Origin of the sequence: Streptococcus infantis, assembly GCF_019929665.1 — a bacterium.
GTDB lineage: Bacteria > Bacillota > Bacilli > Lactobacillales > Streptococcaceae > Streptococcus > Streptococcus infantis_H.
This window is the reverse complement of the sequence record NZ_JAHZPZ010000003.1, coordinates 1-115,343: the sequence shown is the minus strand read 5'-3', so window position 1 is coordinate 115,343 and position 115,343 is coordinate 1. Positions and strand designations below refer to the sequence as shown.

Here is a 115,343-nt window from a genome sequence, read left to right as displayed (position 1 = left end):
AAGGATATCGCACCTCTTCTTGAAGGACTAACAGAAAATAAAGATTATGTTGTTGAGCAAGACGCTCGCAACTCAGCTGTACCTCTTCTTGATAAACGCGACATCAATGCTCGTATCGAGCCAGGCGCTATCATCCGTGACCAGGTTGAGATTGGCGACAACGCTGTTATCATGATGGGGGCCGTCATTAATATTGGTGCTGAAATCGGTGCTGGCACTATGATTGACATGGGTGCTATTCTAGGTGGACGTGCTATTGTCGGTAAAAATAGTCACGTGGGTGCGGGAGCTGTCCTTGCAGGTGTTATCGAACCAGCTAGTGCAGAGCCTGTCCGTGTCGGTGATAATGTACTCATCGGTGCTAACGCTGTGGTTATCGAAGGTGTTCAAATCGGTAGCGGTTCTGTTGTCGCTGCAGGTGCCATCGTCACTCAAGATGTTCCAGAAAATGTTGTGGTGGCAGGTGTTCCGGCTCGTATCATCAAAGAAATCGATAGCCAAACCCAGCAAAAAACAGCGCTAGAGGATGCGCTTCGTACCTTGTAATTAGTGACAGAGGCGGAAAACTTTTCCAGCCTCTTTATCGTATCAGTAGAAAGAAATTAGATATGTTAGATTTGATTCAAACTCGACGCGATCTTCACCAAATTCCTGAGATCGGTTTAGAAGAAGTCAAGACTCAAGCTTATTTGCTTAATGTCATTGAGAAATTAACAGCTAGTAAGGATTTTGTTCAGATTCGTACTTGGCAAACAGGTATTTTAGTTTATTTACAGGGAAGTCAGCCAGAACGTACCATCGGTTGGCGAACAGATATCGACGGACTCCCAATCGTTGAACAAACAGGTCTTGCCTTTGCCTCTCAGCACCCAGACCGTATGCATGCTTGTGGACATGATTTTCACATGACCATTGCCCTAGGAAGTCTCGAACGTGCTCTAGAAAACCAACCTAAAAACAATCTCCTCTTTCTCTTCCAACCTGCCGAGGAAAATGAAGCAGGTGGCATGCTCATGTATGAAGATGGGGCCTTTGGTGACTGGTTGCCTGACCAATTCTATGGGCTTCATGTTCGTCCAGACCTAAAAGTTGGACAGATTGCGACCAATACCCATACACTCTTTGCAGGAACTTGCGAAGTCAAGATTCGTTTCAAGGGTAAAGGTGGTCACGCTGCCTTTCCACATCAAGCAAACGACGCTCTGGTTGCAGCTAGCTATTTTGTCACTCAAGTTCAGTCGGTTGTCAGCCGTAATGTTGATCCTATCGAGGGAGCTGTCGTCACTTTCGGTGTCTTTCAAGCTGGTACAACCAATAATGTCATCGCTGATTCAGCTTTCTTGCATGGAACCATTCGAGCCCTCACACATAGCATGAGCCTCTTGGTTCAAAAACGTGTCAAAGCCATCGCTGAAGGTGTCGCAGCTGCTTTTGATATGGATGTGGAAGTTGAACTCAAACAGGGAGGTTACCTACCTGTCGAAAACAACCCTGAATTAGCTCGAGAATTGATGACCTTCTTTGATGAAAAAGAGGGAATTGAACTAATCGACATCGAACCTGCCATGACAGGAGAAGACTTTGGTTATCTTCTATCAAAGGTTCCTGGAGTCATGTTCTGGCTTGGAATTGATAGTCCCCATGCTCTTCACCATCCACAGATGAGTCCTAAGGAAGAAGCTCTGGCTGTCGGTGTCGAGGCTGTATCAAGCTTTTTAGCAAAGAAAGCTGCGGAGTAAACAATGAAAAAATCCCTACGCAAGCAGGTCTTGCAAGAACTCAAATCTCAATCAGCCGAAGAAAAGGAAGTCATGGACGCTTGGTTGACTGAGCAACTACTTCTACATCCCTTCTACAAGGAAGCAAAGACCATCGCCACTTACCTGTCTTTTCCTCATGAATTTCAGACAGCTAGACTCATTGAACAAGCTCAAAAAGATGGGAAGACACTCCTCATTCCAAAAACCTATCCACATGGGAAAATGGACTTTGTTCTATATGAACCAGAGAAACTCGAAAGAAATTCTTTTGGACTTCTTGAACCTCAAGGAGACTTCACAATCCTTGAACCCTCTCAAATTGACCTGATTCATGTTCCTGGTTTAGCTTTCAACACTTCTGGCTATCGGGTTGGCTATGGAGGTGGCTATTACGACCGCTACTTAGAGCGTTTCCCAGGTCATACTATTAGTACGATTTATCCATGTCAGATTCAGAATTTTCAACCTGAGCACTACGATATTCCTGTTAAGGAGGTACTCATCTATGAAAGAAATTTTTGATCGTCGTTATCCTGTCACGAGCTTCTTTCTACTCGTGACAACCCTGGTTTTCATACTCATGTTTCTAACCAGCGGTTTCAACTATACCAGCGCAGCCACCTTGTATCAATTCGGAGCTGTGTATCCCCCTGCTATCAAAGCCATGCCTGAGCAAGTCTGGCGTTTATTCTCCGCAACCTTTGTCCATATTGGCTTAGAGCATTTTTTAGTCAATATGCTATCCCTCTATTTTTTGGGACGTCAGATGGAGCAAATCTTTGGGTCCAAGCAGTTTTTCTTTATCTACCTCTTATCAGGGATGATGGGGAATCTCTTTGTCCTAGTTTTTAGCCCTGATGCTATTACTGCAGGTGCTTCAACTGCCCTCTACGGTATGTTTGCCTCAATTGTTGTTCTCCGATATGCTTCACGCAATCCCTATCTCCAACAACTTGGTCAATCCTACCTCTCCCTCTTAGTCATCAACCTAGTAGGTACTATTTTAATGCCTGGTATTAGCCTTGCTGGGCATGTCGGGGGTGCTGTCGGGGGTGCATTACTGGCTATCGTCTTCCCAGTTCGAGGAGAACGAAAGATTTACAGCCCAGGCCAACGTGGTCTAGCAACCCTAGCCTTTATTGCTTTATCAGCTCTACTACTTTTTATCGGACTATTCTAAGAACAAGAAAAACCATTGGAAACTCTCTCAGAGAGCTTTATTTCCAATGGTTTTTTGAATCTATTTGAAAAGTAGCTTAAAATCCATTATTGTCACTGAGTTCTTTGAACCAGTGGCCTGATTTTTTCAAGCGACGTTCTTGTGTTTCTAAGTCAAGCTCGACCAAACCATAACGGTTTTTGTAACTATTGAGCCATGACCAGCAGTCGATAAAGGTCCAAATCAAGTAGCCTTTGCAGTTAGCACCATCTTCAATGGCACGATGAAGCTCACGAAGGTGACCTTTGACAAAGTCAATACGGTAATCATCCTGAATCATACTATTTTCGCGGAATTTATCTTCACCTTCAACGCCCATCCCATTCTCTGTCAACATCCACTCGATATTGCCATAGTTTTCCTTGATGTTTTGGGCAATGTCATAAATTCCTTGCTCGTAGATTTCCCAACCACGGTGTGGATTGATCTTACGACCGGGCATGACGTAAGGCTCATAGAAATGCTCCGGCAAGAGCGGGCTGTTAAGATGCTTAGCAAAACGTGGCGCCATGACACGCAAGGGTTGGTAGTAGTTGACTCCAAGGAAATCTACTGTGTGCTCACGAATAAGCTCCAACTCCTCATCTGTAGAATCTGGCAGCAAATCATGCTCAGCTAAAATTTCCACTAATTCTTCTGGATAAGTTCCCAAGACAGATGGATCTAGGAAAGATTGAGCCTGGAAGAGATCAGCAATGCGAGCAGCTTTGACATCCGCAGGATGCTGACTACGTGGATAAGCTGGTGTCAAGTTGAGGACAATTCCAATCTTAGAATCAGGCAAAACCTCATGGCAAGCTTTGACCGCAAGAGTGCTGGCTAGTTGTGTGTGGTAGGCAACCTTAACGGCAGCTTTGGCATCTACCTTATGAGGATAATGGGCATCATAGAAATAGCCAAACTCTACAGGAACGATAGGCTCATTGAAGGTAATCCATTGGTCTACCAAGTCTCCATAAGTTTCAAAACAGAAACGCGCATAGTCTTCATAAGCCTTGATGGTTGCCTTATTTTCCCAACCATCTCCATCCTCTTGAAGGGCAAAAGGCAGATCAAAGTGATAAAGATTGACTAAGAGAAGGATTCCCTTGGCCTTAATAGCTTCAAAGACCTGACGGTAGAACGCCACACCTTGAGGATTGACTTCCCCACGGCCTTGTGGGAAAATACGAGACCACTGGATAGAGGTCCGAAAGGCTGTATGACCTGTTTCTAACAAAAGTTCGATATCCTTTTCCCAGTTTTCATAGAAGGTCGATGTCTTGTCTGGTCCAATCCCATTGTAGTAGCGATTTGGTTCCACTTGAAACCAATAATCCCAAAGATTATCTCCCTTTCCGTCACCAGGAACTCGCCCTTCTGTCTGTGGCCCAGAAGTTGAGGAACCCCAGACAAAATCCTTTGGAAATTTTAGCATAGCTCTACCTCTTTTTACGATTTTAATGTTTACTTTCTCTCATTATAAAGAAAAAACAAGGCAAAAACTAGTTACATTTTTGTCTTGTTTTTCTTCTGATTATAGATTTTATTTATTTGTTAGGATTTCAAGGGTTTCAAGCAAGTTATCTGCGTGAACTTCGATTGTATCTCCTGTCGCCTTAATCTTGACTTCTACAATCCCGTCAGCTGCTTTCTTACCAACAGTGATGCGGATTGGAAGACCAATCAAGTCGCTGTCACTGAATTTAACACCGACACGTTCATTACGGTCATCTGTCAAGACTTCGTAGCCTTTATTGACCAAAGCTTCTTCGATACGATTTGTCAATGCAAGACTTTCTTCATCCTTGACATTAACTGGAATCAAGTGCACATCAAATGGCGCCAATTCTTTAGGGAAATTGATTCCCCAAGCGTAACGATATTCACCTTTTGGAGTCTTGTTAACAAAGAGGCGAGCGTGTTGTTCCATGACTGCTGAAAGGAGACGGCTGACACCGATACCATAGCAACCCATGATGATTGGCACAGCACGACCATTTTCATCCAAGACATCTGCCCCCATACTTGCTGAGTAGCGAGTCCCAAGTTTGAAAATGTGACCAATCTCGATACCACGTGCAAAGTTGAGCACACCTTGTCCATCTGGAGAGATTTCACCCTCACGAACTTCACGGATATCAACATACTCAGCAGTGAAGTCACGACCAGGGTTCACACCAGTTAAGTGGTAACCATCTTCGTTAGCACCTACAACAGCATTGCGACTATCCTGCACCTTGCGGTCTGCGATAATCTTGACATTTTCTGGAAGATTGACTGGGCCAAGTGAACCAAAGTCCGCTCCCAATAATTCTTTCACTTCCGCTTCGGTTGCAGGTTCTAAGAAGTCTGCACCAAGGTAGTTTTTCAATTTGACTTCATTGAGTTGGTCATTGCCAACGAGTAGGGCAACAACTGGCTCCTCGTCTGCGATATAAACCAAGGTCTTGATTGTTTGCTCTTCAGAGACATTCAAGAAAGCAGCAACTTCATCAATCGATTTGACACCTGGTGTTTCCACACGTGCTACTTGGTCTTCAGTCACAACACGGTTGCTTGGTTTGTAGGCGTTTGTTGCCATTTCCAAGTTAGCTGCATAGCTTGACTCACTTGAGTAGGCAATAGTATCTTCACCAGAAACCATCCATTTGAGCAATTCTGCCTTGATTTCTTTCTGTACATCTACAGGAATCTCGTCAAATGATGCAACAGACTTATCCAAAACGACCCAGCGGTCAAGGTCTGTACGAGCAGGTGTAATGGCCATAAACTCTTGGCTATCCTTACCACCCATGGCTCCACCGTCACCGATGATTGCTTTAAAGTCTAAGCCACTACGAGTGAAAATACGTTCGTAGGCTGCCTTGTACTCATCATAAGTAACATCTAAACTATCATAATTAGCGTGGAAGCTATAACCATCTTTCATGATAAATTCACGCGTACGGAGAAGTCCATTACGTGGACGTTTTTCATCACGGTACTTAGGCTGGATTTGGTACAAGTTCAGTGGTAATTGCTTGTAAGATTTAACAGAATCGCGGACAATAGCTGTAAAAGTTTCTTCGTGAGTTGGACCCAAGATGAAGTCTGACTTCTCACGATTTTTCAATTTATACAAATCTTCACCGTAGGTCTCATAACGTCCTGATTCACGCCAAAGGTCCGCACTGAGAAGGGCTGGGGCCAACATTTCAACAGCACCCATCTTGTCAAACTCTTGGCGCATAATGTTCTTGGCTTTTTCGATAACACGGTTAGCAAGTGGTAGGTAAGAATAAACACCTGCTGATACTTGGCGAACATAACCAGCACGCAACATAAGGGCGTGGCTGATAACTTGAGCATCGCTTGGCATTTCGCGAAGCGTTGGAATAAGCATTTTACTTTGTTTCATATTTTTCCTCTAATTCTTAAAAGAAGGTACGCATGATGTCGTTCCAAGTCACGGCGATCATCAAGACAACCATAATCACAACTCCAACTAGAGTCACATAGGTTTCAATTTCTTGTTTCAGCGGTTTACGGCGAATGGCTTCGATGATGTTGAGCACGATTTTTCCACCGTCTAGTGCCGGGATAGGAATCAAGTTGAAAATCCCGATATTGATGGAAATCATAGCCAAGAAGAACAAGACATTCTCAAGACCATTTTTAGCAGCATCACTACTTGCCTTAAAGATAGCAACAGGTCCACCCAATTTATTCAAGTCAGGCTGGAAAATCAAGCTCTTCAAGGCGTTGAGAATGCGCAAGGCTGAATCAGCAGCAGAGGTGAATCCACCTACAAACATAGACCAGATATCTGATTTGAGTCTCGGTTGAACACCTAAAATATAGCGACCTTGGTTTTCCTCAGGGGTCACACTAACTTGTTTTTCAGTTCCATTTTCAGAGACTGTTACATCCAATACAGGCGCTGTTTTATCTTTGGTCTCTGTCTCAACTGCCTGAATCAAGTCTTGCCAGTTACTAATTTCGTGTGAACCGACTTTAGTGATTTGGGCTGTATTTTCAACACCGGCCTTAGCAATCGCGCTATCAGGGATGATACTAAAGTTATTGCTTTGCGTATCTCGAACGCCACCCTGCATGAAAATCAGAATCCAAAAAACGATAACTCCTAGAATAAAGTTATTCATAGGACCAGCAAAGTTGGTAATCAACTTGCCCCAGACAGTCGCATTCTGATATTGAACATCTAGCGGAGCGATACGAACTTCCGTCCCATCAGCTTCTACAATCGTTGCATCATGGTCTACAGAGAAAGTTTTTTCCTCTTCCAAAACCAGACCTGTGATAAAGAGTTTATCCTCAAAGTCAAACTGGGTTACCTGCATAGGAAGAGCCGTTTGGTCGACCTTCTTACCAGAAAGATTGATGCGCTTCACCTTACCATCTTCGGCCAAGGTCAAACTAACAGGAGTTCCTGTCTTAATCTCTGTGGTATCCTCACCCCAACCTGCCATGCGGACATAACCACCAAGCGGTAGGAGACGAATCGTGTAAGCAGTCCCGTCTTTCCCGATATGGGCAAAAATCTTCGGACCCATACCAATGGCAAATTCACGAACCAGAATTCCAGACTTCTTAGCAAAGTAGAAATGGCCGAACTCGTGAACCACCACGATAATTCCAAAAACAAGGATAAAGGTTAATAATCCTAACATTTAATATTTGTTCACCTTTCCTTAAAATAAGCCAAAGAGGTGCATAATAGGGAAAACAGCCAACATAGAGTCAAAGCGATCCAGCACCCCACCATGTCCTGGGATAAATTTCCCCGAATCCTTGACACCAAAATGGCGTTTCATAGCACTTTCAATCAAGTCACCCAATTGCCCTGCAATACTAAAGAAAATTGCAAAGAGCGTCATTTTGTAAATGCCGTAAGGAAGGGCAACCGTACTATCCACTAACATAAAGATAAGAGTGACAAGCATGGCAGCTAAAATCCCACCAAAGGCTCCCTCGATTGATTTGTTCGGAGAGACTCTCGGAGCCAATCTTCTCTTACCGAAATTCATTCCGACCAAGTAAGCACCACTATCAGTGGCCCATACGATACAGAGGGCCAAGAGGGCTTTATCCAAACCTGCGATTCGAGCATCCACTAAAGCATTGAATCCAAAACCAACATAGAAACTCATAGCGATTGGGTATACAGCATCTTCAATGGTGTAATTCTTGCTAAAAACAGTGCAACCTAACATGATAAAAATCACAACACCATATGCGACAACATTCCCATCTACAGGTAAAAATGTCAAGTAGTTTTCTAGGGGGATTGTCAGTGCAAAAGTCGCTAACAAGGTCAGCAAACCCTCAGGGGTCATGGTATTTAACCCTTTCATCTGAAGCAACTCATGAACCCCTAGCATGGCTAGAAGTCCCATAGCAATCTGTAACCAAAGCCCACCAATCACCAAGAGCGGGATAAAGATTGCTAAGGCCAGAGCGGCAAATATAGTTCTCTTTAATAAATCCTTTTTCATAACTTTTCCTAAACTCCTCCAAATCGACGATTGCGGCGATTATACTCTGCAATAGCTTCTTTCAAAGCTTCCTCATCAAAGTCAGGCCACAAAACATCTGTGAAATAAAGTTCACTATAAGCTGCTTGCCAAGGCAAGAAATTGCTCAAGCGAAGCTCCCCACTCGTTCGAATGATTAAGTCCGGATCACGCAAGACCTTAGGCAAATGCCCTGTAAAGAGGTATTCCCCAATCAACTCTTCTGTAATATCGCCTGGATTCACCTTGGCATCCAAAACATCCTGTGCAATCAACTTGACCGCTTGTGTAATCTCAGCTCGTCCACCGTAATTAAGGGCAAAGTTAAGAATCAAACCTGTGTTTAACTTGGTCAACTCTTCCGCCTTTTTCAAAGCTTCAAAAGTTTGTTTTGGCAAGCGATCGGTTTCCCCAATCATTTGGATCTTCATGTTCTTTTGGTGCAATTCGGGGACATACTTATCATAAAATTCAACAGGCAAGTTCATGATAAACTTGACTTCCTGGTCTGGACGTGTCCAATTTTCAGTCGAGAAGGCATAGACAGTCATAGCCTTGACACCCATATCACTAGCAGCAATGGCTACTGTTCTCAGAGCATCCATCCCAGCCTTATGCCCAAAGACACGTGGCTGCATGCGTTTTTTAGCCCAACGACCATTCCCGTCCATGATAACTCCGATATGTGCTGGCACCACCGCTGGTGTTTCTGTAACTTTATCTTTTTTTAAAAATCCAAACATGATTGTATTCCTATTCAAAAATCTATCGTTTCATTATACCATATTTTTCGCATTTCTTCTATCATCTTTTCTTATTCTAAGGCGGAATTTCCTATAGATTTCCTATCTTTCTAAACTGACAAGCCTTGCATTTCCCAAAGAAAGTTGATACAATAAAACATAAAGATTTATCCTTGTTCAGTCACAGGGGTTTTTTATTGAAAGGATCTTATCATGTCAAAAAAACTACAACGTAAAAAACAATTGAGAAACAGCCTTCGTCGCTCAGGCGCACTTTCAAACGCTGTAAACAAGGTTGTCGAAGAAACAAAAAAAGTTGTGAAACACGCTGAAAAAGCCGCAAACAACGCTGGTAAAGCTGTTTCTAAGCAAGTTGAAAAAACTGTAGAAGCAACTAAAGAACAAGCTCAAAAGGTTACAAGCTCAGTAGAAGAATTCGCAGCCAACCTAGGTGGACTTTCAGTCGACCGTGCCAAGACTTTCTACGATGAAGGAATCAAGTCTGCTGCTGACTTCAAAAACTGGACAGAAAAAGAACTCCTTGCTTTGAAAGGAATCGGTCCAGCTACAATCAAGAAATTAAAAGAGAACGGCATCAAGTTCAAGTAATCTTTCTTGTTCCTTGCTTTTCCGTCAAAAACTTGTTAAAATATAGCCATTAGAGGTGTTTTGAGTCCCACATTTTACAGAAAGTGGCGGTGCTGAGAAGTCCACAAATGTATCAAAACTGGTTGCTAATGGATGAAATTAAAAAATGAAATATAAATGTCTTTTTGTTTTAAAGACGAGAGTTGCGGGCATCTGCCCGAAATTGGGTGGTACCGCGGATAAAAAAATATTCGTCCCTGTCAGATTAATGACAGGGGCGATTTTTTTGTTGCGACCTAGTAAAAGGAGGTTGTCATGAAACAATCTTTTAAAACAAGTAAGCTCTACTTTGGTTTTCCAATCTTCATTTTGGGGTATCAGGACCAGAACTTTGGACACAATATCACGACCTGCAGTTCCTCCTATAGTCTAGGCGATTGGCTCGTCATCGGGGTTGGTGCTGAGGAAAATGCGGCTGACCAGATTAAGCATTATCAGAAGTTCACTGTGAACATCCCTGACGAAAACCTCATGCTTAAGATGGAGCAGGCTGGCTTTATCAGCCATCGGGAGAAATTGAAACACCTGGGCCTTGACTATGAGATTTCTGAACGAACTCAGGCACCGATTTTGGAGGCTTGTCCAGTCGTTTTGGATTGCCAGGTTGATCGGATTATCGAAGAAGATGGCATCTGTCATATCTTTGCCAAGATTATAGACCGTCTGGCTGACCCAGAACTCTTAGATGACAAGGGACATTTTAAAAATGACCGTTTTGCACCGACTTACTTTATGGGGGACGGTCATCAGCGCGTTTACCGTTATCTAGATAACCGAGTTGATCCCATGGGAAGCTTTATTAAGAAAGCGAGGCAGAAGAATGACAAGAGCTGAACTGCCAGAACGAATCGAAACGGAGCGTCTAGTCTTACGAGTCCGTACAGTGGCGGATGCTGAGGATATCCATGCCTACGCTAGTCTCCCAGAAGTTTCTTACCCAGCAGGTTTCCCACCCGTCAAGACCTTGGAAGATGAGATTTATTATCTGGAACATATCCTTCCCAAGCACAATGAAAAGGACAATCTCCCAGCAGGCTATGGAATTGTGGTCAAAGGGACTGATAAAGTTATTGGCTCAGTTGATTTCAACCATCGCCATGAAGACGATGTACTGGAGATTGGCTATACCTTGCACCCAGACTATTGGGGGCGAGGCTATGTGCCAGAAGCAACGCGAGCCTTGATTGACTTAGGCTTTAAAGAAATGGGTCTTCACAAGATTGAATTGTCTTGCTTTGGTTACAACCTTCAAAGTCAACGAGTTGCTGAGAAACTTGGTTTCACCCTTGAAGCTCGCATAAGAGACCGCAAAGATGCTCAAGGCAACCGCTGTGATGATTTGAGATATGGCTTGCTGAAGAGTGAGTGGGAGGTGGATTGATGCATGTTTTCATCATTGGAGCTCCAGCTGCAGGGAAAATGACCATTGGTCAGGAACTTTCGAAACTCACCGGTGCGACTCTCTTTTTCAACCATCAACCAATTGATTTCGCACTCGAAATCTATCAGGATTTTACGGAAGAAATGTGGGAATTTGTTCGTAGCGTTAACTTTTCTTTTCTTGGAACAAGCGCCAGGCATCATCGGTCGGTGATTTTAACAGGTGTAACTGATTTTTCAAATCAATATCATCTGATGTATTTGAAGGATATTCAAGATTTATTAAATGAGTATCATCAAGAGATTCTCTTTGTTGAATTAGAAACGTCTCTTGAGGAGCGCTTACGTCGCAATCGGACGGAGAATCGGTTGAAATACAAACCCTTGAAACGGAATTTTGAGGTATCTGAAAGAGAAATTTTAGAGACTGATAAAACAGATCAACTTAATTCTCAAAAGCAACCGAGTGGTCTTCACCACTACCTGAAAATTGATAATACGAATCTGTCTGCAGAGGAAGTCGCAAAGCAGATTCAAGAAAAAATGAAAACAATAGAGAAAGGACAAACACATGTCTAAAGAACTTTCACCTAAATACAATCCAGCCGAGGTTGAGGCTGGTCGTTACCAAAAATGGCTTGACGAAGATGTTTTCAAGCCTTCAGGCGATCAAAAGGCTAAGCCGTACTCTATCGTCATTCCACCACCAAACGTAACTGGGAAACTCCACCTTGGTCACGCTTGGGATACAACTTTGCAAGATATCATCATCCGTCAAAAACGTATGCAAGGTTTTGATACGCTTTGGCTTCCAGGGATGGACCACGCGGGGATTGCTACTCAAGCTAAGGTTGAGGAGCGCTTGCGTGGTGAGGGCATTAGTCGTTACGACCTCGGGCGTGAAAAATTCCTCGACAAAGTCTGGGAATGGAAAGACGAATATGCCACTACCATCAAGGAACAATGGGGCAAGATGGGCCTCTCTGTAGACTACTCTCGCGAACGTTTCACTCTTGACGAAGGCTTGTCAAAAGCCGTTCGCAAGGTCTTTGTGGACCTTTACAAGAAAGGTTGGATCTACCGTGGTGAGTTTATCATCAACTGGGACCCAGCAGCTCGCACAGCCCTTTCTGATATTGAGGTGATTCATAAGGATGTCGAAGGTGCCTTCTACCACATGAACTACATGCTAGAAGACGGTTCCCGCGCCCTTGAAGTGGCAACCACTCGTCCTGAGACCATGTTTGGGGACGTTGCCGTTGCTGTCAATCCAGAAGACCCCCGCTATAAGGACTTGATCGGTAAAAACGTCGTCCTTCCAATCGCTAATAAATTGATCCCAATCGTTGGTGATGAGCACGCAGATCCTGAGTTTGGTACAGGTGTCGTGAAAATCACGCCTGCCCACGATCCAAACGACTTCTTGGTTGGTCAACGCCATAACTTGCCACAAGTTAACGTCATGAACGATGACGGAACCATGAACGACTTGGCTTTCGAATTTGCTGGTATGGACCGTTTCGAAGCTCGTAAGGCAGTCGTTGCCAAGTTGGAAGAAATAGGTGCCCTTATTAAAATCGAAAAACGTGTCCATAGTGTTGGTCACTCAGAGCGTACAGGTGTCGTGGTTGAGCCACGCTTGTCAACGCAATGGTTCGTTAAGATGGACCAATTGGCCAAAAATGCTATTGCCAATCAAGACACAGACGATAAGGTAGAATTCTACCCACCTCGTTTCAACGATACCTTCCTCCAATGGATGGAAAATGTCCACGATTGGGTTATTTCTCGTCAGCTCTGGTGGGGTCACCAAATCCCTGCTTGGTACAACGCTGAGGGTGAAATGTACGTCGGTGAAGAAGCTCCTGAAGGCGACGGATGGACTCAGGACGAAGACGTCTTGGATACTTGGTTCAGTTCTGCCCTCTGGCCATTCTCAACTATGGGTTGGCCTGATGTGGAAGCAGAAGACTTCAAACGTTACTTCCCAACTTCAACCTTGGTAACAGGTTACGATATCATCTTCTTCTGGGTGTCTCGTATGATCTTCCAATCATTGGAATTCACTGGCCGTCAACCATTCCAAAACGTCCTTATCCACGGTCTCATTCGTGACGAGCAAGGACGCAAGATGTCTAAATCTCTCGGCAACGGAATTGACCCAATGGATGTTATCGAAAAATACGGTGCTGATGCCCTTCGTTGGTTCCTTTCAAACGGTTCTGCACCAGGTCAAGACGTGCGCTTCTCTTACGAGAAAATGGATGCTTCTTGGAACTTCATTAACAAGATCTGGAACATCTCGCGCTACATCCTCATGAACAATGAAGGCTTGACCCTTGAGCAAGCAACTGCTAATGTGGAAAAAGTTGTCAACAAGGAAGCTGGAAATGTCACAGACCGTTGGATTCTCCACAACCTCAATGAAACTATCGGAAAAGTCACTGAAAACTTTGATAAGTTTGAGTTTGGTGTCGCTGGCCACATCCTCTACAACTTCATCTGGGACGAGTTTGCGGACTGGTACGTCGAGTTGACCAAGGAAGTCCTTTATAGCGATAACGAAGAAGAGAAAGTCATCACACGTTCTGTTCTCCTTTACACTTTGGACAAGATCCTTCGTCTCCTTCACCCAATCATGCCATTCGTGACAGAGGAAATTTTCGGACAAATCTCAGAAGGCTCTATCGTTACAGCAGAATACCCTACTGTTAACCCAGCCTTTGAAGACCTTGCAGCTCACACTGGTGTAGAAAGTCTCAAAGACTTGATTCGTGCTGTTCGTAATGCGCGCGCGGAAGTAAACGTTGCACCAAGCAAGCCAATCACTATCCTTGTTAAGACGAGCGATAGCGACTTGGAAGCCTTCTTTAACAGCAATGTCAACTACATCAAACGCTTCACAAATCCAGAACACTTGGAAATCGCATCAAACATCCCTGCACCTGAACTCGCTATGTCAAGCGTCATCACAGGAGCAGAAATCTACTTGCCACTAGCAGACCTCCTCAATGTCGAAGAAGAATTAGCTCGTCTCGACAAAGAACTCGCTAAATGGCAAAAAGAACTGGACATGGTCGGTAATAAACTCTCTAACGAACGCTTCGTAGCCAATGCTAAGCCAGAAGTCGTCCAAAAAGAACGTAACAAACAAGCCGACTACCAAGCTAAATACGACGCGACCGTCGCACGTATTGATGAGATGAAGAAGTTGGTTAAGTAGTGTGGAAGTGATTTAATTTCTATAACTGAACAAAAGAAATGGAGCGGATATATGGATTCGATTAGACTTAAGAATTTAAGAAGTCTTGTAGATACTGGGGATATTGAAATTAAACCATTAAATGTTATTTTGGGGTCTAATAGCTCGGGTAAAAGTACTTTTTTACGTTTTTTTCCTTTATTAAAACAAACTATTAATAGAAAGATTCGAGGTGTTTTGTTTTGGAGTGGTTATGATCAAAACGACGTAGATTTTGGTGATTTTGATACAGCGGTTAATAATCAAAAGGGACACGACAAAATGGAATTTTCATTTTCATTTGACGTTCCTAGGTACGAAATAATAAAATACGCTCGTTTTTACAAATTAAACAAACGATCCTTTTTTGAAAAAGTACCTAAATTCAACAAAACAACTATTTCAATTTGTTTAGAAAAAAATAAAAGTAATGAATTAGAGAGAATTTCAAGAGTAACTATTTCTATATTGGATGAAGACATAACGATTGATGTGCAAAGTAAGAAAATAAATATAGGTGATAGAGAATATGGATTACTTACTTCAGATAGTGGATATATACATAGATTAGATAGTATTTTTCAACTAAATAATCTACTTGATTCAGAAGAGATTCTCGAAAAAGAATTAGGAGACATAATTAAAGAAATAAACAGTGATGATATACCGACCTTTTGGGAATATCATGATATTATAAAAAGAGATTTGGAAAAGTTATTTAAAGTAAACCGTGATAATGACGAGTTTGAAATTACAAAAGTTAAGAAATTATCAGAAAACGAGTTAATAATTTATAAAGATATACTAATGATTAAATTTTTAGAGATGATTTTAAAAATTTCTGATAACTATATCACGTCCTATTTTAATAAATCTGTTTATATTGCTCCTATCAGAGCTACTGCTGAAAGATATTATAGGCTAAGAAATTTATCAATTGAAGAAGTAGATTCTAGTGGCAGGAATCTTGTTGATTTTTTGTATAATCTTGATAATATAAAGTTTCAACAATTTCAAGAATGGACAAATGAATTTTTAGGCTTCCAAGTAGAAAAAGATGAAATAGGTTACGATGGGATTAATAAAGGATATGTATCTATTTATATTAGAAAAAATGGAGATCAGAATCGATATAACCTATCTGATACTGGATTCGGTTATAGCCAAATCCTTCCTATTGTAACTCAACTTTGGTTTATTGCTTATAATCCACGGAAAAAATTGTATTTATTGAAATCCCCTACCACAATTATTATTGAACAACCCGAACTTCATTTACATCCAAAACTACAAAGTAAGCTGATTTCAGCGATATGTAGTTTAGCTAATCGTAATTTCCGATTTATTATTGAAACTCACAGTGAAACAATTATTAATAAAATTGGAGATTTAATCTACAAGAAGAAAATAGGAAACGAAGATGTAAACATACAAATCTTTTCAAAGAAAAATGAGAAAATGGAAACAATTGTTGAGTCTTCTTCGTATGATGAAGAAGGGTTTCTTGAAAACTGGCCTATTGGATTCTTTGATGAAGGGAATTATCTCTAAAATGATATTTGAAATTCATAAAAGTTGTCTGCAATTATTAGCAGAGGAGGACCCAGACGTATGTTCTATGCTAAATAGTTTAGCGACAAATAGGAGAAAAGGATTAAACGTAATTATTGCAGACCGTGATGTGCTAGATTACTTAAAAAACTGTACACTTCTTGAGGTTAATGCTCGGAGGTTATTTGGTGATTTGAGAAGAAAAAGCCCTGAAACAGAAGGATTAAAAAAAGTTGTAAGTAGATACTATACAATTGTTGCTAATAATAGTATCGAATGTGATAATTGTCATATTATTACAGTATCAGATATTCTTAAAAATGAGTTTTTATCGAAAACACAACTTATAGTTGAAGATTCAACCGATTTTGATTTTTATCACTATATTGGATTGTATTTTGCCTCTAGAAATAGAATTAGTTATAACCTTTCGTTTGATATAGTCCCCGGAGGTGGACAAAATTCTGCTACTATACTTGATGGGTTAATTAAGCAAGAAAATAGATTATTACTCGGTATATTTGATGGCGACCAAAAATATCCCGGGGATACAATAGGTGGAACGTTAAAAGCTGTACTAAAGATAATAGACTCAAAAGACAGAAAGTTTTTCGAATGTATTTCATTAGCTGAGCAGGGTGTCCATGAAGTCGAGAACTTAATTCCGTTAAAACTCATTGAAGAAATATATGATAGTAGAGAAATTAATGCACAACATACTATAAAGTTTTTAAATAGATTGTATGAGAAAGAATCAAATTTGTATTTTTACTTTGATATGAAAAAGGGTATCTATCTAGGAAATAAAACATATACTGATAACTATGATGCTTGTTGGAAAGATTGTGTTGAATCATTTAAAGTAAGCGAAAATTTAGAAAGCTTACATATTTCCAAAGTTATTATTAGTCAATGTGGTTTATTGGAAAAAGCTATTGAATACCTTTCTAAGAAAAGTTTAGAGAACGGTGAAGATTTAATTTTCATATTTGAGAACTTCGTAAAAAATACATTTATTGATTCAAAATGGACTGAGCTTGGAAAGGAAATTTTTACATGGGGTTGTGTTGGTAGAAGGATTCCATAATGTTGATTTTTATATAAACCGTCATAACATTTAGTTATTTATTTTAGAAAGCAGGTAACTACATGACAAATTCTGTAAGTTCGAACCAACCTGAGAAGTACAACATTGCAGCCTTCTTCTCAGGTGTTGGGGGAATTGAGTTGGGATTTGAACAGACCAACGAGTTCAGAGTGGTGTATGCCAATGAATTTGATAAGTATGCGCGTCAGACTTATCAGTTAAACCATCCAGATACCTATTTGGATGGTCGTGATATTCACGATGTTCAGCCAGAGGACATTCCAGCTGAGCGCGTGGATGTGATTATGGGAGGTTTCCCTTGTCAGGCCTTCAGTATTGCGGGTTATCGCAAGGGCTTTGATGATGATCGTGGCGATCTTTTCTTCGAATTGCTTCGCATGATTGAGGGATGCAAACCTCGCGCTATCTTCATCGAAAACGTCAAGAACATGGTCGGTCATGACCATGGCAATACCTTCAAAGTTATTCGTGAAGCCTTGACCGAGAACAACTACTTTATCAAGTGGAAGGTTCTCAACGGAAAAGACTACGGAAATATCCCACAAAACCGTGAGCGGATCTACATCGTTGGTTTTGATACCAAGGAAGCTTATGACTTGTTTGAATTTCCAGAGGAAATCAAGCTGACTACAACTCTTCAAGACGTCATTAACTTCGGAGATAAGTTAGATGAGGTCTACTACTACCGTGAAGGCAAGCAAAATTTCTACGACCAGTTGAAGTTTGAAGTGACCAGTCAAGATACGGTCTACCAGTGGCGTCGTCAGTATGTCCGTGAAAATAAAAACGGAGTTGTCCCTACCCTCACAGCAAATATGGGAACAGGTGGACACAACGTTCCATTGATTTTGACAGACAGCGGTGAGATCCGTAAGCTGACACCGAAAGAAACCTTTAACGTTCAAGGTTACCCTAAATCCTTTAAAATCCCAGAGGGGGTTTCTAACGGTCAGCTCTACAAACAAGCTGGCAACAGTGTGGTTGTGCCCGTGATTAAACGCATCGCGGAAAATGTTGCCAAGGCTTTAAATGACAGCCAAGGGCAATCTCAACTTAACCGTTCAGGAAAATTCGCCATTATCTATACCAAGATGAATGGCCAGTTTGAAGGGCAGTCCTATGTCAAGGATTTTGTAGATAGCTATGATAAAGCTCTGGAAAGAATCAAGTCTTATAATGATGGTTTAGCAGTTCTGTCAGACGAAGAGTATTTGAGACTTGTAAAAAAACAAGGCAAACTCGAATTTTACAGTATTAATTAACGAATATATAAGAGGATTAGTGAAAAACTAATCTTCTTTTGATATACTGAGAATAGAAAAGAGGGTGCTTATGTGGGAACATCTAAAGTCTGAACAAAAAGACAAATACAAAACCTTAATTACCAACTTTGCTAGTTTGAGCCAAGCTTTCTCTCAAAAGGCAGAATCCGAAGACGAGGGAGAAACAGAACAATCTGTCACTCCTATCGTCAACTCCAAATTTCAGGAGACTGTTTTTCAAAAAGCCTTTAATGCCGTTGGGGAAGATATTGCCAATACTTCCTATGATGCTTCCGTCGTTGTAGATGAAAATCATAAATATCTAGTGGGTATCAAGTCTTTTGGGATTAATTCTGGAGACCAAAAAATTGCCCAGTTCAAGAAGGATTCTCAATCTTGGACGGACTTATTGGGTGATATCAAGTTTCATGCAGATATTTCAGTAGATAAAGAAACGGCAGACAAGGAAAACTATCAACGCTATGAAGAGTTAGCTAGAAAGATTGCGACTTTGAGGAATCAGAGAATAGAGTCTTCTAAGGCGCAAATTAAGGGATTTAACTCGGACTCGGTCAATGTTGAAGCTGTTTATCACGTTCTAATGCCAACACCAAAAGGAGAAAATCCTAGGATTTTTGTTGGGGAGACGACTTATTTGCCAGTCGATATTGATAATCTGGTCATTGAAGGATCAACTACCAAAAATAATCCAACCAATTTTCGTTTTACGGATGGACAACACCACTACAAGTACACGGCAGCTGACAGTCAGCTCCACATGACTTTTAATAATAAAGACATTGTGGTAGATACTTGGGACGTTCATTACATCGAAGATCCTTTTTCTCTCTTTGAAAATCTTCATTTACTGACAGCTGAAAAGGAACAATCCGATATCTTAGAAACAGTGTCTTGGGTTATAACAGATAAACATGGAAATGTGGAAGAAAACTCAGGTTTTAATGCCTTTAACGGTGGTTCAAAACTAGCCAAAAAAGATCGTCTCCCACGAATTTTAAAGATTCAGGATAAATTTAAGGATAGTCTGGCTCCAGAAGAACTAGCTTTTGTGACCTTCTCCCTAGAAGAAATCCTCTTGAAAAAATGGACTAGCAAGGAAGAAAAAGCTAAGATGAAGGCTATTCGTGAGGATTTGATTAACTTCGTCCACAATACTGGCAATGAAAAACTCATTAAAGAAATGGAACAACTTGTATATCGTCCAGTTAGCGAGGTTTACATTCCCCTACCTGACTCCAAGAACTTCCATGATGAAAAACCAGACTTCTTTGGTCCTGGGTTTGGGACTTTTGAATCTGACTCTAAAAAACTGGCTCTGTCTAAAGAAGAACGAACCTTTAAACTAAGATTTTTACCTTCTGGTGATGTCATCAATGCCTATATCAACCAAGAAGCTGGTAAAGCGATTCAATCCACTGATAAGCAAGAAATTCTTGGAAATTGGATCTTGCGTGGCGTTTTCCAATTGAAGGAACGAGAAGTATTGACAGGACAACGACTCAATGAACTAGAAATCAACGGTATTCGATTGACCAAGTTTAAAAATGGCGAAATCGGTATTGAATTCATCTGGATTGATACTGAAAATCCACCAAGCGATGCCATCGGCTGGGTAGCAAAACAAACCTGAACAACACAAAAAAATCTCTTAGATTCATTTCTAAGAGATTTTTACTTACCTCCCCTCACAACCAGCCTTCTTCTTCGGCAGTTTTGGCTGCTTCGGTTCGGTTGCTGGCGCCTAGCTTGGAGAGGATATTGGTCATGTAATTACGGACAGTACCGTTTGAAAGGTAGAGCTTATCTGCAATTTCTTGGTTGGAGAGGCCTTGGGCTACTCCATGTAGAACAGCGACTTCTTGCTCGGTCAAGGGATTGGGATGGGTCATCATGACTTCCATCAGCTCTGGAGAATACTCCTTGCGTCCCTCTAACACCGTATGCAGGGTTTGCATGAGTTCGGCGATGCTTCGCTCTTTCAAGACATAGGCGTCGACTCCTGCTTTGACCGCTCGTTCAAAATAGCCTGGACGTTTAAAGGTCGTAACGATAACTACCTTGGTTTCAGGCACTTCTTGTTTGATCCACTCGAGCACTTCTAGTCCCGTCTTTACTGGCATTTCGACGTCAAGGATGGCAATATCTACTGCTTCTTTCCCCAAAACCTCAATGGCTTCAGCTCCATTTTTCGCCTGCAAGACAGTCTCCACATCTGGCTGAAAGCTCAAGAGTTGGCACATGGCATCTCTCAGCATACTTTGATCTTCTGCGACTAATACTTTCATCTACTTTCTCTCCTTATAAGGTAGATGCACGCGCACCTCTGTGGGATCTTTCAAACTGACCAGCTCTACTTGACCTGAGAAGGTTGCTGCACGGTCACGGACTGTATGAAGTTCATTTCCTTTTACAGTTGCAAAACCTTTCCCGTCATCTCTAACTGTCATGACCAATTCCTGATCTGTACGTTCCAGTTTTAGATAGGCTTTTTCAGCGCTGGCATGCTTGATGATATTGGTCGCCAGCTCTAACAAAACCATAGCAGCCGTCGACTCTACATCCTGGGTCAAACTAGCCTTGTCCAACTGATTGTCAACTTGAACCTCAATCCCAGCAATCTCAAGCATCTTCTTGACAGTTTCAAGTTCTGAAGCTAGGGTCCGTGATTTCAGATTTTCCACAATGGTTCGCACCTCATTCATGGAATCTTTGCTGATCTGGTGAATTTCTTTTAATTCCTTTTCCACCTGTGGATAAGCCTCCATCTGAAACAACTGCAAGGCTAAATCTGTCTTGACACTCAGCATCGCAAAGGTATGTCCCAGACTATCATGCAAATCCTGACCGATACGACTGCGTTCATTTTCAGCAAGCAATAGATTTATCTGGGCATTTTGCTTGGCCTGCGCTTCTTTCAAATCCTCCACAATCCGAATCCGAACCAAACCAAAAGTCATCAAATCGACAAAAGCAAGAATTACAAGTAGATAGAATAGAAACCCAACTTCGATTCTCTGAATAATAAACAGTTGCCCCACCACAAGCACTTGAGCAAGGATAAAAGTCCAGACATGTAAAGACTTTAAACTACGTACACCAAAATGATAAATTAAGAGATTGGAAAGGAAAAAGAAGAACCAGATATAATTTACAGCAACAAAGGCGGTGTTCCCAGCTACATAGACCAGCATGATGCCCCAGAAAAGCCAAGATAGGCGCTGATTCTTAGTTGTTAAAACACCCAAATACGCCACTACAAATAGAATATCAATCAATAAATGCCAGACAGCAAGCTCCCCAATCACTACAGGAAGGATGGGAAAAACCATAAAAATCAAACTGGCCCAATACATATAGTCTATGCTCTTCAGTCTTACAAGCATTAAGCATTCTCCTTATGACCTTGAAGGTAAATGGTCAAACCAAACAAAACTGCTGAAAAAACAAGTAGATAAACTGTGGCTGATAAATTGATGCCACCCTCATTTAAGAAGGTCTTGATCAATTCCATCAACTGATAGCTTGGTAGACGCTTCCCGATTGCTTGCATCCAGTCTGGAAATAAAGAGACGGGCATCCAGAGTCCGCCTAAAACAGCCAAGCCAAAGTAAAGAAGATTGCCTACAACAGACATCAACTGACTAGTTGGTAGGAGAGTCAAGGCCAAACCAAGGGCTACAAAAGCTACACTTCCTACTATCAGCAAAAGCGCAGCCCCAATCCAGTTTCCAAGAGACATGTCCACACCTCTTACAAAATGTCCAACTGAGAAAACAACCAGAATTGAGACCAAATAATCAACCATCATACTTGTTATCTTTGATAGATAATATTCTACCATATTTACAGGGCTATGACGTAATATTTTCTGCCAGTTGTTGATCTTGTCGGTATGTAAAACAACTGGGAATGAAAAGATAGCGGTAGACATCATGGAAAAAGCCGTCATGGAGATGAGGTAGTCGCGCATAAAATTCGCTGGTCCACCTGGTGTGTCCTGGTACATGCCTGAAAAGAATAAATAAAAGGCTGTCGGCATCCCTACTGACAAAAGATAATAGACTAATTGCCGTTTGGTCAATAGAAATTCTATCTTATTTAATGCGATCCATCGTTTCATCTTAGTCATCTCCCTTCTGTGTTTCTTCAAAGATTGTATCTAGCAAACTACGGTTATTAACTTCGATTTCTTGTATGCTACATCCTGCTTGAACTAACAGTTGCCAAAAAACATTTGCCTCTCGTGTGACTACTTGCAGAGCATCTTGTTTTTGTACCCAGTTTTCAACCAAGTTAGACTGCTCAATGACTTCCTTGTATGCTAGAGGAAGGACAAAGTGCTTTTCAATCTCCTCACTGCGCATGGCTAGAGGTGTTGTATCGCGAATCAACTCTCCCTTATTCAAGACCAAGATTCGGTCAGCTGTATGCTCTACCTCTTCGATATAATGGGACGAATAGAGAATGGTGACTCCTTGTGTTTTTAGGTCCTGAACAATTTCCCAAAAACGTTGACGTGTAGAGGTATCCATGGCAGCAGTTGGCTCATCTAAAAAGACAAGCTTTGGTCGCCCAATCAAGGTCAAGACAAAAGAGAAGAGACGCTTTTGCCCACCTGACAATTTTTCTGCGAATTGCTCTTTTTGTTGCTGGTCAAACTGCAATAGTTGATCGATTTCCTGGTTGTTCAAGGGATTTGGGTAAATGCTTTGAAAGAAAGCAATCAACTCTTTAACTTTTAATTTCTGAACAATGACATTTTCTTGAGGGAGGTAGGCTCTGGTGTAGTCTAACTGAGAACTCGTCACTGGCAAGCCTTGGATGGATACTTGACCGCTGGTGACCAGTTTATCTCCAAGCAAACAGTCCAAGAGTGTGGTCTTTCCAGCACCATTTGGCCCAATCAAGGCGATGCATTCGCCTTCAGCCACCTCAAAGGAAATATCCTTCAATATAGCCTTGCCCTTGATGTTCTTATTTAAGCCTTGTACCTTAATCATGTTCATGATACTCTCCTTTCAGCCACTCCTTTCCCATCGGAAAGGCTATAAAAATCATAAATCCTAGTCCCCAGGCACCGCGAATGGCTTGGTGCAGGAAGGCTTGGTCAAACCAACCTGTAAACATTTCTACCAACCATACCACTAGTGACAGTCCAATAAAAAGATAGAGAATCGCTTTTTTCATTTTTCAAACTCCTTTTTCACATCTGAGACTAGTTTTAAACCTTCTCGGATCAACCAAGACATGATTCCAAAGCTTGCAAACAACTCCCAAGGAAAATGATAGAAGCCTTCATCCAATCCTGAGAACATGAGATAAGTCATGACTCCTGCTACTACCAAACTCATTGAGATAATTACTTTATCTTTCATTCTTTCTTCCTCCATTTGATACATCTAGTATAATTCTTTGAAAGTAGAATCACTAGAAGCTTCTGTCATGAGGAGATATGACAAATGTCACAAAAAGTCTAATCGCTATGAAAATAGAATTCTCTGAAAATCAAAAAGAGGTCGGGAAAATCCCGACCTTTCTTTTTTATTCTTCCTTAAATCCATGTAATTTTAGTGCAGCGATTAGTGTATTAGGCTTTTTAAAGTCTTCTATACTATCCGCAAGTGGTTTAAAGAAATATGTATTTTTTACTTTATTCAAATCTGCTTTTTCAAGATCGAGTTCCGTAATGACTCTCATCTTTTTGTCCTCGGTGATAAAATATTCTACATTAACACCTGGCTCATCCTTAATTTCAGCATATTCTGGACTATCTTCCATAGCTTCACGGAAGATTGTTTGGAATTCTTCTGGAGTAACTCCAGCAGGAATCTCCTCATTTATTTTCCCAAGCATATCCATCTTGAAGTTTTTAACAACATCCGTATAAACAAATGTCATGGTGACATCAAATTCATCCATTTTTCCTTTAAGAACTTTTGTTTTTTCTTCTTTTGCTTGATTGGTTGTCGTTTGACTTGTAGACGGATCACTCGCTTTACTCTTGTCACTTGAACGGTGAGGTAACAACTTACTGCAACCTGCAAGTAGAGTTACCGAAATAAGTGTTAATCCTAAAATCTTCTTCAATTTGAATCTCCTATTCCACACTGAAAAGATATGGATAAACCGGTTGTTGTCCTTGGTGAATTTCTACTTCGACATCTTCGAATTCTTCTGCGATTTCTTGAGCAATTTCATTTGCCAATTCTTCGCTTCCGTCTTCTCCAACATAGAAGGTTACGATTTCACTGTCTTCATCCAACATGTGTTTCAAGGTTTCAGTCAAGGTTTGGTGCATATCAGGATTTGATACGAGAATCTTCCCATCCACCATACCAAGATTGTCATTTTCATGAATTTCTAGACCATCGATAGTCGTGTCACGAACAGCTGTTGTTACACTACCGCTGACAACGTCCCCAAGAGCCGCAGTCATGCGTTCTTGGTTTTCTTCGATAGACTTGCTTGGGTCAAATGCTAGAAGGCTAGTCAATCCTTGAGGAATTGTACGAGCTTCTACTACAACAGCTGGTTGTTCCAATACTTCAGCTGCAGATTGAGCTGCCATGAAGATATTTTTGTTGTTTGGCAAGAAGATGATGTTACGAGCATTAACTTTCTCAACAGCCTTGACAAAGTCTTCTGTCGAAGGGTTCATGGTTTGTCCACCCTCGATGACATAGTCCACACCTTGTGCACGGAAGATGTCTGCCAAGCCTTGTCCAGCTACTACTGCAATAAGAGCATATTCTTTTTCTTCAGCTGGCTTGCTGACTTGAGCTTCTTTTTCCACTTGCGCTTCGTGTTGGTTACGCATGTTATCGACTTTAACCTTGACCAAGCTACCATACTTGAGACCTTCTTGCATAACAAGTCCTGGATCTTCTGTATGGACGTGAACTTTAACGATTTCGTCATCATTAACAACAAGTAGAGAATCCCCAAGGTCGTTCAAGTAGTTACGGAATTCTTCGTAGTCAAACTCTTTAGCATAAGTTGGACCTTGTTTGAGGGCAACCATGATTTCAGTACAGTAACCAAAGGTAATGTCTTCAGTTGCTACATGTCCGGCTACAGATTTGTGGTGTTCTGCATTGATCATCTCACCCATGTTGGCTGGAGTAGCGACAAAGTCCTCAGACGCACTGTATTCACCAGTAAGAGCTGAAAGGAATCCTTCATAGATGAAGACCAAACCTTGACCACCTGAGTCTACAACTCCAACTTCCTTCAATACTGGAAGCATGTCTGGAGTTTTAGCAAGGGCTGCTTTAGCTCCTTCCAAGGCTGCACGCATCACTTCAATGGCGTCATCTGTCTGTTCTGCTTTTTTCTTAGCACCGATAGCAGCTCCACGTGATACTGTCAAGATTGTCCCTTCAACAGGCTTCATAACAGCCTTGTAGGCAACCTCAACACCTGATTGGAAGGCAAGAGCTAGGTCTTTTCCTGTTAGCTCTTCTTTTGTCTTGATGGCTTGTGAAAATCCACGGAAAAGCTGAGAAGTGATAACTCCTGAGTTTCCACGCGCACCCATCAAAAGACCTTTAGCCAAGATACTTGCAGCCTCACCAACAGTTGAAGCTGGTTTGTCTGCTACTTCTTTAGCACCATTTTCGATCGTCATTCCCATGTTTGTTCCTGTATCTCCGTCTGGAACTGGGAAGACGTTCAATGAATTGACATATTCGGCTTGCTTGTTCAAACGAGTTGAAGCAGCCTGTACCATTTCTTGAAATAAGCTTGTAGTAATATTTGACACGATTATTCTCCTACAACTTTGATATTTTGAATGTAGACATTCACAGTTTGAGCAGTGATTCCAAGTTGGTTCTCTAGGCTAAAGCGAACACGTTCTTGGATGTTTTTTGAAACTTCACTGATTTTTGTACCGTAGCTCAATACAGTATATACATCAACTGCAATACTACCGTCTTCAGCTGCTTTAACGACTACACCTTTTGAATAATTTTCCTTACCAAGAAGGGCTTGGAAATTATCTTTGAGGGCATTTTTACTAGCCATACCGACTACACCAAAAATTTCAGTTGCTGCACCACCTACGACAGTAGCGATCACATCATCTGTCAGTTCGACTTGACCATCTTTTGTATTAATTTTTACAGTCATTTTTTTTACCTCAAATAGTTGATACTCTATTTTATCATATTTCAGCCCAACTGTAAAAGCAGAATGATGTATCATCGGATATTTGCTTGATTTTTCAAATGATTTCAGCTGTCGAGCAAAAGAAAAAGACCACTTAGGTCTTTTCATGTTTATTAAACGCGTTCTACTTTTCCTGATTTCAAAGCACGAGCTGAAGCCCAAACTTTTTTAGGTTTACCATCGATAAGAACAGTAACTTTTTGAAGGTTTGGTTTTACGGCACGTTTAGTTTGGTTCATCGCGTGTGAACGGTTGTTTCCTGATACAGTCTTACGACCTGTAAAGTAACATACTTTAGCCATTGTGTTTTCCTCCTATTAGATCTAATATAGCGGATGTGCTAGCACCACATACCGTACTATGTTATCACACTTTCTTATTTTTGGCAAGGGAATTGAAAGACTTGTTTGTGTCTAAATTTTTGGGAACAATCAAATATCCTTATAACTCAATAAAAAAGCGAGATTTTTCAGACAAAAAAACTGGAAAAAGTTTCCTTCACTTTACCCAGCCCTTGACTATATTGCACTTTTTATGCTACAATATTGTTTGACTGATTAAGCAAAGTGTTGGTTTGTCTTAATCGGTGGTGTAGGAGTTGCTGCTTCTACACCTTTTTCGTTTTTATTTACTTTATTATTGTAACACACATTAGACAAAAAAGCAACTGTTTTGCATAAAAACATGACAAAAACACCTCTAAAAATTCTCTTTTTTTAGAGGCTTTTTCCTGCATTTTTACGTCATTTATGTCCTCTTTTTCTGATAACTGCTCCGTGTGGCCTATGGTTAATACGAAATCCTGCACCTAGTCCCGTTACCCTAAATTCTTCGTACTCTTGTCTCCAAGCTCCAAAAAATAGCTCATATAGCTTATCAATTCGTTCAATAAGAATCATCCTGGACATAGTACAAGCTCCTTCGATGGACCAATACATTCCTCGATGTTTCATGCGATAAGTGACCTTTCTGTGCTGGCTCTCCATTACACCAATACCACGAGAGGACAACCCTCTTAGTTTAGGCGATCTGGTATCACAGAAATTTCTTAACAATTTCTTGCGAAAATTGTAAAAATTATCAAGAGACTCCTGACTATCTATGAGAGATTCGACTGTATCTAGTACGGTCTGAAGCTGGCCCCTATTGTGATTTTGGATAGCCTTAAAAGCTAGATTAAGTAGCGTAGATGGGTATGGCTTCAGGAATCTTTTTAGTTCTTCATTGACATGGTAAGCATCCCAAAAATGCTCGTGACGTTTAATTCGTAAGGCCTTCTTAATTTCTTGAAATATTCTTCGAGTATATCCTTTACCATTATCCGAATTTGTGATAAGTATAGTTTGGTCAGTAATCTCAAAATGATTGTAGAGATAGTCTATCAATTCTTCCTTTGCTTGTTCATGGCTTGTATGGATAATTTCATGCTTATTCTCCAGTACATACCGATTCTTTCCAATCTTCTTTGCTCCTGTATGAATCAGAAAATGTGCTAAGTCTGTATTACGCCGTTCATCATTACTTGATGTTGTCTTGACTAGCACACCATCCCCCTCCAGGTAGATTTTTTCTGCCTGGATTTTTTTCGGTTGCTCATCGCATCTAAAAAGTCGATAGCGTTCCCTCTCTGAAAAGAGTCTACCTGCCATTTTTACAGACTTCAACACAGCATCCTTTGTTATCTCTAGACGATAAGCCATCTTAACTGTTCGACAAACTTCACGGTAGGATAAAACAGAAGCGTGTTTTGCAATGTGAAAAATCAACTCAGGAGAATAACGTATATACTTTTCTAATCCTAGCCACTCATCTACAGGATAACAGGTTCTCTTTCCCTTGCGCCAGCGATTTCTAGAAAAGGTTATCTCTCCAAATGTAAAGACAACCGTCCTCTCTATACTATCTATCCTTTTATACCCCTTCTGTCTCATGGAGGGAGCTATCTTCTCGTCATAATCTCTTACTCGCTTCAGGAATTGCTGCTCACGTTTGCGATCTAGTTCTGCGACAAATTCTTTTTCATCAAATCTAAACATACTCTCTATTGTACTGAAATCATAATAAAAAGTATAAAGATTTTAGTCCAGGGGTTCAAATGTTTTGTGTCAGCAAAAATAAAAGCCTTCCCTTATTGGGAAGGTTGTTTGATTATAAGTATAATTATATTTATAATGATAAACTTTCGATCAGTTTATCAAGATAATCTGATGCAGACTTTGCGCCAGCTGCTTTAGCAATTTTATCCAATTTTTTCCGATTGCTTGGTTTCAAAGTAAACTGAAATTGTTTCTTACGTTCAAAACTTTCAAAGCTGGCTACATCTGAAATCTGCTCAGGTTGATGGGTTGCTTCAATAATCTGCGAAATCTCTTTTTCTTTTGGTGTGAATGCCATGACAATCTCCTTCTAATTATATTTATAATTGTATTTGTGTTTATAAATATAATTATATTGTATCATAAATTTTTGAAAAAGTCTGCTCCAGCTCAGTGAAAAACTTTTTGTGTTTTTGATAAAGCTCAGAATTCTCCTTCATATCTGCAATAGAGATCTTATCAATCGTGGAATGATTGAATAACTCTTTTGCTGGTATGATGCCTAGAAGGTTGTCTGTTCCCTTCTCTTTAGCTTCAAGTCCCAGAGCTTCCAGTAACTCTCTTGATGATCCATAGTTCGGTCGGATCATATTTGCTAAGAAATATAGCTCAGCAGTAATGTATGATTCTCTTGTACGATAATCAATTACATCCTTTCTGAATGCTTCTAACCGAGTTGATAGATTGAATTTGGCATTATAACCAAACTCTGAAGGAGTCAAGGGACTAATAATAGCGTGACTGACCGCAACAGCATTTTTAGTAGCTGTCGCAAAGTCCGGTCTACAATCAATCAAGATATAGTCAAACTGATCCAACTTCTTCTTTTCGTAGTTATCCTCTAACCAAAGATAAAGTAACATATTTTTCTTATCGCTGTTCTCCAGATCTCGTTCCACCGTGTCAAGTTGCACCGAACCTGGAATTAGACTGATATTTTCCTTGACTTGCTTAATATCCACGTCCCCTCCTTTGAAGGCATTCGCAATCGTATTCTTACTTTCGTAAATATTGTAGCACTGAGTCAAATTACACTGATGGTCTAAATCTATAAAGAGAATCTTATGACCTTTCTTAGCCAGCCATTCCCCATAATTAAAAGTTAAAGTTGTTTTTCCAACACCGCCTTTAATAGCAGCAAATGTGATAATCTTCATTTGATATCCTCCTGTTTTCTATACTTCTATTATACCATTATAATTATATTTGTCAATATGTTTATAATTATATTTATAATTATTTTTTCAATGAAGTTTCTCCTCCCTTGCGCCAGCAATTCCTAGAAAAGGTTATCTCTCCAAATGTAAAGACAACTGTTCTCTCTGTACTGAAATCATGACTAGATTGAAAACATTAGAAACTTCTACAAGACTTTTTCATCTTCAAATCGTCGGTCAACTTTCTCTTCACGACTACGCACGTACTCCTTAATATCTCTATAATCTGTGTAATGTTTTAGAGTATCGTCAAAGAACTCTTGTAAGGCTCCTTTTTCAATTTGGAATTGTTTGATCAGTTGACTGACATCTTCCAGTCCCATATCTTTTGGAACTCCTAAATCATCCAATAGTTGTACCGCTGCAAGACTGTTTTCTGGAGATTGCTGGATGGCTAAAAGCGCTCCTTCAATTTTATGATAACGTCCAAGTCGCACATCTAGCTGTCTTAATTCCTCCTGGGTAGCCTCTATCTTTTCATTAAAGCGCTCCTCCAAATGTTGAAATTGTGCTCCATCTGTCACGCCGTGCTCAACTAAGAAATTATATTCCTTAATCAGTTCACGCATAGAGGAAATTTGAGCGTTTTTAGTTACAAGTGTTTCTCCATTTTGTTTGGCCAATTGCCTTGCGACAGTCAAGCCCATCATGTACCTATTTTTTTGAGATTGATCAGGATTGAGAAAATAAAAATAGTCTTTCTCTTTGATATAGATGGTATAATTTCCATCCTCATTTTTATCAACTTTATGAGAAGGTATTAAAATTGTACCACTATTTAAAACTCCCATATCCATCTGCACGTAAATGCCTTGCTTGCTTTCTTGCTCGACCTGCCAGGATTCCACTTCCAATTTCAATTCAAAATCATTTGCCGTTTTTTCTTTTGATTCTTGATATTGTGCTTTCAATTCCTCCACATCAAAAACTAACTGATTCTTAGAAATTCTCTCTTTTATTTTTTCAAGAGAATAGAGTCCTTTCTTCGATAATGTATCATCTCGGACATTTCTTTGTTGAGGCTGATCAAGTAATTTATACTTCACAAATTTACCAGAGAAATCAATCTGAAGATCAAGTGCAGCGGCCTTTTGTTTAAAATCTTCCAACGAAAGAGAGTGCTTCAGAAGAAAATCAAGACGTTCCTTGATTTCAAACCGATAATTATTTTGTCTCCGCCAAGCAGAATACTTTGTATAAGAATTTTTCATAGTAGGCTCAATAATTTTAGCGCCATAACGTGCCGCATGTTTGTCCGAAATGGCTCTCAAATTTTTCAGGGTTTTCTTTTCCCAACGAAATTTCTTGAGCGTTGAGGTATTGGTGGTATTAAGTATGATGTGATTATGAAGATGATCTTTATCCGTGTGGGTTGCGATCACAAACTCATAATTTCCACCTGTCAATTCTAGCATCGTTTGACGGCCAATTTCATGAACTTGCTCGGGAGTCAGGTTATCATCTGGAGAAAAAGACTGGATAATGTGATGAGCCAATACTTGTTTTCCTGAAGATAATTCTTTCAAGTCATCATCTCCTTTTTTAAAGGCTGCAGCCAATTTTGTCATGACCATTTCTTCATCTGCTACGCTAAAATCTGAAATCCCATTACCAGATACTAGCTTCATTTGAAATTCACCATCATGATAGACAAGAGGGAAATCAAGATCACTTTCTACAGTTCCTGATACAAGTGTTTTCGCTTCGTTCAGAATATAGCGTACAGCTATTTTTAAATTGGAAGGAGTTTTAATTTGTTTGGGTGTTTTGATTACTACCATTCGTCGTACGTCCTTATAGTTTTCACTTTTCGTTCCTGTAAACTTTTCTTCTCCGCACTAGAAAGTTTGACAACCACCATCTCTTTCAACTCAGATAGATAGTCAATGACTTGTGCCACTTCCTCTGGCGTAACCCCTTGATTCTCATTGGCATGTTTGGCAATTTGGTTGATATTCGTACCCACTCGATTGATGGCAACTCGAAGGTCTTTCAATTCAGAAAAATCAATTTGAACCACCTTTCCTTGTACCAATTGATTCTTCGCATAGTATTGAAAAGATGGAACTCCCATTTGGGCCATCGCCGTTTTAATTTGACGATCTTCATCTGGTGTTAGTCGTATCAATTTTTGTATATAGCGTTTCCTATTTTCTCGTTTCTGCATTATTTTTTATCCTCTTTCTATCAGAAATCCTGTCATTTTCTGGGCAGACATCAGCCCCTTACTTCCTTGTGGCAAGCGTAGCAAATGGATATCCATTTGCGAAATTTAAAAAAAATCAGAGAAGGAGAACCTTGTAGTTTTCCTTCTTGATTTTCTCAGTTTTGGGGAAATCCCCAAGCCCCTTTCCTATATCTTTTGGAGTACAACCTCTAACAATTTATCGCAACCAACTGAAGATGTTTTTGAAAATAGATGATTGCTTATCACTATTTTCTACACTTTTTTCTTTCTGTCCTTGTAACTTTTCAGCTAGGACAGAAAGTTGTTGAGCAGTTAGAGGCTGGAAAATCGACTGACCAATTTGTATTTCTGTCAGTAAGATTTTTTCTGTGAGTACAGCTTGAAATTCTTCATCTGTAATCATCTTGAGTAGCTCAATATTTTCTTCTTCCCACTCCAAAAGAGCAGGATCTCCTTCAGGTAGTTGAGACTGTTCTTCCTCTAGTTGCTCCAGAACTTTTTGGCGAGTCAAGTCTTTAGCATTTGGCGATACTCCTTGAACTCTGTCTCCATCCATGATTGGAATAAAGTCTGAAAGGATGATGATCAGTTGTTCTTCTTGTTCATTAGTCATGAGTGTTGTCCTCCTTGATGATGATTTGTTTTTAATTTGACCTTGGGTTTATTTGGGGTGTCCCGTTCGGTCATTTCGAGAAACCCTTCTCTTTTTTTGATTGTGCATCTGCTTTCAACTCCTGCTTGTGTTCTTCAACAGCTTGCTTGCTCTGATCTTTAAACTTCTCCAGTTTTTGTTCAAAACTGCGCTTCGTTTGTTTCTCTTGGCTCAATCTTAATTGTTCCAATGCTTGATCCATCCGAACCATTAAACTTTTAGCTTCTTGTTGGACAATATCCAACTGTGCTTCTAAATCAGCAAGTGTCTCCTTATCAGCAGACCACCCAGATAGATAGTTAAAGGAGTACTCTGACGTATCAATACCATAGTATGAAGAAACAACATAAGCGACACTTTCAGCCTGAAGTTCAGCAGTGCTTCTAGTTAGATTTTCTTTTTGAGGATTATCTGCATGATGCAACTCTGCATGAGCCATCTCATGTAAGAAAGTTTTAATAATTTGAGCCTTGTTCATCTCATTACTACGTAAAACAATTTGATTTTCTGGGACAGAATAATATCCATGTTTATTATTTTCCATCTCCTCAAATCGAACCGATACATCATTTTCTTTTGCAATAGCCATCAGGGCACGGTAAAGATTTGCATAGTCCAAATCAGTCAGCTGTTCTTTAACTTCTGCAGCTTTTGGCATCTCCTTTCCTTCTGTCTGACTAACATCAAAAACTGGCACTAAACCAAAGAATGTAACTGTTTCTGGTTTCCCATTTTTATCCAATATTGGTTGGTTATTCTCATCCTTTTTGATTTTCGTCATAGGTTTAAAAATACGTAAAGCCTTCTCACCTTTTTTCACATAGCGGTCAAAGTTTTCCTTCCACTGCTTGAAAGAAGCTACTTGCCTTGCTTCAGGATTTTGTGCAAGAATTAAGCGTAAGTTGCGATTAGAATAATTATTTAGTTGGCTCATTTTCGTTAGATAGTCTTTGTACTTATCCGAATCCAGAAACTCCTTAATTCCTTCTTTAAGATGTCGACTTAATCCTGCCATATCTTTATTCTGAATAAGATCTGCGACTGCAAGACTACCAGTTGCTAAAATAACTTCATCCGCTTGTAAACTCTCCTCGACCTCTGGTTTAGAACCTGGTTTCGATCTAAAATCATACGGATTTGTTCCCTGAAGCAACTCCTCATCATCAGAAACACCATCAGCATCCGCATCATGTTCCAACTCCTGCTTGTTGTAGCTTTGTTCTTCTAGTTTGATTTCTTCCTCTTGTGATTTCTCAAATTCTTCTCGGACTGTGGAGATCGTTTGTTCAACTTTTTCTGATAAACCTTTGATTTCTTTTTGCCATTTTTCTACAAGAGCCACTTGTTCCATAGGTGAGTCCTTGACACCCAACTTCTCAAACCAAGCAGATAGATTTTCGACCTCAACACTATCCATTCCATCAAAAGAAATAAATCCTAGACGACTATCATGACTACTATCCGAAAAACCAATCGGACTATTTTCTAACACTCCGTAAGGTACTTGAGATAAAAGTTGTTCTGCGTAAGGAGTATCTTCCAAAGCGTAACTAAACTGAGAAATATCTAACTCACTCGCCAATCTCTCCAGATGATACTGAGTGAATATGGTCCCATCTATCTTCATCAATTCTGGGTGCTCCCTCATTTCTCGTGTTCCAAGTCTTTCTTTATGAGCAATTGGGTTAATCTCCTCACCGATATTGTAACGAATGCTATCCTGGATCAGTTCACCATCAGGAGCGTAGATACTAAACTGGACCTTTGTTGGAGAGATGTAGCCTTCTGGGTGACCACCAGTCACTTGTTTTAGCCCTTCCTGATGTAACTGATAAAAGCTCTGGTTGGCCTTATATAGCTCCCTAGCGAAATCTTGATAAGATATCAGCTCGGTTTCTTTAAATGGCAATTTAGGCCCATCTGGTCGTTCCTCAGCCCATTGAAGACGTACATGGTAGTTCTCCTTATAGATGTGATCTTGTTGCCATTCTTTATAAAAATCTGAATTTGTATCTAGGAGATGATCTGCACCAGCTGCAGCAACAATCTGATCAAATTTATCATTATGCTGCTTCGCATAGTCAAGATACTGATTCCATGCCTTATGAAATTCCTCTGGAGTTTTTGAAATGTCACCTGGCACACCTAAATTATAGACAGTATCTAAGACTTGAGTAAAGGTAGCTGAATCAAGTGAGGTTTTATTCAGTGTGTTCTCTGGAGCTGGTAGTTCAGGTTCATCAGAAACCTCCTCATACTTCTTATTTTTTAAGATAGATAACATTTCCTCGCCACCATCTTTAACATATTCATCATTAATCGATAGCTGTTCAATCTGGCCATCACGTTCACGGAACACACCAAGAATAGGTGTTTTATCTACCGTATCTAGTTCCTTGGTAATTTTTGTCCGAGACTTAAAAACTGATATTGGAATATAGTTTTCTTCCTCTAACTCTTTGAATAGCAAGATAATATCTTTATCATCAGACTTTATAAGACTATCAAAACGTCCATCATATCGCCTAAGATTAGTTAAATCATCAAAATAGAAAGAAGTACTTTCTGTTGCAACTGAAAGATCTGATAAGACCTTTAGTTTGTCAAAAGCCGCATCATTATTAGCCAATAAAATATTGTCAAAATACCCATTTCCTTCTGCAAAATCATGTAAAGTTTTCTCAGGTGTCTGCCCTAATGCAATTGGCTTAATTCCTGTTAGGTGCATGAAGTGCTTTTCTTCAAAATGCACTTGTACAGTCTTATCAGGGGTAACATAATAAATCTTTGAGTTTGCCAACTCATCCAAATAATATTGTGCTGCATTTTGCAAAGCTAGTCTACGGATTGGACGATTTAATTTAGTTAATTCATCCAAGGAAATAGAGTGATAGTAGCCATCATTACTTGACTGAAACTCTTCATTTATGGTAAAATAAAGTAAATGAGAGGATGTCGTAGGACGACTGGTAACAGAGCGTTCAAAGGTGCCAGCTTTTGGTACGGGTGTGGGACTGCCTTCAGCTTCGGGCTGTAAAGACCCCAGACTACCACTGGTCCTCTCATTTTTTTGTTGCTCCAATATCACATCTAGCTCTTGAGATTTCTCAGGGGCTTTTTCTTCTGAAGTCTCCATTATCTTAATAGGATGAGTCTCAAAACGTGACATCAAGTTATCCAATAATTCTCTACTTAAAACCACTTCTCCCTCTTGTTCTTCCAGATAGTGGAACAATGTATTTGGAGTTACCACAAAACCATAGGTAAAGTCTCTTGTTCCAGATTCAATCAATGGATACTCCAACATTCGCTCAACCGATTGTGATAGATTATCAAGGGTTCTTTCATCAAAATAGATGCCAAAACTGTCACTCGAAAGGCTTTCTATCTGCTTGTTGGTATTGTAGGCTGCTATTGCAAGCTCACCAATAAATCGGGTTGAAATATCTACTCCCAAATCTCTCTGATGAGGTTTTAATGCTTGATACAAGGAGTCCTGCTCTGGAGTCCCTTTTTTCTTGTATAAATCAACCGTACGATCATCAATAGAGCTTAAAAGTGAATGAATAGGAGACAGTACTTCCATTCGTTTATCATTGAGATATTTTGTAGGATGGCTATTTCCTAACTTCGCAAAGACATCATACAGATAGAAATCTGGTGCAAATTCAATTGATAATTCTCCAGATTGAATTCGATTATTTAATTCTTTAGTTAATGCTTCGTTTTCCCGTTTCACCTCTTCGTAGCTCATCGTTCTTCCAGCATTCTCCTCTGTATTGGCAATAAACTCTTGATTTCCTGGGATGTATTTTTCTTCCTTGGTTGGATCTGTTTCAGAGGGTCTAGTCGACTGAACAGAAAAAGAAATATTATTCCAGTTCTCCTTCAACCATGTTGCATCTTCAGGAGAGAGGTGGCTGGTATCAGGAAAGTTACTTGATGCTTGAATTTCCTCCGTTTGCTCCAGTTGTTTTTCCTGCTTCAGGATTTCATTCCAGTCTGTCTTCTCCTGGCCTTCACGTTTTGGTGGTCTTGCATCGACAACTGGGATTTTTTTCTCCCGTAGTTTAGTCATAAAGTCTGTACCTGCTTTATCACGATCAACTGCCAGCGTGATAAGATCATCGTATTTGTGATCTTGGAAAAGTGTGGAAGTTTCCGCTGCAACAGATAAGAATCTTGAGGTACGTGCTAGCTCACTAGACTTGGTATAATCCCTTTCATCCATAGAAATATCCCCTCGCTCCTGTAAAATTTCAAGAACATAGTGGGATAATACTCCCTCTTTCAATCCTTCCATCGCAACCAGTCGAACATCGTTTAATTCGCCCTTATAAAGCTCATAATAGCTCATAAGGTCAATGGGTGCCTCCGTTACAATTAAACGTTTAGGAGACCCTATAGAAACGTTTAATCCGCTGATAGCTTCTGATTGATACATGATTTGTTTCAAGTATCCTTTACCAGGATGACGTTCTTGATCAGGAACAAGTCCCTGAAGGCTCGCCCCTACCAGTTGCTGATTTCTGTCCAAGTATTTAAAAACCAAGACATCTTCTATAACACCATCTTTATCCTTACGTTTAGCTTGGGCTAATACTCCCTTTTCCAGGAAGAAGTCGATTGTATCATCAGAGAGACCTCTAATCTCCTTGAGATAGGATCTCGCTTCCACAAATGGTTGTTCGTAAGGCGCTAGCGTATAGTTGAAAGGTTTACGTTCCTCCTCTACGGGTTTTGCTTCAGGGAAGGAACCTGTCTCTAAGAATACCATGGCTTCCTTATAGCTGACATTTTGCATTTTCTGTACGAGATTGATAGTATCACCAAAGAGGTTTTGAGAATACCAATGCCAGGTATTCTTCACAGTATCAATCTTAAACGAGTCATGCTCAGCCCAATAATACTCTCGGTGTGACTTGCGCTTCATCTCCATTCCGAGACTACGTGCTACTTCTAAAATATCCAGCGATTTTGCTTGTGCTTTTGTTAAAACCATCCTGTTTCCTCCTCAACTAATTCCTTAAATAAAAGATATCCTTCAGGAGTTGCATCTAGTTCACTAACAACTACTGGATCTCCCTGATTTGTCGTCACAAAAAGATGAGGAGCTAACTGATAAAAAGTCCCCTCGTCTGCCTGTTTGAATAGCTGCCAAATAGCATAACGTTCTGTGACTAAATTTTCTAGCTTTAATGCTAGAACCTGTGAGATACTCTCCAGGTATCCTAATTGTGTTTTAGGTGTTTCCATCCTACTATCCTTTCTGTATATTAGGCCACGAATAACTCTTTTAGTTGCGGAGTCAAATCATTGGCATATAAAAGTAAGCCATCGATGTCTGTTCCTTTTCGAGTGTATTCGTACCAGTTTTCTTTGTCTTCAGGAGAACTTGCAATCTCATCTTTTCTAGGATGATCATAGACACTTGCTTTTTTATCTCTGAAGACATTTTGTTTAGAAATAAAGACCAATCCTTCTTCTACCCCAATTCTTGCGACTTCATCTGGAGTTAGAAGGGGACGGCCTTGAATTTGTTTATTTTCACTTGATGATCCATTACGATAACTATGCGATTTTGAGGTGGATCTAGTACGTATAGTCTGCTTACCTGACCTTGTAGAATAGTATTCCATCGTATCCTTGTCATTTGTCCCTAAAAATAGGTGAGTAGCACAGTTATTAAAGATGGTCTTCCAATCACTTTTATAAAGTGATTCTAGCTGATTGACAGCTTGGATGATAATCTTAATAGACATCTCACGACTACGAATAGAAGAGAGGACCTGGGCGAAGTTTGGAATACGGCCAATTTGTGCAAACTCATCGAAGACAAACTGAATGTGGCGAAGATTTTTTCTACTGTAGCCAGGTACTTTCCCTTGCAAGATATCATCAGCCTTATGTGTAAGAACCTCAAAACCAATCGCAAACAAGATTGAGGAAAGAAAATTAAAGGCGTTATTGGTTTCAGGAATAGCAATAAAAACGGCTGTCTTTTTCGTATTCCAGGTATCCATTTCCATGGTATCCTCACTAATCAAGTTTCGGACATCTTCGTGATCGAAGATAGAATAACGAGAAGACAAAATCGCTACCACACTGTTTCTTGTCTCGCCTCTGAAATTTTGGAATAATTTCCACTGTTTATAAGCATAGTTGTTAGGTTGATGTTCGTTCAGTTCTTCAAACATCTGCTCGACAGGGCTTGGTACATCTGGATCCTCTCGATACATATTTCTTAATAGATCCGCAACGTGGCCCAGGTTTGGCATATATAACTGGACTCCAGTTTCAGGATCCTTAGAGTCAAAATAGAGATAACCAATCAATGCACGTTGCAGCATCAACTCTGCTTGAACCCAGAAGTCTTCTCCAGTATGCTCGCTCTTCTTTGTTCCTTCAGTAATTGCTTCAGAGATACGATCAATATCTAGCTCAGACTTCATGTAATGAAAAGGATTAAACCGATCTGAATTCTTGAGCCGAATCAAATCAAAGATTTTAACAGCATAGCCAGCTTTCTCAAGCATCTTTCCAACTTCGTGTACCAGGTTTCCTTTAGGATCTGTCACAACAAAGTTTGAGTTCATCTGCATTAAATTTGGCAGTACAAAAGTAAAGGTTTTACCGTCTCCTGGAAGACCAATGACAATCACATTTTTATTGAGCTGGACATTGTAAGCTAAGCGAAAATTAAATAGGCCCATTTTGACCTGTTTTGAAAAAATCATATTCTTCTCAAAATCAACGTCTTCAAACCGTCTCATTTCCTTCAAAGTCGCAAAACGAGCACTACCTTGTTCTTCTCCTTGGCGATATAAATTCTTATCCATAGAAGCATATACAAGCATTGGGAGACCGAATCCGATCAACCCAGCATATAAGGCTCCTGAATCAAAGAAAACACCAAAAGAGAAGCGTTCCCAGTGCTCTAGCAACCAACGAAGCCGTAACATTCCCATGAAAGGTACTGCTGCAGTCGAAAGTTGGTAGTAATGGTAAAAGGACTGGAAAATAACAAATGAAAATAGCCCCACCACCAGGTAAGGCCATATAGGTTTTCTAATCATCGTGCTTTCTCCTTCCCAATATCCTTCGTCACTACTGGCATCATTCCCTTATAGACCTTATTTGTCTTATAGTAATTGATTTTCTCTTCAGGAGTCATTTCATGTGGCTTCTTCAGCACCTTTTTCGCAAACTCTTCCAATTTTTCTGGGCTTTTCGTGATGTCTGCCAACATCTCTTTGAGAGCCTTTTCTACCAAGGTGCGATTTTTTGTTTCAAAGAAGAGATAAGTTGCACCATCTTTTTGATGATAAGTAAAACCTACCTTATACTCCTCCAGGTAATGCTTCAACTTGGCCAAATGAACTTCACTATTTAATAAAGTCTCGACATCTTTTTTTGATTTTGTGGCCATAAAGTCATTAAAGCGTGTCTCACCTTCAAATGTTCGATTTGCTGCCTTATGTTGTTTCTTGTCATAATGGGCTTTTGCGAGGGCATACAGAGCTTGTATCGTCATCTCCAGGGTAACTTTTCCTTTTAACGCCAGAGAATGACTGATTTTTTCTTGATCCATGTAAGACCTCCTTTATTTTGGATAATTGGACAGTTCTGGCTTAGCAATAATCTGGAATCCGTAAGGTGCTGAAGGTTCTTCCTTTACAGTAAGTACCAAGCGTTTCTGACTTCTGTTCTCACCATCTTTCACGGCTACTACATAGGTTAGCTGATAAGTTGCTTCATCAACAATCAAGCTAGATTCCAAAATCACAGACTGCAGTTGACCTGCTTGTCTATCTAACGTTAATTGAGGAGCTACGAAATCAGCTATTTTCCCTTTATCAGAGTAAAAGGCTGGCAAAAAGTAACGAGAAAAGGCATCTAGTTCCCCTGTTTTTGACTGAATGGTTTTTAGATTTGAAAGTTCCTTAGATACGGCCGTGAGTTGCTTTTCTTGATGGTAAACTAACGTAAGTGATAAGCCAGCAAGTGTCAGACTTCCTACTAGACCCAATAACACCAAAACTCTTCCTAAAAACACCCCAAAAGAGCGCTTAGAAGAGGGGCGAGGTTTGGGAGTTTCATGTTTCATTGAATAGACTTCAGCGTTCTCCTCAGGAGTCTTCTCTAGACGTTTTGTTTTAGTTTGGCGCTTAAAGAAAGAGGTTTTTGCTTCTTTTGGTGCAGCCTCCTGGTTATTCAACGTACCAGGCTTCAGGAAGAGGCTGTCTGCGATTCCCTCAAACGGTAAATAGACATCTTCTTGATAGATCACTACATTCTTTTTATCTAGTTCCTCTACTAATAAAACAGCCTCTGCCTCCTCGTGTTTAACCTTAGCATTTTCTCGCTCCAGGGCTTGATACACAAGGTCTCGATTCTTATACGTTGTGGTCGTGTTTTGTGTCAGATTGGTCAGACGGTACATGTTTTTCAGCTCCTTTCAATTTTCCTTCAGCAAGAGCTGTTTCAATATCAGCCCAAGTTAAATTATGTTTGGCCAAGTATGTTGATAGTTCCTCATGTTTGGCCAGAATGATTTGAGTTTCTAGCTGCTGCAGTTTCTCTTCTTCCTTCTTGGCCTTGGTCATATAGTCAGCTAAGCGGTCTTCCGCTTTCTGTTTTTGTTTTTCCAAAGTTTCTAATTTTGTCATTGTTCCTTTTTCCCTTCTGTACTAGTGATTGGTTTGTTTAACGATGGAATACTCGCCTTTTCGCTGGCGTTCAAGCTGTCCACAATCAAAATAGGGTCAATATGATTTACCAGGTATTTTCCATCTTGCTTGCTGAAGCGAATCCGTATGGTTCTTGAAGATCCTACGTTTGTTTGGGCGTTAGTATAATCATACTTCTTCTGTAACTGTGTCTGAGTGTATCTCACTTGAGCTAAGGCAACATTATTTTCTTGATCGATGTAGATGATAGCAGACTTCATCTGTGTATCCACTACATAGCCCTTATAGGTTTGTACCGTTGGTTCTTCTTCAGAGTTCACTTCCTGATTGTAAGCAGCTTCTGTCATATAGGGCAAATAGCGATTTCTATTTTCTCCAAGATCTTGCTTATTGAAGTAAGCTGTCAAAAATTCCTTCACATATTCTTGCGTTAGTTCGCTTCCCTCTGCTTTGGTTTCTTGTTGCGTGGTTGCAGCTTCCTGCTTAGCTTTATTTTGCGCTGAAGTTGCTGCACCAATCCAGAATACGAATCCTAGAACTAGCACAACTCCTATAAGGATTCCACCTATTTTAAGGAGTTTCAATTTCTCCATATCTATCATTTTCATGATTTACCTTCTTTCTTTTTTAATTCGGTGTCGCAAACGTATAGTAGTAAGCTGGATAAAGGACAGAAAAATGGACCTTATCCTGTACTCCTTGGATATTACATTCCGAAACGAGGAATGAACCGTCTGGGTTCACAGCTTCCACAATCGCAACATGACCGTATTCACCTGGTGTCCCACCAAATCCACCTAGAACTGATACAACGGCACCTTTCGTTGGAGACGTACTATATCGCCATCCTTTTGCGACCAGGCTTGCCACCCAATCCTGACCATTGCCAAGATAGCCATAAGCTCCTGATAAGTCTGTAATCGTTCCTAGTTCAACTAAACGATTATAGGCATACCAAGTACATTGTCCCACTTCATAACCGCTTCCTTGTTGTGTAGTCATAGAAGCCTGTGTTGGAGGGTGTTCCACTTTTGACTTATACTCTTCAGGGAAATTCCAGGAAGATGCTAACGCTCCACCTCCTCGAACTTGTTGGGTAAGAAAAGCGTGGATCTGTTTGGCATTATTCTGGCGCTCTAAGACCTTATCTCCAGAGTTCCCTTCCCAGTTAACCAGGAAACGCTCTGTAAGTGTCTCTACATTTTCTGTGCTAGTTAGAATCGATGTCAGTTCAGTGATGTAGTAAGGAGTATCTCCCTCTAACATAAAGTCTAACTGCAGTTCTAAATCGTACCACTTTTTATTTTTTGATTTTGCATAATTCAATAATAGAGTGTGCCTAGTGGAACCATCCGCTGTATCTGTCCACTGACCTAGTCCTAAGCCTCGATGGAGAATATTTGGGTATCTTCCGTTATAAATAGCGGGTCCTCCAATAGCTAACCAGGACTCATCATCCCAGGAAGAAGAATCAGCCCCTACTGGTGGGTTAAGGTAATCTCCTTCAGCACGTTTAGGATTGATATTACTTTCTGTTGCAAAATTTCCAAGCATGGCTGCCAAACCATTATCTGTCAGCCCTGGTACCTTTTGCTTCAAGTAGTCTTTTATCGCTCGTGATTTTTGTCCTAAATCACCATCAAGTGTAGTAATGACTGAGGTTGTCTGATTGTACGTGACAGATTGAAAGTAAAAGCCTGGATTGACTGATGTCCACTTTTCTTTCTTATCCTTTGTCTCTTTTTCCTCCAGTTTTTGATACTGAATGACCTGGTAACCATTTGCCGTTACCTTCCCAACCTCGTCTCCAGCTTTGACCTGATCACCGTCAGAAACACGGATATTTCCTACCTCTTCATAAGTAAAGATGGCTTTATCTGTTTTGATGGATACAGTAGTATCATCTGTCACACTGACTTGACCGTCAATAGGAGCTCTTAGAGCTTGTCCTGTTGAAGCTTTTAGTTGTGTTTTCTCATAGATTTCACTCTTAGAGGTATAACCAAACCGCTTCAGGATAACTAAAGGGGCTTGATAAGAAGGATCGTCCTCCTGGTAAAAAGGGTTAGCTAGTTCTTGATAAGAGGGGTATCGACCAACCTCTTTAGTCAACTCCTCTAGCTCTTTATACTCTTCTAGCTCGCTATCACTCAACTTAGCCCACTTTAGTTCTGATGAGGGACCATATAAGTCAACCATCTTTTTCAAGTTGTGAGGGTCATCATTCAAATGATTCCAAAGATCATTCAAGGCATCAGAATAGTGATTAAAACCTAACGCCCCAGCCCATTCACCACCAGTCCCCTCATTCCAGTTACTTTCTGGTTTCCAATCGCTACCGTAGCGAAAGTTCATGAAAAAGATCATGTCATCGATGTTTGTCCAATAGTCTACCTTATCATTGGACTTCTCTCGATCTCGTTTACTGATTTGAAGCCAGGATTTGTTCAAGTCAAATTCATTTTGTTGGACTGGACCACTTCCTCCAAAAACAGACATAAATATCCCAAATACGGCAAAGATGAGGAACATTAAGAAATAGGACTTGACTGCCAACGGATTGGTTAAGAGGAAGCGCAGGGGCTTTGTCGCAAATTTTAAGACTTTTCCTGTACGTTTTGATGCCTTCCCAAACTTTGAACGTCCCAGTCGCTTTTTGGCATGTTTCATTTTTTTGCTGAGTTTTCCTTCCCAGGAGAACTCTTTTGGTGTCCGAGTATATCCTCGCCCTCTGATGAAATTATAGCTTTTATTAAGCTGACCATAACTATGCTTAATAGTATACTTAGATAGCTTTCCTGCAACTTTTGCAGCTCTTTTAGAGGCGTTTACCTGGTACTTAAATTGACGAATATTTTGCCTCGCCTGAACCCAGTCTCCAAGAATCTCATTATCTCTGACTGTCTTCTCAACATCGTGTCTCACTTTCATTCGGGCACTTTGTTTTGCACGTTTCTTCAGGCGGTTAGGGATATAACTGTCATCAGCCTTTTTAGCTCGTTTATAGAGCGTTGTTGCAATTTGTTTTTCCAACTTTGCTCGATCACGTTGTTGCTTAAAGAAAAGACCTCTAGCTGTTGCTTGAGGTCCTTTATGTAGTTTATAATTTTTGTTCGCTAAGCGATAATTCTTCTTAGCTTCTTTAAAAACAACTTTTGAGTCTAAACGTGCTTCTTTAGGTTTTTTTTCAGCATTGAGGGCTATTCCTTCTTTGATTCTCCGCTTGCGTTCCTGTTTTAATTGTTTGCGATTACTTTTAGACAAAAGAAATTACCTCTCTTTCTATTTTTTAACCATCTGTCGCAACCAATTGATACAGTTTGGTATCTTTAGGGATAGGATTTTCAAATGGGACAATCGTATCCCCAGCCACGATCAAACCAGTACCTTTCGCTTTTGGCCGCAAGACAAATCGCTCCAGTGAAGGCGTAAGAGGAATAACCTGCTCCAGGGCTTCTAGGTCTGTCCGCTTCAACTTCAGGAGGGCTAGAAACTCACAGTTTGCGACTAGCTTTCTACCTTCTTCTGTAGATAAAACAGTCTCTGGATTCTGTGTAATCCCTGTTGGAATGGCCCCATATTTACGAATACGTGAGTATAGTTCTGTAAAGAAGGTTGCCTGGAGTTTATTCTTGAAGTAGAGCTGCAACTCATCAAAGTATAACCATGTAATGGTTTTACCTTGGTTATTGACTACCTGGTTCCAGATAAAGTCCTGAATCACCAGGAGGGCAAATGGCTTCAATTTACCACTCAACTGCTTGAGATTGAAGATAATAAAGCGACTATTCATATTGACGTTTGTAGGGTGTGCAAAGATATCATTTGATCCAATAGTATAAGGTTCTGCCTTCAGCGCCAGATCCTTAGCAACTGCTTCAGGTTGACGTTCCAAAACGGCTTGCCAATCCTTAAAGGTTGGTTTTTCAAATTCCTCATAGGTCTGTCTCGTTACACGGTCAATCATCGCAAATTCATCGTCTGATACTTCAGAGAATATATTCTCAAACAAGGTTGATAAGAGGTTTGATTTTTGGCCAATCGGATCACTATCTTCTGCCTGCAGTTTGTCTTTATCAGGTAGATCCAATAAGTTGAAGTGATGTTGTGACCCAGGAGCGATTGTGATGATTTCAGCACCTAATTCTCGGCCAATATCACTGTATTCATCTTCAGGATCGACGATAATGGTATTATCTTCAGGGTAACGTAGTTTGGTAGGAATAATCTCTCCTCCTTTAGCAAGAACTGACTTTCCTGATCCTGAATTCCCAAAAATACAACCTGAACCTGTATTCAAGTCTTTCTTACGGTCAACTGTGATTGCGTTCTTAGATAGCTGATTCTGGCCATAATAAATTGCACGTGGACTGCTAGATCGAAGATCTACGTTGGTAAATGGGACTTGTGTGGCCAAGTTACTGGTAGTCATATCTCTCATAAAACGGCGTTTTACGTTGATAAATGGAATCCCAATCGGTAGAATCGTATTCAAGGATTCTTCCTGGTACAAGTAACACTTATCCAGTTCTACCGTATTCTTACGGACAGATCGTTGAACCTGCTCAGTGTAGATATTCAACTCTTCCAGAGTGTCAGCCATGAAGAAAACTGTCATCACACCTGAAAACATTTTTTGGTCATTGTCCTGGAGTTCTTCAGTCCATTTCTCTGTTTCACGAGATGTCTCCACAGCCTTCCCACCAACAGCCAGGTCACTTCCATAGCCTTCTTTTGCGGCAGCCTTCTGACTTTTGATCATTTCCCTGCGTACACTTGACTTAACTGTCTTGATTTTCTTCAGGGCCTCTGCAGTATCATAGGGCTTCGCATGTAGGCTGATAGCCAATTCAATTCCTGTATCCAGGATATTCTTGATCAGTTTGTCATTCAAGAAGGTAGGATATTGTCTAACATACATCACCCTTGCGAAACAATCATCAATTCTCATATGATCTTTTTCAAACTTCAGATAGTTTGGAGCTACAAAGTCCCTGGTAGATAATCCAGAAATAGCGATGTCTTCATAGTTAAAATCAATAAAACCTTCTCGCCTCAAGAGTTTTCGGAAGATAAGAAGACGATCTAAGCCCTCTAACTCCTTAAAGGAGATTCCTAAACCACTGTATTGACTTTCAATCACGCTGGCTGTATCATCTAGGATTCTTCTAGCTTGATGATCCTGGTCTGTTTGGGTAGTAATCGTCAGATATTTTTCCACCTTGAAGGTATTTTGTTCCTGAGAGAAACGATCATTGATCATCGCATTGTACTCTTTACGATAATCGTCATATCCATCCCCAACCAAATCATAGCGGATAGAAGATAAGCTATTGCTTTCTACTCGACGATTCAGGATCAATAGCTGCATATCATTGTCAATATCCAGCGAATTAAAAATATCAGCGTTTGTTTCAATGATATCAATTCGCTCATCATCTGTTGCAGTAATATAGCTTGTATCACCTAGGCGATAGGTCTTTGAGAATTGATCATTTGTAATTTTCATGAGCCCATCAGGCATCAACCATTGATAATTAAGACTATTCTGTGTAGATGCCGTCATGGTACGTCTTAGACGTTTGGCCCGTTCCCGTTCTTCCTTAGAGAGTTTCAGGGTTTTCTTTCGGCCGAATAAATTCATTTCTTGTATATTCCTTTCTGTCATAATCTGTCTGATAAGAGCGTTCCTGCTTAGTCAAAAGGAAACGGACCTCATCTTTAATTTTTTCATCAATATAACACCCGAAAATAACAAAAGGCGCTAATAATAAAATATCAACGCCATAAAGGATTATATCAGGTGCCTTCAGCCAATAGAGGATGGTGGTGACAACTACTGTCAATGCGATACCAAATAGTAGCACTAACTGTCTCAGTGTCATATACCCTAAAACTGGCCTTTCGTAGCTATCTAAAGCCTTTAAAAATTCACTGCCTAAACGTGTCATTCTATTCCTTTCATTAAAAAAACAGCCATAATGGCTGCCTTATACTTTTAAGTGTTAGAAATTGCAAAAGTTCCAAATATTGCTCCTACTGCGCACACTATTAAAGTTGCTATAATTATCGGACTTAATAGAGCTTTCGAAATTGAAGTAATTAAAAAGAAATTAACCACTGAAACTATAACGATAATAAACCAAATGAAATTTTTGATTGTTTCTATTTTATAACTAGACTTATTTATCACTGAATAAACTATAGGTATCATAAAACCGATAATAATCAACACAATACCAAATAGTAAATAGTTCCAAGAGGAATTATCCTTATATGACATAACATGTGAAGCAATCGTCACATCTTTCCGAGTTATCATTTTATCAATATCAAAATGATGTGTTAGTTGCTTATTCAAATTACCAAGACTGATATTAAACCAAATGGTAACTATTGCGTAGATTAACTCTACTGCAATATAAGGTGTATAAGGGCTTTCTAATACTTCAAAAAATCGATTTCTATACAAGTTCGTCTCCTATATTCAGGTATGATGTTCTTCTATGTAACGTTTTAAAATGAGATACCGTCTTAATACCAACGAGTAACTAAAATTATAAACTAAAATAGTCAAAAATAGCAAAACTATAAACAGTGTTATAATGATACTCAGTAATACACTTTCGTTCAATTCCTTGGTAGGTACGCCTGTTAGAGGTGAAAATAAAATCGCAAGAAGGCGTTTCAAATCATCCGAAAAAATAATCGTTAATACGAGACCTACCAATAATTTCCAGCTACGAGAAGCTCTCTCTTTTTTTATTTCCAGCTCTGTCAATTCCGCTAACAATGCCTCTTGCGACTGCTTTTTATAGTAATCCAAAGCCTCCTTGTATCGGAGTTCATGCCGTTTCGTCCATCTTTCATAATAATTTTTTATAGTAGATCTCATAGGATTATTATACCCCTTTCAATCATCACTCATTCTCCTTTTATTATACCATAATCTAGTTCACCTGCATGATATTCTTGGCCATACGTTGGCTACCAAAGAGCATGACAATGTAAATAATTCCTTTAGCTATCGCAACTAAGGCAGTTATAAAAGCTCCAGTTTTCTCAACTGTCAAGAGATCATTCGTGACAATAGCTGGGTAAAGCATGATCACAACCACTAGAATCAAGCCCTGAAGGACAGCAGCAGCATAGAGCTTAAAGAAACCGAGGCAGATCGGACGTAAGCTATCCACCATGTAACAAGCGACAATAATTTTAGCGATTCCCTTATACGTGTAAAGTGTAAAAGAGCGCAACAAGATCAACAACTTAGTCGATATCTGACCGACAAAATCAACAACCCCATAAATAATCTTAAAGAACCATTTTTCCATAGCACCTAAGCCTTTAAAATCTGGTGCCTCAGAACTGAAAGGATCTGTAGCATTTTTAGCTACTAACTTAATGATAACATTGAACAACCATGACAAGGCATCAAAAATTGCATCCACATAGAGGATAAAAAAGAGTGCAATAGCATACTTGAGGATTTCTTCAATCCAAAGCTGAAAAGACAGCTCTCCACCATTGCTTTTAAGATGCTGGTGCCAGTTCATGAGGTTGATCCCCATAAAAAGGAGAAGAAGCAAAATGGCTACCTTCTCCATCGAACCCGAAATAGTTTCCATCAATTCATAAGCTGTCGCATTATAGTCTTTCAGACTCATGGTTAGTTGATCAAGTGTGGATTGGTTCATAAAACCACCTCCTTTTTCTTCCTCTTACGAGCCAAGAGTTTGAAGACCTGTTGCTAAAGCTGTAAAGAGGGCTTTTAGGACGGCACCAAGAAGAGCGCCTAAAATCAAACTTTGAATTCCTTTATCCTTCTTGTCATCCAATTCACGTTTGATTCCTACTGCTAAGTCCCAGGCACCCCAAGCGGCCCAACCAATACCGATAATTCCACCGATATTCCCAATTTTGTTAATAAAATCTACAACTGCACTCATTATTTTTTCTCACTTTCTTTTATAAAAAGGTACTAAGAAAGATTCCTAGTACCCACTTTGTTTATTTAATACTATATTTCATCCGTTGGACGAAAAGTTAGAGAGAGGGCTGTAATTACAGCCAAGACAACGATAATAGTCGTTTCCCACCAGTGATAGATTGGAACACCTTCAGGCAATACCCAGTTAGTATACCAGGCTTCTATTTCGGATGGAATAGTACCTTCTTTTGTCAGAAATGCCCAATAGCATACTACTAAAAATGAAACTACAATCTTAAACACAAACCAACCAATTGCTGTTGCAATCAAGCTCTTAATCAGATTAAAGATAAAGAGAAGAAACATGAGTGGAGTCGCAACCATCAAAACGGCAGCTCTCGCAATCACACTCGGTAGGTTCTTTACTCCTGACCAGATGGCTTTTCCTAGCCAACGCAGGCCTTTTTTCCACTTCTTCTCTTCTTCAGGTTTGGTTACTTCTGATTTTGTTTTAGTTGGGGTATAGTATCTGTATCCACTTCTAGTCACATGTGCATCCATTTTCGTGTCCTTTCTCATCTCTCTTCCCCCTCTTTTTTATGGCTTCATTATACCATAGATGAGGGGGAATTTCTAGATGTTCTATTTTTTATACTTACGAAGACCTGCAAGACTCAATAATCCCAAAATCATTCCCACAACTGGAAGCATGCTTGCTGCTGACCCTGTATTTGGAAGTGATGGTTGGGGATTTGGTTTTCCAGGTTTTTCAGGTTTTGGAGGTTCTGGCGTTGTTGTTGTCACTTTAGCCGTCATCTCTTGTAAATTTACTGTATTGATAAAGGTATTTTCAACCTTCCCCGCTGCGATGCGTTCGACTTCTAGATAGAAGTCTGCATCGAACGTGCCTTTTACACCTAAAGAGTTTAGGAAATCCTGGTTGATAACATAAGACCACTTGCCTGCTTTTTCGTCCCATTTGACGGCCACAATTTTCTTGAGGAAGTCAGGATTTGTATCCTGGTTCACTTCAAACAAGAAAGCATAAGATGTCCCTTTGGGAATCTTGTCACCAGCCTTGACTACTTTACCATCCTTCAGGATGACATCATATTGCAAGATAAGGTCTTTAGCAGCTGTGTACTCTGTCCCCTTGAAAATACCTTGCCACTTACCTGTGAATCGATCATGAACCACATCCAACTGGTCACTACCATCATATTGGAAGAGGCTATCGTGCTTAGCAGGCACGGTTACGCCATCAAGTAGATAGCGGATGTATTGACCAATCTGTACTTCTTGGCCGTCCAAGACTTTTTTATTATCCTTTTGATCCAAGGCGTGTTTCTCTGGATTCACATCAGGAACCGAGATAGTGACAAGGTTTGATTGATAGCTATTACCAAAGTCAATCTGTTTAAGGTCATTCTCGACTTTCTCCCCTGCTTTAACCAAGAGTTTAGCTGGGAGATCGATTGTCACATTTTTGGCTTTCTTCACGTAGTTTTGGTAGAAACTCTTAGAATCCTTCGCTACCCAGAGATAGAACTCTCCTCTTGGTTGCAAGTTCAATTCCTTCAGGATTTTATTGATTGCATCTGTACGACCTGCATCTGAGAGCACATGGTACATATCAAAGAGGTTTTTCACGTCTTTACCTGCAGCAGTCATTTTGATATTACCTTGATAAACTGAGAATGCACCATCTTGGACATCATCCAAAATAGCAAACTTCTTACCAAGTGCGCTCGCTGAAGCAAGAGTTTTGGTGTATGGGCTATAATCAGTCATCAAGCGGAAGGTCACGTTGCGGTCAAATGTTGTCGCACCATTGATATCCTTACCAGAGCGATCCAGAACAGCTTTGACTGGTTTTGGTGGTTTCGGTGTGTTGTTGGTAACAGTGTTTGAGTACACCTCGTATTTATTCACTAACACTTTATAAGTGTTGTCATAGAAGCCCTTATCATAGATTGGCTTCCAGGTAATCACAGGAGCTGCTAGACGCTTCCCTTCGTAGGTTGCAGTAAAGGTATACGTATTCTTTCCTGCATCATAGGCAACGCCCCATCCTGCTTTCTCTGCAGCAGCCTTTGTAACAGCAACATCAGGGACTGCTCCAGCTTCCAGCGGATCAATGATGGTAATCTCATCCCCTTTTTTAAGGTTCGCATAAATATTGTCATGATGCAATGTATAAAGCTGAGTAGCATTTTTAGCAACTGTTTGACCGTTTGTATTGGTCTTATCTGTATCTGCTACAGATTTAGTTACAACTGGCTTATACTGTAATTTATAGCCGTGATAGCTTGCAGATAATTTCTGATTTTTGGTTTCAGAAAGAGTTTTAAGCGCCAAGGTTGGCTTAACTGGATTCTTCGCATTGACCAATTCAGCTGATACAGGTTCTGTTTTGACAGGTTTCACAGTTGTTTTTGTGATAGTTGCAGTAGCTGGAACTTCAACAACTGGCGCTACAACCTTCGTATTCAATGCGAACCAATAAGTTTGTCCATTTGACTCTGCAGAGCCTTCCCATTGAATGAATTCAGATGTAAAGGCTGTCCCTTCCTTAAAGACACCAAGTGCAGCTCCCTTGTATTGATAAGGTGAGTCAGATGTATCCCAAAGATGACCTACCTCTTCCTCACGGTTATAGCCTTCAGCGTAAACATAACCATACTCTTTGTTATAGGTTACAGTTGAGCCATTGATTTCAACGTGGGTACCATTGATGGCTTTTGCACCTTCCCAACCAACACGGTTGTGATTGAGTGAGGAATAGGTCAAAGTTGCAGGTGTCTTTTCACTTGCTTTGAACGCTACTTCTTTCCCATCCATCTTGTAGTAGTAGGTATCCGTAACCAAGAAATTCATGTAGTCCACTGCCCAACCAGCTCCATCGTTACGAGCTACTACGAATCCTTCTGTTGGATCATTCAAGACATAGACATCGTTTAGTCCTGTCTTCCCTTGATTAAGGATTTCAAATTTTCGATGGATACGAGAAATATCATGCTTTTGACCATCTGCAGTTGAAACAGTCAAACCTTTCAAATTAGTGTAGTCAACTTCTGTTTTCCAGCCAGTTCCAACATCCTTGTATTTCAAGACTTTAGTCGAGTCAAGGATGCGACCATATCCAGAATTTCCACTTGAAGAAGCGATATAGCTTGTAGTCAATTCTTTAGCGCCAGAAGCACTAGATTTTACGTTAGCATTTGGATTGGCCGAAGCAAGACTGAGAGCCTGTAAGACAACCTCTTTTGTGTACCCTTCCGTACTTGTTTTAGATTGAAGTTCATTGTATTTCTTCTGCCAGTCCGCTTGTGCTTTCTTAGCCTTGTCATAAGCTGCTTGGTTTTGTTTCCCAATTTGCTTAGCTTCATCAGCTGAAGAAACTTCTTGGGTTTTAGAACTGAGAAGTACACCAGAGTTTTTCAATTCTGTTGATTTGCGTTCAGCATCTTGGTTGACTTGATCACTAGCATTCTTCTTCTCTGTGTAGGCAGCCATGAGGGCTTTGTTAAGCTCCACTTTACCTTTTGCAGTTGCAATAGCCTGGTCATTTTGTTTCTTCAATGCTTCTACTTCAGCAACTGAAGAAACTGTACGTGTTACTACACTGACAGTAACATCGCTCTTTTTCAGTTCAGCAGTTGCAGTTTCTACTGCTTGATTTAATTCAGTAGCTTGTTTGACAGTAGCTTCGTACTTCCCTTTTTCTTCCAGGTAGGTTGAGACAGCTTGCTGGTTTTCTGCTAAGACTTTCTTAGCTGTTTGAGTAGCTTTCTTGTTTTTGTCTGCTGAACCATCTGTAGCAGTCGAACTGTCATTCGTCACTGTGACAGTTGTTTCCCCTTCATGCTTGGCTTTTTCAGCAGCTACAAATTGATTGTTAGCTTGAATAGCTTTTTGCGCTTCATTGAAGGCTGTATTGTTTTCAACTTGTTTTGTAGTCGCTTCTTCAAGTTCCTTGACTTGCTTGTCCTGATCTTGTTTAATCTCAGACTTAGACTGTTCAAGTTTTGGAGCAGTGGTATCTGTTCCCTTATCAACAATCTGAGTTTCAGAAACGTTCACCCCTGCTTCTTTTGCTTTTTCAGCAGCCTTTGTAACTGATCCATTATCAATCGCTACAGACTGGCTTCCTGTTGCTTTACCAGCTTGTGTAGCATAAATGTTATTGTCGTTTTTGCTTTCAGGCTGAACTGCTTCATCCGCAAATGCTGAACCTGCAGAGAAGGCTACAATACCTGCAACTGCAATTCCTGATACTAGGCCTTTAGCCCATTTTTTCTTACGGAAATATCCGTGTCCTTGTGTTTTTTCTGTCATTTTTCTTTCTCCTTCACTTAATTAAAATAGTTTCTTCTTGTAGACGTAGCTGACTACTGTCAACAACATAGCCCCAATAGTACCTAGAATGCTTTCTGCAGTTCCAGTGTTTGGAAGTGTTTTAAGTTTGCCTTCTTTATCAGTAACAGAGATAGTCTTATCTTCGTTAACAGTACCACCGATCTCTTCAGGAGCTACTACAGATCCATTTGAAAGGACTACATTTCCGTTTTGCGTGCTAACAATTGAAGCTCCTGTATTCGTTTCAACTGGTTCTTTTGTCACGTCATGCACTACTTGACCTGTTGAAGTTGAAGTAGTTCCAATTTGTGACTTACCTTGCTGGTTCGCTTGATCAGTAGTTTTTGGCTGTTCATCTGGAACACCATCAAGGCTACCTGCATTATCCTTTTCCTGTGGCTTGTCTGAAGGTGCTGGTTTATCAGTTGTCACTCCGTCAAGACTTCCTGTGTTGTCTTTGTCTTGTGGTTTATCTGATGGTGTTGGCACACCATCGAGGCTACCTGCATTATCCTTTTCCTGTGGCTTGTCTGAAGGTGCTGGTTTATCAGTTGTCACTCCATCAAGACTTCCTGCGTTGTCTTTGTCTTGTACACTAGGTGTTGTTGGGTCAACTGGAGTAACTGAAGGCTCTGTTGGCTGAGTTGCTGGTGCCTCTGTTTCTGTTGAAGCGCTAGGTGTTGTTGGCGTAACAACTTCTGTTGCTGGGGCAGAAGAATCAATTGGTGCAATCTCATCTGCTGATACATAACCAGCTTGTGCAAGTGCGATAGTGGAAAGTGCTAGTGTAGCTAATACATTTTTCTTGTTCATTTTGATTTTTCCTTTTCTTTATTTAGTTTGGCGATTATAACCTCTCCCAGTTAAACGAAGTTCCATTCCTAATGGTGTCTTAACTTTTCGAGCTATAACTTGAGCATCTCTCTTAATAGTGCGAATTTGATCATAAACCTTTTTATAAGGCAAATGAAATTCAACATCCCTTAAAAGACCGTCTACGTATCCTTTAGCCTGTTTGACTGCATAGTCTGGCTTCAGGATAAGGTCTGTGCCGTCCTCTAAGCGAGCCGTCGCACCTCCTTGTTTTCCTAAAACTTTTAAGTCCTTTAGGCTGACCGTTATTTCATCTATCATAGATTTCTCCTTGAAGTTGAAAGGCGAAAATTACGCTGTGCTGTGTAAAAACGTATTTTTACATCGGTGTTTTATACGCTGGGTTTATAGTCTAGTAACCCTTACTCCTTCAGCTTATGACAGTTGTCATGCTTTTTCGTTCAGTGGCTGGACTAGATATCCTTTTCTAGTTTGCTACTCGCCCCCGTTTCTTTTTTATCCATAGCCACGCTGCATCAGGGCAAGCCTTGTATTCAGTTTTCAAAGGTCTATAGTTTAACGACTTCTCGGTCAATATAGATTTAACTTTACTAGGTTTAGTCCGATTCTGATCCTAACAGGTATTCAATGGTTACACCAAAGTATTCTGCTACTTTTTTAGCATTTTCAAGACTTATCTGACTATATCCTGTCTCCCAGTTAGATATTGTGTTGCGAAACACTCCTATCTGATCAGCCAAAGTCTGTTGTGATAACTTAGCCTGTTTTCGTAATTTTTTAATACGATTTTGTGTTTGTTTACTCACATCTACTTGTCTCCTTCATTATTTGGACTTGATAGATTTTCATCATCCATTAGAGGAGCATTCTTCAGCTCCAGCATGACAAGCCCTATTCCATAAGCTAAGACCAATAAGAAAGCCATTGTAACTAGTTTAAACATTACTATCCTCTTTCTGTTGCCATGATGAGAAAATTTGACTGAGTTTCTCAGCTCTTTCTTTTTTCGGTAAATCAAAAACAGCTTTAGGAACCATGTAAATTTTCTCATTCGGGCTACGACCTATCGTTAGCACTTTACCATCAATTGGTCTAAATTCATCTTTTAACATGTTTCAACTCCCTTAGACAATTCTGATAAATAGCTATTAAGTTTCGTCTCCGACAATTTATCTGGATAATAGTATGCAATCAGACTAGGACACTCATCAGAGAATTTTCTAGCATACTCACTTTGTCCTGATACCTCCAGGAAACCATGTTCTTTTTCAATGAGTAGAGCCATCTTCCAAAAACGAATCATCATTTTGTAGAAGTAGGCTGGGACATTCTGGATTGGTTTTTCTTCAGCCTCTCCTGTTTTAATTTTGAAAATCAATTTATCAAGCTCACGTTCAAGATCTTGCAGCCAAACCTCTCCATAAATTTCCTGATCAGCTAAGTTGTTGTAATCCTTCTCAACTTGGCGTTTTGCTTGATAGATTTTATTTTCAAGAATTTTCGCATCTTTCCCAAACAAACTGAGTTTCTGAACTAGTTGAGGAGAAAGAAAACCATGTTGCCCCATTTTGAATGCTTCAGAAATTGATAAATCAGATAAAGATAACTCGCCCTCGTATCGATTAGTATCATTAGATAATTCAGTCTCGTTATTCTCAGTATCATTAGTGTGTTCTTTCGACATTTCTTGAGATGTTATTTTGACATTTCCTTGATTTTTTTGGAAGTGTCGTTTTGACATTTCCGCCGTTTTCAATGGTTGGGAGTGATTTTCTTCAGTAGGGGGAGCTTGATAGTCAATATTGCCTAAGTACAGTAGATTAGGCTTATTCAAACCTTGTCGAACTTCTTCTAAGAGGCCATATTCCTGAAGCTCTTTTTTTAGTTTAATAACTTTTTTATTTCCATAGCCTAAAATTTCTTGGAGTTCAGTAATTGTATAAATCAGATAGACATCTCCGTTTTTATCAATCCAGTTATTTCTAAGAGATAGTTCAAAACGGTCTTTCAAGATAGCGTATGTGAATTTAGCATCTGTACTCATCGGTTTATAAAGTGGTGATTCAACAAATATTTTTGGTATTCTATAAAATCTTTCACTTGATTGAACTTGTCTTGCAGAAATTCGCTCCATACTAAACACCTACTTTTAACAAAAACTGACCAGTGTCAGAAAACTGAAACAAACCAAGTCCCTCTAGCTCTTTCAAAATTAAATGAGCTCTCGTTCTTGTCATATTTTGTGACTGCATAATTTCTTTCAATACTAGATCACGTGATTGTTGCGCTTGTCTTGTCATTTGGTTTATCCTTTCTTATCACCGGCTGATGGCGATTTATTCACAGCTATATCCATAACAATTTCAATATTATCTGACATTTTTCTCCTTTCTTTAATTTTTGCAACGAAAAAAGAGAGCGATTTTCTCGCTCTCTCAAGATATATGATATTTAATTTTTCATTTTCCCAAAACTCTAGACACTTACGAAAGACTTTTTTATTTGACGTAGACGACACCAAGTTTCCCGAAAGCTACGTCTCCACGGATAATCAAGGTTTTGCTGGTTGGGGCTACAGGAGCATCTGCCTTGGCCGCACCACAAAAAGTTTCTACCTTCAGGTCCACTCTCCAATGTTGGGGCACATAGATAACTGCATTCCCAAATCCGACTTCTATCTTCAAGGTTGCGCTATCTCCTAACATCTCTGCATTGTCATAATAGATTTTGGCATTTCCAAATCCGACTTCAAACTCGTCTTCTACCAATTCTTGGTCTTGCTTGTAAAATGTACCCGCTCCAAAAGCGACTTCCTTGTCTGTCAGAATGGTCTTTTCACCGTCATACCAAAATTTTTTTCCATTCCAAGTTCTGTTAGTATGAGTCAGCATACTTACTCCAAGCACGATGAGAACACTCGCCCAGAACAATGATTGATTGGGAATCGGTAAAATGTCATAAAAATGATTAGCAATCATGAGGGCCACTAGGGCTGTAACGGAGGCTGAAGTGAAATGACGACGAAGCAATGCTTCAACTGATTGATAGGCAAAAAATCCAATACCAATCAAGGGCCAAATCTGCCCTCCAAATGAAGGGATTCCAAAATTCCCCTGTAATAATACTAAAACTGCCAATACTAGCAACACAATACCAAATGCTTTCTTTTTCATGTTCTTACCTCATGTTTCTTAGATTTTCTTTTAGGAGGGATTGGTAGTGCCGTGACACGTGAACCTCCTTGTGGGTTTGATAAAAGGAAATAGTTCCTGTCCCTGAGAAGGACTTGTCAACCGAGTAAACCTGCCGAAGATTGGCTATGGTCGACTTGGATACCCGACTGAAATAGCGGGGCAGGATGGACTCTAACTCATAAAGCTTGAGTCTCACCTCGTAGGCCTCTTTCTGGGTATGGGCGTAAATCTTGTTGCCTTCCGTCTCAAAGAAGAGGATTTCTGCCAAGTCTAAGTAGTACTCACCCGTCCCCTTATAAAAGATCAACCTAGGAGCCTTGGTTTCTTGCAAGAGTCGTTGCAAGTCAGCTATTTCATCTGTCAGGGCTGCAGCCTTGATGACAATCTCTGTCTCAGTTAATTCACTATCAATCTCGATTCGTAACTTCATCCTATCTCCTTTCTGCATCTACTATACCAAAGGCCAGAAGACTTTACAAGGGCAAAAAAGCAAGTGGTCACTTTTGACCCGTAAGTGGTTACGAGGCCAAGCCCACTTGCTTTGCTTCTTACACAATAAAGAAAAGAATTCCCAAGAGGAGACCACAGGCGTAGCCAACTAGAACATCCTTAGGATAATGAACGCCTCCTAAGACCCGCACAAGACCGAGAAGAGCTGATAAGACCAACAAAACCAACCCCACAGGAAGATTTGCATGCAGGCAAGCCATGGAAATGATGGTTGCTGAAAAGACATGGCGACTAGGCATTGAATTCCCAGAGCTGTCCTTGTCTAGTAGCGGAATAATTTCCCAAGTCTCATAGGGACGCGGTTGATTGATCCACTTACGAACTAGCGTCAATAGGACAAAGCCTAAAGCTGGAACTAAAATATAAGCAGAAAGTTCTTTCCCAACCCCTTTACTTACAAAGTTTGTTCCCAACAAGGTCAAGTAAGCCAAGGGCATCAGAACTGTCATCATGCGATTAAAAATTCGCATCAGTTGTAATCCTTGTGGATAGCGAAGGAGGCTTGATTTCCTCTTGTCGTACCACTCTTGATAGTTTTTCATATATTTTCTCGTTATTTTTAGATTTTACACAAGAAGCCTGCTAGCATCTCCTACTCTAGTATAGTGCAGAAAAAGAAGGCCGTCAAGCCTTCTGAGATTTATTCTTCTGCTTGGTCTTCTGTAAATTGACTATTGTAGAGGTCTGCATAGAAACCACTCTGAGCCATAAGCTCTTCATGATTGCCTTGCTCGATGATGTTTCCTTCTTTCATGACCAGAATCAAGTCAGCATTGCAGATCGTTGACGATGACTGCCGCCACTACTGCCCAAATCCAGTATTCTAACTTGCCAAGGATTTTCCCAATGGCCCAAATAACCATGATAGGACCACGAGTGACCACTTGGAGTCCCATGGTAAAGAGCATCTGAATCTGCGTGATATCATTAGTCGTCCGAATCAATAGACTGGGGATTGAAAAACGTTTAAAGACCAACATCGGTCTATCCATTCTTTCTCCCTTCTAAGTAAAAATAGTTCTCATAAGAACATTTAAGTTTCAATGAGAACTATCTAAGCAGAAATTGACATCAGCTCTTATTTTATCTATAATAGACACTATCTCACACCTATAAGAATACACCCTGATTAGAAATGAGAAACTCACAAATGAAACATAAAGAAGAGAAAATTTTAGGAATCTTTGCCATCATCTTTGGAACCCTGGCCCTTCTTAGTTCCTGGCTACCAATCATTAGCATTCTAGCCTTTTTCTTTGCCATTATTGCTATCGCCCTAGGCATTTTTGGTATCGGCCTTAATCTCAAAAATCGTAAAATATTGGCTATTATCGGAACAAGCCTAGGTATTCTATCCGTTTTTCTTGTCTTAATGACGCAAGTATTACCTTCTGGGCTTTTTACCGACCTGGCTAAAAACTTTCGACACCCATATAGAAGTCTGACCTCTTTAACAGAGGATGAGGAATTTGGAAAATTACCAGATTATAGACCAGATGAAGATTATGATGAAGAGGATATCGAAGATACCGATACCTTCTCTTGGACCCAGGAACAGTTTGATGCTTTGATAGAGGGAGACACTGCAAACAGAGGAAAAGGCGGCTCCAACTACAAAGATATCATCAGCAAGCATGGATTGCCAGATTCTGAAATTGAGTCAACCTCAGGTGATTACGACATTAAGAAAATCACCTATCTATCCCTCGGTTCAAACACCAAGACAGTCGTACTCACTTTCGCAAAGCAGGAAAACGGCCAGTTTCTTCTCATCCGTAAATTTGCCCTAGGCTTAGATAGAAAAGAGCAAACTGATGATGGGGTGAAAGTTTAACATAACAAAAAAGCGAACAGCTATTAAGCCTGTTCGCTTTTCTATTAGAATCCATCTACATTGGTATAGATTTTTTGTACGTCTTCGTCGTCTTCAAGGACTCCGTAGAGTTTTTCAAAGGTTTCAAGGTCATCCCCTGACAACTCAACTTCTGATTGAGGAATCATCTCAAGTTCTGTCACTTGGAATTCTTCGATACCAGATTCACGCAAAGCCACAATAGCTTTGTGAAGGTCAGTTGGAGCTGTGTAAACAGTGATTGTTCCTTCTTCTGCTTCTACATCGTCTACATCGACATCTGCTTCAAGCAAGAGTTCAAAGATAGCATCAGCGTCGTCACCAGCAAATACGATGACACCCTTGTTGTCAAAGAGGTAAGATACTGAACCTGAAGCTCCCATGTTTCCGCCGTTTTTACCAAAGGCAGCACGGACATTGGCAGCTGTACGGTTAACGTTTGAAGTCAAGGTATCCACGATGAGCATTGAACCATTTGGCCCAAAGCCTTCGTAACGTCCTTCTGTAAAGGTTTCGTCTGTATTTCCTTTTGCTTTATCGATTGCCTTATCAATAACGTGTTTTGGCACTTGCGCTTGTTTAGCGCGGTCGATAACGAATTTCAAAGCTGAGTTTGATTCTGGATCTGGATCACCTTTTTTAGCTGCTACATAGATTTCTACACCAAATTTTGCATATACTTTAGAGTTAGCTCCATCTTTAGCCGTTTTCTTGGCTACGATATTGGCCCATTTACGTCCCATTAGGAATCTCCTTTTTTCACATTTTAATCTTCCTTATTATAACACAAGTCTAGTCGATTTTCACTAGAGGAAATGGATTTTTCTTTTATAAATGAAGCTAGGATTGTCCGCCGACAGCCAAGATTTTCTTGCCTTCTTTTATCCAAGGGTGCTGAGAGAGTGAGATATAAAGCTGTGCAGTCATAACAAGCCAGAGTAGCGGTTCACATAGAATCACACCTGTATAACCTGCCCAAGGAATAATCCAAGCGACGAAAACAATTTTCCCGATAAATTCGATAAAACTAGATATGAGGGGTAAGAGTTTTTGACCAAGCCCCTGCAAACTATTTCTATAAATCAATAAAAGACTCAAAAACGGATAGAAAACAGAACTAATACGTAGGTACAAGGTTCCATTTTCAATCAAGTAACCATCTGTTGAACTCGCTAAGAAAGAAACTAGGCTAGGACTTGCAAAAAATAGGAACACACAAGCAAAGGTTGCCCAAGCCATACTCAAATAGCTCCCTAAACGAAGACCTTGGACAATACGATCTGGACGTTTTGCCCCAAAGTTTTGAGAGATAAAAGTCGTCATAGAAGCCGAAATTGCCGTCATTGGCAATAGAGCAAAAGCCATAATTCTACGTGCTGCCGTTTGGGCACTGATAATAACTGCTCCAAAGCCATTAACAGAGGATTGCAAGATGACACTTCCGACAGAGACGATTGAACCCATCAGCCCCATGGCTAGCCCCTGCTCCAAGAGATCGACATAGAGATCCTTATTCCATCTGAAATGTTTAAGTTCTGGAAGAAGCTCTGGAACACTCTTGCGGATATAGAAATAACAGAGAATAGCGGACAAACCTTGCGAGATGATGGTTGCAAGACCTGCAGACTGAACCCCCAATTGCAGTTGTGTAATAAAATACAAATCTAAAATGACGTTAACAATGGCTGAAAAGATAAGAAAGGCAAGTGCTGCAAGGCTGTCACCAATTGATCGTAGCAATCCTGCAAAGAGATTATAGGCAAAGCTAACTCCCACACAGCTAACAATCATTGAGATGTATTCATAGGATTGGGGGAGGATTTCTGCAGGTGTTTCGAGATATTGTAAGAGCGGATAAAGACCGAAGAATCCCATCAACATGACAAGACCACTCAGGATAGCACCTAAAATCCAAGTCGCCGCAACAGCTTCTTTAATTTTAGCAAAATTACGAGCACCGTAAAGACGGGCAATAACGACTCCCATTCCATTTCCGACTCCGAGGGCAAATCCAATAATCAAATCAAAAATGGCTGTCGTAGCTCCGACTGCCGCCAAGGAATTTTGTCCTAAAAAACGCCCAACAATCAAAATATCAGCTGTATTGTAGAGTTGCTGAAAGATGTTGGACAATAGAATCGGTAAAGCAAAACTAATCAGTGAAGGAAGGATAGGACCATGAATTAGGTCCACCGTTGATTTTTTATTCATACGGCTATTATATCAGCTTTCTAGTAGAGGAACAAGGGAGCTTCCTTAAGAAAGCGTTGCCTAGATACAAACAATCTGGTATAATCGTGACAGAAAAGGAGGATACGTATGAGCTTAACAAGCCAGTTAATTACAGATGTATTCCCAGACCTTGAAAAAGTTGAACAATTAAACAAGGAAGCCTTCCCTGAAGAAGAACGCGTCTCTTTGGAAGAATTTTTAAGTTACCAAGATAGAGATGACGCTCACTTTTTCGCCTTTTATAACGAGGAGGAGTTTGTCGGCTTTGCCTTTGCCATCTCCAATCAAAAAGCTTTCTACATCAGTTTTTTCGCCATTATGCCTCACTTGCGTAGCCATGGTTATGGAAAAGAAATTATTGAAAAGTTGATTGATTTTTACCAGCGTACCATGATTCTTGAAGTGGAGCGATTGGACGAAGACTGTGATAATCTCGAGCAAAGAAAGGCCCGCATGGATTTCTACTTACAAAATGGCTTTAAAACTGCCAACGCCTTCTTGGAATACGAGGGAATGAGTTTTGAAATTCTCTACCGTGGCGACCATTTTGATGAAGAGGCCTATCGAAACATCTTTCAAAAATTGCAAGAAGAGAACTACTTCGACTTTCGTATCGAATACCGACGCTTTAGTGAACACTAGTCCTCACGAAATAAAAAAAGTAGCAGTTCTCTGCTACTTTTATTTTTTATTCTTCAATTTCGATTTCAAGAGCATCGCCCAAGTCAAGAGTTACTTCTTTGTTAGAATCCGTATCAGCTGCAGCACTTGCTTTAGAGCCTTCTTCCTCTTCAATCAAACCATATTGAACACGAACTTGGTGGTCGATTTCATCAAAGATTTCTGGGTGATCTGCCAAGTATTTCTTAGCATTCTCAGAACCTTGTCCGATTTTTTCACCCTTGTATGAGTACCAAGCACCTGCTTTTTGGATAATATCCAAATCACTAGCAATCTTCAAGAGTTCACCAGTTCTAGAAATCCCTTCACCATACATGATTTCAACAAGAGCTTCCTTGAACGGTGGAGCAACCTTGTTTTTCACAACTTTAATCTTAGTTTCTTTACCGACGTTGGTATCTTTTTGGTCACCAGTTCCTTTGATTTGTGTGCTTCCACGAACATCCAAACGAACTGAAGCATAGAATTTAAGGGCGCGTCCACCAGGAGTTGTTTCTGGATTTCCAAACATAACCCCTACTTTTTCACGCAACTGGTTGATGAAGATAGCAATTGTCTTTGTCTTGTTGATAGAAGCACCGAGTTTACGCATAGCTTGGCTCATCATACGAGCTTGAAGACCAACGTGGCTATCTCCGATATCTCCATCGATTTCCGCACGAGGTACAAGAGCTGCAACTGAGTCAATAACCACAAGGTCAACCGCACCTGAATCGATCAATTTCCCAGCAATTTCAAGACCTTGCTCACCTGAGTCTGGTTGTGACAAGAGCAATTCGTCAATGTTAACCCCAAGAGCTGCTGCATAGGCCGGGTCAAGAGCGTGTTCCGCATCGATAAAGGCTGCAATTCCACCTTCTTTTTGTGCTTGCGCTACAGCGTGAAGGGCTACTGTTGTCTTACCTGATGATTCTGGACCGTAGATTTCGATGATACGCCCCTTTGGATAACCACCTGAACCGAGTGCAATATCAAGTGCCAAAGAGCCTGAACTCATTACTTGCACTTTTTGCTCTGCACGCTCACCCAAGCGCATGATTGAGCCCTTACCGAAGTCTTTTTCAATCAATTTAAGCGCATCATTCAAAGCTTTTTCACGATCAGCTCCAAATTTTTTCCCAATTTCATCTAATTTTTTTGTTGGTTTTTTCGCCATTTTGTTCTCCTATATTTTAATGATTCTAAGAACCTTCTTCTATTATATCAAAAGTCAGTCACTTAATAAAGCTTTGCGAACTAAGTTAAAAGCATGCATGACTGCAATTTTACGAACATCTGCTCGACTTCTTCCAGCTATATTGACCTGAACAACTTCTGTGCCTGATACTTGAGACAAACCGATAAAAACTGTACCAGCAGGATGCCCTTCTAGACTATCCGGACCAGCCACTCCTGTCAAGCTAACTCCAAAGTCTGATTGAGTTTTAAGCCGTGCCTGATCTGCCATTTTTTCCGCCGTAAAGTCTGAAACAACTCCATGTTTTTCCAACTCTACTTGTGGAATATCTAACATCTTAGCCTTTTCTTCTAGACTATAAGTGACAAAACCACCTTTAAAGATAGCTGACACTCCCGAAAAGTCTGCCAAAGTTGCTTGAAAAAGCCCTGCTGTCAAACTTTCCGCAGCCGTTATGGTTTTATGCTGCTTTTTCAACTCCTCAACAACTACACTAGCTAGACTCGCTTCCTCACCATAACCATAGCAGATATCCTTTAAAGCAACACCTTCAAAAGTCTGGCGGGCAAGAATTTGAACCTCAAGACAATCCAAAGATTTTCTTGCTTCTTCTTGACTAGTAGCCTTGGTAGACAAACGCAGAGTCACTTCTCCCGTTTTTGCATAAGGGGCCAAGGTTGGATCTGTCTGCTCTTCAATCAAATCCGACAGAATCGTTACTAGCTGGCTCTCGCCAATGCCAAAGAAACGTAGCACACGTGAGTACAACTTAGCTCCAGTTGTCAATCTCGGAAGCAATTCATTTAAAACCATGGGTTTTAGTTCGCTTGGTGGCCCTGGTAGGACGACATAGGTCACGCCAGCCACCTCAATCATACCTCCGACTGCTAGTCCTGTTTCATTAGGTAGCGGGATTGAACCCTCAACGATTTGAGCTTGGCGTTCATTATTTGGAGTTCGGGCATAGTCCGGTCGATGAGCAAAAAAGTCATCTAGTTTAGCCTGCGCTTGAGCATCAAAAGTTAAATCACGCCCTAGAAATTGTGCCAAGGTTTGTTTGGTCAAGTCATCCTCTGTCGGTCCCAGTCCTCCTGTTAGGATAACCAGATTGCTACGATTCTTAGCAATCTCCAACAAGGATAAGAGACGAGACTCATTATCTCCTACAGCCGTTTGGAAGTAGACATCAACACCGATTTCAGCCAACTTTTCAGATAAGAACTGAGCATTGGTATTGACAATTTGACCTGTTAGAATTTCTGTCCCAACAGCTATGATTTCCGCTTTCATTTTTTCCTCCTACCTATCTATTCGGATTTCTTTGAAAAAATCGCAGGAAAATTCCTACGATTTTAGTTTTCATTTCTTATTGTTCTTGTTGGCCTTGTTGCCCTTGTTGTTCTTGATCTGCAACAGAACCAGTTGTTTGTGGTAAACGCCCATAAATATTTTCATACAAGACTACATTTGTCTCCAATTCGGTCACTTCTGGCTTATCCAATGAACGACGTAAAAGATTTTGCATCTCTAACATATGCTCAGATGTCACGATTTGGTAAGATATTCCGTCAATCATTGCATCCTCTCCACGTAATTGCTGAGACTCAATATTCTTAAAGGAATCTTGGTAGCCCATCAACTGAGGAATCGTTGTTGTCGTAATCTCGATATTTGTCTGCATGTTATCGCTAAGAGCCTTCAAAATTTCTTGATAGTGGCTGACACTATTCAAACTAAGAATTTTTTCAACAATCTTTTGGATGACTTCGCGCTGACGTTTCTGACGACCGTAGTCTCCCTCTGGATCCTGATAGCGCATGCGTGAATATACTAGCGCCTCGTCACCATTTAGGGTTTGTTCCCCAACACCGATAGAAATCGTGTTAAATGGTTCCTGGTCTTGGATAGAGATTGGGAAACCTAGAGTGTTGTTTACTGTGATACCTCCGACAGCGTCAACCATTCTTTGAAGACCGTGCATATTGACCATCACATATCGGTCAATATGGATATTCATCATTTTTTGAATGGTCGAAATGGCAAGCTCTGCCCCACCATCAGCATAGGCAGCGTTGAGTTTAGCTTCTCTAACACTACCATCTGGTTGTTGGATTTGTGTCAGAATATCACGTTCCAAACTCATCATAACGACTTTCTTGGTTTTAGGATTCACTGTTACCAAAATCATTGAATCACTATTTCCTGCCCATGGATCTGTACGTTCAACATTCCCCGTATCAACCCCCATCAATAGGATTGTCAATGGTTCAGTTGCCTCGATAACCTTGGTTTCTTCTCCGATTTGTTTATAAGTTTTGGCTAAAGTCTGTGTACTTTGTTGGTAGATAGTATAGGCATAAGCTCCCACACCAAGCACCGTCACAAGAACAAAGCCTAAAAACATTCCGATTATTTTTTTTGCCATATATTTATTCGTCTATCAGTCGACCCATCAGGTAAACATCAAGAAACTCTCCTCCTTCTATACAAGCGCCGCGTTCCTGCTGGCCTTCAATGATGAAGCCCAGCTTTTTATATAGATGAACAGCTGCCAGATTTCGTTTTTGAACTGTCAATTGTAAGCGTCGAATACTTCCGCTCGATTGGGCCCACTCAATAGCTTCTTCCATCAAGATACTACCAAGACCATTTCCCCAATAGGCTTTTTTGATACCCAAAAAGATATCTCCAATATGCCGAACTCGCGGACGTTGATCAGCCGTTATATTGATCACTCCTGCCAATTCTTCATTTAAATAAGCTAGTAAAGTAATCTGATTATCCGACTGGGCCTGCTTGTTAATAAAACGTTGCATCTCTGATTCACTCATTGCAATTCCATTTTCATCCAGACTGGTAAAACTAGATTCATGACCAATCTGATCCAAAAGTGCAATAAGTTCTGTAGCATCTTGGGCTTCTGCTTCACGAATTAATAAATCATACTCCATCTGTCAACCTCTGCAAGAGTTCTGCTGCTCGTTGACCGTGGGCATGAAAGACAATCTCGCGCCCCTCACCGTCTTTAAGAATTTCTAATTCCAGATAGTCTGATGGGAGAGCCTCGCCTAATAGGTGTCCCCACTCAATAACCGTCACACCAGAACCAAAAAGAAATTCATCAAGGTCGATTGAATCTGCATCTCCTTCGATGCGGTAAACATCCAAGTGATATAAGGGTAGGCGTCCTTCATATTCTCGAACAATGGTATAAGTAGGACTTTTGATTATTTGATGAATCCCTAGTCCTTTAGCTAGACCTTTTGTTAATGTGGTTTTTCCAGCACCTAATTCACCAGTTAAAATCAATACATCATTTTTTTCAAGTAGACTACCCAACTCTTGTCCAAGAGCGATTAGTTCATCTTCATTTTTTATGTGCATGTTATTATTATACCAAAAAGTTTTCTTTTGCGACATTTCTAGTAATAAAAAAAGAGGAGTTTCCTCCTTCTTTTTTAAAGTTTTTATCTTTAGTTTAGAGCCATGCTAATGTAGTTCAAGATGAACAGAGCGTCTAAAATCCAAATCATGACATGCACTTCCTTAACTTGACCTTTAACAATCTTCGCTAAAGTGTAAGTTAGGAAACCAACAGCAATCCCTTGTGTAATGGAGTAACTGAATCCCATAAAGATAGATGTGAAGAAGGCTGGAATAGCTTCTGACATATCATCCCAAGGAATGTTTTTCAAGTTAGAGAGCATCATAATTCCGACGATAATCAAAATTGGCGCTGTCGCAGCTGAAGGCACAATGGCAAGAAGTGGGCTAAAGAAGCTTGATAGAGCAAAACAGATAGCAACTACTAATGCTGTTAAACCAGTACGTCCACCAGCACCGATCCCTGCTGCTGACTCAATATAAGTTGTAACGTTTGAAGTACCTGCAATGGCACCAACTGATGTCGCCACCAAGTCAGAATATAGAGCCTTATCCAATTTAGCTGATTCATTGTTTTCACCACTTGATGCGATGATTCCAACTTTTTCACCTGTACCGATAAGAGTACCAATTGTATCAAAAATATCAGTCAATGAGAAGGCAAGAATGGCCATCAAGGTTTCAGGTAAACGTGAAGTATTTGAAATCAGAGAACCCAAACCTTCTGAACCAAGGGCTGCACCAAATAAAGTTCCTAGGTCATTAACTGCTGCTGAAAGATTGTTGCTAGCAAAATCGATTCCTGACAAATTAACAAGACCAACCGCAATCGCAAGGACTGTCGTTGTCAAAATAGAAAGAATGATTCCACCTTTAATACCTTTGACAACAAAGAAGATTGTAATGGCAAGACCTGCAATAGCTACCAATACTGCTGGAGTATTGAAATCTACCAATCCTGGAACAGCTGCTGCATTTGCAGTAATCGCTGCTTGAGCCTTATCTGCTCCTTCACCTGCTACAGTATAAGTCCCTGGGTCAATTGAGAATTTCAAGAGACCAGCATTCTTAATACCAACATAGGCAAGGAAAACACCAATACCAGCTGAAATTGCTGAACGAAGAGTTGCAGGAATAGACTCAATGATCATTTTACGAACATTGGTTAATGTGATAATCAGAGAAATGATCCCACAGATGAAAACCATACCAAGAGCTTCTTTCCAAGTATAGCCCATTCCGAATACAACCGTAAATGTAAAGAAAGCATTAAGTCCCATACCTGGAGCTTGTGCGTATGGCAAGTTAGCATAGAAAGCCATCATCAAAGTTCCTACTACAGAACCGATGATTGTTGCCAAGAATACACCCTGAACAGGCATTCCTGTTTGCGAAAGCATTTGAGGGTTTACAAAGAGAATATAACTCATTGCAAAGAAAGTTGTTAAACCAGCAAGCACCTCTGTACGAACATCTGTCCCGTGCTCTTTTAGTTTAAATAATTTGTCCATTTTTAATCTCCTTTGTCATTTTACGAACAATATGTCTATTATATCATTAATCATTCACATTTTCAAGCTATTTTTCTTATTTTTAAAAATTCTTAAAGGATATGATTCTTCTTATTTTTGCTTATAGTCAGCTTTTCTTTCAGCTTTTTGATATAATAGGAAACATCTTATCTGAAACTAAATTCGGGAGGATTTTATGACTAAAAAAATGATTGCCGTGGACTTAGACGGTACCTTACTTAATGGAGAAAGCAAACTCTCTGACTTTACAAAAGAAACCATTAAAAAAATTTCTAAGAAAGGCCACCATGTGGTTATCGCAACTGGTCGCCCATATCGTATGGCCAAAGATTTTTATGACCAACTTGAACTTGAGACTCCTATGATTAACTTCAATGGTTCACTCACTCATCTGCCAGGTAAGGTTTGGAAACATGAAAAGTGTCTGACTGTGGACAAAAAATACCTCTTGGATATCGTGAAACGAAAAGAGGAGATTGAGGCAGACTTTATCGCAGGTGAATACCGTAAAAACTTTTACATTACGGCTCCAGACAAGGAGATTGCCGACCCTAGACTATTTGGTGTTGAAAACTTCAGACCTGAAAATCAATTTAATCCTGAACTTGTCACCAAGGACCCTAACTGCATTTTATTTCAAACTCGCGCAAGTGACAAATATGCTCTCGCAGAAGAAATGAACAGTTTTTACAAGCATCAACTCAACATTAATACTTGGGGTGGTCCTTTAAACATCCTCGAATGCGCACCCAAAGGTGTTCACAAGGCCTTTGCCCTTGAATACCTTCTAAATGTCATGAATATAGACAGACAGAACCTGATTGCCTTTGGTGACGAACACAATGACCAAGAAATGCTCTCCTTTGCAGGTAGAGGATATGCCATGAAAAATGCTAATCCCGCTCTACTTTCTTTCGCAGACGAGCAATTACCACTAACCAACGAAGAAGACGGAGTCGCTCACTTTTTACAAGAGCAGTTCCTTTAATAAAAACTATCCCTCCATACTTTTTGGTAGAAAATAGCTACCTTAATCGTATGGATTTTTTATGCCAAAAATTGATTAAAGAAAAAAGGACCCGAATCCGTGTTAACGAGATTCAAATCCTTACAAAAGATGTCTATTTTTTTAGAACGATACGATCAGAAATTTCGCGATCCATATCATCAATGATCATTTGATTGCCATCAGCTACATAAACCTTGATATCATCTCCAATAAAGACTCTCTGACTTTCTGGTTCGAAGGTGACCTTTTTAATTTCCTGATCACCATCAGGCTCTACTTCCGTCCATGTTCCAGTATTACCAGTAACAACGAGAGTAATGCTATCTCCCTCATCTTGCCCTTTATAGGTCCCATCAATGTTGGTTACTGAACTAGCAGTCGAACTAGAAACAGTCGTTTCTGCTGGTTGAGTGGTCGTTACTTCCGTACTAGTACTTGCTTGAGTTGAAGGAGTTACTTGCTCTTTTGGCGAACATGCAACTAAGAGACTAAGACTTGCCAAAGAAGCAAGAGAAAGTGTGAATTTTTTTAGTGACATCATGTCTCCTTTCTTTTAGTGACTTAAAGTCAGAATAACCCTGCTGAGCCACCACACCTTCACTATAACAAATAAAGATTGGAGAGTCAATCAAATGACTCTGAGGCCATGATACAAGCTCGAACCTCAGATATAAAATAGAGAGAGCCTGTCACAAATAGCAAGTCTTTCTCTTGTGCAGAAGCTTCAAGATTATCTATAAATTCTCGATATGAAGCAATGCTTGTATAATCTCCAAAGTCTTGCTCTTCCAAGGAACCCTGATAGTCAAAACTCGTAACATAGAGAACTACATCAGGTAAATGCTCTGTTAAATAAGTAAGCATCCCACTATAATCTTTCCGCTTTAGCGCACCAAATAGAATTTGTGGCTGGTACCCTTGCTGGATTTTCTCTTGGATAAATTCAACCAAACGCTCTAGAGCTGGTAGATTGTGAGCCCCATCCAGATAGATGTGCTCAGTGACAGCTTCTAGCCTTCCAGCCCATTTAGTAGCTTGCAAGGCAACACGTACTGCTTCTTGATCTACTTTCTCGTCTCTTTGTGCCATAAATAGTAGGAAAGCCTGCAAGGCAAGAGCTGCATTTCCCTCCTGATAGGCCCCTTCCAAACCTAGTTTTAGTTGGTTCAGATTCGCAAGAGAAGAAGAAAAATGACCATTCTTGAAAGAAAAATCTTGGTAGGCTTGGTAGAGACTTACACCCAAATCAGTAGCTGTCCTTTGACAAACGAGTTGAGCTTCCTGTGCTAAATTTGCAATCACAGCTGACTTCCCGGGCTTAAAAATCCCTGCTTTTTGCTCAGCAATTGCTGTTAAACTATCGCCCAAGGTCTCCTGGTGATCGAGGCCGATTGATGTGATGATTGCAATTTCTCCTGTCACCACATTAGTGGTATCAAGAAGTCCACCTATCCCAACTTCCAGTAGGACCAAATCTACTTTTTGCTCTTTAAAATAAAGCAAAGCAATCAAGGTCAGCAACTCAAAAAAAGATAGCTGATCGTGGGTTTCTAAAAGTCTTTGCTCCATTGCTTTGACTTGATCTGCTAAACGAATAAAATCTTCGTCCGATATAGGCTCACCATTAATACAGATACGGTCATGGATACTGACAATGTGGGGCGAAGTAAAGGTGCCGACCGTTTTCCCATGGGCAACAAAAAGCTCCCTCATAAAAGCAATAGTTGACCCCTTGCCATTTGTCCCTGTCACATGGATAATTGGATAGGTTTGCTCAGGATTCCCCAGCAAATCCACCGCTCTTTGCATCCGTCCCAATCCTGATCTAAAATTCAAGCCAATCCGACTATGAAGCCATTTTTCTACTTCAATCATGCTTATCTCCTTAACAAAAAAGCGAAGATTCTCTTCGCTTTTTACTCATTTTGCTAGACACTAGCTAAATTTTATTTTAGCGTCAGGCTAAAAACGTCCACTGGACGTTCCAACTCTTTCCAGTTTCTGGGAGTTGGAGTAAAAATGTTCACTGAACATTTTTACTCCTCCATAAAGCTGTTGAAGACTTCTTCAATCATGTTCCATTCATCTTCTGAATCTTCAGGGATTGGTTGCAATTCACCTTCAGTTCCATCTTCATTTTCGATGAATGAGTATGCTTGGATTTCAACTTCGCCGTTTTCATCTTCTTCTGCATTAACTGGTACAAGAAGAACATAGTTTTTACCAAATTCTTCTTTTCCGTCAATAGTCAAAAGGATTTCAAATAAAGTTTCGTTTCCTTGCTCATCTACAAGTGTAATAAGTTCACGTTCTTCGTGATCGTGGTTGTGATCGTGTGACATAGTTTCTCCTCTGTCTTAAAATTTTCTATCTAAATAATTTTGCAAAATCAATTGAGCTGCTAATTTATCAATAACTTTTTTACGCTTATTACGACTAATATCTGCTTGCTCAATCAACATGCGCTCAGCAGCAACCGTGGTTAGGCGCTCATCCTGGTACTCCACTGGCAAGCCAAAGAGTTCTTCCAGTTTTGCTCCATAGGCTTGACTCGCTTCCACCCGAGGTCCACTGGTATTGTTCATATTTTTAGGTAAACCAACAACAAAGCGCTCTACCTTATAGGTGTCAACCAATTCCTTGAGTCGTTCAAAGCCGAACTCTCCTTGATCTTCATTGATTTGGATGATTTCGAGACCTTGTGCTGTAAACCCTAACGGATCGCTAATCGCTACTCCTACTGTTTTGGAACCAACGTCCAACCCCATAATTCTCATTAGTTATAGATCGACTCCTTGTCCCTTAAGGTAGTAGCGGACCAATTCTTCAACAATCTCGTCGCGTTCGTATTTACGGATTTGATTTCTTGCGTTATTGTAACGAGGAACGTAAGCTGGGTCTCCACTGAGAACATAGCCCACAATTTGGTTAATAGGGTTATACCCCTTCTCGTTCAATGAAGCATAGACTTCTGTCAATGTTTCACTAATTTCTTTTTTATTGGAATCATCCAATTTAAAACGTACGGTTTCTTCAGTAAATCCCATTCTAACACCCTCTTTCCTTAGAATAGTACTATTATAGCACATTCACAGCCATTCTACAAATGACACAGCCTGATTTTGCTGATTTTCTGTGACTTCCTTACTGGACAGTCGCGCCACTTGCAACTCGATTTTCAATATATTCTTCTGGTTCGTTTTTTAGTAGATTTTCTAATCCCACATTTTTTAAATATTCGCTTTCGCTTGCCTTTTTAACGTCTAGAACTTGAAAATCATAACTTGTTTTTGTTTCAATCTCGGTTTCACTTAAAAGATTGGTTTCAAGGTTAAATCCAGGAATTTTCCGTGCTTCTTGGACCGATTCATCCTTGTCTTCTCCTTCTTTCAAGGCCTTTTTTGCTTCCTCTAATCCATGCTCTGCAATAAAGTTCTTGAGGTCTTCTGAAACTTGTCGTTTTTGCTGAATCGTTAAGGTCAAGAACTGTTTGCCCTTATAGGTAATGGTCTGGGTTTGTTGAACCCCATTTTCGTCAGCAGGTAGAACAAGCGTCTTTGTTACAACTGTATTGTTATTGGCATTTTCTAGAACAGGCAAAGTTGATTGAAGAGCTTCTGTCGTTGTATCTTTAGAAGGTTCCGCAGACTCTTTTTTCTGTCCACAGCCAGCTAGCAAAAATAGGAGCGCAACTGTACCGATAACTATCTTCTTCATATTTATTTTTCCTTATTTATCTATCAAATAAGGCTAGGAGTCACTCCCAGCCTTTATGTTTTATAGTGCTGCACGTAAACGTGCTTCTGCATTTTCTACATTGCGGACAGAGCGTGGCAAGAAGGCACGAATGTCATCTTCTTTATAGCCAACTTGTAAACGTTTCTCGTCAACAAGAATTGGACTTTTTAGGATGCGTGGTGTTTCCATGATTAAATTAAGCACTTCATTGACACTCAAATCTTCGATATCAACTCCGAGAGCTTTAGCGTAGCGATTCTTTGATGATACAATGCTCGCAATTCCATTGTCTGTTTTTGTTAGAATATCTAATAATTCTTCTCTAGAAATTCCCTCTTTACCGAGGTTTTGTTCTTTATAACTTAACTGGTGGGCATTGAGCCAGGTCTTAGCTTTTTTACAGCTAGTACAACTTGAGACTGTATAAATTTTGATCATGTACCTACCCCTTTCGCTACATGTTACTATCAGTTTATTCTATTATACCATAAAAAACATCCGACTTGCGACCTATTTTTAAAAAAATTTAACTTTTTCCTCAGTTTTCTATCTTTTTTCTTGACAAAAACCGAACTATAACCATTCTTTGTACTTCCTAATGTAAAATTTCTTAATAACTGTGACGCTAAACATGTACAAGAAAATAATACAGGTTAGGAACAAGAAATAAGGAAGCCCTAATGGAGCTAAACGAAGAATATTTACTAGCGGTCCATAAGGCAGACTAGTTACGAAAATTGCGGCAACCAAGGTTGTCAAGATTACAAGCCAAGCTGGTCTGCTTTGTACAAAAGGAACTTTTGCCGTACGAAGCATATGGATAACCATAGTTTGAGACCACATAGATTCAATGAACCATCCTGTTTGGAATAAGATAATAAACTGAAGAGCAGATTCAGAATCATGAGCATAATGATAGCCTGTCACCAAAGGAACAATAATAAAGTAGAGGAAAATAAAGGTCAAAATGTCAAAGATAGATGAGATTGGACCCATCCAAACCATAAATCGCGTAATGGATTTTGCTTCCCATGTATGGGGTTGTTTTAGGAAGTCTTGGTCCACATTATCAAACGGCAATGCCACACAAGATAAATCGTAGACTAGGTTTAGGACAATGAGATGAACAGGAGCCATTGGTAAAAATGGCAGGAAGATACTTGCAACCAACAGAGAGAAGATATTCCCAAAGTTTGAACTAACGGTCATCTTGATGTACTTGGTCATGTTGGCGTAGACCTTGCGACCCTCAACGATACCTGTTTCAAGAACCATGAGATCCTTGTCCAGCAAAATAACATCCGCAGTTTCCTTTGCGATATCTACTGCTGTATCAACGGAAATTCCAACATCTGCCACCTTCATAGATGGGGCATCATTAATACCGTCACCCATATAACCAACGGCATGACCATTTTTCTTCAATTGTAGAATAATTCGAGCTTTTTGGTCAGGAGACAATTTGGCAAAGACTGTTACACTTTCAACCGCTTCTGCCAATTCTTGGTCTGTCATTTGGTCGATATCAGCTCCCAAAAGCATCCGCTCAACATCCAAACCAACCTTTTCACAGATGGCTTGGGTTACTTTTTCATTATCCCCAGTTAAAATCTTTGTTCTGACACCATGCTCAAGCAAAGCTTGAATAGCGGGTGCTGCAGATGGTTTTGGTGGATCCAAGAAGGCAAGGTAACCTGTAAGGATCATGTCACTTTCATCAGTCACAGCATAGGCATAATCTTCACGTAGACCTGATTTGTAGCCAACACCTAAGACACGCAAGCCTTGACGGTTTAATTGACCAACTTCTGCCAGTACTTCTTGGCGAATACCTTCCGTAATAGGGATTATTTCTCCACGATATTCCACATGTGTCGAAATGGTCAACATTTCTTCCAAGGCGCCTTTGGTCACCATACTAACAACATTGCTATCATCTTTGACGATAACACTCATACGTCTACGTTCAAAATCAAATGGTAGTTCGTCGATTTTTTGGAAGCTAGTATCCAAATTTTGTAGGATAACATGTTCCTTGGCTTCTTTTTCAGTTCTACTGATGATGGCACGGTCCATCAAGTTCTTCAAACCTGTTTGAAAATGTGAATTTAGATAAGCTCTTCTTAAGACCGCCATATCCAAATCACCATGGATATCCAAGGGATATTCTAAGACAATCTCATCTTGCGTTAGAGTTCCAGTTTTATCCGTACAAAGGATATCGATTGCCCCTAAGTCTTGGATAGCATTGAGTTTTTTGATGACTACCTTTTCCTTGGCCATGATAATGGAACCTTTAGCCAAACTAGCTGTAATAATCATCGGAAGCATTTCTGGTGTAAGGCCGACACCCACGCTCAAGGCAAATACTCCAGCCTCTAACCAGTCTCCATCGGTCAATCCATTTGCAAAAAACACGATTGGAACCATGACAAGCATCAAACGAATCAAGAGCCAAGAAATGCTGTTCATTTCACGTTCAAAAGAAGTTGGCTCATCATAGGTGTTGAGAGTTTGTTCGATGGCTCCCATCATGGTGTCATCACCAACCGCTAGGACCATAGCTGTAGCACTTCCTGAGATAACGTTTGTCCCCATGAATGCCAAAGATTCTGCTTCTAAGAGGCTATCTACATTTTGACCAGTGGCTTTATTTAAAGCTAGCTTTTCAACTGCATCACTTTCTCCAGTCAAACCTGACTGTTGAACGAAAAAGTCGCGGGATTCAAATAAGATAACATCTGCTGGTATCATGTCTCCCGCACTCAATTTCACGAGATCTCCCACAACCAACTCATCTATTGGCAACTCTTGTTCAAGACCATCGCGAATAACAGTTGCAGTGTTGACAATCATTTTTGAAAGATTGGTTGTCGCCTTGTCGCTCCGCAACTCTTGGACAAAACGGATGCCTCCTGAAATCAAAACCAAGACAACGATAATAATAGAGGTCGTAGGGTCCTCTTGGCCAGGTTTGGCAAGCCAGACGTTTGTAACGAGAGAAATAAAGGCAATTACAAGCAAAATGATTGTGAAAGGATTAATAATGGACTCATAAATCTTTTTAAAGATGGAATCCTCTTGACCCTTTGTGATGGTGTTTTCACCATATAGGTCACGGTTTTCTTCGACTTGTTCTTGGTCTAAGCCTTTTAGACTTGTATGGTAAAAAGCTAGACTATCTTTTAATGGAGTTTGAATAGATGCTGCTAGTCTTTCTTTTGTAGTTTTCATTGGTTTCTCCTATCTGTATGAATGGTGATTTCATACTCAATGAAAATCAAAGAGCAAACTAGGAAACTAGCCGCAGGTTGCTCAAAACACCGTTTTGAGGTTGTGGATAGAACTGACGAAGTCAGTAACACATATACGGCAAGGCGACGTTGACGTGGTTTGAATTTGATTTTCGAAGAGTATCATACACAGAGACCAATCACTTTATAGGGACAGAACGACACAAATCAGCGATTGGGTGTGTATGTGCGGTTCTGGATGATCGTCAATTTGCATCGTTTGTCTCCTTTCTTTGTTTTAAAACAGCAGAAAATCCTGCCATAAAATGGCAGGACTAAAAAACTTATTATCTGTTTTCGTTCAAGCTTTAACTCCATAGGGCAATGTAATGAGCTTAGTCTTGACCTTCGCGACCAGGACTGTTGACCAACGAGTAGTGTCTCCACTGCTTTGCGGTAGTCATCCGTATCCCTATGGTAGCCTCACCTACCGTTTTCGCCTTTCAGTATAAACCTTTAACTAGTAAAAGTCAACGATTTATCTCATTTTCTTAAATCACAATCAATTCTTTCGGAGCAAGGGTTAATAATTCGCAACCTGTCTCTGTGATCAGAATGTCATCTTCGATACGAACCCCGTATTTACCTTCGATATAGATACCTGGTTCATCAGTTAGGACCATACCCGATTTAATAACTTCTGTAGAAGTTTGGCTAAAGTATGGCTCTTCGTGGATATCAAGTCCGATACCATGTCCGATACCGTGTGTAAAGTATTGTCCATAGCCTGCTTCCACAATGATATCACGAGGGATTTTGTCAAAGTCACGGAAACCTAAGCCAGCCTTAGCTTGGTCAATCAGAGCTTGGTTAGCCTTTAAAACAGTGTTGTAGATTTCTGCTTGTTCGTCGCTCACATGGCCTAGGTAGATAGTTCTTGTCATGTCACTGACATAATGCTCGTAAAGGCACCCAAAGTCCATAGTGATAGCTTCGCCTAGTTCTACTGGCTTGTGCATTGGGTGGGCATGGGGTTTAGAAGAGTTGATGCCACTCGCTAAGATTGTGTCAAAAGACAAACCTGCCGCTCCCAGCTCACGCATACGGAAATCAAGGAAGTTGGCAATTTCAATTTCAGTCTTCCCTGGCTTGATAAATTCAAGGGCATCGTGGAAAGCTTGGTCAGAGATAGAACAAGCCTTACGAATAGTCGCAATCTCTGTCTCATCCTTAATCATGCGAAGCGCTTCAACAAACTGTGTCTGAGGAATTAATTCCAAACCTTCAAAAGCAGCTTGCATGCGGTGGTAATAAGAAACCGAGATTTCATCTTCAAACCCGATACGAGAAAGACCCGTATCTTTTGTAATTTTTGCAATAGTAGCCAACTCGTCACGTTCTGCAAAAATCTCAAAACCAGTAACTTCCTGCTTAGCAGCGATGATATAGCGGGCATCCGTCACCAAAATTTGACGGTCACGACTGATAAAGACCGTACCATTTGAACCCCAAAATCCTGTCAAATAATAGACGTTTTTAAGGTTATTGATAATGATTCCATCTAGTTCTTTTTCTTGCATTTTATCGAGAAATGCTTGCACACGTTTATTCATGATGTAACTTTCCTTTCAAATACTGTCCTGTATAGCTAGCTTCATTAGCAGCTACTTCCTCTGGAGTTCCTGTTGCAATGATGGTACCACCACCAACACCGCCTTCTGGACCTAAATCGATGATATGGTCTGCTGTTTTGATGACATCTAGATTGTGCTCAATCACGAGAACTGTATTACCGTCATCTACAAAGCGAGACAAGACCTTCAGTAGACGCGCGATATCCTCAGTATGCAAACCAGTTGTCGGTTCATCAAGAATGTAGAAGGACTTACCTGTCGAGCGCTTGTGAAGTTCACTAGCCAACTTCATACGCTGCGCTTCTCCACCAGAAAGTGTTGTAGCTGGTTGTCCCAAGGTCACATAGCCTAGACCAACATCTTTGATAGTCTGGAGTTTGCGTTGAATTTTCGGAATGTGTTTGAAAAATTCTACCGCATCGTTGACGGTCATATCCAAGACTTGCGAGATATTCTTTTCCTTATAATGAACTTCCAGGGTCTCACTGTTGTAGCGGGTTCCGTGGCAGACTTCACAAGCCACGTAAACGTCTGGTAAGAAGTGCATTTCAATCTTAATAATCCCATCACCCGAGCAGGCCTCACAACGACCACCCTTGACGTTGAAACTAAAACGACCTTTCTTATAACCACGAATCTTGGCTTCATTTGTTTGAGCAAAGAGGTCTCGAATGTCATCAAAGACACCTGTATAGGTTGCAGGATTGGACCTTGGAGTTCGTCCGATAGGACTCTGGTCGATGTCAATCAAACGATCGATATGCTCAATCCCTGAGATAGTCTTAAACTTTCCAGGCTTATCTGAATTGCGGTTAAGCTTTTGAGCAATGGCTTTTTTGAGAATACTGTTAATGAGTGTCGACTTCCCTGAACCAGAGACACCTGTCACCGCGATAAATTTCCCGAGTGGGAAGCGAGCGGTGATATTTTGCAAGTTATTCTCACGCGCTCCAGTCACCTCAATGAAGCGACCATTTCCTACACGGCGTTCTGACGGCACTGGAATCGCACGTTTTCCTGATAGATACTGTCCTGTGATGGATTTACTGTTTCGAGCCACCTGCTTAGGCGTTCCTGCTGCTACAATCTCTCCACCAAAGACCCCTGCACCAGGGCCAACATCAATCAAATAATCCGCCTCTCGCATAGTATCTTCATCGTGTTCCACCACGATAAGCGTATTACCCAAATCCCGCATCTTTTTGAGACTGGCAATCAGGCGATCATTGTCCCTCTGGTGAAGACCGATAGACGGCTCATCTAAGATATAGAGGACTCCTGAGAGATTGGAACCAATCTGAGTCGCCAAGCGAATACGCTGGCTCTCCCCACCTGATAATGTTCCTGCTGAACGAGAAAGGGTTAGATAGTTAAGCCCCACATTATTGAGGAAGGTTAAGCGATCCTTTATTTCCTTAAGAATCGGACGAGCAATGATGGCTTCGTTTTTTGATAGGGTCAACTGTTCAATAGCTTCTAAGTGGTCTGCGATGGAGAGGTCTGAAATTTCTCCGATATGAGGTCCTTTCTCTCCTCCTACACGAACAGATAAGGCCTGATCATTGAGGCGATAACCGTGACAAGTGCCACAGGTTAGCTCATTCATATAAAGACGCATCTGTGTGCGGGTGTAGTCGCTATTGGTTTCATGGTAACGTCGCTTAATATTCCCTATAATACCTTCAAAGGGAATGTCGATATCACGAACTCCACCGAATTCATTTTCATAATGGAAATGGAACTCTTTCCCATCTGAACCATAGAAAATGAGATTCTTATCCTCCTCTGACAAGTCTTCAAAAGGAGTATCCATATCCACTCCAAAGGCTGTCATGGCTTGTTCTAGCATATTTGGATAATAGTTAGAAGAGATAGGGTTCCAAGGTGCTAAGGCTCCCTCACGAAGGGTCTTGCTAGCATCTGGTACGACTAAGTCCGTATCAACCTCTAGCTTGATCCCCAAACCATCACACTCACTACAAGAACCAAACGGTGCATTGAAAGAGAAGAGACGAGGTTCTAGTTCCGGAACTGTAAAGCCGCAAACTGGACAAGCATAGTGTTCTGAAAAGAGTAACTCCGAATCATCCATAGTATCGATAACCACATAACCTTCTGCGATACGAAGGGCTGCTTCTATGGAATCAAAGAGACGACTACGGATACCTTCCTTGATGATAATACGGTCTACCACCACATCGATGTTGTGTTGTTTATTCTTTTCAAGTTCAGGAACTTCAGTCACATCATAGACAACCCCATCGACACGGACACGAACATAGCCATCCTTTTGAATTTTTTCAATCAGAGTCTTATGCTGACCCTTTTTCTTACGAATGACAGGCGCTAAAATCTGCAGACGCTGGCGCTCTGGCAATTCCAAAACCTTGTCTACAATTTGTTCGACAGACGATGCCTTGATAGCCCCATGTCCATTGATACAGTAAGGTGTTCCTACACGTGCATAGAGGAGACGTAGGTAGTCGTTGATTTCCGTCGTAGTTCCTACAGTTGAGCGAGGGTTTTTACTAGTCGTTTTCTGGTCAATAGAAATGGCAGGGCTGAGACCATCGATAGAGTCCACATCTGGTTTTTCCATATTGCCCAAAAACTGACGAGCATAAGCTGATAGGCTCTCTACGTAGCGGCGTTGCCCTTCTGCATAAAGGGTATCAAAAGCAAGACTGGACTTGCCAGAACCCGATAGCCCCGTCACCACAACTAGCTTGTCACGTGGAATTTCCACATCAATATTTTTTAAATTATGGGCGCGTGCCCCATGGATGACAATCTTATCTTGCATGTTACTTCTTTCTAGTCCATTGTTGCTTTCCATTATACCAAAAAAAGTGAAATTCTATTACCAAAAAAGCCGATTTTGTAGTATAATAGTACGGTGCTAAAAATCACTTAAACACAGAATAGATTAGGAAAGGATAGGAGATATGAAACAAGTCTTTCTCTCAACAACAACTGAATTTAAAGAGATCGATACGCTCCAGCCGGGCACTTGGATCAATCTCATCAATCCTACCCAGAGCGAATCGATGGAAATCGCTTCTGCTTTTGATATTGATATCGCTGACCTCCGTGCACCACTCGATGCGGAAGAAATGTCTCGTATTACCATTGAAGATGAATACACTCTGATCATCGTGGACGTTCCCATTACCGAGGAGAGAAATAATCGCACCTACTATGTGACCATTCCCTTGGGGATTATCATCACCGAAGAGGCTATTATTACCACTTGCTTGGAACCTCTCCCACTTCTAGATGTCTTTATCAATCGGAGACTTCGAAATTTCTATACCTTTATGCGTTCGCGCTTTATCTTTCAAATCCTCTACCGCAATGCGGAGATTTACCTAACTGCCCTACGTTCAATCGAACGTAAGAGTGAGCAAATCGAAACCCAACTTCACAAATCTACTCGAAATGAAGAATTGATTGAACTCATGGAGTTGGAAAAGACCATCGTCTACTTCAAGGCCTCTCTTAAGACAAACGAGCGCGTGATTAAAAAATTGACCAGCGCAACTAGCAATATTAAGAAATACCTTGAAGACGAAGATCTACTTGAAGACACATTGATTGAAACGCAACAGGCCATCGAGATGGCGGATATCTATGGAAACGTCCTTCACTCTATGACAGAGACCTTTGCCTCTATCATTTCAAACAACCAGAACAATATCATGAAAACCTTGGCCCTCGTGACCATCGTTATGTCTATCCCGACTATGATTTTCTCAGCTTACGGAATGAACTTTAAGGACAATGAAATCCCTTTAAACGGAGAACCGCATGCTTTCTGGCTCATCGTCTTTATCGCCTTTGCTATGAGTGTTTCTCTCACTCTTTACCTCATCCATAAAAAATGGTTCTAAACAGGAGTTATTATGTCACAGATTGATTTAAAAGAATTAACAAAGAAAAACCAGGAATTTATCCATATTGCAACCCAGCAATTTCTCAAGGACGGAAAGACAGATGCTGAAATCAAGGCTATCCTTGAAGAAGTGATTCCTCATATCCTTGAGGAGCAACCAAAGGGAGTGACTGCTCGTTCTATCTACGGAGCACCAACTCACTGGGCTCACAGCTTTAGTGAAAAAGAGCAATACGAAAAAGAACATCCAAAGGAAAATGACGATCCAAAATTGATGATGTTGGATTCAGCCCTTTTCATCACAGGACTGTTTGCAGTGGTTAGCGCCTTGATGAGCTTCTTCTCAAACCAACCCGTAGCTTACGGATTGGTAACACTTATCAGTGTAGGGGCCTTTGGTGGAGTTGCCTTTTACCTTCTCTATCACTTCATCTACCGCTACTACGGACCAGATACTGACCGTAGCCAACGCCCTCCATTCTGGAAATCACTTTTGGTTATGTTAGCAACTATGTTTGCATGGGTTCTCATTCTCTTCTTGAGCAACTTCCTTCCACAAGCCATCAACATCAGCCTCCCACCACTTGTTTTATTGGTGATTGGAGGAGCTCTCCTTGCCCTACGTTTCTACCTCAAAAAACGTTTCAACATCAAGAGCGCAAGTGCTGGACCTGCTAGATATTAAAATAAACAATAAAAGTAGTGTGTTTTACAGACAGACTACTTTTATTATGGCTCCAAAGCTTTTTTTTATTCTCAAAAGAAGTAAACACATTTTCTAATAACATTCTAATGTAAAGTCTTCCCTTGGAATCCCGAGGTTTTATCCTTGAATCCAAGTTGTTTTTCTGTTATGCTAATAAAGTAATAAGGAGAAATATATATGACTAAACAGAGAATTAATCAAGTTGTTGGTTCAATTGGTGCCTTTATCGGGATTATTGTATTTATAGCCTACATCCCCCAAATTTTTGCCAATTTACAAGGAAATAAAGCTCAACCATTTCAACCTTTATCAGCAGCAGTCTCTTGCTTAATCTGGGTCATTTATGGATGGACAAAAGAGCCTAAGAAAGACTGGATTCTAATCATTCCAAACTCGGCTGGGGTTATCCTTGGCGGACTGACCTTCCTTACTGCTCTATAAGAATGCAACTAATATAAAAAGAAAAAGTAACCACACGATTGGTTGCTTTTTACTACTTTCTTGATCTAAAAGCCTTCTTCTGGCTCTAATTCTTGTTGTTTCCCCTCATCTTTTGTGATACAATAGCATCAATTTATTTCTAGGAGGATAATATATGTCTTCTACTATTGGAATTGTTAGTTTGTCTAGTGGCATTATCGGAGAAGACTTTGTCAAACACGAAGTGGACTTGGGGGCCCAACGACTCAAAGACCTCGGACTCAATCCTATCTTTTTACCTCATTCACTAAAAGGTTTAGACTTTATCAAGAACCATCCTGAAGCACGTGCAGAGGATTTAATTCAGGCCTTTTCTGATGATAGCATCGACATGATACTATGTGCCATCGGTGGAGACGATACCTATCGTTTATTACCCTATCTTTTTGAAAATGACCAACTAGAAACAGTTATCAAACAAAAGATTTTTCTTGGCTTCTCGGATACGACCATGAACCACCTCATGTTGCATAAACTAGGCATCAAGACTTTTTACGGCCAATCATTTCTAGCAGACATTTGTGAGTTAGACAAAGAAATGTTGCCATACAGCCTCCACTACTTTAAAGAATTGATTGAGACTGGAAAAATCTCAGAAATCCGCCCTAGCGACCTTTGGTATGAGGAAAGAACTGACTTCAGTCCCAAGGCTCTGGGAACACCTCGTGTCAGCCATACAAATACAGGTTTTGACTTGTTACAAGGCAATGCTCAGTTTGAGGGAGAAATCCTCGGTGGTTGTCTTGAGTCTCTCTATGATATTTTTGACAACTCTCTACACGCAGATAGCACAGATCTCTGCCAAAAATACAAACTTTTCCCTGACTTGTCAGACTGGGAAGGAAAAATCCTCTTGCTAGAAACAAGTGAAGAAAAGCCTGAACCTGATGATTTCAAAAAAATGTTGCAGGCTTTAAAAGAAACTGGGATATTTGAAGTCATCAGTGGACTCTTGGTCGGAAAACCTATGGATGAAACCTTCTATAACGACTATAAAGAGGTATTATTGAATATCATTGATAGCAATATCCCAATTGTCTATAATCTAAACGTTGGCCATTCCACACCAAGAGCAATTGTCCCCTTCGGAGTCCACGCCCATGTAGATGCAACGGAGCAAGTCATTCGCTTTGACTATAACAAAGAAAGCTGAGATAGAATTCTCAGCTTTTTTCTATATTCTCAGATGTTCTAGACATCTAACGTCACTTATTTCCACTTTTCCATTCACAATCATTCTCATGGTCATCAACCAAACCTGCAGCTTGTAGAAATGACAAAACTGCGACAGGACCTGTAAACTTAAAGCCTCGTTTTTTGAGATCTTTGGATAATTTTTCAGATAGAGCTGTTTTGGCAGGCGCCTGTCTGTAGTCAGGCACATCATTGACCATGGTTTTCCCACCGACAAAAGACCAAAGATAGGCATCAAAAGAACCATAGTCTGTCTGCACTTGTAGAAAGGCCTGGGCGTTGGCACGTGTCGCAAAAATCTTAGCTCGATTTCGGATGATCGCTACATTGTCCATTAAAGCTTCCAATTCAGAGTCAATCATCTCTGCGACCGCTTGAATTTGATATCCGTGAAACGCTTCTCGGAAGGCTTGACGTTTATTGAGCACTGTTTCCCAAGAAAGACCAGCCTGATAGGTTTCCATGCAAAGCAACTCAAAAAGAGCTCGGTCATCATGGAGAGGTTGCCCCCACTCTTCATCATGGTAGGCTACATACAGAGGGTTGTTCGTTTTAACCCAGCCACAGCGTTTTGGCATAGAAATCTCCTATTTCACCAACATCTTAAGGGCCGACTTGATATAATTCTCTGCTGTATCAGTCGTTCCTTCAAAGAATTTCTTAATTTTCTTGAGCTCTGTTGCCTTGTAGCCCAGTGCCAACATGGCTTCCATAGCTTCCTCCAGTTCTTGGTTGTCACTGCTAGATGGAACTGCAGCCTTAGCAGGGAGATCGTCTCCTGCCACAACAACTTTCCCTTCTAGATCCAATACCATCTGTTGGGCTGTTTTCTTCCCGATTTTAGGGAACTTGGTCAAGTAGGTGATGTTCTTAGTCTCGATGGCTTGAACCAAGCCAGCATTGTCATCCGCTGCGATGATGGCAAGAGCAGAAACAGGGCCAATGCCTGATACAGAAATCAAGCTGAGAAAGAGTTTCTTCTCGTCTTCTGAACGGAAACCGTAAAGTAGATGAGCATCTTCACGAACAACTTGATGCACATAGATTTGCGCTTCTTGATTGACTTGCCCTGAGTAGGCATAAGGGTTAGCCACATGCAGAATGTAGCCGATACCGTTAGTTTCTAGAACGATGTATTTAGCAGTAATTTTGGTAATAATACCCTTTAGATATTCGTACATAATTTTCCCTTCAATTTATACTCAATGAAAATCAAAGAATAAACTAGGAAGCTAACCGTAGGCATAACTTAAGTTAGACAAGGTAAGGCTGACGCAGTTTGAATTTGATTTTCGAAAAGTTTTAGTATTTTCCTAGCTCTCGTAGGCTTGTGTGATTTTCCTGAATGCGACGGAACATCTTTTCCATGTCTGACTTGGTAAAGTGTACCAAAACAGGGCGTCCATGGGGACAGTTGTATGGGTTGTCGCATTTAGAGAGCTGATATAGAAGTTGTCTGGCCGAGTGGTCATCGATACGGTGGTTAGCCTTGATGGACCGCTTGCAAGACATCATAATGGCTAGCTCTGCTCGGTATTTCTTGATCGAAACTTCCTTGGTCAAGAGGAGCATGTCGCACATTTCATAGATCCCAGACTCGATTTCCTCCTCTGCCATCCAAATGGGATGTTCGCGCAAGATAAATTGATTCTCCCCGTACTCTGCTAGAAAGACGCCTACTTCCTCTAAAAGAGACATTCTTTCTTTGAGACGAAGGGCATCATCCGCAGGAAATTCAAAAATATAGGGTACTAGGAGTTGCTGCTGGCTCTGGTCAACATTGCCAATGCTCTCACGGTACTCCTCATACTTAACCCGTTCCTGAGCCGCGTGCTGATCTATGATGTAGAGCCCATCTCGACCTTGGGCAAAAAGATAGGTCCCATGCATCTGTCCGAAAAATTCCAACTCTGGGAAGCTTGAAGATTCTTCCCGCTCCAACTTGTCATAAGCCTTATCCAGACTAGCCAGGTCTAACTCTGGATGGTCCAGTTGGTCATAGTTAGCTGGCTTTCTCTCTGCAAAATGCAGTTTAGCTGGCTTGGTCATCTGGTCTAAGGTTTCCTTAGCAAACAGATTCAAATCCTGTTTCTCTTCAGTCAGGTTCACCTGATGGTCTGCCACCTCAGCTTGTGTCGGTCTGGTCGGTTCATTTTTTTCATAATAGAGCGTATTTTCTCTCAGTGGCAAAGTCGTTTGCTCTACTTTCTCACGATTGCGAACGGTAGATTTAACCAGATTTTCCAAGGCATCTGGAATCAAGGTCTGTTCCTTGAGACTCTTTGCAATAGCTTCTGAAACCAGAGCCATCAGTTCTCTTTCCTTGGAAATCCGCACCTCTTGCTTGGTTGGGTGCACATTGACATCTGCTAGATAAGGATCGATATGGATGTGAATCACAGCCAGCGGAAAACGCCCCACCATGAGCTTGCTACCGTATCCATCTAAAATGGCACGATTGAGCAGGAAATTCTTGATATAACGCCCATTGATAAAAAGGCTGATATAGTTACGATTAGCCCGTGTTAATTCCGGCAATGAGACAAAGCCTGAAATTTCAAAGTCTAGGTCAGAATTCTCAATCTCAACCATCTTTTTGGCACTGGCTAAACCATAAATCCCAGCAATGGCTTGACGCAGTTGACCTGTACCAGCTGTTCGTGTCATTTCCTTGCCATCACTAATCAGACTAAAGGAAATCTCCGGATGGGCTAGCCCCAGACGATTGACAATATCAATGATATGAGACAACTCTGCCTGCTGGCTCTTCATATACTTGAGACGAGCCGGTGTATTGAAAAAGAGGTCTTCCACACAAACCTTAGTCCCCACAGGACTGGTCGCTGGAATGATTTCCTCAACTTCTCCCCCACGAGCCACTAGCTTGGTCCCGTGACTGGCACCGTCCACCGCTGTCAACAAGGTTAAGACACTGACAGATGCGATAGAGGGCAAGGCCTCACCACGAAAACCGAGGGTCCGAATCCGAAAAAGATCCGCTTGATTCTTAATCTTACTGGTCGCATGACGACGGAGGGCTAACTCGACCTCATCGTGGGCAATCCCGTGACCATTATCGGTGATTTGGATCTTCTTAAGCCCAGCTTCCTCGATTTCAACGATAATCTGGCTAGAGCCAGCATCAATGGCGTTTTCAACTAGCTCCTTGACTACACTAGCAGGGCGTTCGATAACTTCTCCTGCCGCGATTTGATTGGCTAAGACTTCCGGCAATTCAATAATATGAGACATCTTTCAGCCCCTTTCTTAACTATTTTTATCTATTTCTCTGAAAATAATACTCTTCAAAAATCTCTTCAAACCACGTCAGTCTCGCCTTGCCGTACTCGAATACAGCCTGCGGCTAGCTTCCTCATTTGCTCTTTGATTTTCATTGAGTATAAACTAGTGCTATTATACCATATTTCACTCGTTTCCAAAAAAGTCCAAGCACCAACTTTCTCCCCTAAGATACTAGGCTATTTCCTGACTTTGTGGTACAATAGGTAGAAACAATATTTTAAAAAGGAGAAAAGACACATGCACATTTTTGATGAGCTAAAAGAGCGTGGTTTGATTTTTCAAACGACTGATGAAGAAGCTTTGCGTAAAGCCCTAGAAGAAGGTCAAGTTTCTTATTATACTGGCTACGATCCAACTGCTGACAGCCTTCACCTAGGCCACCTTGTCGCAATCTTAACAAGTCGTCGTTTGCAGTTAGCAGGTCACAAACCATATGCGCTCGTTGGCGGTGCTACAGGTCTCATCGGAGATCCGTCCTTCAAAGATGCTGAGCGTAGTCTCCAAACAAAAGACACAGTAGATGGCTGGGTCAAGTCTATCCAAGGACAACTTTCTCGCTTTCTTGACTTTGAAAATGGTGAAAATAAAGCTGTCATGGTCAACAACTACGACTGGTTTGGCAGCATCAGCTTCATTGACTTCCTCCGTGATATCGGAAAATACTTCACTGTCAACTACATGATGAGTAAGGAGTCTGTGAAGAAACGTATTGAAACAGGGATTTCTTACACTGAGTTTGCCTACCAAATCATGCAAGGATATGACTTCTTTGTTCTAAACCAAGACCACAATGTTACTCTTCAAATCGGTGGTTCTGACCAATGGGGAAACATGACAGCTGGTACTGAGTTGATGCGCCGTAAGGCAGACAAGACTGGTCACGTAATTACTGTTCCACTCATCACAGACGCAACCGGTAAGAAATTTGGTAAATCAGAAGGAAACGCAGTTTGGCTCAATCCTGAAAAGACTTCTCCATACGAAATGTACCAATTCTGGATGAACGTCATGGACGCTGACGCTGTTCGCTTCTTGAAGATTTTTACTTTCTTGTCATTAGACGAGATTGAAGACATCCGTAAACAATTCGAAGCAGCACCACACGAACGCTTGGCTCAAAAAGTCTTGGCTCGTGAAGTTGTGACTCTTGTCCACGGAGAAGAAGCTTACAAAGAAGCCCTTAACATCACTGAACAACTCTTTGCAGGAAATATCAAAAATCTTTCTGTCAAAGAACTCAAACAAGGACTTCGTGGCGTGCCAAACTACCAAGTACAAGCAGACGAAAACCACAACATCGTAGAACTCCTCGTGTCTTCTGGTGTAGTTAACTCAAAACGTCAAGCTCGTGAAGATGTTCAAAATGGAGCTATCTATGTCAACGGCGACCGCATCCAAGACCTTGACTATGTCTTGAGTGACGCAGATAAGTTAGAGAACGAACTCACTGTTATCCGCCGTGGTAAGAAAAAATATTTTGTATTGACTTACTAAACTGTTCAACATTTACCTATGAAAAAAGGAGTTAACCTCGAGAAAGGTAACTCCTTTTTGCTGTTAATAGTCCCCCACCTATCCCTTAATAGACAGGCTACGCAGTACAATACGTAAGGTTGTTAGATTATGTAAGATAGAGAGATTTGAAGGACTGAGCCAATTAAACAAGCCAAAGCCAATCAAACTACTATTTACGACAACGGTATCTTGAATATTCTTCTTGATGAGTGTTTGCAAAGATGATGATAGCGAATCCAACTCTTGGAAGAAATCCAAACGATTATCTAACAATAAGATATCGCTCATCTGCTTAGAAATATCTGCACTCTCATTCATCACCACACCGATATCTGATAGGGTTAGAGCCGCTGAGTCATTCAAGCCATCTCCAACCATCAAAATAGTGTGACCTGCTTTCTGCAGTTCCTCTACTAACTCAAATTTTCCATCAGGTTTCAAGTCTGTATAGACCTGATCAAAGGGCAAATCTTTGACTAATTCCTCTGTTCTAACCAAGGTGTCCCCTGTTGCCAGAATCAATTTTTTCCCTTGTGCCTTAAGTTTTTCCAAGGCTGCTTTTGCTTCTTTTCTCAAAGGAGTATGAATGCAGAACATTCCAATCAATTCATTCTGATAAGCCAAGAATAAGAGATTGTAGTGACTCTTGTACTCTTCAATTAAAGCATTTTGTTCTGAACTGATATGAATTTGCTCATCCTGCATCAAAACATAATTCCCAATAAGAACTGGTTGCCCATCTATATGAGATTTGATCCCCTTACTTGCGATATATTGGAGTTTCCCATGCATTTCCTCATGTTCAATCCCCTCTATCTCAGCTTGATTGACGATGGCATTAGCGATAGGATGATAGATGTGTTCCTCAAGACAGGCACTGATTCTTAAGATTTCTTCCTCACTATAATCTCCAAAAGGTAACACCTTTTCAACTATAGGATAGCTAGTTGTGATTGTCCCAGTCTTATCAAATAAGAAGGTATCAACTTCCAGGTATTTCTCCAGAACATCTCCATCCTTAATCACCATTTCACGGTTCAACCCCTCCTTGATAGCTGTCAAATAAGCTACAGGAGTAGAGATTTTCAAAGCGCAGGAGAAATCGACCAATAGGAAAGAAATAGCCTTAGAAAAAGAACCTGTCAATAGGTAAGTCAGCCCAGCCCCCAAGAAATTATATTTGACGACCTTATCCGCCATCTTGATGAAATAGCGTTGTTTCGTTTTCTTGTTTTCTTCAGATTTCTTCATCAACTCAATCAGCTGTAAAATACGGCTGTTCATCTGATTATCGGTTACACGAATGTGCAACTCTCCAGTTTCTAATACTGTATTTGCACAAACCAAATCAGACTCTCTTTTTTCAATTGGAAAACTCTCTCCCGTCAAGGAACTTTCGTTGACCATACCTAAACCTGAAACCACTTGTCCATCAAACAGAATTTCATTTCCTTGAGATAAGATCAAGACATCTCCTATTTGAACATCGGAACTCTTGATACTAACAACCGTATCCCCCTGTACTAAGAATACGTCGCTCTCTTTTGCAAGAAGGCTTTGTTCTAAATCTGTTGCAGTTTTTTTCAAAGACCACTGATCTAAACGATTCCCCAAATCAAGCATAAACATGATATTGCTAGCTGTCTTGGATTGGCTCATAAACAAGGACAATAAAATCGCCGAACAGTCCAAGACTTCCATCGTTAGTTCCTTACGCGCTAGTGTTTGATAGGCTTCTCTGATATAACCCAAAGCCTGATAACAAGTCCATATATAGCGAATAGGATACGGCACAAAACTACGAAAAATCATACGCTTAATCGCTGCACCTGAAACAATAGAATAAGCACTCTCTTCTCTACGAATGGGAAGAGTCATCAACTCAGAAACTTTTCCTTTATCAATTCTTTTTAAAAAGGCTTCTGCATTATCTAATACAGAAAAGCCTTCTTTTATACGTAGAGTAAAGTGCTGTTGATCCATGTAAAACTGGATAGACTCAATCCCCTTTTCATCTCTCGCCAAGGAACGAAGATAGTCTTGAATATCCAAGGTGAGTGAAAAAGAAGATGATAGTCGGATATGTTGGTATCCTTTATGTAGCACTTTAAAAGACATATTATTCACCTATAAGGCTATCTAATTGCTCTTCTTTTTTCTCTTGCTCGTACAAATATTTGGCATCTTGCAAGACATCGTCTCCATGTTGCTTCACAACAGAAACAGATGCATCTAGTTCGTCTTTCAACTTGTAAGCCTTAGCCAAAGCTTTAGAATAACCTTTTTTAGCTTCCTTACTTGCCAAGATTTTCAAACCAAGGGTACCAAATGCGACACCACCCAAAAAGAGTGATGATTTTTTCGCAACTTTTGCGACGCTTAATACTTCTTTTAACATACTTATTTCCTCCTTATCATTATTATAAAGCAATTTAGATATAAAAGCAATTTCATTCTATAAATTGGAGAATTAGTTTCATTTCTACTGAATCTCCCATCTACTTATTCCTAAAGTTGCTTTCATTTGCCTCTTTTGATACACTTAAACTATGAATACAAACCTCAAACCCAAACTCCAGCGCTTTGCTTCTGCTAGTGCCTTTGCCTGCCCTATCTGCCAAGAAAATCTGACCTTGGTAGAGTCTAGTCTCAAGTGTGATCATCGCCATTCTTTTGACCTGGCAAAATTCGGTTATGTCAATCTAGCTCCACAAATCAAGCAATCTGCCAACTACGACAAGGAAAACTTTCAGAATCGCCAGCAAATCCTAGAAGCTGGCTTTTATCAGACTATCTTAGAAGGTATCTCAGACATACTAGCCACTAATCCATCCGCAAAAACCATCTTGGACATTGGCTGTGGCGAAGGCTTCTACTCTCGCAAACTCCAAGAAGTGCACCCTGAAAAAACCTTTTACGCCTTTGACATCTCGAAAGACTCGATCCAGATTGCTGCCAAAAGCGAACCCAACTGGGCGGTCAATTGGTTTGTCGGTGACCTGGCTCGTCTTCCTATAAAAGATGCCAGCATGGATATCCTACTTGATATCTTCTCACCTGCCAACTACGGAGAATTCCGACGAGTCTTATCAAAGGACGGCATCTTAATCAAGGTCATTCCTACTGAAAACCACCTCAAGGAAATCCGTCAGATGGTACAGGATCAGCTGACTAAGAAGGATTATTCAAACCAAGATATCAAAGAACACTTCCAAGAACACTTCAGCATCCAATCTAGTCAGATTGCTTCCTTGACCAAGTCTATCACAGCAGAGCAACGCCAAGCCTTACTCAGCATGACTCCCCTGCTCTTTCATGTCGACCAAAGCAAGATTGATTGGAGTCAGTTAACTGAGATTACTATCGAAGCAGAGATTCTGGTTGGGAAAGCACTGTGAACTAGTTTATGAGATAAAACCAAGCCCGCACCTCTTCTTGAGATGCGGGTTTAAAACACGTTTTTTCACTGTCTTTCCGAAAAGTATAAAAAATTATGACCTCTCTATTTATTTTCGATTTGAAATGACAAATTTATCAATAAATAGCAAGTGATATAAGGCAAGTGATGCCCCATAACAACATCCATGAAAAGAGATTTCTTGATGAGTCAGTGGAAACGAAGAACTATTACCCGTATAAAGGCATGACCAAATTACAAGAAGAATCCAAAATAAATCAGTCCATTTATATTTTGAAAAATATTTTTTCCACATAAAAACACCCTCTTTCTTTACCACATTACTATTATAATACTGTATGTAAACGAATACAAGAAATTTGAGGTAACAACTAAGAAAAACCTGAGGCTTAAAGGTAGTAAAACCAGCATTGTTAAGTGCTGGTTTTTTGTCTGACGCTATACCCCATCCGTAAGACTAGGTTATAGGGACTAAACACTAAGCTTTAAAAAAAGTTAGTTTATGAAGTTTAGCGATTGTTAGTTTTCCAAACTGTACTCTTTTTTTATTTTTCAAACCCCAATAACTAAGAGCAAGTAATGCTACAACCCAAGCAAAAGTGATCCCCAAACTGTCAAAATTCAACTTGAAATCTGGTTTATTAAAGAAATCTACATAAACTCCTAAGAAGGTTGTATCCATAAATTTCTTGACCTCTGAGCTAACTTGAGAAAACATCGGCAAGAATGAGAGGCCAAGCATTGGAATCAAACCATAAACCTGAGCCTGAGTTTGTGTCTCTGAAATAGATCCGATCACTAAATTTAAGAGGATTGTACATAATGCTACCAGAGAAGCTACTACAAGGTATACAGGATAATCTTTTGCGAAATCCACTTCAACCATAATAGGGAAAGAAATAACTGAAGTCAAGGCAAAGATTACAGGATAAAACAAAACGGAAACAAGATATTCTCCACGGCGAACTCCGCTTAAGATAAGAGTTTTAAAAATTCTTTTTTCTTTCTCCTCTGCAATAGAGTTTGAAATCATTGATCCAGAAGAAAATGAGAATGCCATTGTTAAAGAACTGAACAATAGTGTTTTCCCTTGAGTGCCATCTGTATTCATAAAATTTTGGAAGAGTAGAACAAGAAAGAATGGGAATACTACCTGTACCAAAGTGTTTTTGTTTGTTAATAATACTTGTGTCCTCAACCAGATAAGGGCTAAAATTCTCTTAAACATCTAATTTTTCTCCTGTCAATTTAATAAAAATATCTTCTAAAGTTGGTTCACATGAGTGAATCGTCATCATTTTTTTATAATCTTCTTGCTGCAAGTCTTCGAAGCGCACTACTTTTTTAGTAGAGTCACTATAGGTTACTGCAACCTTTTTTTCCGTGTTGTATTTTTGTATAATTTCGCTTGGGCTTCCTTGTTCAATAAGATCGCCTTTATTCAAAAGAGCTAGGTTATCACATAATAAAGTCGCCTCATTCATATCATGAGTAGTTAAGAAAATGGTTGTTCCTCTTTCCTTTAACTCCTGTAGTAATTTATGAATCTTTTTTGAGGTGGTGGGATCTAACCCACTTGTAGGTTCATCTAAAAATAGAACTTTAGGGTCATTGATTAAAGCACGAGCTAAAAGCATTCGTTGACGCATTCCTGTAGAAAGTTTCTCAGCTGGAGTGTCTTTACTATCATACAGACCAACTTGTTTTAGAATTTCTTCAATTCTAGATTTTGAAATTCCGTATAGTCTTGCAAACAGTAACAAGTTATTGTACAAACTTAATTTTTCGTAATAACCACTTGTGTCACCTACTAAACCTAACTCTTCAAAATCTGACGGAAGTAATTTTTGAGAATCTTTTCCTAATAATTCTGTCTTTCCGCTGTTAGCCTGTAGATGTCCTGTCAGAATATTGATCATTGTTGTCTTCCCTGAACCAGATGGACCTAGGAATCCAAAAATTTCTCCTTCGTATATGGAAAAACTAATTTGATTTAAAGCAATATTATCTCCAAATCGCTTTGTAACTCTTTCTACCTTAATCATTTTATTACCTCTTTCTAATTTTAATTTCTATTTTAGAAACTTCACTCACTACCATCGGTTATGTCAATAACTCTAATTCTAGGCTTTAAGTTAGAATCCATTTTGATTTCTCTCATTTCATTTGGAAGCAAGAGAACTAATTTTAGTAGCTTCTCATCAAGTGTTACTTTACATAGGCGTCTGCTATCTAGACTATTTTTGATAATCAGATAGTCCTTCTTGACAAACTTTTCATCCATATAATAGTCAATTGTTTTTACCATAGTTTCCTCCCGCCTGCTAATCTACATCCTGTTAAATAGAAATGATTCTAGCATTGCGATTCTCTTAACTTATTTACAATAACAGTATATCCCTTATGAGAGTAAAAAAACAGGACATTTATGTCCACTGACATTTATGTCCTGTTTTTAAATTGAAATTATGGAAAATCCTTATTTTTTTCCTCTATCACTCGATTTTTAAAATTCATATCATTCAAAAATTCTGCTCCGTTAATAGCTTTTTCATAGTATTGTAGGGCTTTTTCTTTATCTTTTTCTCCGTATAAGTAATATTTTGCTTCAATGAAGTCTACAGTTGGTTTTAAACTAGTATCTCCGATTTCAATCATAATTTCTCTTAAAATACTCAATATTTCAGGAATAAATTCATGATAATTAATGTCAAGCTGATAAAGTACTAAACCTATTAGCACCCTTTGAAGCAAGTGAACATAGTTTGTATCATCATAGTTTGTTTGAGATACAATATTTAAACAAACTTTTTTTAAAGTTATTTCATCTCGTTCTGAATTAACAGCTAGAGATAAAAAATATAAGTACAATATCAGTAGATCATTTGTCGAATATTCTGTTCGTAACATTGTTTGTTCAAAATATTCCTCAATTAAACCTTCTCCAAATTCAGCGTTTTCAGAAACATACACATCATCAATGGCTTGTAGAACTTCAACTGCTACTTGCTCATCCTCAGGAAGTTGGTCATAAAAACGTTCTTGAATATCTTCAAAGATAGCCTCACGTTGGCGGATTTTTTCTTCATCTCCATGAATAGATTGACGAATCAATTTTGTTTTTAGTTTTAGATACTCTTTGGGAACGATTAGCAATCGTTCATCAATTAACTGAGATATTGGAACTCCTAGCACTCCAGCTATATAATCTAGTTTGGCTAAACTGGGCAAATTATTTCCTGTTTCAATTCGCCCCAACTGACGAACAGTCAGTTCTTTTTCATCTCCACAAAAGGCTTCCCTACTCAATCCCTTTTCAGTCCGTAAGGTACGAATTCGTTTCCCAATCTCTAAATTACTCATAATGCACCTCTTCAAATTCTAATATGATATTCAAACAATTACTTGTATATGTTCCTATTTTAACATACTTTCTTACAATTTTCAGATAAAAATAATGATAAGGAATAGTTTTAAGCCACCACTCTATATAACTGACCAATTTTAATATAGTATCTGAGGTCTATCTCTACTCAAGTATTCAAAAAAAGCGAGTTTCAATTGAAACTCGCTTTTTTGCTAGGTAGTGTAATAACTATAAAATTTCGTATCTTATACTCAATGAAAATCAAAGAGCAAACTAGGAAACTAGCCGCAGGCTGTACTTGAGTACGGCAAGGCGACGTTGACGCGGTTTGAAGAGATTTTCGAAGAGTATTAGTTCAAGTGCCAGATATCTTCGTTATACTGAGCGATTGTACGGTCAGATGAGAAGAATCCTGCTTTAGAAATGTTAACGATGACTTTATCCAACCATGCGTCACGGTCTTCGTAGTCAGCAAGCATTTGCTCTTTCACTTTGATGTAGTCTTCCAAGTCAAGAAGAGTCATGAACCAATCTTTGTTGATCAATTCATTGTAAAGACGTTCCAAGCGTTCTTTCTTACCAACTGCAAGAACAGTGTCGCTCACGATAAAGTCAACCAGTGGTTTGATCGCTTTACGAGCGTAGAATTCGCTTGATTTGTAAGCTGATTTTGCGTAAAGATCGATAACAGTTTCTGAATCTTCACCAAAGATGTAGATGTTTTCGTCTCCAACCAACTCAGCGATTTCCACGTTAGCACCGTCCATAGTACCAAGAGTCAAAGCTCCGTTCAACATGAATTTCATGTTACCAGTACCTGAAGCTTCTTTAGAAGCAAGTGAGATTTGTTCTGAGATGTCACATGCTGGGATCAAGAAGCTTGCTGCAGTAACGTTGTAGTTTTCAACCATTACGACTTGCAAGTGTGGAGCTACTGCTGGGTCGTTAGCAATCACTTCTGACAAGCAAAGGATCAAGTGGATGATGTCTTGAGCGATTGTGTAGGCAGGAGCTGCTTTACCACCAAAGAATACTGTGATTGGACGAGCAGGGATGTTACCAGCCTTGATGTCAAGATATTTGTGGATGACATACAAAGCGTTCATTTGTTGACGTTTGTACTCGTGAAGACGTTTGATTTGGATATCAAAGATAGAGTTAGTATTGATTTCCACACCTTGGTGTTCTTTCAAGTGACGAGCCAATTTACGTTTGTTGTGAGCTTTGATGCTTTCCAATTTTTCTTTGACAGCAGCCTTGTCTTCGTATGAAAGAAGGTCTTCTAATTTAGAAGCTTCATGGTGCCATTCGCGTCCAAGGATCTCATCCAAGTAGTGAGACAAGCTTGGGTTAGCATGCATGAGCCAACGACGGAATGTGATACCGTTTGTTTTGTTGTTGAATTTTTCTGGGTAGATGTCGTAGAAAGCTTTCAACTCTGAGTTCTTCAAGATTTCAGTGTGAAGAGCCGCAACCCCGTTTACGCTGTATCCGTAGTGGATATCCATGTGAGCCATGTGAACACGTCCGCTCTCATCGATGATTTGAACAGCTGGGTCTTTGTATTCTGCTTTAACACGACGGTCCAATTCTTTGATGATTGGTACCAAGTGAGGAACCACTTCTTCCAAGAATTCAAGAGGCCATTTTTCAAGGGCTTCAGCAAGGATTGTGTGGTTAGTGTAGGCAGTCATGCTACGAACGATAGAGATTGCTTCATCAAGTTCGATACCACGTTCAGTCAAAAGACGGATCAATTCAGGAATCACCATTGATGGGTGAGTATCGTTGATTTGTACAACTGCGTAGTCAGCAAGGTCATGCAAGTTGCTTCCTTTTTCGATTGCTTCATCGATGATCAATTGAGCACCGTTTGAAACCATGAAGTATTGTTGGAAGATACGGAGTAATTCACCTTGTTTGTCGCTATCGTCTGGGTAAAGGAAAAGAGTCAAGTTGCGAGCGATGTCTGTCTTATCAAAGTTAATGCCATCTTCAATGATAGATGAATCAACTGAATCCAAGTCAAACAAACGCAAGCGGTTTTTCGTAGCTGTTTTGTAACCAGGTACATCGATATCGTAAAGAGTAGATGTCAATGTGAAGTGTGCAAATGGTACTTGGTAGCTACGGCTTGAACGAACCAACCAGTTTTGGTCAGTCAACCAAGCGTTAGGAATTGTTTCTTGTTGGTTGTTTTTAAGCACTTGTTGGAAAAGACCAAAGTGGTAGTTCAAACCAACACCGTCACCGTTCAAACCAAGTGTAGCGATTGAGTCGATAAAGCAGGCTGCCAAACGTCCCAAACCACCATTACCAAGTGATGGTTCCAACTCTACTTCTTCGATTTCGATCAACTCTTTACCTGCGTCAGCAAGTTCTTTTTTAACCTCGTCATAAAGACCAAGGTTAATCAAGTTGTTAGACAAGAGTTTACCAATCAAGAACTCAGCTGAGATATAGTAAACTTTTTTCTTACCAGTGTTGACTGGTTTTTGGCTGCTTGCAAGTTTGCTGTAGTTAAGAAGAGCAAGGTAAAGCTCTTCGTTGCTACATTCTGCGATAGATTTATTGTAACGATTTTGTACAAATTCTTTTAATGGTAACATTTTTTGTGTCTCCTGATAATGTCTTATTTCTTTAATTCTACCAAATTTTCATTGATTCGGCGATAAATTGTAGTCAAGTCAAGCAAAGTTTCTTCGACAGCAGGAGTCAATTGATCCTCTGTCATACGCCATGACCAGTTTCCACCAAGAGTAGATGGGAAGTTCATACGAGCTGAACCATCCAACTCTAGCAAATCTTGCATAGTAGCGATAGTCATAAAGCTTACTGATGAGAAGGCTGTACGAAGCATAGCATGTACTACTGTTTCATATTCCTTGCGATTTGTATAACGTGCCATGTACTCACGAGTTGGATCGTCGATTTCATTACGATACCAACCAAGAACAGTGTTGTTATCGTGTGTTCCTGTGTACATAACTGAGTTGGCTGGTGCCAAGTGTGGGCTGTCGATACTTTCGTGCTCTGGGTTGAAGGCAAATTGAAGGACTTTCATTCCTGGGAAGCCAGTGCGTTCACGTAGTTCAATAACTTCGTCAGTCATGAATCCAAGGTCCTCTGCGATGATGTTCAAGTCACCAAGTTCCTCTTTAACCGCTGCAAAGAGTTTGTAGTCAGGACCTTTCACCCATTTACCAGGTGCTGCTGTTTCAGAACCAGCAGGAATTTCCCAGTAAGACTCAAATCCACGGAAGTGGTCGATACGAACGATATCGTAGATTTTGAAGCTTTCACGCAAGCGTTCAATCCACCATTTGTAGCCATCTTTGTCCATAGCTTCCCAGTCATAGATTGGGTTACCCCAGAGCTGACCAGTAGCAGAGAATTCATCTGGTGGGCAACCTGCGATGCAAGTTGCTTTCCCATTTTCATCTGTTTTAAAGAGGTGTGGATTTGCCCACATGTCGCTTGAATCTTCCGCTACATAGATAGGCATATCTCCGACAATCTCGATGTGATTCTCATTAGCGTATGCTTTCAATTTCAACCATTGTTGGAAGAAAAGGTATTGGGTTACGCGGTGGTAAACAAGCTTATCAGCTAATTTCTCACGGTAGCTTTCAAGAGTTGAAGCTTTACGAGCACGAGCATCTGCATCTGGCCATTCTGTCCAAGCAAGATTATCAAAATGCTCTTTAATAGCCATATACTCTGCAAAAAGTTCAAGCCATGATTGGTTGTCTTGAGCAAATCTTTCGAAGTCTTTCACATCTCCAACTTCAAGGAAACGTTTGACTGCTTTTTCTAGAAGGGGACGACGTGCATAGTAAATTTTAGCGTAGTCAACTTCAGTTGGATTGCTACCGAAGTCTACTCCCTCAAGATCACCTGCTTCTAATAAGCCTTGCTCTACCAAAATATCAAGATCGATAAAATGAGTGTTTCCAGCAAAGGCTGAGAATGATTGGTATGGAGAATCTCCATAGCTAGTTGTTCCCAAAGGAAGGATTTGCCAGTAGCGTTGCTTTGTACGAACCAAGAAGTCAACGAAATCATAAGCGCTTTGACCAAATGATCCGATTCCGTATGCTCCTGGAAGTGATGAGATGTGCATCAACACACCGCTTTGACGTTTTTTCATATTAGCACCTCAAGTGTTTATATTGTTAATTATTTCAATTTTGCGCAAACGTTTGCGCTAAGTCAAGTATACCCCATTTCTAAAATAAATGCAAGCGTTTGTAAAAAAAACTTTTTCTCTACTTTTTATTTCCGAAATCGGAAATTCCCTATATTTTAATTTTCCCCCTCCATTTATTTCGTCTTCTATTTATGCAAGCGTTTCCCTTCAATTATTTTTGAATTGAAATTTACACGATTTCCTATTTCTCTTCTATTATACAGACAATTTTGCGAATTAGCCAGTCATAAGTTTTTTAAATTTTTTTCAAAAAAACGCTTGCAACCGTTTTCTGTTTGTGCTATACTAAGGTCATAAGGGAAAACGTTTGCGTTTCCTCGAAATTAAAATTTGTTATTCTTTAGGAGGAATACACTATGTCAACTAAATTCATGAAGAGCGCTGCTGTACTTGGTACTGCTACTCTTGCTAGCTTGCTTTTGGTAGCTTGCGGAAGCAAAACTGCTGATAAAGCCGCTGATTCTTCTGCATCAGGAAGCAAAGAAATTACTTTCTACGTTGAAGACCAATATAAAGCTTACGCTGAGAAAGTTGCTGCTGCTTATGAAAAAGAATCAGGAACAAAAGTTAACATCAAATCTGGTGACCAACTTGGTGGACTTGACAAACTTTCACTTGACAACCAATCAGGTCAAGCCGCTGACGTTATGATGGCTCCATACGACCGTGTAGGTAGCCTTGGTACTGACGGACAACTTTCAGAAGTAACTTTGAGCGACGGTGCTAAAACTGATGACACTACTAAATCTCTTGTAACTGTTGGTGGTAAAGTTTACGGTGCTCCAGCTGTTATTGAGTCACTTGTTCTATACTACAACAAAGACTTGATTAAAGAAGCTCCAAAAACATTTGCTGACTTAGAAAACCTTGCTAAAGATAGCAAATACGCTTTCGCTGGTGAAGAAGGTAAAACTACTGCTTTCCTAGCTGACTGGACTAACTTCTACTATGCATACGGACTTCTTGCTGGTAACGGAGCTTACGTATTTGGTGACAACGGTAAAGATCCTAAAGATATCGGTCTTGCTAACGATGGTGCTATCGCAGGTATCGAATACGCTAAAACTTGGTACGAAAAATGGCCTAAAGGTATGCAAGATACTGAAGGTGCTGGAAACTTGATCCAAACTCAATTCCAAGAAGGTAAAACAGCTGCTATCATCGATGGTCCTTGGAAAGCTCAAGCATTCAAAGATGCTAAAGTAAACTACGGTGTTGCAACTATCCCAACTCTTCCAAACGGTAAAAACTACGCAGCCTTTGGTGGTGGTAAAGCTTGGATCATCCCATCAAGCACTAAGAATCTTGAAGGCGCTCAAAAATTTGTAGACTTCCTTGTTTCAACTGAACAACAAAAAGCATTCTACGATGCTACTAACGAAATCCCAGCTAACACTGAAGCTCGTGCTTATGCTGAAGGTAAAAACGATGAGTTGACTACAGCTGTTATCGAGCAGTTCAAGAACGCACAACCAATGCCAAACATCTCTCAAATGTCAACAGTTTGGGATCCAGCTAAAACAATGCTCTTTGAAGCTGTAAGTGGTAAGAAAGATGCTAAAACAGCTGCTAATGATGCTGTAACATTGATCAAAGAAACAATCCAACAAAAATTTGGTAACTAATTGATTGATTCAAGGGAGATAATTTAAACATCTCCCTTGATTTTTAGATATATTGACAATGTTTTCAGCAATTTTGCTGATTAGCATCGAGCTCAATGCTCGTATCTTATGAAAGGAGCACTCATGGAACAACAACCAAAAAAAGCAGCCTTGCTTTCATTGATTCCTGGGTTGGGACAAATCTACAACAAACAAAAAGCTAAAGGTTTTATCTTCCTTGCTGTAACAGTGGCTTTTGTCCTCTATTTTATAGTACTTGCAGCACCTGAATTGAGCAACTTAATCACGCTTGGTGAAAAACCTGGCCGTGACAACTCTCTCTTCATGTTGATTCGTGGTGCATTCCACTCTATTTTTGTAATTGTTTATCTAGCCTTTTATATTCTCAATATTAAAGACGCTCACACTATTGCAAAACGTATCAATAATGGCATCCCTGTCCCATTGACACTTAAGGATATGATTAAAGGTATCTACGAAAATGGATTCCCTTACTTGCTTATCATTCCATCTTACGTTGCCATGACATTTGCCATCATCTTCCCGGTTATTGTAACCTTGATGATTGCCTTTACTAACTACGATTTCCAACACTTACCACCAAATAAATTATTGGATTGGGTTGGATTGACTAACTTCACAAATATCTGGAGCTTGAGTACCTTCCGTTCAGCCTTCGGTTCTGTTCTTTCTTGGACTATTATCTGGGCTTTATCTGCATCTACTTTGCAAATCGTACTCGGTATCTTTACAGCTATTATTGCTAACCAACCATTCATCAAGGGTAAACGTATCTTTGGTGTTATCTTCCTTCTACCTTGGGCGGTTCCAGCCTTCATCACTATCTTGACATTCTCAAACATGTTCAATGATAGTGTTGGTGCTATCAATACTCAAGTTTTGCCACTTTTTGCTAAGGTTCTTCCTTTCTTAGATGGCGTTCTTATCCCTTGGAAGACAAATCCAACTTGGACTAAAATTGCCTTGATTATGATGCAAGGATGGCTTGGTTTCCCTTATATCTACGTCTTGACTCTCGGTATCTTACAGTCTATTCCAAATGACTTGTATGAAGCAGCTTATATCGACGGTGCAAACGCTTGGCAAAAATTCCGCAACATCACTTTCCCAATGATTTTGGCTGTTGCGGCGCCTACTTTGATTAGCCAATACACCTTCAACTTCAACAACTTCTCTATCATGTACCTCTTCAATGGTGGTGGTCCTGGTAGTGTCGGTGGTGGAGCTGGTTCAACCGATATCTTGATCTCATGGATCTACCGTCTGACAACTGGTACAGCTCCTCAATACTCTATGGCAGCTGCAGTTACCTTGATTATTTCAATCATTGTCATCTCTATTTCTATGATTGCATTCAAGAAACTACACGCATTTGATATGGAGGACGTCTAAGATGAATAACTCAATCAGAATCAAACGTAGACTGACTCAAACCCTTACTTATCTTTACTTAATTGGACTTTCAATCGTTATTATCTATCCTCTTTTAATCACGATTATGTCAGCCTTTAAGGCCGGTAACGTTGTGGCCTTCAAGCTCGACAGCAATGTCAATTTCAGTCTTGATAACTTCAAAGGGCTCTTTACTGAAACCTTGTACGGCACATGGTACCTCAACACTTTGATCATCGCTTTGATCACTATGGTTGTTCAGACAAGTATTATCGTACTTGCTGGTTATGCCTATAGCCGTTACAACTTCTTGGCTCGTAAACAAAGTTTGGTCTTCTTCTTGATTATCCAAATGGTGCCAACAATGGCCGCTTTGACTGCCTTCTTCGTTATGGCCCTCATGTTGAACGCCCTTAACCAAAGCTGGTTCCTCATCTTCCTCTACGTTGGTGGAGGTATCCCGATGAATGCTTGGTTGATGAAAGGTTACTTTGACACCGTGCCAATGTCTCTTGATGAGTCTGCAAAACTAGATGGTGCAGGACACTTCCGCCGCTTTTGGCAAATCGTTCTCCCTCTTGTTCGCCCAATGGTTGCTGTACAAGCACTCTGGGCCTTCATGGGACCTTTCGGAGACTATATCCTCTCTAGTTTCTTGCTTCGTGAAAAAGAATACTATACAGTTGCCGTTGGTCTCCAAACCTTCGTCAGCAATGCGAAGAACTTGAAGATCGCCTACTTCTCAGCAGGTGCTATCCTCATCGCTCTTCCAATCTGTACACTTTTCTTCTTCTTGCAAAAGAACTTCGTTTCAGGACTTACAAGCGGTGGCGACAAGGGGTAGTATACCCCCGCCACCCTTTTTCATTTTTGAACTTGTACATCGATTGTCTGGTGAGAAACAAGAGCTTGCTGAGATTACCTTGTTAGTTAGTGGACGAATCATAACAATCATTCACTTTTATCAAGGATTCTACTATCCCCGCTTGAAATAAAAAACATTTCTCTATATAATACTCGTATAGAAAAATGCCTATAGAAAGAGATTTATGTTACCATATCCATTTTCTTATTTTAATAGTATTTGGGGATTTCGTAAGCCCCTATCTCATCGTTTTGGTCTAAACTGGTTTCAACTGATTTTTACCAGTATTTTCTTGATTAGCTTGTCTATGGTGCCCATCGCCATTCAGAATAGCTCTCAGGAAACCTATCCTTTAGAAACTTTCATCGATGATGTCTATACTCCTTTGACCGATGAAGTTGTTCAGGATCTGGCTACCAATGCTCAGATTGTAGATGGTAAACTAAGCTATACTGGTTCGACTCCTCATCAAGCTTCTGTACAAATCGGGGCTACTGCTAGTTCAAGTTTCCCTGAAGAATTACTTCTTAGCTTTGAACCTGAGCAACTCGTCATCAGTAAGCAAGGAAAAGAACTAACCAGCATTCGCTATCACGCTATCACAACGGATAGTTTCCAAAGCAAGGAAAGCTTGACTCAGGCTATTTCAAAAGACTGGTATCAACAGAATCGTGTCTACATCAGCCTCTTCCTGGTCTTAGGTGCTAGTTTCCTCTTTGGCCTTAATTTTTTCATTGTAGCTCTAGGTGCTAGCCTTCTGCTCTACTTCACGAAAAAATCTCGTCTCTTCTCATTTAAGACCTATAAAGAGTGCTACCATTTTATTTTGAACTGTTTAGGATTACCAACTTTACTGACCATGATTCTAGGTCTTTTGGGGCAGAATATGGCAACTTTGATCACTGTTCAAAACATTTTATTTGTTCTATATCTGGTCACTATCTTTTATAAGACTCATTATCGTGATCCAGACTACAAAAAGTAGGAGATTATTATGCCTGTTACGATTAAAGACGTGGCCAAAGCTGCAGGAGTTTCTCCTTCAACCGTAACCCGTGTTATTCAAAACAAATCAACGATTAGTGACGAAACCAAAAAACGAGTTCGAAAAGCAATGAAAGAGCTCAATTATCATCCTAATCTTAATGCTCGAAGTCTTGTTAGCAGTTATACGCAAGTTATTGGCTTAGTCCTTCCAGATGATTCAGATGTTTTCTACCAAAACCCTTTCTTCCCTTCTGTTCTTAGAGGGATTGCACAGGTTGCCTCGGAAAATCACTATGCCATTCAGATTGCGACTGGTAAAGATGAAAAAGAGCGTTTAAACGCCATTTCACAAATGGTCTACGGAAAACGTGTGGATGGGCTTATCTTCTTGTACGCTCAAGAAAACGACCCCTTGGTGCAACTGGTTGTCGAGGAGCAATTCCCCTTCCTCATTCTTGGAAAATCACTTTCTCCTTTCATTCCGCTTGTTGATAATGATAACATCCAAGCCGGATTTGATGCGACCGAATATTTCATCAAAAAAGGTTGTAGTCGCATTGCTTTCATTGGTGGTACCAAGAAACTCTTCGTAACACTAGACCGTCTGACAGGTTACGAGCAAGCACTTCAAGAACACAATCTGCCTCTTGATAGTAATCTGACTTACTTTGCTACTGAATTTCTTGAAGATAATGGTTATCGCTTTAGTAGACTTCTCTTCAAACACAATCCAAATATTGACGCTATTATTACCATTGATAGTCTCCTTGCTGCAGGGGTCTGTGATTACATCGCAAAACACCAACTGGATGTCCCTGTCCTCAGCTTCGACTCAGTCAATCCCAAGCTCAACTTGGCGGCCTATGTCGATATCAATAGTTTGGAGCTTGGTCGTGTTTCCTTTGAAACTATTCTCCAGATCATCGATGATGCTAAAAACAACAAACAAATTTGTTACCGCCAGTTGATTGCACACGAAATCGTTGAAAAATAAAAACCAACTCTCTATTTTGAGTTGGTTTTTTTGTATTCTATTTACCTGAACAACTAGTTTTCAACTTCGACAAATCGTCCAAGAATATGGACATTTTCTGAGACAGATACAAAGGCTGTCGGATCAACTTGTTTCATGATTAGTTTAAAATCATTAAACTCTGCACGAGTGATAACCGTAATCAAAACCGCCTTACGCTCATGGTTATAGGTCCCTTCCGCATCGTGAATCATGGTCGCACCACGGTGCAATTTATGATGGATTTTCTCAATCACTGCGTCAGGATTGCTAGTGACGATCATAGCCTGCATGCGTTTTTGTTTGGTGAAAACTGCATCTGTCACACGGCTTGAGACAAAGATGGTAATCATAGAATAGAGGGCATATTTCCAACCAAAGGTCAAACCAGCAATCAGCATAATTGTCCCGTTCACTAGGAAGGAGATGCTACCAACGTTACGACCTGTCTTCTTACGAATGGTAAGACTGACAATATCTGTTCCACCACTGGAGATGTTATGGCGTAAAGCAAAACCAATTCCCAGTCCCATGACGACTCCCCCAAAAAGAGCATTGATGATTGGATCCTCTGTCAGTACCACCACTGGCACAAACTGGATAAAGAGCGAGCTCATGGATACCGTGATAAAGGTAAATATCGTAAACTTATGTCCAATCTGGCGCCAAGCTAAAATCATGAGTGGTATATTGATACAATAGAAAGCTACAGAAATTGGGAAATAAAAGCCAAACAAGTGATTACTAAGCGCAGAAATAATCTGAGCCAAACCTGTTGCTCCACTTGAATAAACGTGCCCTGGTTGGAAGAAAAAATTGACGGCTACTGCTGATAGAAAACCATATACTAGAGAAGCTGAAATTTTTTCATCGTATTTTTCTCGGGAGATACTTTGCAAAACACGCAAAATCTTCACTCGGTGAGCAAAGCGGCGCAAATAATAGTGCCACTTTTTAGTTAGTTTCGTTTGTTTCATCTTGTTCTACTTGTAGATTGAGTTCCTCTAATTGTTTAAGAGCTACTGTTGATGGTGCTTGGGTCATTGGGTCAGTTGCTTTGTTGTTCTTAGGAAAGGCAATCACTTCACGGATATTTTCTTCGCCTGCTAAGAGCATTACAAAGCGGTCAAGTCCGATAGCCAAGCCACCGTGTGGTGGGAATCCATAGTCCATGGCTTCCAAAAGGAATCCAAACTGGTCATTAGCTTCTTCAACTGAGAATCCTAGGGCCTTGAACATGCGTTCTTGGAGTTCTTTTTGGTTGATACGAAGGCTACCACCGCCAAGCTCATAACCGTTCAAGACGATATCGTAGGCAATAGCACGAACCTTAGCCAAATCTCCTTCAAGCTCATGCGCAGTATCTGCTTGAGGAAGCGTAAATGGATGGTGGGCACTCATATAGCGACCTTCTTCTTCAGACCATTCAAACATTGGCCAGTCAACTACCCAGAGGAAGTTAAATTTGTCGTTATCAATCAAGCCAAGCTCTTTGGCAATACGTCCACGAAGGGCACCAAGTGTTGCATTGGCTACTTCAAGCGTATCAGCCACAAAGAGAACCAAGTCTTTATCTTCAAGACTAAGCGCACTTGTTAAATCGCCTTGAATGCTAGTCAAGAATTTAGCAACTGGTCCGTTTAATTCACCATCAACAACCTTAACCCAAGCAAGGCCTTTAGCACCATACTGCTTGGCTACTTCTGTCATTTTGTCGATGTCTTTACGTGAGTAGTTGTCTGCTGCACCTTTGACCACAATAGCTTTAACGGCAGGTGCTTCTGAAAAGACTTTAAAGTCTACACCTTTGACCACTTCTGTCAAGTCCTGAAGCAACATGTCAAAACGAGTATCAGGCTTGTCAGAACCATAAAGAGCCATGGCATCATCATACTTCATACGAGGGAATGGCAGCGTTACTTCAATCCCTTTTGTTTCCTTCATCACGCGCGCAATCAAGCCTTCTGTGATATCTTGGATTTCTTGCTCAGTCAGGAATGAAGTTTCCAAGTCGACCTGGGTAAATTCAGGCTGACGGTCACCACGCAAGTCCTCATCACGGAAACATTTGACGATTTGGTAGTAACGGTCAAATCCAGCATTCATCAACAACTGTTTTGTAATCTGCGGACTTTGAGGAAGAGCGTAAAAATGCCCTTTATTAACACGAGATGGCACCAAATAGTCACGCGCCCCTTCTGGTGTTGACTTAGAAAGGAATGGCGTTTCCACATCGATAAATTCCAACTCGTCCAAGTAGTTGCGGATAGAATGTGTTACCTTGGCACGAAGCTTAAGGTTTTCCAACATCTCTGGACGACGAAGGTCAAGGTAACGGTAACGTAGACGCGTATCATCGTTTGCTTCAATGCCATCCTTGATTTCAAATGGTGTTGTTTTGGCTGTATTAAGCACAGTAAGAGCCGTTACATTCAGTTCAACCGCTCCGGTTGCCAGTTTATCATTTGCCTGCTCACGTGCTGCAACCTGACCAGTAACCTCGATGACAAATTCACTACGAAGGCTTTCAGCTGTTGCCATCACCTCTGCAGAAACTTTTTCAGGGTTGATAACTAACTGCATGATCCCTTCACGGTCACGAAGGTCGATGAAGATCAATCCACCCAAGTCACGGCGACGGGCAACCCATCCTTTCAAGGTAATTTCTTGTCCGATGTGCTCCTCACGAACACGACCAGCATACATACTACGTTTCATGTTTTCTCTCCTCTTGTATTCTGTTACTATTTTACCATAAAAGCGCAGGCTCTTCATGAAAATCATCAGAAAAGTTGAGAGTTTCCTCTTATAAATGAAAAAATCCAGCAAAGTCATTCGCTGGATTTAGGCTTTCTTTATTTTTTACGCTTTTCAGCAATCTCTTCTGTCTTCTTTGGAAGGACAATTTCTGTCACATAAGCCGTCGCAAATCGTATCACTCCTGCGATAGGAGCAAAGATAACCGCTAGATTGTTATAAAAGAAATCCCCCTTAATGAAATAGACAAGTAGGCCGATGACAAAGAAGAGAAATACAGCCTGAATCACTGCTAATAATAGTACTCGTTTCATGATTTCCTCCTGAGTCTATTATAGCATGACTATCATTAAAAATGCGATTAAATTATTCAAAGCATGTAGGGCTATACTATAAGCCAAACCACCTTTACTGATATAAGCCAAGCCCATGCTAAATCCAAGTGAAGCATAAACTAGGAACTGTAGTGGAGTTCCAGGAAAATGAACAAGAGCAAAAATGAGACTACTTACAAGAAGAAAGAGAGCTGTTTGCTTGATGTTATCTTGCTGAGGGAAGACAAAGCGAGCTAACATACCTCTAAATGTTAACTCTTCTGTCAGAGGTGCAAAGACAACCACCATAAAGAAAGAGAAAAGAGGTTGATTATGAGTCAATTCTTCTACCATCTTTTGATTGACTGATGGATCATGTGGTAAAAAGTTTTCTGCAACAATGACAAGGACCCATACCAAAGCTGGTAGCCAGATGTATTTGTTAAGGGCCGTTTTTTCTATTGTAACAGTTCCTGTCTTATACCACTTGTAGGTAACGAAGGTGAAGATTCCTGCTAATAAGACATAAACAGGGACAGCAACGTAGCTAGGTGCTCCCAATATCAAGGCGGCTAAACCTACGCCCTGAATAAAACTATAGACCATAAGAAATGATAAGAAGGCAAGGCTATACCAGCCGATATTTTTAAGTGTTTTCATAATATTCTCCTATTTGAAATAACGTTTTGTTTTGCGCAATTGTGCCACATTCATGTACATATGAATAACAACTGCCACCAGCAGAGCAACCAACTGTACTTGTCCTAATACCATTGATAGAACTACTAAGACAACGTAGATACCAGGAATGAGGAGCTGATTGACCTTGAACAAGATCAAGTAAGCTTCTTCCATTTCAGCCTGTTTTTCTCCCTCATCATAAGTATCGAGGTAGTCTAAAACTTCCTTGGGAGTTGCCATAATAGAAAGTTTGTAGTTACGAATCTTGCTAGTGATTTTGAGACAGTACACACCTGCCCAGATACCTAAAACTATCAAAAGCAAGGATGCTACTGATGGGCCTAAAGCTCCCAAATCTATAAGTAGACAGGATAGCATACTAATTTGGCAAACATTCCAAGCTACTGTACCATAATCTAAGAAACGATACATGGCAAGGTAGTCTTGTTCGTTTTCTTCGTCCTCTTCTTCTCTTTGATAACTCTGATAAGCCTGATGGCTTTTTCTAATGAAATAAAAGGTTAGAATCACCGTAAGCATCCCTAAACCAAGAAAGAATGATTTCAAGGCAACGACTACTTGAGCTTGAGTGATCCCTAAAGGATTAACACCAAGGAATCCAGTAAATATTCCTAATAAAACTCCTGCAATAATAATCTTCAGTGCAAAAATGATATCTTTCTTTTCCATATTTCAACCTCTTTCTAAAACAAGCCAGACAACCACTGACCAAAGGTTTTACCTGATTCAAAAATAGCGGTCAAGCCTTCTGTTCCAAGTGACACCAAAAGCAAGCAAACAGCAAGTAAGAGAATAGCTTGGTTTCTAGCTTTTTTTGCTCCATCCCCCAAGGGTTCATTCCCAAGCCAACCTGCTAGATAAGCATAGGCTGTAACTGTTAAAATACCAATCTCTGTAGAAGAGAGAAACAACAAGACTGTCACCAAACGAACGATATTGGCTTGAATGTTAAAATAATTTCCTAAACCTGCACAAACACCGGCAAGTTCTTTGTGTTCAGTATCGACTTGAAAACCTGCTAAAAACTCTTTCATAACTTTTCTCCTTTTAGGATCTCTTTAAACTTTATTTTTTTCTCTACCCATCTAAAGACTAATAGTAGCACTATATTAATCCAGAAGAGGTATTTACTTTCAACAATTGTAAACCAACCAAATAGGCTTCCGATCATAGCCAAAAGATTTACGATAAACACGACTATAGATAGATAATAAATCACTTTATACTTGTTCATCACTCATCCTCCTCTAAGCGAAAGACCGACTCGACCGGCTCATGGAATATCTGAGCAATCTTCAGGGCAATAACGATGGATGGAGTGTACTCATCCCGTTCTAGCAAACTGATGGTCTGCCTGGACACGCCTGCTAGTTTGGCCAGTTCTGTTTGATTCAGGCCATCGCGAGCCCGAAGCTCTTTTAGACGATTTTTTAGCATGTCTTTTTTCTCCTTTGTTCTTTATCTTGATTTCATTGTAACACATCTTTTTATTTTTGACAAGCATATTTGTCAAAAAGTTTAAGATTTTTGTCATTTTGTAAAAGAAAACAGTCAGGAATGGTATCCTGACCGTATTTTTTTTTATAGTTGATAAAAGATTGCTTACTCGGCTGATGGAGCGTCTTGACTTTCTTTCAGCTGGTTTTTATCATCCTTTTTATAATCTCTTCTGACAATATAAAGCGTTGTTAGACTGATGAGAGTCAATACAGCACCTGTAACCCTTCCTTTTTGGGAGAAGACAAATTCTACTTTGTGTTGTCCGGAAGTAATCGGGAAGGAAATAAAGCTGTTCCATACTTTTGTCACAGGGACATGCTTACCATCCACTTTCACCTTCCAACCCTCACTATAAGGAATAGAGGTCATCATGTATTTACTGTCGTCAGTAATATTCACTGAACCGACGATATGAGTATTCGAGAATTTCTCAACTTGTAGACCTTGTTCCTTCCGCTTTTCTAAAGCACTTTGAATTTGACTGATTTCTGCGCGGTAAACTCCTGCATTTGAAAGGTCAACCTTATCTGTTTTAAAGCGGAACTCCAGTACAGACTCTTGATTTTCTGCATTGTCAGCGATTTGCCATAGTTGACGTTGCGTATTTCTCTTAGAATGAGTGAACCACTTGCCGTTCAGAAGGACGGAGTAATCTTTCTCTGAATTTAGACTTGCTGGCACGAAGAAATAATAGGTCAAATTTGTTCGCGGAGTAATTCGGTAGCGAACGATTGCATCCTTAGAAGAATCCACCCGCTTGTAAACTGCAGTTCCTTTTTCTTTGTCGACATTTTCCTCAGTAAGATTCTCTGTTTCAACATCTCCGTAGGCTAGGGGTTTGAAGTAGTCGAGGTAATTTTCCTGGCCTTTTTCAATACCCTCCATAGAGTTGAGGATGTTATTTTGGTTTTTTACAGCATTATTGAAGTCAAGTTGTAAATTTGTAACCAATTCATTTACTCCAAAAGCAATCGGGAATGAATTAGGATTTTTATAAACAAGATATCGTTCATCTTCATAGACTTTCTCTGTAAAGTAACGGTTCATATCAAAACGACTGGCAAAACGTGTGAAATACATTCTCTCAGGATGAGCTTCTTTCTCAGTAGGATCCAGGTCTTTGACATCCATATAGTAGCGAACACCGTATAAGGCATCTGTTAGAGGAGTTCCATTTTCATATTCTATTGCTTCATCGCCCGCTTGATCACCCATATAGGCAAAGTGATTCATAGTAGCCCTCTCCAAATTTGAACTAAAAGTACTCAAACCTGGATAACCTATCAGAGATGGAGTTGTTCGAGAATAGGCAAAGGTCGTTGCAATTCTATAGAAAGGCTGAGCTGCGTTTTCTTGGATTTTATCCGTCACACGTTTAACCGAGAGCGTTCCGTCCACAAATTCATCAACATTTGCATAACTAAAGGTCACTTGTGATAGATAGGCATTGTAGCCTAGCTCAAATACTGTCAGAGTTGATAACAAGATAACAGCTAAGCGAATCATTCCTGGACGTAGCAAGGCCAGTACAGCTAAGTAAATGAGTAGAGTTAAGACCACACGAGAAAAGAGATAACCTGTTTGTAATAATAACAGCAATACCACTACAGTTCCAGCCGCAATCACCAATACCCTTTCCTTTTCTTTCTGGGACTTGGCAGAGCGTTTCCAGTATAGATAAAATCCTGTAGCTGTAGCTGATACAACCAGTATCACAATAGCAATAAAATGGCTATTGATAAACAGAGTTAGAGCCTCAGGTTGTTTTTTTGGCAGATAGGTAAAGTCTTTAGTATAGAGGTAGATTGCTGATAAGACTAGGGCTACAACTGATAGCAATTTCCCTCGGCGAGAGATTTTAAATTTCTCTTTTAATGCTTGATAGGCTAGAAGTAGCATGAAGAAAGAGAATAACCATGAAAAACGGAAGAAAAATCCCGCAGGGTTTTGTCCCATATGCCAAATCTTACTCACAAATTCATTTACAAAGGAAGTAAAGAAGATGAGAGTAACCACTCCCGCAGCCCATCTTCTTTCTTTGATTATCTTTCTTGATAAAAAGTACAAGATAAAGCCGATAAACCCGAGAGCTCCAATATAGATATTTGGCAGGTTTGGTCCAGCTGCCCAACCTGATTGCGCATCAAAGCCCCCGATAGTTAGTTTGGATAAAATGTCTAAGGGATTAATCTGAAAGGCCATGGAAAATATCATGGCTCCTCCTGCTTGTCCCTTACTTTCAATCAAGTTGAAAAATACTGGAACTAATAATATTGAAGCAGCCGCAACCCCTAGGATAGAGTAGAGAAATACATCCCATAAGGGTTGGACGTAATGTTTGAGTTTTACTTTCCATGTCCCCTCAATAGAAAAACGAGGCGAAAGATAATAGCAGGCATACAAAACGACAAATAGCGATATCATATAGCCCATATAAAATTGAAGGAATACCGTTAAGCCTAGTACAAAGGCATATGGATAAGCCGCTTTGCCATCTAATAACTGCTCTAGATATAGGATGACAAGAGGAAGCATGAACATGGCATCATAAAAGATAACATTCATCTGGTAGGATACCAACATACCAGACAGGGCATAAGCTGTCGCAAACAAGGGAACCATCCATCGTTTTGACTCTGCACCCTTATAACGTTTAATTAAGAGATGAGCAAAGGAAAGTCCAAAGGTACCATATCTGAGCCAGATCGTTAGAAAAACAGACAATCCTATATATTTTAAAGGCAGCAGAACATAAATAACATTGAAAGGGCTCATCAAATAATAGCCCAACTCACCAATCATATCTCCACCTATAGATTTAGTAAAGGAATATGTCAGACTACTTAAATCACCAGATAGAATGGAATTCTTTAGCAATCCATAAAAACTAATGTACTGCTGATCAAAGACAACGGTCATTAAACTTTTATTTCCAAAAGGATAACTCCCCATGAAAAACCATACCACCAGCATGATGGTCATCGGTAGCAAGGCACTACTGACATAAAGGACACCCTTCGGATATTTTTCCTTTAATTTCTGCCATTGTGTCAACCAATTTTCCATTATTGATTTCTCCTCTATGTTTTTAACCAACTTCTGTTTGCTACCGGCTACGTTAGCTAGTATTATAATATTGGCTTTGTGACTTCGTGATAAGTGGGGTTTCCCCTTGAAAAGGGAAGGATAGGTATCTACTACGCCATCATTTTAACATTTAAAAAAGGAGAGAGCAATGCTCTCTCCTCTCTAAAGAAACTTATCTAATATTATTTAGTAAATTTACGTTTCATAACAACTGTTCCTGACATGATTACCACACCAGCCAATACAAGTACTAGGCT

The 115,343-nt window shown here is 40.2% G+C and carries 113 protein-coding genes, 2 pseudogenes and 1 riboswitch (1 of these 116 running past the window's edge); of the genes and pseudogenes, 27 read left to right on the top strand and 88 right to left on the bottom strand.

Annotated features, from left to right (window positions below; all coding sequences use genetic code 11):
• The 4 genes from dapD to K1I61_RS06240 all read left to right on the top strand — a co-directional run.
• A protein-coding gene (dapD, locus tag K1I61_RS06255; protein WP_223334045.1) for a 2,3,4,5-tetrahydropyridine-2,6-dicarboxylate N-acetyltransferase crosses the window boundary here: on the top strand, nt 1-546 show its 3' portion. 153 nt of this gene lie to the left of the window's left edge; the window shows 546 of its 699 coding nt (coding positions 154-699); its start codon lies beyond the left edge, outside the window; it ends in the stop codon at nt 544-546.
• A gap of 62 nt (nt 547-608) precedes the next feature.
• Entirely contained in the window at nt 609-1,739 is a 1,131-nt protein-coding gene (locus K1I61_RS06250; RefSeq protein ID WP_223334047.1) for an N-acetyldiaminopimelate deacetylase, read from the top strand.
• Between the two features lie 3 nt (nt 1,740-1,742).
• Nucleotides 1,743-2,282 carry a 5-formyltetrahydrofolate cyclo-ligase gene (locus K1I61_RS06245; RefSeq protein WP_223334049.1) on the top strand — a complete coding sequence of 180 codons (540 nt, stop codon included), beginning with the start codon at nt 1,743-1,745 and terminating at the stop codon, nt 2,280-2,282.
• On the top strand, nt 2,266-2,940 hold the full coding sequence (locus K1I61_RS06240; protein WP_223334051.1) for a rhomboid family intramembrane serine protease: 675 nt from the start codon (nt 2,266-2,268) through the stop codon (nt 2,938-2,940). The genes K1I61_RS06245 and K1I61_RS06240 overlap by 17 nt, the downstream gene beginning before the upstream one ends.
• Before the next feature lie 76 nt (nt 2,941-3,016).
• On the opposite strand, the gene K1I61_RS06235 is transcribed toward K1I61_RS06240, so the two are convergent.
• From K1I61_RS06235 to K1I61_RS06215, 5 genes are all read right to left on the bottom strand, one after another.
• Entirely contained in the window at nt 3,017-4,396 is a 1,380-nt protein-coding gene (locus tag K1I61_RS06235) for a glycoside hydrolase family 1 protein (protein WP_223334053.1), read from the bottom strand.
• A gap of 108 nt (nt 4,397-4,504) precedes the next feature.
• Nucleotides 4,505-6,358 (bottom strand): proline--tRNA ligase, encoded by a 1,854-nt coding sequence (locus K1I61_RS06230; RefSeq protein WP_223334055.1) that lies wholly within the window; start codon nt 6,356-6,358, stop codon nt 4,505-4,507.
• Nucleotides 6,359-6,374: 16 nt separating this feature from the next.
• A complete protein-coding gene (gene rseP, locus K1I61_RS06225; protein ID WP_223334057.1) occupies nt 6,375-7,631 on the bottom strand; it encodes an RIP metalloprotease RseP in 1,257 nt (418 codons plus the stop codon).
• 21 nt (nt 7,632-7,652) lie between these two features.
• A complete protein-coding gene (locus tag K1I61_RS06220) occupies nt 7,653-8,456 on the bottom strand; it encodes a phosphatidate cytidylyltransferase (protein WP_024054371.1) in 804 nt (267 codons plus the stop codon).
• Between the two features lie 8 nt (nt 8,457-8,464).
• Complete coding sequence (locus K1I61_RS06215) at nt 8,465-9,217, bottom strand: isoprenyl transferase (protein WP_223334059.1); 753 nt, start codon at nt 9,215-9,217, stop codon at nt 8,465-8,467.
• A gap of 213 nt (nt 9,218-9,430) precedes the next feature.
• On the opposite strand from K1I61_RS06215, the gene K1I61_RS06210 reads away from it, so the two are divergent.
• The 9 genes from K1I61_RS06210 to K1I61_RS06170 all read left to right on the top strand — a co-directional run bounded on the left by K1I61_RS06210 (nt 9,431) and on the right by K1I61_RS06170 (nt 20,058).
• Nucleotides 9,431-9,826, top strand: coding sequence for a helix-hairpin-helix domain-containing protein (locus K1I61_RS06210; protein WP_006151340.1), 396 nt, complete (start codon nt 9,431-9,433; stop codon nt 9,824-9,826).
• 294 nt (nt 9,827-10,120) lie between these two features.
• Nucleotides 10,121-10,699, top strand: coding sequence for a flavin reductase family protein (locus tag K1I61_RS06205; RefSeq protein ID WP_223334061.1), 579 nt, complete (start codon nt 10,121-10,123; stop codon nt 10,697-10,699).
• Complete coding sequence (locus tag K1I61_RS06200) at nt 10,686-11,246, top strand: GNAT family N-acetyltransferase (protein ID WP_223334063.1); 561 nt, start codon at nt 10,686-10,688, stop codon at nt 11,244-11,246. The genes K1I61_RS06205 and K1I61_RS06200 overlap by 14 nt, the downstream gene beginning before the upstream one ends.
• Entirely contained in the window at nt 11,246-11,824 is a 579-nt protein-coding gene (locus K1I61_RS06195) for an AAA family ATPase (RefSeq protein WP_223334065.1), read from the top strand. The genes K1I61_RS06200 and K1I61_RS06195 overlap by 1 nt, the downstream gene beginning before the upstream one ends.
• Nucleotides 11,817-14,468, top strand: a complete 2,652-nt coding sequence (locus K1I61_RS06190; protein WP_223334067.1) for a valine--tRNA ligase — start codon at nt 11,817-11,819, stop codon at nt 14,466-14,468. The genes K1I61_RS06195 and K1I61_RS06190 overlap by 8 nt, the downstream gene beginning before the upstream one ends.
• 51 nt (nt 14,469-14,519) lie before the next feature.
• Nucleotides 14,520-16,037: an AAA family ATPase gene (locus K1I61_RS06185; RefSeq protein ID WP_223334069.1), complete on the top strand. Its 1,518-nt coding sequence runs from the start codon at nt 14,520-14,522 to the stop codon at nt 16,035-16,037.
• Entirely contained in the window at nt 16,018-17,124 is a 1,107-nt protein-coding gene (locus K1I61_RS06180; RefSeq protein ID WP_223334071.1) for a hypothetical protein, read from the top strand. Before K1I61_RS06185 ends, K1I61_RS06180 begins: the two co-directional genes overlap by 20 nt.
• A 62-nt stretch (nt 17,125-17,186) precedes the next feature.
• Nucleotides 17,187-18,407 carry a DNA cytosine methyltransferase gene (locus K1I61_RS06175; protein WP_223334073.1) on the top strand — a complete coding sequence of 407 codons (1,221 nt, stop codon included), beginning with the start codon at nt 17,187-17,189 and terminating at the stop codon, nt 18,405-18,407.
• A 70-nt stretch (nt 18,408-18,477) separates the two neighbouring features.
• Nucleotides 18,478-20,058: a hypothetical protein gene (locus K1I61_RS06170; RefSeq protein ID WP_223334075.1), complete on the top strand. Its 1,581-nt coding sequence runs from the start codon at nt 18,478-18,480 to the stop codon at nt 20,056-20,058.
• Nucleotides 20,059-20,113: 55 nt separating this feature from the next.
• Here the strand turns inward: K1I61_RS06170 and K1I61_RS06165 are convergent, their stop codons facing one another.
• The 44 genes and pseudogenes from K1I61_RS06165 to K1I61_RS05955 form a co-directional block, all read right to left on the bottom strand.
• On the bottom strand, nt 20,114-20,713 hold the full coding sequence (locus tag K1I61_RS06165; protein WP_223334077.1) for a response regulator transcription factor: 600 nt from the start codon (nt 20,711-20,713) through the stop codon (nt 20,114-20,116).
• Complete coding sequence (locus tag K1I61_RS06160) at nt 20,714-21,811, bottom strand: sensor histidine kinase (RefSeq protein ID WP_223334079.1); 1,098 nt, start codon at nt 21,809-21,811, stop codon at nt 20,714-20,716.
• On the bottom strand, nt 21,811-22,548 hold the full coding sequence (locus tag K1I61_RS06155) for an ABC transporter permease (RefSeq protein ID WP_042751712.1): 738 nt from the start codon (nt 22,546-22,548) through the stop codon (nt 21,811-21,813). Before K1I61_RS06155 ends, K1I61_RS06160 begins: the two co-directional genes overlap by 1 nt.
• A 1-nt stretch (nt 22,549) precedes the next feature.
• Entirely contained in the window at nt 22,550-23,434 is an 885-nt protein-coding gene (locus K1I61_RS06150) for an ABC transporter ATP-binding protein (RefSeq protein WP_223334081.1), read from the bottom strand.
• Nucleotides 23,421-23,615, bottom strand: a complete 195-nt coding sequence (locus K1I61_RS06145; RefSeq protein WP_006154913.1) for a hypothetical protein — start codon at nt 23,613-23,615, stop codon at nt 23,421-23,423. Before K1I61_RS06145 ends, K1I61_RS06150 begins: the two co-directional genes overlap by 14 nt.
• Complete coding sequence (locus tag K1I61_RS06140; protein WP_223334083.1) at nt 23,612-23,818, bottom strand: hypothetical protein; 207 nt, start codon at nt 23,816-23,818, stop codon at nt 23,612-23,614. The genes K1I61_RS06145 and K1I61_RS06140 overlap by 4 nt, the downstream gene beginning before the upstream one ends.
• A 151-nt stretch (nt 23,819-23,969) precedes the next feature.
• Nucleotides 23,970-24,515, bottom strand: a complete 546-nt coding sequence (locus tag K1I61_RS06135) for an SP0191 family lipoprotein (RefSeq protein WP_223334085.1) — start codon at nt 24,513-24,515, stop codon at nt 23,970-23,972.
• Nucleotides 24,516-24,525: 10 nt separating this feature from the next.
• Nucleotides 24,526-26,190 (bottom strand): DAK2 domain-containing protein, encoded by a 1,665-nt coding sequence (locus K1I61_RS06130; protein ID WP_223334086.1) that lies wholly within the window; start codon nt 26,188-26,190, stop codon nt 24,526-24,528.
• Nucleotides 26,191-26,192: 2 nt separating this feature from the next.
• Nucleotides 26,193-26,558 carry an Asp23/Gls24 family envelope stress response protein gene (locus K1I61_RS06125; RefSeq protein WP_000216443.1) on the bottom strand — a complete coding sequence of 122 codons (366 nt, stop codon included), beginning with the start codon at nt 26,556-26,558 and terminating at the stop codon, nt 26,193-26,195.
• Nucleotides 26,559-26,710: 152 nt separating this feature from the next.
• Complete coding sequence (gene rpmB, locus K1I61_RS06120) at nt 26,711-26,899, bottom strand: 50S ribosomal protein L28 (RefSeq protein WP_001140948.1); 189 nt, start codon at nt 26,897-26,899, stop codon at nt 26,711-26,713.
• A gap of 441 nt (nt 26,900-27,340) precedes the next feature.
• Complete coding sequence (locus K1I61_RS06115; protein ID WP_223334557.1) at nt 27,341-28,633, bottom strand: ISLre2 family transposase; 1,293 nt, start codon at nt 28,631-28,633, stop codon at nt 27,341-27,343.
• Between the two features lie 130 nt (nt 28,634-28,763).
• Nucleotides 28,764-28,991: a hypothetical protein gene (locus K1I61_RS06110; RefSeq protein WP_000896112.1), complete on the bottom strand. Its 228-nt coding sequence runs from the start codon at nt 28,989-28,991 to the stop codon at nt 28,764-28,766.
• Nucleotides 28,992-29,043: 52 nt separating this feature from the next.
• The gene (locus K1I61_RS06105) at nt 29,044-29,850 is read right to left on the bottom strand and encodes a ParA family protein (RefSeq protein WP_223334559.1); all 807 of its coding nucleotides are present in this window, start codon (nt 29,848-29,850) and stop codon (nt 29,044-29,046) included.
• A gap of 206 nt (nt 29,851-30,056) precedes the next feature.
• Complete coding sequence (locus K1I61_RS06100; RefSeq protein WP_223334561.1) at nt 30,057-31,691, bottom strand: relaxase/mobilization nuclease domain-containing protein; 1,635 nt, start codon at nt 31,689-31,691, stop codon at nt 30,057-30,059.
• Nucleotides 31,685-32,077, bottom strand: a complete 393-nt coding sequence (locus K1I61_RS06095) for a plasmid mobilization protein (protein ID WP_223334564.1) — start codon at nt 32,075-32,077, stop codon at nt 31,685-31,687. The genes K1I61_RS06100 and K1I61_RS06095 overlap by 7 nt, the downstream gene beginning before the upstream one ends.
• 217 nt (nt 32,078-32,294) lie before the next feature.
• Nucleotides 32,295-32,711 (bottom strand): hypothetical protein, encoded by a 417-nt coding sequence (locus K1I61_RS06090; RefSeq protein WP_042768467.1) that lies wholly within the window; start codon nt 32,709-32,711, stop codon nt 32,295-32,297.
• Nucleotides 32,712-32,781: 70 nt separating this feature from the next.
• A complete protein-coding gene (locus tag K1I61_RS06085) occupies nt 32,782-37,752 on the bottom strand; it encodes a PBECR4 domain-containing protein (RefSeq protein WP_223334567.1) in 4,971 nt (1,656 codons plus the stop codon).
• Nucleotides 37,743-38,006, bottom strand: a complete 264-nt coding sequence (locus K1I61_RS06080; RefSeq protein WP_223334569.1) for a hypothetical protein — start codon at nt 38,004-38,006, stop codon at nt 37,743-37,745. The genes K1I61_RS06085 and K1I61_RS06080 overlap by 10 nt, the downstream gene beginning before the upstream one ends.
• 20 nt (nt 38,007-38,026) lie before the next feature.
• Entirely contained in the window at nt 38,027-39,826 is a 1,800-nt protein-coding gene (locus tag K1I61_RS06075) for a VirD4-like conjugal transfer protein, CD1115 family (protein ID WP_223334571.1), read from the bottom strand.
• Nucleotides 39,823-40,341: a hypothetical protein gene (locus K1I61_RS06070; protein WP_223334574.1), complete on the bottom strand. Its 519-nt coding sequence runs from the start codon at nt 40,339-40,341 to the stop codon at nt 39,823-39,825. The genes K1I61_RS06075 and K1I61_RS06070 overlap by 4 nt, the downstream gene beginning before the upstream one ends.
• Nucleotides 40,342-40,353: 12 nt before the next feature.
• Entirely contained in the window at nt 40,354-41,193 is an 840-nt protein-coding gene (locus K1I61_RS06065) for a hypothetical protein (RefSeq protein WP_223334576.1), read from the bottom strand.
• The gene (locus K1I61_RS06060) at nt 41,147-41,419 is read right to left on the bottom strand and encodes a type III restriction endonuclease (protein WP_223334578.1); all 273 of its coding nucleotides are present in this window, start codon (nt 41,417-41,419) and stop codon (nt 41,147-41,149) included. Before K1I61_RS06060 ends, K1I61_RS06065 begins: the two co-directional genes overlap by 47 nt.
• On the bottom strand, nt 41,416-42,048 hold the full coding sequence (locus K1I61_RS06055) for a hypothetical protein (RefSeq protein ID WP_223334580.1): 633 nt from the start codon (nt 42,046-42,048) through the stop codon (nt 41,416-41,418). Before K1I61_RS06055 ends, K1I61_RS06060 begins: the two co-directional genes overlap by 4 nt.
• 19 nt (nt 42,049-42,067) lie before the next feature.
• Nucleotides 42,068-44,704: a phage tail tip lysozyme gene (locus K1I61_RS06050; RefSeq protein WP_223334583.1), complete on the bottom strand. Its 2,637-nt coding sequence runs from the start codon at nt 44,702-44,704 to the stop codon at nt 42,068-42,070.
• A 25-nt stretch (nt 44,705-44,729) separates the two neighbouring features.
• Entirely contained in the window at nt 44,730-47,084 is a 2,355-nt protein-coding gene (locus K1I61_RS06045; RefSeq protein ID WP_223334585.1) for a VirB4-like conjugal transfer ATPase, CD1110 family, read from the bottom strand.
• Nucleotides 47,044-47,391: a PrgI family protein gene (locus tag K1I61_RS06040; protein ID WP_006155160.1), complete on the bottom strand. Its 348-nt coding sequence runs from the start codon at nt 47,389-47,391 to the stop codon at nt 47,044-47,046. The genes K1I61_RS06045 and K1I61_RS06040 overlap by 41 nt, the downstream gene beginning before the upstream one ends.
• A 47-nt stretch (nt 47,392-47,438) precedes the next feature.
• Nucleotides 47,439-47,912: a hypothetical protein gene (locus tag K1I61_RS06035; protein ID WP_101776592.1), complete on the bottom strand. Its 474-nt coding sequence runs from the start codon at nt 47,910-47,912 to the stop codon at nt 47,439-47,441.
• Nucleotides 47,913-47,927: 15 nt separating this feature from the next.
• The gene (locus tag K1I61_RS06030; protein WP_223334587.1) at nt 47,928-48,266 is read right to left on the bottom strand and encodes a hypothetical protein; all 339 of its coding nucleotides are present in this window, start codon (nt 48,264-48,266) and stop codon (nt 47,928-47,930) included.
• A 124-nt stretch (nt 48,267-48,390) separates the two neighbouring features.
• Nucleotides 48,391-49,137: a hypothetical protein gene (locus tag K1I61_RS06025; protein WP_223334589.1), complete on the bottom strand. Its 747-nt coding sequence runs from the start codon at nt 49,135-49,137 to the stop codon at nt 48,391-48,393.
• Between the two features lie 24 nt (nt 49,138-49,161).
• Nucleotides 49,162-49,389, bottom strand: coding sequence for a hypothetical protein (locus K1I61_RS06020; protein WP_223334590.1), 228 nt, complete (start codon nt 49,387-49,389; stop codon nt 49,162-49,164).
• 71 nt (nt 49,390-49,460) lie between these two features.
• Nucleotides 49,461-49,949 (bottom strand): hypothetical protein, encoded by a 489-nt coding sequence (locus K1I61_RS06015; RefSeq protein ID WP_223334592.1) that lies wholly within the window; start codon nt 49,947-49,949, stop codon nt 49,461-49,463.
• Between the two features lie 63 nt (nt 49,950-50,012).
• Complete coding sequence (locus tag K1I61_RS06010) at nt 50,013-53,708, bottom strand: SspB-related isopeptide-forming adhesin (RefSeq protein ID WP_223334594.1); 3,696 nt, start codon at nt 53,706-53,708, stop codon at nt 50,013-50,015.
• 21 nt (nt 53,709-53,729) lie between these two features.
• Nucleotides 53,730-54,542, bottom strand: coding sequence for an LPXTG cell wall anchor domain-containing protein (locus K1I61_RS06005; protein WP_223334596.1), 813 nt, complete (start codon nt 54,540-54,542; stop codon nt 53,730-53,732).
• A gap of 18 nt (nt 54,543-54,560) precedes the next feature.
• The gene (locus tag K1I61_RS06000) at nt 54,561-54,863 is read right to left on the bottom strand and encodes a hypothetical protein (protein WP_000564613.1); all 303 of its coding nucleotides are present in this window, start codon (nt 54,861-54,863) and stop codon (nt 54,561-54,563) included.
• Between the two features lie 296 nt (nt 54,864-55,159).
• Nucleotides 55,160-55,369, bottom strand: coding sequence for a helix-turn-helix transcriptional regulator (locus tag K1I61_RS05995; RefSeq protein ID WP_006154958.1), 210 nt, complete (start codon nt 55,367-55,369; stop codon nt 55,160-55,162).
• Between the two features lie 2 nt (nt 55,370-55,371).
• Nucleotides 55,372-55,506: a hypothetical protein gene (locus tag K1I61_RS08985; protein WP_263284887.1), complete on the bottom strand. Its 135-nt coding sequence runs from the start codon at nt 55,504-55,506 to the stop codon at nt 55,372-55,374.
• Nucleotides 55,499-55,675 carry a hypothetical protein gene (locus K1I61_RS05990; RefSeq protein ID WP_006155105.1) on the bottom strand — a complete coding sequence of 59 codons (177 nt, stop codon included), beginning with the start codon at nt 55,673-55,675 and terminating at the stop codon, nt 55,499-55,501. The genes K1I61_RS08985 and K1I61_RS05990 overlap by 8 nt, the downstream gene beginning before the upstream one ends.
• A complete protein-coding gene (locus K1I61_RS05985; RefSeq protein WP_223334598.1) occupies nt 55,669-56,697 on the bottom strand; it encodes a replication initiator protein A in 1,029 nt (342 codons plus the stop codon). Before K1I61_RS05985 ends, K1I61_RS05990 begins: the two co-directional genes overlap by 7 nt.
• Before the next feature lies 1 nt (nt 56,698).
• Nucleotides 56,699-56,863 carry a hypothetical protein gene (locus K1I61_RS05980; RefSeq protein WP_193750104.1) on the bottom strand — a complete coding sequence of 55 codons (165 nt, stop codon included), beginning with the start codon at nt 56,861-56,863 and terminating at the stop codon, nt 56,699-56,701.
• A gap of 198 nt (nt 56,864-57,061) precedes the next feature.
• On the bottom strand, nt 57,062-57,736 hold the full coding sequence (locus K1I61_RS05975) for a LiaF transmembrane domain-containing protein (RefSeq protein WP_223334089.1): 675 nt from the start codon (nt 57,734-57,736) through the stop codon (nt 57,062-57,064).
• A 4-nt stretch (nt 57,737-57,740) separates the two neighbouring features.
• Nucleotides 57,741-58,187 carry a LytTR family DNA-binding domain-containing protein gene (locus tag K1I61_RS05970; protein ID WP_075232356.1) on the bottom strand — a complete coding sequence of 149 codons (447 nt, stop codon included), beginning with the start codon at nt 58,185-58,187 and terminating at the stop codon, nt 57,741-57,743.
• 118 nt (nt 58,188-58,305) lie between these two features.
• Nucleotides 58,306-58,809: a phosphatase PAP2 family protein gene (locus K1I61_RS05965; RefSeq protein ID WP_223334091.1), complete on the bottom strand. Its 504-nt coding sequence runs from the start codon at nt 58,807-58,809 to the stop codon at nt 58,306-58,308.
• Nucleotides 58,810-58,907: 98 nt separating this feature from the next.
• Nucleotides 58,908-59,054: pseudogene (locus K1I61_RS05960) on the bottom strand (ABC transporter ATP-binding protein); the annotation flags it as partial.
• A pseudogene (locus tag K1I61_RS05955) lies at nt 59,044-59,238 on the bottom strand (ABC transporter ATP-binding protein); the annotation flags it as partial. The pseudogenes K1I61_RS05960 and K1I61_RS05955, both read right to left, overlap by 11 nt.
• 179 nt (nt 59,239-59,417) lie before the next feature.
• Here K1I61_RS05955 and K1I61_RS05950 point away from each other — a divergent pair.
• Nucleotides 59,418-60,101, top strand: coding sequence for a hypothetical protein (locus K1I61_RS05950; protein ID WP_223334093.1), 684 nt, complete (start codon nt 59,418-59,420; stop codon nt 60,099-60,101).
• Between the two features lie 44 nt (nt 60,102-60,145).
• On the opposite strand, the gene K1I61_RS05945 is transcribed toward K1I61_RS05950, so the two are convergent.
• Nucleotides 60,146-60,862, bottom strand: a complete 717-nt coding sequence (locus K1I61_RS05945; RefSeq protein ID WP_223334095.1) for a YebC/PmpR family DNA-binding transcriptional regulator — start codon at nt 60,860-60,862, stop codon at nt 60,146-60,148.
• 97 nt (nt 60,863-60,959) lie between these two features.
• A complete protein-coding gene (locus tag K1I61_RS05940) occupies nt 60,960-62,330 on the bottom strand; it encodes an MATE family efflux transporter (RefSeq protein ID WP_223334097.1) in 1,371 nt (456 codons plus the stop codon).
• 108 nt (nt 62,331-62,438) lie between these two features.
• On the opposite strand from K1I61_RS05940, the gene K1I61_RS05935 reads away from it, so the two are divergent.
• Nucleotides 62,439-62,993 (top strand): GNAT family N-acetyltransferase, encoded by a 555-nt coding sequence (locus tag K1I61_RS05935; protein ID WP_223334099.1) that lies wholly within the window; start codon nt 62,439-62,441, stop codon nt 62,991-62,993.
• Nucleotides 62,994-63,039: 46 nt separating this feature from the next.
• On the opposite strand, the gene recA is transcribed toward K1I61_RS05935, so the two are convergent.
• The 6 genes from recA to K1I61_RS05905 all read right to left on the bottom strand — a co-directional run bounded on the left by recA (nt 63,040) and on the right by K1I61_RS05905 (nt 69,104).
• Nucleotides 63,040-64,188, bottom strand: a complete 1,149-nt coding sequence (recA, locus tag K1I61_RS05930; RefSeq protein WP_223334101.1) for a recombinase RecA — start codon at nt 64,186-64,188, stop codon at nt 63,040-63,042.
• A 54-nt stretch (nt 64,189-64,242) separates the two neighbouring features.
• Nucleotides 64,243-65,499 carry a competence/damage-inducible protein A gene (locus K1I61_RS05925; RefSeq protein ID WP_223334103.1) on the bottom strand — a complete coding sequence of 419 codons (1,257 nt, stop codon included), beginning with the start codon at nt 65,497-65,499 and terminating at the stop codon, nt 64,243-64,245.
• Nucleotides 65,500-65,575: 76 nt separating this feature from the next.
• A complete protein-coding gene (gene lytR, locus K1I61_RS05920; protein ID WP_223334105.1) occupies nt 65,576-66,634 on the bottom strand; it encodes a glycopolymer--peptidoglycan transferase LytR in 1,059 nt (352 codons plus the stop codon).
• 4 nt (nt 66,635-66,638) lie between these two features.
• Entirely contained in the window at nt 66,639-67,160 is a 522-nt protein-coding gene (locus K1I61_RS05915) for a GNAT family N-acetyltransferase (RefSeq protein ID WP_223334107.1), read from the bottom strand.
• A complete protein-coding gene (gene tsaE / locus K1I61_RS05910) occupies nt 67,150-67,593 on the bottom strand; it encodes a tRNA (adenosine(37)-N6)-threonylcarbamoyltransferase complex ATPase subunit type 1 TsaE (protein ID WP_223334109.1) in 444 nt (147 codons plus the stop codon). Before tsaE ends, K1I61_RS05915 begins: the two co-directional genes overlap by 11 nt.
• Nucleotides 67,594-67,682: 89 nt before the next feature.
• Nucleotides 67,683-69,104 carry an NCS2 family permease gene (locus tag K1I61_RS05905; protein WP_036758137.1) on the bottom strand — a complete coding sequence of 474 codons (1,422 nt, stop codon included), beginning with the start codon at nt 69,102-69,104 and terminating at the stop codon, nt 67,683-67,685.
• A 196-nt stretch (nt 69,105-69,300) separates the two neighbouring features.
• Between K1I61_RS05905 and K1I61_RS05900 the strand changes: the two genes are divergently transcribed.
• Nucleotides 69,301-70,113 carry a Cof-type HAD-IIB family hydrolase gene (locus tag K1I61_RS05900; RefSeq protein WP_223334111.1) on the top strand — a complete coding sequence of 271 codons (813 nt, stop codon included), beginning with the start codon at nt 69,301-69,303 and terminating at the stop codon, nt 70,111-70,113.
• A gap of 133 nt (nt 70,114-70,246) precedes the next feature.
• On the opposite strand, the gene K1I61_RS05895 is transcribed toward K1I61_RS05900, so the two are convergent.
• From K1I61_RS05895 to uvrA, 10 genes are all read right to left on the bottom strand, one after another.
• Nucleotides 70,247-70,672: an SP_0198 family lipoprotein gene (locus K1I61_RS05895; protein WP_223334113.1), complete on the bottom strand. Its 426-nt coding sequence runs from the start codon at nt 70,670-70,672 to the stop codon at nt 70,247-70,249.
• Nucleotides 70,673-70,758: 86 nt separating this feature from the next.
• Entirely contained in the window at nt 70,759-72,009 is a 1,251-nt protein-coding gene (locus K1I61_RS05890) for a bifunctional folylpolyglutamate synthase/dihydrofolate synthase (RefSeq protein WP_223334115.1), read from the bottom strand.
• 161 nt (nt 72,010-72,170) lie between these two features.
• Nucleotides 72,171-72,476 carry a DUF1292 domain-containing protein gene (locus tag K1I61_RS05885; RefSeq protein WP_000017624.1) on the bottom strand — a complete coding sequence of 102 codons (306 nt, stop codon included), beginning with the start codon at nt 72,474-72,476 and terminating at the stop codon, nt 72,171-72,173.
• Nucleotides 72,477-72,491: 15 nt separating this feature from the next.
• Complete coding sequence (gene ruvX / locus K1I61_RS05880) at nt 72,492-72,911, bottom strand: Holliday junction resolvase RuvX (RefSeq protein ID WP_006152930.1); 420 nt, start codon at nt 72,909-72,911, stop codon at nt 72,492-72,494.
• 3 nt (nt 72,912-72,914) lie between these two features.
• Entirely contained in the window at nt 72,915-73,181 is a 267-nt protein-coding gene (locus K1I61_RS05875; RefSeq protein WP_004250500.1) for an IreB family regulatory phosphoprotein, read from the bottom strand.
• 97 nt (nt 73,182-73,278) lie between these two features.
• Nucleotides 73,279-73,851 carry an SP0191 family lipoprotein gene (locus K1I61_RS05870; RefSeq protein WP_223334117.1) on the bottom strand — a complete coding sequence of 191 codons (573 nt, stop codon included), beginning with the start codon at nt 73,849-73,851 and terminating at the stop codon, nt 73,279-73,281.
• Nucleotides 73,852-73,911: 60 nt separating this feature from the next.
• The gene (spx, locus tag K1I61_RS05865; protein ID WP_000591164.1) at nt 73,912-74,310 is read right to left on the bottom strand and encodes a transcriptional regulator Spx; all 399 of its coding nucleotides are present in this window, start codon (nt 74,308-74,310) and stop codon (nt 73,912-73,914) included.
• Nucleotides 74,311-74,445: 135 nt separating this feature from the next.
• Complete coding sequence (mgtA, locus tag K1I61_RS05860) at nt 74,446-77,106, bottom strand: magnesium-translocating P-type ATPase (RefSeq protein WP_223334119.1); 2,661 nt, start codon at nt 77,104-77,106, stop codon at nt 74,446-74,448.
• A gap of 344 nt (nt 77,107-77,450) precedes the next feature.
• A riboswitch (M-box (ykoK) riboswitch) is annotated at nt 77,451-77,604 on the bottom strand.
• 52 nt (nt 77,605-77,656) lie between these two features.
• Complete coding sequence (locus tag K1I61_RS05855; RefSeq protein WP_223334120.1) at nt 77,657-78,718, bottom strand: M24 family metallopeptidase; 1,062 nt, start codon at nt 78,716-78,718, stop codon at nt 77,657-77,659.
• Nucleotides 78,711-81,542 (bottom strand): excinuclease ABC subunit UvrA, encoded by a 2,832-nt coding sequence (gene uvrA, locus K1I61_RS05850; RefSeq protein WP_223334122.1) that lies wholly within the window; start codon nt 81,540-81,542, stop codon nt 78,711-78,713. Before uvrA ends, K1I61_RS05855 begins: the two co-directional genes overlap by 8 nt.
• Before the next feature lie 142 nt (nt 81,543-81,684).
• Here uvrA and K1I61_RS05845 point away from each other — a divergent pair, with 142 nt between their 5' ends.
• The 4 genes from K1I61_RS05845 (at nt 81,685) to K1I61_RS05830 (ending at nt 84,970) form a co-directional block, all read left to right on the top strand.
• Nucleotides 81,685-82,629 carry a magnesium transporter CorA family protein gene (locus tag K1I61_RS05845; RefSeq protein ID WP_223334124.1) on the top strand — a complete coding sequence of 315 codons (945 nt, stop codon included), beginning with the start codon at nt 81,685-81,687 and terminating at the stop codon, nt 82,627-82,629.
• 12 nt (nt 82,630-82,641) lie between these two features.
• Nucleotides 82,642-83,316 (top strand): DUF1129 domain-containing protein, encoded by a 675-nt coding sequence (locus K1I61_RS05840; protein WP_016466360.1) that lies wholly within the window; start codon nt 82,642-82,644, stop codon nt 83,314-83,316.
• A 198-nt stretch (nt 83,317-83,514) separates the two neighbouring features.
• Nucleotides 83,515-83,778: a SemiSWEET family transporter gene (locus tag K1I61_RS05835; RefSeq protein ID WP_016466361.1), complete on the top strand. Its 264-nt coding sequence runs from the start codon at nt 83,515-83,517 to the stop codon at nt 83,776-83,778.
• Between the two features lie 154 nt (nt 83,779-83,932).
• Nucleotides 83,933-84,970, top strand: a complete 1,038-nt coding sequence (locus tag K1I61_RS05830) for a S66 family peptidase (protein ID WP_223334125.1) — start codon at nt 83,933-83,935, stop codon at nt 84,968-84,970.
• 52 nt (nt 84,971-85,022) lie between these two features.
• On the opposite strand, the gene K1I61_RS05825 is transcribed toward K1I61_RS05830, so the two are convergent.
• The 3 genes from K1I61_RS05825 to mutL all read right to left on the bottom strand — a co-directional run bounded on the left by K1I61_RS05825 (nt 85,023) and on the right by mutL (nt 88,263).
• Complete coding sequence (locus tag K1I61_RS05825) at nt 85,023-85,589, bottom strand: DNA-3-methyladenine glycosylase I (protein WP_223334127.1); 567 nt, start codon at nt 85,587-85,589, stop codon at nt 85,023-85,025.
• A gap of 9 nt (nt 85,590-85,598) precedes the next feature.
• Nucleotides 85,599-86,192 carry a Holliday junction branch migration protein RuvA gene (gene ruvA / locus K1I61_RS05820; RefSeq protein WP_223334129.1) on the bottom strand — a complete coding sequence of 198 codons (594 nt, stop codon included), beginning with the start codon at nt 86,190-86,192 and terminating at the stop codon, nt 85,599-85,601.
• A gap of 121 nt (nt 86,193-86,313) precedes the next feature.
• A complete protein-coding gene (gene mutL, locus K1I61_RS05815) occupies nt 86,314-88,263 on the bottom strand; it encodes a DNA mismatch repair endonuclease MutL (RefSeq protein WP_223334130.1) in 1,950 nt (649 codons plus the stop codon).
• Nucleotides 88,264-88,551: 288 nt separating this feature from the next.
• On the opposite strand from mutL, the gene tyrS reads away from it, so the two are divergent.
• Nucleotides 88,552-89,808, top strand: coding sequence for a tyrosine--tRNA ligase (gene tyrS, locus K1I61_RS05810; RefSeq protein WP_223334132.1), 1,257 nt, complete (start codon nt 88,552-88,554; stop codon nt 89,806-89,808).
• A gap of 78 nt (nt 89,809-89,886) precedes the next feature.
• Here tyrS and K1I61_RS05805 read toward each other — a convergent pair whose 3' ends face one another.
• Complete coding sequence (locus tag K1I61_RS05805; RefSeq protein ID WP_223334134.1) at nt 89,887-91,947, bottom strand: heavy metal translocating P-type ATPase; 2,061 nt, start codon at nt 91,945-91,947, stop codon at nt 89,887-89,889.
• Between the two features lies 1 nt (nt 91,948).
• On the bottom strand, nt 91,949-92,227 hold the full coding sequence (locus tag K1I61_RS05800; protein ID WP_000910903.1) for a DUF6110 family protein: 279 nt from the start codon (nt 92,225-92,227) through the stop codon (nt 91,949-91,951).
• Nucleotides 92,228-92,378: 151 nt separating this feature from the next.
• Between K1I61_RS05800 and K1I61_RS05795 the strand changes: the two genes are divergently transcribed.
• Complete coding sequence (locus tag K1I61_RS05795; protein WP_223334136.1) at nt 92,379-93,227, top strand: putative RNA methyltransferase; 849 nt, start codon at nt 92,379-92,381, stop codon at nt 93,225-93,227.
• Between the two features lie 108 nt (nt 93,228-93,335).
• On the opposite strand, the gene K1I61_RS09025 is transcribed toward K1I61_RS05795, so the two are convergent.
• The 7 genes from K1I61_RS09025 to malQ form a co-directional block, all read right to left on the bottom strand.
• Nucleotides 93,336-93,542 (bottom strand): hypothetical protein, encoded by a 207-nt coding sequence (locus K1I61_RS09025; protein ID WP_317627985.1) that lies wholly within the window; start codon nt 93,540-93,542, stop codon nt 93,336-93,338.
• A gap of 183 nt (nt 93,543-93,725) precedes the next feature.
• Nucleotides 93,726-94,475 carry an ABC transporter permease gene (locus K1I61_RS05790; RefSeq protein WP_070678351.1) on the bottom strand — a complete coding sequence of 250 codons (750 nt, stop codon included), beginning with the start codon at nt 94,473-94,475 and terminating at the stop codon, nt 93,726-93,728.
• The gene (locus K1I61_RS05785; RefSeq protein WP_223334138.1) at nt 94,468-95,292 is read right to left on the bottom strand and encodes an ABC transporter ATP-binding protein; all 825 of its coding nucleotides are present in this window, start codon (nt 95,290-95,292) and stop codon (nt 94,468-94,470) included. The genes K1I61_RS05790 and K1I61_RS05785 overlap by 8 nt, the downstream gene beginning before the upstream one ends.
• Nucleotides 95,293-95,333: 41 nt before the next feature.
• Nucleotides 95,334-95,555 carry a hypothetical protein gene (locus K1I61_RS05780; protein WP_070678345.1) on the bottom strand — a complete coding sequence of 74 codons (222 nt, stop codon included), beginning with the start codon at nt 95,553-95,555 and terminating at the stop codon, nt 95,334-95,336.
• A 158-nt stretch (nt 95,556-95,713) separates the two neighbouring features.
• Nucleotides 95,714-96,610, bottom strand: a complete 897-nt coding sequence (locus K1I61_RS05775) for a helix-turn-helix domain-containing protein (RefSeq protein ID WP_070678341.1) — start codon at nt 96,608-96,610, stop codon at nt 95,714-95,716.
• Nucleotides 96,611-96,964: 354 nt separating this feature from the next.
• Complete coding sequence (glgP, locus tag K1I61_RS05770; protein ID WP_223334140.1) at nt 96,965-99,223, bottom strand: glycogen/starch/alpha-glucan family phosphorylase; 2,259 nt, start codon at nt 99,221-99,223, stop codon at nt 96,965-96,967.
• 23 nt (nt 99,224-99,246) lie between these two features.
• Nucleotides 99,247-100,764: a 4-alpha-glucanotransferase gene (gene malQ / locus K1I61_RS05765; protein WP_223334142.1), complete on the bottom strand. Its 1,518-nt coding sequence runs from the start codon at nt 100,762-100,764 to the stop codon at nt 99,247-99,249.
• 416 nt (nt 100,765-101,180) lie between these two features.
• Between malQ and K1I61_RS05760 the strand changes: the two genes are divergently transcribed.
• The 5 genes from K1I61_RS05760 to K1I61_RS05740 all read left to right on the top strand — a co-directional run bounded on the left by K1I61_RS05760 (nt 101,181) and on the right by K1I61_RS05740 (nt 106,708).
• Nucleotides 101,181-102,449 (top strand): extracellular solute-binding protein, encoded by a 1,269-nt coding sequence (locus K1I61_RS05760; RefSeq protein WP_036758174.1) that lies wholly within the window; start codon nt 101,181-101,183, stop codon nt 102,447-102,449.
• A gap of 123 nt (nt 102,450-102,572) precedes the next feature.
• Nucleotides 102,573-103,862, top strand: coding sequence for a carbohydrate ABC transporter permease (locus K1I61_RS05755; RefSeq protein ID WP_004250464.1), 1,290 nt, complete (start codon nt 102,573-102,575; stop codon nt 103,860-103,862).
• A 1-nt stretch (nt 103,863) separates the two neighbouring features.
• Nucleotides 103,864-104,706, top strand: coding sequence for a sugar ABC transporter permease (locus tag K1I61_RS05750; RefSeq protein WP_006149195.1), 843 nt, complete (start codon nt 103,864-103,866; stop codon nt 104,704-104,706).
• Between the two features lie 205 nt (nt 104,707-104,911).
• Nucleotides 104,912-105,712, top strand: coding sequence for a DUF1189 domain-containing protein (locus K1I61_RS05745; protein WP_223334144.1), 801 nt, complete (start codon nt 104,912-104,914; stop codon nt 105,710-105,712).
• A 9-nt stretch (nt 105,713-105,721) separates the two neighbouring features.
• The gene (locus K1I61_RS05740; protein WP_223334145.1) at nt 105,722-106,708 is read left to right on the top strand and encodes a LacI family DNA-binding transcriptional regulator; all 987 of its coding nucleotides are present in this window, start codon (nt 105,722-105,724) and stop codon (nt 106,706-106,708) included.
• A 53-nt stretch (nt 106,709-106,761) separates the two neighbouring features.
• Here K1I61_RS05740 and K1I61_RS05735 read toward each other — a convergent pair whose 3' ends face one another.
• The 9 genes from K1I61_RS05735 to pgfM1 form a co-directional block, all read right to left on the bottom strand.
• Nucleotides 106,762-107,703: a YitT family protein gene (locus tag K1I61_RS05735; RefSeq protein WP_223334147.1), complete on the bottom strand. Its 942-nt coding sequence runs from the start codon at nt 107,701-107,703 to the stop codon at nt 106,762-106,764.
• On the bottom strand, nt 107,681-109,444 hold the full coding sequence (gene aspS, locus K1I61_RS05730; RefSeq protein WP_223334149.1) for an aspartate--tRNA ligase: 1,764 nt from the start codon (nt 109,442-109,444) through the stop codon (nt 107,681-107,683). The genes K1I61_RS05735 and aspS overlap by 23 nt, the downstream gene beginning before the upstream one ends.
• 137 nt (nt 109,445-109,581) lie before the next feature.
• Nucleotides 109,582-109,797, bottom strand: coding sequence for a hypothetical protein (locus tag K1I61_RS05725; protein ID WP_070678314.1), 216 nt, complete (start codon nt 109,795-109,797; stop codon nt 109,582-109,584).
• A gap of 18 nt (nt 109,798-109,815) precedes the next feature.
• Nucleotides 109,816-110,457, bottom strand: coding sequence for a CPBP family intramembrane glutamic endopeptidase (locus K1I61_RS05720; protein WP_223334151.1), 642 nt, complete (start codon nt 110,455-110,457; stop codon nt 109,816-109,818).
• A gap of 9 nt (nt 110,458-110,466) precedes the next feature.
• The gene (locus tag K1I61_RS05715; protein WP_223334153.1) at nt 110,467-111,168 is read right to left on the bottom strand and encodes a DUF3169 family protein; all 702 of its coding nucleotides are present in this window, start codon (nt 111,166-111,168) and stop codon (nt 110,467-110,469) included.
• 14 nt (nt 111,169-111,182) lie between these two features.
• Complete coding sequence (locus K1I61_RS05710) at nt 111,183-111,533, bottom strand: PspC domain-containing protein (RefSeq protein WP_223334155.1); 351 nt, start codon at nt 111,531-111,533, stop codon at nt 111,183-111,185.
• The gene (locus tag K1I61_RS05705; protein ID WP_006154979.1) at nt 111,530-111,733 is read right to left on the bottom strand and encodes a hypothetical protein; all 204 of its coding nucleotides are present in this window, start codon (nt 111,731-111,733) and stop codon (nt 111,530-111,532) included. The genes K1I61_RS05710 and K1I61_RS05705 overlap by 4 nt, the downstream gene beginning before the upstream one ends.
• Nucleotides 111,733-111,936 carry a helix-turn-helix transcriptional regulator gene (locus tag K1I61_RS05700; RefSeq protein ID WP_000916944.1) on the bottom strand — a complete coding sequence of 68 codons (204 nt, stop codon included), beginning with the start codon at nt 111,934-111,936 and terminating at the stop codon, nt 111,733-111,735. Before K1I61_RS05700 ends, K1I61_RS05705 begins: the two co-directional genes overlap by 1 nt.
• Nucleotides 111,937-112,101: 165 nt before the next feature.
• Nucleotides 112,102-115,065: a glycosyltransferase PgfM1 gene (gene pgfM1, locus K1I61_RS05695; protein ID WP_223334157.1), complete on the bottom strand. Its 2,964-nt coding sequence runs from the start codon at nt 115,063-115,065 to the stop codon at nt 112,102-112,104.
• Nucleotides 115,066-115,343: the final 278 nt, after the last annotated feature.

Excerpts from the sequence above, each read along its gene's own strand:
- K1I61_RS05705 (WP_006154979.1), bottom strand. The coding sequence starts at position 111,733 with ATGAACAAGTATAAAGTGATTTATTATCTATCTATAGTCGTGTTTATC.
- tsaE (WP_223334109.1), bottom strand. The coding sequence starts at position 67,593 with ATGCACATAAAAAATGAAGATGAACTAATCGCTCTTGGACAAGAGTTG.
- K1I61_RS06095 (WP_223334564.1), bottom strand. The coding sequence starts at position 32,077 with ATGCAGAAACGAGAAAATAGGAAACGCTATATACAAAAATTGATACGA.
- spx (WP_000591164.1), bottom strand. The coding sequence starts at position 74,310 with ATGATCAAAATTTATACAGTCTCAAGTTGTACTAGCTGTAAAAAAGCT.
- K1I61_RS05905 (WP_036758137.1), bottom strand. The coding sequence starts at position 69,104 with ATGGACAAATTATTTAAACTAAAAGAGCACGGGACAGATGTTCGTACA.
- K1I61_RS05750 (WP_006149195.1), top strand. The coding sequence starts at position 103,864 with ATGAATAACTCAATCAGAATCAAACGTAGACTGACTCAAACCCTTACT.
- K1I61_RS06115 (WP_223334557.1), bottom strand. The coding sequence starts at position 28,633 with ATGTTTAGATTTGATGAAAAAGAATTTGTCGCAGAACTAGATCGCAAA.
- K1I61_RS06230 (WP_223334055.1), bottom strand. The coding sequence starts at position 6,358 with ATGAAACAAAGTAAAATGCTTATTCCAACGCTTCGCGAAATGCCAAGC.
- K1I61_RS06080 (WP_223334569.1), bottom strand. The coding sequence starts at position 38,006 with ATGGAAACACCTAAAACACAATTAGGATACCTGGAGAGTATCTCACAG.
- K1I61_RS06240 (WP_223334051.1), top strand. The coding sequence starts at position 2,266 with ATGAAAGAAATTTTTGATCGTCGTTATCCTGTCACGAGCTTCTTTCTA.
- mutL (WP_223334130.1), bottom strand. The coding sequence starts at position 88,263 with ATGTCTCATATTATTGAATTGCCGGAAGTCTTAGCCAATCAAATCGCG.
- K1I61_RS05975 (WP_223334089.1), bottom strand. The coding sequence starts at position 57,736 with ATGAAAAAGAAAGCATTTGGTATTGTGTTGCTAGTATTGGCAGTTTTA.
- lytR (WP_223334105.1), bottom strand. The coding sequence starts at position 66,634 with ATGGCAAAAAAAATAATCGGAATGTTTTTAGGCTTTGTTCTTGTGACG.
- mgtA (WP_223334119.1), bottom strand. The coding sequence starts at position 77,106 with ATGAAAACTACAAAAGAAAGACTAGCAGCATCTATTCAAACTCCATTA.
- K1I61_RS05845 (WP_223334124.1), top strand. The coding sequence starts at position 81,685 with ATGAAACAAGTCTTTCTCTCAACAACAACTGAATTTAAAGAGATCGAT.
- K1I61_RS05740 (WP_223334145.1), top strand. The coding sequence starts at position 105,722 with ATGCCTGTTACGATTAAAGACGTGGCCAAAGCTGCAGGAGTTTCTCCT.
- K1I61_RS05950 (WP_223334093.1), top strand. The coding sequence starts at position 59,418 with ATGAAACATAAAGAAGAGAAAATTTTAGGAATCTTTGCCATCATCTTT.
- rpmB (WP_001140948.1), bottom strand. The coding sequence starts at position 26,899 with ATGGCTAAAGTATGTTACTTTACAGGTCGTAAGACTGTATCAGGAAAC.
- K1I61_RS06250 (WP_223334047.1), top strand. The coding sequence starts at position 609 with ATGTTAGATTTGATTCAAACTCGACGCGATCTTCACCAAATTCCTGAG.
- K1I61_RS05965 (WP_223334091.1), bottom strand. The coding sequence starts at position 58,809 with ATGAAAAACTATCAAGAGTGGTACGACAAGAGGAAATCAAGCCTCCTT.
- K1I61_RS06150 (WP_223334081.1), bottom strand. The coding sequence starts at position 23,434 with ATGAACATGATTAAGGTACAAGGCTTAAATAAGAACATCAAGGGCAAG.
- K1I61_RS05720 (WP_223334151.1), bottom strand. The coding sequence starts at position 110,457 with ATGAAAACACTTAAAAATATCGGCTGGTATAGCCTTGCCTTCTTATCA.
- K1I61_RS05745 (WP_223334144.1), top strand. The coding sequence starts at position 104,912 with ATGTTACCATATCCATTTTCTTATTTTAATAGTATTTGGGGATTTCGT.
- K1I61_RS05915 (WP_223334107.1), bottom strand. The coding sequence starts at position 67,160 with ATGGAGTATGATTTATTAATTCGTGAAGCAGAAGCCCAAGATGCTACA.
- K1I61_RS05895 (WP_223334113.1), bottom strand. The coding sequence starts at position 70,672 with ATGTCACTAAAAAAATTCACACTTTCTCTTGCTTCTTTGGCAAGTCTT.
- K1I61_RS06090 (WP_042768467.1), bottom strand. The coding sequence starts at position 32,711 with ATGACTAATGAACAAGAAGAACAACTGATCATCATCCTTTCAGACTTT.
- K1I61_RS09025 (WP_317627985.1), bottom strand. The coding sequence starts at position 93,542 with ATGTGGAAAAAATATTTTTCAAAATATAAATGGACTGATTTATTTTGG.
- ruvX (WP_006152930.1), bottom strand. The coding sequence starts at position 72,911 with ATGAGAATTATGGGGTTGGACGTTGGTTCCAAAACAGTAGGAGTAGCG.
- K1I61_RS06145 (WP_006154913.1), bottom strand. The coding sequence starts at position 23,615 with ATGAAAAAAGCGATTCTCTATCTTTTTATTGGACTGTCACTAGTGGTA.
- K1I61_RS06000 (WP_000564613.1), bottom strand. The coding sequence starts at position 54,863 with ATGATAGATGAAATAACGGTCAGCCTAAAGGACTTAAAAGTTTTAGGA.
- K1I61_RS05980 (WP_193750104.1), bottom strand. The coding sequence starts at position 56,863 with ATGACAAGACAAGCGCAACAATCACGTGATCTAGTATTGAAAGAAATT.
- K1I61_RS06075 (WP_223334571.1), bottom strand. The coding sequence starts at position 39,826 with ATGATTAGAAAACCTATATGGCCTTACCTGGTGGTGGGGCTATTTTCA.
- K1I61_RS06210 (WP_006151340.1), top strand. The coding sequence starts at position 9,431 with ATGTCAAAAAAACTACAACGTAAAAAACAATTGAGAAACAGCCTTCGT.
- malQ (WP_223334142.1), bottom strand. The coding sequence starts at position 100,764 with ATGAAAAAACGTCAAAGCGGTGTGTTGATGCACATCTCATCACTTCCA.
- K1I61_RS05840 (WP_016466360.1), top strand. The coding sequence starts at position 82,642 with ATGTCACAGATTGATTTAAAAGAATTAACAAAGAAAAACCAGGAATTT.
- uvrA (WP_223334122.1), bottom strand. The coding sequence starts at position 81,542 with ATGCAAGATAAGATTGTCATCCATGGGGCACGCGCCCATAATTTAAAA.
- K1I61_RS06015 (WP_223334592.1), bottom strand. The coding sequence starts at position 49,949 with ATGAGAAAGGACACGAAAATGGATGCACATGTGACTAGAAGTGGATAC.
- K1I61_RS05825 (WP_223334127.1), bottom strand. The coding sequence starts at position 85,589 with ATGCCAAAACGCTGTGGCTGGGTTAAAACGAACAACCCTCTGTATGTA.
- K1I61_RS05710 (WP_223334155.1), bottom strand. The coding sequence starts at position 111,533 with ATGAAAGAGTTTTTAGCAGGTTTTCAAGTCGATACTGAACACAAAGAA.
- K1I61_RS05805 (WP_223334134.1), bottom strand. The coding sequence starts at position 91,947 with ATGTCTTTTAAAGTGCTACATAAAGGATACCAACATATCCGACTATCA.
- K1I61_RS05795 (WP_223334136.1), top strand. The coding sequence starts at position 92,379 with ATGAATACAAACCTCAAACCCAAACTCCAGCGCTTTGCTTCTGCTAGT.
- K1I61_RS05830 (WP_223334125.1), top strand. The coding sequence starts at position 83,933 with ATGTCTTCTACTATTGGAATTGTTAGTTTGTCTAGTGGCATTATCGGA.
- K1I61_RS06005 (WP_223334596.1), bottom strand. The coding sequence starts at position 54,542 with ATGAACAAGAAAAATGTATTAGCTACACTAGCACTTTCCACTATCGCA.
- K1I61_RS06180 (WP_223334071.1), top strand. The coding sequence starts at position 16,018 with ATGAAGGGAATTATCTCTAAAATGATATTTGAAATTCATAAAAGTTGT.
- K1I61_RS05725 (WP_070678314.1), bottom strand. The coding sequence starts at position 109,797 with ATGAAACGAGTACTATTATTAGCAGTGATTCAGGCTGTATTTCTCTTC.
- ruvA (WP_223334129.1), bottom strand. The coding sequence starts at position 86,192 with ATGTACGAATATCTAAAGGGTATTATTACCAAAATTACTGCTAAATAC.
- K1I61_RS06195 (WP_223334065.1), top strand. The coding sequence starts at position 11,246 with ATGCATGTTTTCATCATTGGAGCTCCAGCTGCAGGGAAAATGACCATT.
- K1I61_RS05760 (WP_036758174.1), top strand. The coding sequence starts at position 101,181 with ATGTCAACTAAATTCATGAAGAGCGCTGCTGTACTTGGTACTGCTACT.
- K1I61_RS05945 (WP_223334095.1), bottom strand. The coding sequence starts at position 60,862 with ATGGGACGTAAATGGGCCAATATCGTAGCCAAGAAAACGGCTAAAGAT.
- K1I61_RS06110 (WP_000896112.1), bottom strand. The coding sequence starts at position 28,991 with ATGGCATTCACACCAAAAGAAAAAGAGATTTCGCAGATTATTGAAGCA.
- K1I61_RS06125 (WP_000216443.1), bottom strand. The coding sequence starts at position 26,558 with ATGACTGTAAAAATTAATACAAAAGATGGTCAAGTCGAACTGACAGAT.
- K1I61_RS05970 (WP_075232356.1), bottom strand. The coding sequence starts at position 58,187 with ATGAAGTTACGAATCGAGATTGATAGTGAATTAACTGAGACAGAGATT.
- K1I61_RS06140 (WP_223334083.1), bottom strand. The coding sequence starts at position 23,818 with ATGGAGGAAGAAAGAATGAAAGATAAAGTAATTATCTCAATGAGTTTG.
- K1I61_RS05835 (WP_016466361.1), top strand. The coding sequence starts at position 83,515 with ATGACTAAACAGAGAATTAATCAAGTTGTTGGTTCAATTGGTGCCTTT.
- K1I61_RS05940 (WP_223334097.1), bottom strand. The coding sequence starts at position 62,330 with ATGAATAAAAAATCAACGGTGGACCTAATTCATGGTCCTATCCTTCCT.
- pgfM1 (WP_223334157.1), bottom strand. The coding sequence starts at position 115,065 with ATGGAAAATTGGTTGACACAATGGCAGAAATTAAAGGAAAAATATCCG.
- K1I61_RS05735 (WP_223334147.1), bottom strand. The coding sequence starts at position 107,703 with ATGAAACAAACGAAACTAACTAAAAAGTGGCACTATTATTTGCGCCGC.
- K1I61_RS06045 (WP_223334585.1), bottom strand. The coding sequence starts at position 47,084 with ATGAATTTATTCGGCCGAAAGAAAACCCTGAAACTCTCTAAGGAAGAA.
- K1I61_RS06205 (WP_223334061.1), top strand. The coding sequence starts at position 10,121 with ATGAAACAATCTTTTAAAACAAGTAAGCTCTACTTTGGTTTTCCAATC.
- K1I61_RS06190 (WP_223334067.1), top strand. The coding sequence starts at position 11,817 with ATGTCTAAAGAACTTTCACCTAAATACAATCCAGCCGAGGTTGAGGCT.
- K1I61_RS06245 (WP_223334049.1), top strand. The coding sequence starts at position 1,743 with ATGAAAAAATCCCTACGCAAGCAGGTCTTGCAAGAACTCAAATCTCAA.
- K1I61_RS05870 (WP_223334117.1), bottom strand. The coding sequence starts at position 73,851 with ATGAAGAAGATAGTTATCGGTACAGTTGCGCTCCTATTTTTGCTAGCT.
- K1I61_RS05780 (WP_070678345.1), bottom strand. The coding sequence starts at position 95,555 with ATGGTAAAAACAATTGACTATTATATGGATGAAAAGTTTGTCAAGAAG.
- K1I61_RS05855 (WP_223334120.1), bottom strand. The coding sequence starts at position 78,718 with ATGAATAAACGTGTGCAAGCATTTCTCGATAAAATGCAAGAAAAAGAA.
- K1I61_RS06175 (WP_223334073.1), top strand. The coding sequence starts at position 17,187 with ATGACAAATTCTGTAAGTTCGAACCAACCTGAGAAGTACAACATTGCA.
- K1I61_RS06100 (WP_223334561.1), bottom strand. The coding sequence starts at position 31,691 with ATGGTAGTAATCAAAACACCCAAACAAATTAAAACTCCTTCCAATTTA.
- K1I61_RS06155 (WP_042751712.1), bottom strand. The coding sequence starts at position 22,548 with ATGAAACGATGGATCGCATTAAATAAGATAGAATTTCTATTGACCAAA.
- K1I61_RS06105 (WP_223334559.1), bottom strand. The coding sequence starts at position 29,850 with ATGAAGATTATCACATTTGCTGCTATTAAAGGCGGTGTTGGAAAAACA.
- K1I61_RS06170 (WP_223334075.1), top strand. The coding sequence starts at position 18,478 with ATGTGGGAACATCTAAAGTCTGAACAAAAAGACAAATACAAAACCTTA.
- glgP (WP_223334140.1), bottom strand. The coding sequence starts at position 99,223 with ATGTTACCATTAAAAGAATTTGTACAAAATCGTTACAATAAATCTATC.
- K1I61_RS06200 (WP_223334063.1), top strand. The coding sequence starts at position 10,686 with ATGACAAGAGCTGAACTGCCAGAACGAATCGAAACGGAGCGTCTAGTC.
- K1I61_RS06215 (WP_223334059.1), bottom strand. The coding sequence starts at position 9,217 with ATGTTTGGATTTTTAAAAAAAGATAAAGTTACAGAAACACCAGCGGTG.
- K1I61_RS06025 (WP_223334589.1), bottom strand. The coding sequence starts at position 49,137 with ATGAACCAATCCACACTTGATCAACTAACCATGAGTCTGAAAGACTAT.
- K1I61_RS05715 (WP_223334153.1), bottom strand. The coding sequence starts at position 111,168 with ATGGAAAAGAAAGATATCATTTTTGCACTGAAGATTATTATTGCAGGA.
- tyrS (WP_223334132.1), top strand. The coding sequence starts at position 88,552 with ATGCACATTTTTGATGAGCTAAAAGAGCGTGGTTTGATTTTTCAAACG.
- K1I61_RS05755 (WP_004250464.1), top strand. The coding sequence starts at position 102,573 with ATGGAACAACAACCAAAAAAAGCAGCCTTGCTTTCATTGATTCCTGGG.
- K1I61_RS06040 (WP_006155160.1), bottom strand. The coding sequence starts at position 47,391 with ATGACACGTTTAGGCAGTGAATTTTTAAAGGCTTTAGATAGCTACGAA.
- K1I61_RS05990 (WP_006155105.1), bottom strand. The coding sequence starts at position 55,675 with ATGTTAAAAGATGAATTTAGACCAATTGATGGTAAAGTGCTAACGATA.
- K1I61_RS06160 (WP_223334079.1), bottom strand. The coding sequence starts at position 21,811 with ATGCTTGTAAGACTGAAGAGCATAGACTATATGTATTGGGCCAGTTTG.
- K1I61_RS08985 (WP_263284887.1), bottom strand. The coding sequence starts at position 55,506 with ATGTTTAAACTAGTTACAATGGCTTTCTTATTGGTCTTAGCTTATGGA.
- recA (WP_223334101.1), bottom strand. The coding sequence starts at position 64,188 with ATGGCGAAAAAACCAACAAAAAAATTAGATGAAATTGGGAAAAAATTT.
- K1I61_RS05800 (WP_000910903.1), bottom strand. The coding sequence starts at position 92,227 with ATGTTAAAAGAAGTATTAAGCGTCGCAAAAGTTGCGAAAAAATCATCA.
- rseP (WP_223334057.1), bottom strand. The coding sequence starts at position 7,631 with ATGTTAGGATTATTAACCTTTATCCTTGTTTTTGGAATTATCGTGGTG.
- K1I61_RS05985 (WP_223334598.1), bottom strand. The coding sequence starts at position 56,697 with ATGGAGCGAATTTCTGCAAGACAAGTTCAATCAAGTGAAAGATTTTAT.
- K1I61_RS05875 (WP_004250500.1), bottom strand. The coding sequence starts at position 73,181 with ATGGGATTTACTGAAGAAACCGTACGTTTTAAATTGGATGATTCCAAT.
- K1I61_RS05900 (WP_223334111.1), top strand. The coding sequence starts at position 69,301 with ATGACTAAAAAAATGATTGCCGTGGACTTAGACGGTACCTTACTTAAT.
- K1I61_RS05775 (WP_070678341.1), bottom strand. The coding sequence starts at position 96,610 with ATGAGTAATTTAGAGATTGGGAAACGAATTCGTACCTTACGGACTGAA.
- K1I61_RS05785 (WP_223334138.1), bottom strand. The coding sequence starts at position 95,292 with ATGATTAAGGTAGAAAGAGTTACAAAGCGATTTGGAGATAATATTGCT.
- K1I61_RS06220 (WP_024054371.1), bottom strand. The coding sequence starts at position 8,456 with ATGAAAAAGGATTTATTAAAGAGAACTATATTTGCCGCTCTGGCCTTA.
- K1I61_RS05700 (WP_000916944.1), bottom strand. The coding sequence starts at position 111,936 with ATGCTAAAAAATCGTCTAAAAGAGCTTCGGGCTCGCGATGGCCTGAAT.
- K1I61_RS05885 (WP_000017624.1), bottom strand. The coding sequence starts at position 72,476 with ATGTCACACGATCACAACCACGATCACGAAGAACGTGAACTTATTACA.
- K1I61_RS06070 (WP_223334574.1), bottom strand. The coding sequence starts at position 40,341 with ATGGATCAAGAAAAAATCAGTCATTCTCTGGCGTTAAAAGGAAAAGTT.
- K1I61_RS06085 (WP_223334567.1), bottom strand. The coding sequence starts at position 37,752 with ATGGTTTTAACAAAAGCACAAGCAAAATCGCTGGATATTTTAGAAGTA.
- aspS (WP_223334149.1), bottom strand. The coding sequence starts at position 109,444 with ATGAAACGTAGTATGTATGCTGGTCGTGTTCGTGAGGAGCACATCGGA.
- K1I61_RS06185 (WP_223334069.1), top strand. The coding sequence starts at position 14,520 with ATGGATTCGATTAGACTTAAGAATTTAAGAAGTCTTGTAGATACTGGG.
- K1I61_RS06010 (WP_223334594.1), bottom strand. The coding sequence starts at position 53,708 with ATGACAGAAAAAACACAAGGACACGGATATTTCCGTAAGAAAAAATGG.
- K1I61_RS06065 (WP_223334576.1), bottom strand. The coding sequence starts at position 41,193 with ATGTACCGTCTGACCAATCTGACACAAAACACGACCACAACGTATAAG.
- K1I61_RS05925 (WP_223334103.1), bottom strand. The coding sequence starts at position 65,499 with ATGAAAGCGGAAATCATAGCTGTTGGGACAGAAATTCTAACAGGTCAA.
- K1I61_RS06235 (WP_223334053.1), bottom strand. The coding sequence starts at position 4,396 with ATGCTAAAATTTCCAAAGGATTTTGTCTGGGGTTCCTCAACTTCTGGG.
- K1I61_RS05935 (WP_223334099.1), top strand. The coding sequence starts at position 62,439 with ATGAGCTTAACAAGCCAGTTAATTACAGATGTATTCCCAGACCTTGAA.
- K1I61_RS06060 (WP_223334578.1), bottom strand. The coding sequence starts at position 41,419 with ATGACAAAATTAGAAACTTTGGAAAAACAAAAACAGAAAGCGGAAGAC.
- K1I61_RS06165 (WP_223334077.1), bottom strand. The coding sequence starts at position 20,713 with ATGAAAGTATTAGTCGCAGAAGATCAAAGTATGCTGAGAGATGCCATG.
- K1I61_RS05790 (WP_070678351.1), bottom strand. The coding sequence starts at position 94,475 with ATGTTTAAGAGAATTTTAGCCCTTATCTGGTTGAGGACACAAGTATTA.
- K1I61_RS05890 (WP_223334115.1), bottom strand. The coding sequence starts at position 72,009 with ATGATTGAAGTAGAAAAATGGCTTCATAGTCGGATTGGCTTGAATTTT.
- K1I61_RS06055 (WP_223334580.1), bottom strand. The coding sequence starts at position 42,048 with ATGAAAATGATAGATATGGAGAAATTGAAACTCCTTAAAATAGGTGGA.
- K1I61_RS06020 (WP_223334590.1), bottom strand. The coding sequence starts at position 49,389 with ATGAGTGCAGTTGTAGATTTTATTAACAAAATTGGGAATATCGGTGGA.